Annotated in this window: 83 protein-coding genes and 1 tRNA gene (1 of these 84 running past the window's edge); 16 read left to right on the top strand and 68 right to left on the bottom strand. The window is 36.1% G+C overall.

What is annotated here, in order from left to right; translation table 11 throughout:
• The 12 genes from HMPREF9013_RS03455 to HMPREF9013_RS03400 form a co-directional block, all read right to left on the bottom strand.
• A partial coding sequence (locus HMPREF9013_RS03455) for a hypothetical protein (RefSeq protein WP_006626990.1) occupies nucleotides 1-190 on the bottom strand: 190 nt, incomplete at its 3' end.
• A gap of 17 nt (nucleotides 191-207) precedes the next feature.
• Nucleotides 208-1368 carry a 23S rRNA (uracil(1939)-C(5))-methyltransferase RlmD gene (gene rlmD, locus HMPREF9013_RS03450; RefSeq protein ID WP_006626989.1) on the bottom strand — a complete coding sequence of 387 codons (1161 nt, stop codon included), beginning with the start codon at nucleotides 1366-1368 and terminating at the stop codon, nucleotides 208-210.
• A gap of 1 nt (nucleotide 1369) precedes the next feature.
• Nucleotides 1370-1999 carry an HAD family hydrolase gene (locus HMPREF9013_RS03445; RefSeq protein WP_006626988.1) on the bottom strand — a complete coding sequence of 210 codons (630 nt, stop codon included), beginning with the start codon at nucleotides 1997-1999 and terminating at the stop codon, nucleotides 1370-1372.
• A gap of 45 nt (nucleotides 2000-2044) precedes the next feature.
• Nucleotides 2045-3421: a UDP-N-acetylmuramate--L-alanine ligase gene (gene murC, locus HMPREF9013_RS03440; RefSeq protein WP_006626987.1), complete on the bottom strand. Its 1377-nt coding sequence runs from the start codon at nucleotides 3419-3421 to the stop codon at nucleotides 2045-2047.
• 67 nt (nucleotides 3422-3488) lie between these two features.
• Entirely contained in the window at nucleotides 3489-4022 is a 534-nt protein-coding gene (locus HMPREF9013_RS03435) for a GNAT family N-acetyltransferase (protein WP_006626986.1), read from the bottom strand.
• A gap of 90 nt (nucleotides 4023-4112) precedes the next feature.
• A complete protein-coding gene (locus tag HMPREF9013_RS07605; RefSeq protein WP_006626985.1) occupies nucleotides 4113-4544 on the bottom strand; it encodes a hypothetical protein in 432 nt (143 codons plus the stop codon).
• A 47-nt stretch (nucleotides 4545-4591) separates the two neighbouring features.
• On the bottom strand, nucleotides 4592-5008 hold the full coding sequence (locus HMPREF9013_RS03425) for a DUF2871 domain-containing protein (RefSeq protein WP_006626984.1): 417 nt from the start codon (nucleotides 5006-5008) through the stop codon (nucleotides 4592-4594).
• Nucleotides 5005-5670 (bottom strand): hypothetical protein, encoded by a 666-nt coding sequence (locus tag HMPREF9013_RS03420; RefSeq protein ID WP_006626983.1) that lies wholly within the window; start codon nucleotides 5668-5670, stop codon nucleotides 5005-5007. The genes HMPREF9013_RS03425 and HMPREF9013_RS03420 overlap by 4 nt, the downstream gene beginning before the upstream one ends.
• A gap of 85 nt (nucleotides 5671-5755) precedes the next feature.
• The gene (locus tag HMPREF9013_RS03415) at nucleotides 5756-6313 is read right to left on the bottom strand and encodes a TetR/AcrR family transcriptional regulator (protein WP_006626982.1); all 558 of its coding nucleotides are present in this window, start codon (nucleotides 6311-6313) and stop codon (nucleotides 5756-5758) included.
• Between the two features lie 111 nt (nucleotides 6314-6424).
• The gene (locus HMPREF9013_RS03410) at nucleotides 6425-6997 is read right to left on the bottom strand and encodes a hypothetical protein (protein ID WP_006626981.1); all 573 of its coding nucleotides are present in this window, start codon (nucleotides 6995-6997) and stop codon (nucleotides 6425-6427) included.
• Nucleotides 6998-7021: 24 nt separating this feature from the next.
• The gene (locus tag HMPREF9013_RS03405) at nucleotides 7022-7660 is read right to left on the bottom strand and encodes a hypothetical protein (protein WP_006626980.1); all 639 of its coding nucleotides are present in this window, start codon (nucleotides 7658-7660) and stop codon (nucleotides 7022-7024) included.
• 74 nt (nucleotides 7661-7734) lie between these two features.
• Nucleotides 7735-8622, bottom strand: coding sequence for a fructose bisphosphate aldolase (locus HMPREF9013_RS03400; RefSeq protein WP_006626979.1), 888 nt, complete (start codon nucleotides 8620-8622; stop codon nucleotides 7735-7737).
• 269 nt (nucleotides 8623-8891) lie between these two features.
• Here HMPREF9013_RS03400 and HMPREF9013_RS03395 point away from each other — a divergent pair, with 269 nt between their 5' ends.
• Nucleotides 8892-9698, top strand: a complete 807-nt coding sequence (locus HMPREF9013_RS03395) for a Cof-type HAD-IIB family hydrolase (protein WP_006626978.1) — start codon at nucleotides 8892-8894, stop codon at nucleotides 9696-9698.
• Between the two features lie 92 nt (nucleotides 9699-9790).
• On the opposite strand, the gene HMPREF9013_RS03390 is transcribed toward HMPREF9013_RS03395, so the two are convergent.
• From HMPREF9013_RS03390 to HMPREF9013_RS07660, 19 genes are all read right to left on the bottom strand, one after another.
• On the bottom strand, nucleotides 9791-10519 hold the full coding sequence (locus HMPREF9013_RS03390) for an ATP-binding cassette domain-containing protein (protein ID WP_006626977.1): 729 nt from the start codon (nucleotides 10517-10519) through the stop codon (nucleotides 9791-9793).
• A 1-nt stretch (nucleotide 10520) separates the two neighbouring features.
• Nucleotides 10521-12062, bottom strand: coding sequence for an ABC transporter permease/substrate-binding protein (locus HMPREF9013_RS03385; RefSeq protein WP_006626976.1), 1542 nt, complete (start codon nucleotides 12060-12062; stop codon nucleotides 10521-10523).
• The gene (locus HMPREF9013_RS07200) at nucleotides 12055-12396 is read right to left on the bottom strand and encodes a hypothetical protein (RefSeq protein WP_050772078.1); all 342 of its coding nucleotides are present in this window, start codon (nucleotides 12394-12396) and stop codon (nucleotides 12055-12057) included. The genes HMPREF9013_RS03385 and HMPREF9013_RS07200 overlap by 8 nt, the downstream gene beginning before the upstream one ends.
• A gap of 281 nt (nucleotides 12397-12677) precedes the next feature.
• Entirely contained in the window at nucleotides 12678-14411 is a 1734-nt protein-coding gene (locus HMPREF9013_RS03375; protein ID WP_006626974.1) for an ABC transporter ATP-binding protein, read from the bottom strand.
• Entirely contained in the window at nucleotides 14408-16165 is a 1758-nt protein-coding gene (locus tag HMPREF9013_RS03370) for an ABC transporter ATP-binding protein (RefSeq protein ID WP_006626973.1), read from the bottom strand. The genes HMPREF9013_RS03375 and HMPREF9013_RS03370 overlap by 4 nt, the downstream gene beginning before the upstream one ends.
• Before the next feature lie 102 nt (nucleotides 16166-16267).
• A complete protein-coding gene (locus HMPREF9013_RS03365; protein WP_006626972.1) occupies nucleotides 16268-17557 on the bottom strand; it encodes a uracil-xanthine permease family protein in 1290 nt (429 codons plus the stop codon).
• A 180-nt stretch (nucleotides 17558-17737) separates the two neighbouring features.
• The gene (locus HMPREF9013_RS03360; protein WP_006626971.1) at nucleotides 17738-19666 is read right to left on the bottom strand and encodes an NAD(+) synthase; all 1929 of its coding nucleotides are present in this window, start codon (nucleotides 19664-19666) and stop codon (nucleotides 17738-17740) included.
• Complete coding sequence (locus HMPREF9013_RS03355; protein WP_006626970.1) at nucleotides 19663-20268, bottom strand: nucleotidyl transferase family protein; 606 nt, start codon at nucleotides 20266-20268, stop codon at nucleotides 19663-19665. Before HMPREF9013_RS03355 ends, HMPREF9013_RS03360 begins: the two co-directional genes overlap by 4 nt.
• Nucleotides 20265-21785: a nicotinate phosphoribosyltransferase gene (locus HMPREF9013_RS03350; protein ID WP_006626969.1), complete on the bottom strand. Its 1521-nt coding sequence runs from the start codon at nucleotides 21783-21785 to the stop codon at nucleotides 20265-20267. Before HMPREF9013_RS03350 ends, HMPREF9013_RS03355 begins: the two co-directional genes overlap by 4 nt.
• Nucleotides 21782-22309, bottom strand: a complete 528-nt coding sequence (locus HMPREF9013_RS03345; RefSeq protein ID WP_006626968.1) for a cysteine hydrolase family protein — start codon at nucleotides 22307-22309, stop codon at nucleotides 21782-21784. The genes HMPREF9013_RS03350 and HMPREF9013_RS03345 overlap by 4 nt, the downstream gene beginning before the upstream one ends.
• Nucleotides 22306-23157 carry an NUDIX hydrolase gene (locus HMPREF9013_RS03340; RefSeq protein ID WP_156780630.1) on the bottom strand — a complete coding sequence of 284 codons (852 nt, stop codon included), beginning with the start codon at nucleotides 23155-23157 and terminating at the stop codon, nucleotides 22306-22308. Before HMPREF9013_RS03340 ends, HMPREF9013_RS03345 begins: the two co-directional genes overlap by 4 nt.
• Nucleotides 23158-23302: 145 nt before the next feature.
• Nucleotides 23303-25099: an InlB B-repeat-containing protein gene (locus tag HMPREF9013_RS03335; RefSeq protein WP_006626966.1), complete on the bottom strand. Its 1797-nt coding sequence runs from the start codon at nucleotides 25097-25099 to the stop codon at nucleotides 23303-23305.
• A 96-nt stretch (nucleotides 25100-25195) separates the two neighbouring features.
• Entirely contained in the window at nucleotides 25196-25681 is a 486-nt protein-coding gene (locus HMPREF9013_RS03330) for a DUF5673 domain-containing protein (protein WP_006626965.1), read from the bottom strand.
• Nucleotides 25682-25750: 69 nt separating this feature from the next.
• Nucleotides 25751-28297 (bottom strand): ATP-dependent Clp protease ATP-binding subunit, encoded by a 2547-nt coding sequence (locus tag HMPREF9013_RS03325; protein WP_006626964.1) that lies wholly within the window; start codon nucleotides 28295-28297, stop codon nucleotides 25751-25753.
• A 12-nt stretch (nucleotides 28298-28309) separates the two neighbouring features.
• The gene (gene dnaJ / locus HMPREF9013_RS03320; RefSeq protein ID WP_006626963.1) at nucleotides 28310-29449 is read right to left on the bottom strand and encodes a molecular chaperone DnaJ; all 1140 of its coding nucleotides are present in this window, start codon (nucleotides 29447-29449) and stop codon (nucleotides 28310-28312) included.
• A 45-nt stretch (nucleotides 29450-29494) separates the two neighbouring features.
• Nucleotides 29495-31312, bottom strand: coding sequence for a molecular chaperone DnaK (gene dnaK / locus HMPREF9013_RS03315; RefSeq protein ID WP_006626962.1), 1818 nt, complete (start codon nucleotides 31310-31312; stop codon nucleotides 29495-29497).
• Nucleotides 31313-31325: 13 nt separating this feature from the next.
• On the bottom strand, nucleotides 31326-31853 hold the full coding sequence (grpE, locus tag HMPREF9013_RS03310) for a nucleotide exchange factor GrpE (protein ID WP_040333380.1): 528 nt from the start codon (nucleotides 31851-31853) through the stop codon (nucleotides 31326-31328).
• On the bottom strand, nucleotides 31846-32871 hold the full coding sequence (gene hrcA, locus HMPREF9013_RS03305; RefSeq protein ID WP_006626960.1) for a heat-inducible transcriptional repressor HrcA: 1026 nt from the start codon (nucleotides 32869-32871) through the stop codon (nucleotides 31846-31848). The genes grpE and hrcA overlap by 8 nt, the downstream gene beginning before the upstream one ends.
• 15 nt (nucleotides 32872-32886) lie before the next feature.
• Nucleotides 32887-33018 carry a hypothetical protein gene (locus tag HMPREF9013_RS07660; protein WP_269479016.1) on the bottom strand — a complete coding sequence of 44 codons (132 nt, stop codon included), beginning with the start codon at nucleotides 33016-33018 and terminating at the stop codon, nucleotides 32887-32889.
• Between the two features lie 18 nt (nucleotides 33019-33036).
• On the opposite strand from HMPREF9013_RS07660, the gene HMPREF9013_RS03300 reads away from it, so the two are divergent.
• Nucleotides 33037-33696, top strand: a complete 660-nt coding sequence (locus tag HMPREF9013_RS03300) for an HAD family hydrolase (RefSeq protein ID WP_006626959.1) — start codon at nucleotides 33037-33039, stop codon at nucleotides 33694-33696.
• A gap of 49 nt (nucleotides 33697-33745) precedes the next feature.
• On the opposite strand, the gene HMPREF9013_RS03295 is transcribed toward HMPREF9013_RS03300, so the two are convergent.
• The 7 genes from HMPREF9013_RS03295 to HMPREF9013_RS03265 form a co-directional block, all read right to left on the bottom strand.
• Nucleotides 33746-34306 carry a LemA family protein gene (locus HMPREF9013_RS03295; protein ID WP_006626958.1) on the bottom strand — a complete coding sequence of 187 codons (561 nt, stop codon included), beginning with the start codon at nucleotides 34304-34306 and terminating at the stop codon, nucleotides 33746-33748.
• 15 nt (nucleotides 34307-34321) lie between these two features.
• On the bottom strand, nucleotides 34322-35281 hold the full coding sequence (locus tag HMPREF9013_RS03290; RefSeq protein WP_156780629.1) for a DUF3137 domain-containing protein: 960 nt from the start codon (nucleotides 35279-35281) through the stop codon (nucleotides 34322-34324).
• A 115-nt stretch (nucleotides 35282-35396) separates the two neighbouring features.
• A complete protein-coding gene (locus HMPREF9013_RS03285; RefSeq protein ID WP_006626956.1) occupies nucleotides 35397-35867 on the bottom strand; it encodes a hypothetical protein in 471 nt (156 codons plus the stop codon).
• Between the two features lie 76 nt (nucleotides 35868-35943).
• Nucleotides 35944-36906 (bottom strand): Gfo/Idh/MocA family protein, encoded by a 963-nt coding sequence (locus HMPREF9013_RS03280; RefSeq protein ID WP_006626955.1) that lies wholly within the window; start codon nucleotides 36904-36906, stop codon nucleotides 35944-35946.
• The gene (coaD, locus tag HMPREF9013_RS03275; protein ID WP_006626954.1) at nucleotides 36903-37406 is read right to left on the bottom strand and encodes a pantetheine-phosphate adenylyltransferase; all 504 of its coding nucleotides are present in this window, start codon (nucleotides 37404-37406) and stop codon (nucleotides 36903-36905) included. The genes HMPREF9013_RS03280 and coaD overlap by 4 nt, the downstream gene beginning before the upstream one ends.
• Nucleotides 37403-37954 carry a 16S rRNA (guanine(966)-N(2))-methyltransferase RsmD gene (gene rsmD / locus HMPREF9013_RS03270; protein ID WP_006626953.1) on the bottom strand — a complete coding sequence of 184 codons (552 nt, stop codon included), beginning with the start codon at nucleotides 37952-37954 and terminating at the stop codon, nucleotides 37403-37405. The genes coaD and rsmD overlap by 4 nt, the downstream gene beginning before the upstream one ends.
• On the bottom strand, nucleotides 37951-39141 hold the full coding sequence (locus tag HMPREF9013_RS03265; RefSeq protein WP_040333378.1) for an FtsW/RodA/SpoVE family cell cycle protein: 1191 nt from the start codon (nucleotides 39139-39141) through the stop codon (nucleotides 37951-37953). The genes rsmD and HMPREF9013_RS03265 overlap by 4 nt, the downstream gene beginning before the upstream one ends.
• Before the next feature lie 88 nt (nucleotides 39142-39229).
• On the opposite strand from HMPREF9013_RS03265, the gene def reads away from it, so the two are divergent.
• Both def and rnjA read left to right on the top strand, forming a co-directional pair.
• Nucleotides 39230-39796, top strand: a complete 567-nt coding sequence (gene def, locus HMPREF9013_RS03260; protein WP_006626951.1) for a peptide deformylase — start codon at nucleotides 39230-39232, stop codon at nucleotides 39794-39796.
• An 11-nt stretch (nucleotides 39797-39807) separates the two neighbouring features.
• Entirely contained in the window at nucleotides 39808-41649 is a 1842-nt protein-coding gene (gene rnjA / locus HMPREF9013_RS03255) for a ribonuclease J1 (RefSeq protein ID WP_006626950.1), read from the top strand.
• A 53-nt stretch (nucleotides 41650-41702) separates the two neighbouring features.
• On the opposite strand, the gene feoB is transcribed toward rnjA, so the two are convergent.
• The 3 genes from feoB to HMPREF9013_RS03240 are packed head-to-tail and all read right to left on the bottom strand — an operon-like array spanning nucleotide 41703 to nucleotide 44578.
• Nucleotides 41703-44138, bottom strand: coding sequence for a ferrous iron transporter B (gene feoB, locus HMPREF9013_RS03250; protein ID WP_006626949.1), 2436 nt, complete (start codon nucleotides 44136-44138; stop codon nucleotides 41703-41705).
• The gene (locus HMPREF9013_RS03245; protein WP_006626948.1) at nucleotides 44135-44356 is read right to left on the bottom strand and encodes a FeoA family protein; all 222 of its coding nucleotides are present in this window, start codon (nucleotides 44354-44356) and stop codon (nucleotides 44135-44137) included. Before HMPREF9013_RS03245 ends, feoB begins: the two co-directional genes overlap by 4 nt.
• Nucleotides 44357-44365: 9 nt before the next feature.
• On the bottom strand, nucleotides 44366-44578 hold the full coding sequence (locus tag HMPREF9013_RS03240; protein WP_006626947.1) for a FeoA family protein: 213 nt from the start codon (nucleotides 44576-44578) through the stop codon (nucleotides 44366-44368).
• A gap of 158 nt (nucleotides 44579-44736) precedes the next feature.
• Here HMPREF9013_RS03240 and HMPREF9013_RS03235 point away from each other — a divergent pair, with 158 nt between their 5' ends.
• Entirely contained in the window at nucleotides 44737-45621 is an 885-nt protein-coding gene (locus HMPREF9013_RS03235; protein ID WP_006626946.1) for a DegV family protein, read from the top strand.
• Nucleotides 45622-45631: 10 nt separating this feature from the next.
• Here HMPREF9013_RS03235 and HMPREF9013_RS03230 read toward each other — a convergent pair whose 3' ends face one another.
• The 14 genes from HMPREF9013_RS03230 to HMPREF9013_RS03165 all read right to left on the bottom strand — a co-directional run bounded on the left by HMPREF9013_RS03230 (nucleotide 45632) and on the right by HMPREF9013_RS03165 (nucleotide 66492).
• Nucleotides 45632-47362, bottom strand: coding sequence for a glycerophosphodiester phosphodiesterase (locus HMPREF9013_RS03230; RefSeq protein ID WP_006626945.1), 1731 nt, complete (start codon nucleotides 47360-47362; stop codon nucleotides 45632-45634).
• A gap of 27 nt (nucleotides 47363-47389) precedes the next feature.
• On the bottom strand, nucleotides 47390-48112 hold the full coding sequence (locus tag HMPREF9013_RS03225; RefSeq protein WP_006626944.1) for an NAD-dependent protein deacylase: 723 nt from the start codon (nucleotides 48110-48112) through the stop codon (nucleotides 47390-47392).
• Nucleotides 48113-48317: 205 nt separating this feature from the next.
• Complete coding sequence (locus HMPREF9013_RS03220; protein ID WP_006626943.1) at nucleotides 48318-50252, bottom strand: glycoside hydrolase family 13 protein; 1935 nt, start codon at nucleotides 50250-50252, stop codon at nucleotides 48318-48320.
• 25 nt (nucleotides 50253-50277) lie between these two features.
• The gene (glgA, locus tag HMPREF9013_RS03215; RefSeq protein WP_006626942.1) at nucleotides 50278-51825 is read right to left on the bottom strand and encodes a glycogen synthase GlgA; all 1548 of its coding nucleotides are present in this window, start codon (nucleotides 51823-51825) and stop codon (nucleotides 50278-50280) included.
• Nucleotides 51826-51830: 5 nt separating this feature from the next.
• Nucleotides 51831-52925 (bottom strand): glucose-1-phosphate adenylyltransferase subunit GlgD, encoded by a 1095-nt coding sequence (glgD, locus tag HMPREF9013_RS03210; RefSeq protein WP_006626941.1) that lies wholly within the window; start codon nucleotides 52923-52925, stop codon nucleotides 51831-51833.
• An 11-nt stretch (nucleotides 52926-52936) separates the two neighbouring features.
• Nucleotides 52937-54070 carry a glucose-1-phosphate adenylyltransferase gene (locus HMPREF9013_RS03205; protein WP_006626940.1) on the bottom strand — a complete coding sequence of 378 codons (1134 nt, stop codon included), beginning with the start codon at nucleotides 54068-54070 and terminating at the stop codon, nucleotides 52937-52939.
• Nucleotides 54071-54095: 25 nt separating this feature from the next.
• Complete coding sequence (locus tag HMPREF9013_RS03200; RefSeq protein WP_006626939.1) at nucleotides 54096-56492, bottom strand: glycogen/starch/alpha-glucan phosphorylase; 2397 nt, start codon at nucleotides 56490-56492, stop codon at nucleotides 54096-54098.
• 18 nt (nucleotides 56493-56510) lie between these two features.
• On the bottom strand, nucleotides 56511-58421 hold the full coding sequence (gene glgB / locus HMPREF9013_RS03195; protein ID WP_006626938.1) for a 1,4-alpha-glucan branching protein GlgB: 1911 nt from the start codon (nucleotides 58419-58421) through the stop codon (nucleotides 56511-56513).
• A 197-nt stretch (nucleotides 58422-58618) separates the two neighbouring features.
• Entirely contained in the window at nucleotides 58619-60115 is a 1497-nt protein-coding gene (locus HMPREF9013_RS03190) for a carboxypeptidase M32 (RefSeq protein WP_006626937.1), read from the bottom strand.
• A 265-nt stretch (nucleotides 60116-60380) separates the two neighbouring features.
• Complete coding sequence (locus HMPREF9013_RS07195) at nucleotides 60381-61445, bottom strand: ketopantoate reductase family protein (RefSeq protein ID WP_006626936.1); 1065 nt, start codon at nucleotides 61443-61445, stop codon at nucleotides 60381-60383.
• Nucleotides 61446-61592: 147 nt separating this feature from the next.
• Nucleotides 61593-62534, bottom strand: coding sequence for an ABC transporter permease (locus tag HMPREF9013_RS03180; RefSeq protein ID WP_006626935.1), 942 nt, complete (start codon nucleotides 62532-62534; stop codon nucleotides 61593-61595).
• On the bottom strand, nucleotides 62531-63646 hold the full coding sequence (locus tag HMPREF9013_RS03175) for an ABC transporter permease (RefSeq protein ID WP_006626934.1): 1116 nt from the start codon (nucleotides 63644-63646) through the stop codon (nucleotides 62531-62533). Before HMPREF9013_RS03175 ends, HMPREF9013_RS03180 begins: the two co-directional genes overlap by 4 nt.
• The gene (locus tag HMPREF9013_RS03170; RefSeq protein WP_040333417.1) at nucleotides 63636-65159 is read right to left on the bottom strand and encodes an ABC transporter ATP-binding protein; all 1524 of its coding nucleotides are present in this window, start codon (nucleotides 65157-65159) and stop codon (nucleotides 63636-63638) included. The genes HMPREF9013_RS03175 and HMPREF9013_RS03170 overlap by 11 nt, the downstream gene beginning before the upstream one ends.
• A gap of 136 nt (nucleotides 65160-65295) precedes the next feature.
• The gene (locus HMPREF9013_RS03165; RefSeq protein ID WP_006626932.1) at nucleotides 65296-66492 is read right to left on the bottom strand and encodes a BMP family lipoprotein; all 1197 of its coding nucleotides are present in this window, start codon (nucleotides 66490-66492) and stop codon (nucleotides 65296-65298) included.
• Between the two features lie 141 nt (nucleotides 66493-66633).
• Between HMPREF9013_RS03165 and rlmD (HMPREF9013_RS03160) the strand changes: the two genes are divergently transcribed.
• The 5 genes from rlmD (HMPREF9013_RS03160) to HMPREF9013_RS03135 all read left to right on the top strand — a co-directional run bounded on the left by rlmD (HMPREF9013_RS03160) (nucleotide 66634) and on the right by HMPREF9013_RS03135 (nucleotide 73324).
• Nucleotides 66634-67944: a 23S rRNA (uracil(1939)-C(5))-methyltransferase RlmD gene (gene rlmD, locus HMPREF9013_RS03160; RefSeq protein ID WP_006626931.1), complete on the top strand. Its 1311-nt coding sequence runs from the start codon at nucleotides 66634-66636 to the stop codon at nucleotides 67942-67944.
• Nucleotides 67945-68163: 219 nt separating this feature from the next.
• A complete protein-coding gene (locus HMPREF9013_RS03155; protein ID WP_006626930.1) occupies nucleotides 68164-69924 on the top strand; it encodes a hypothetical protein in 1761 nt (586 codons plus the stop codon).
• An 823-nt stretch (nucleotides 69925-70747) separates the two neighbouring features.
• A complete protein-coding gene (locus HMPREF9013_RS03145; RefSeq protein WP_006626928.1) occupies nucleotides 70748-71863 on the top strand; it encodes a tetratricopeptide repeat protein in 1116 nt (371 codons plus the stop codon).
• Nucleotides 71864-71877: 14 nt separating this feature from the next.
• Entirely contained in the window at nucleotides 71878-72348 is a 471-nt protein-coding gene (locus HMPREF9013_RS03140) for a hypothetical protein (protein ID WP_006626927.1), read from the top strand.
• 328 nt (nucleotides 72349-72676) lie between these two features.
• Nucleotides 72677-73324 (top strand): nuclease-related domain-containing protein, encoded by a 648-nt coding sequence (locus HMPREF9013_RS03135; protein ID WP_156780628.1) that lies wholly within the window; start codon nucleotides 72677-72679, stop codon nucleotides 73322-73324.
• A 108-nt stretch (nucleotides 73325-73432) separates the two neighbouring features.
• Here HMPREF9013_RS03135 and HMPREF9013_RS03130 read toward each other — a convergent pair whose 3' ends face one another.
• Nucleotides 73433-74155, bottom strand: a complete 723-nt coding sequence (locus HMPREF9013_RS03130) for a DUF4241 domain-containing protein (protein ID WP_006626923.1) — start codon at nucleotides 74153-74155, stop codon at nucleotides 73433-73435.
• A 395-nt stretch (nucleotides 74156-74550) separates the two neighbouring features.
• Here HMPREF9013_RS03130 and HMPREF9013_RS03125 point away from each other — a divergent pair, with 395 nt between their 5' ends.
• Together HMPREF9013_RS03125 and HMPREF9013_RS03120 are read left to right on the top strand one after the other, a co-directional pair.
• Nucleotides 74551-75546 (top strand): helix-turn-helix domain-containing protein, encoded by a 996-nt coding sequence (locus HMPREF9013_RS03125; protein WP_006626922.1) that lies wholly within the window; start codon nucleotides 74551-74553, stop codon nucleotides 75544-75546.
• Nucleotides 75547-75632: 86 nt separating this feature from the next.
• Nucleotides 75633-76133 (top strand): hypothetical protein, encoded by a 501-nt coding sequence (locus tag HMPREF9013_RS03120; RefSeq protein WP_006626921.1) that lies wholly within the window; start codon nucleotides 75633-75635, stop codon nucleotides 76131-76133.
• Nucleotides 76134-76204: 71 nt separating this feature from the next.
• On the opposite strand, the gene HMPREF9013_RS03115 is transcribed toward HMPREF9013_RS03120, so the two are convergent.
• From HMPREF9013_RS03115 to HMPREF9013_RS03100, 4 genes are read right to left on the bottom strand one after another with little or no spacing between them, the layout of a single operon-like run.
• On the bottom strand, nucleotides 76205-76996 hold the full coding sequence (locus tag HMPREF9013_RS03115) for a class I SAM-dependent methyltransferase (protein WP_006626920.1): 792 nt from the start codon (nucleotides 76994-76996) through the stop codon (nucleotides 76205-76207).
• A complete protein-coding gene (locus HMPREF9013_RS03110; RefSeq protein WP_006626919.1) occupies nucleotides 76989-78119 on the bottom strand; it encodes an ABC transporter substrate-binding protein in 1131 nt (376 codons plus the stop codon). Before HMPREF9013_RS03110 ends, HMPREF9013_RS03115 begins: the two co-directional genes overlap by 8 nt.
• Before the next feature lie 13 nt (nucleotides 78120-78132).
• Entirely contained in the window at nucleotides 78133-78885 is a 753-nt protein-coding gene (locus HMPREF9013_RS03105) for an ABC transporter ATP-binding protein (protein WP_006626918.1), read from the bottom strand.
• Nucleotides 78886-79905 (bottom strand): FecCD family ABC transporter permease, encoded by a 1020-nt coding sequence (locus HMPREF9013_RS03100; RefSeq protein ID WP_006626917.1) that lies wholly within the window; start codon nucleotides 79903-79905, stop codon nucleotides 78886-78888.
• A 143-nt stretch (nucleotides 79906-80048) separates the two neighbouring features.
• On the opposite strand from HMPREF9013_RS03100, the gene HMPREF9013_RS03095 reads away from it, so the two are divergent.
• Nucleotides 80049-80122, top strand: a tRNA-Arg gene (locus HMPREF9013_RS03095).
• Between the two features lie 122 nt (nucleotides 80123-80244).
• On the opposite strand, the gene HMPREF9013_RS07435 is transcribed toward HMPREF9013_RS03095, so the two are convergent.
• The 7 genes from HMPREF9013_RS07435 to HMPREF9013_RS03065 form a co-directional block, all read right to left on the bottom strand.
• A complete protein-coding gene (locus tag HMPREF9013_RS07435) occupies nucleotides 80245-80382 on the bottom strand; it encodes a hypothetical protein (RefSeq protein ID WP_006626916.1) in 138 nt (45 codons plus the stop codon).
• 139 nt (nucleotides 80383-80521) lie between these two features.
• A complete protein-coding gene (locus tag HMPREF9013_RS03090) occupies nucleotides 80522-81418 on the bottom strand; it encodes a diacylglycerol/lipid kinase family protein (protein WP_006626915.1) in 897 nt (298 codons plus the stop codon).
• Nucleotides 81418-82329: a ribonuclease Z gene (locus HMPREF9013_RS03085; protein ID WP_006626914.1), complete on the bottom strand. Its 912-nt coding sequence runs from the start codon at nucleotides 82327-82329 to the stop codon at nucleotides 81418-81420. The genes HMPREF9013_RS03090 and HMPREF9013_RS03085 overlap by 1 nt, the downstream gene beginning before the upstream one ends.
• 12 nt (nucleotides 82330-82341) lie before the next feature.
• Nucleotides 82342-83979 (bottom strand): putative manganese-dependent inorganic diphosphatase, encoded by a 1638-nt coding sequence (locus HMPREF9013_RS03080; protein ID WP_006626913.1) that lies wholly within the window; start codon nucleotides 83977-83979, stop codon nucleotides 82342-82344.
• Complete coding sequence (gene map, locus HMPREF9013_RS03075; protein WP_006626912.1) at nucleotides 83979-84833, bottom strand: type I methionyl aminopeptidase; 855 nt, start codon at nucleotides 84831-84833, stop codon at nucleotides 83979-83981. The genes HMPREF9013_RS03080 and map overlap by 1 nt, the downstream gene beginning before the upstream one ends.
• Nucleotides 84834-84844: 11 nt before the next feature.
• Nucleotides 84845-85330 carry a dCTP deaminase/dUTPase family protein gene (locus tag HMPREF9013_RS03070; protein WP_006626911.1) on the bottom strand — a complete coding sequence of 162 codons (486 nt, stop codon included), beginning with the start codon at nucleotides 85328-85330 and terminating at the stop codon, nucleotides 84845-84847.
• A 2-nt stretch (nucleotides 85331-85332) separates the two neighbouring features.
• Complete coding sequence (locus tag HMPREF9013_RS03065) at nucleotides 85333-86568, bottom strand: patatin-like phospholipase family protein (protein ID WP_006626910.1); 1236 nt, start codon at nucleotides 86566-86568, stop codon at nucleotides 85333-85335.
• Nucleotides 86569-86651: 83 nt separating this feature from the next.
• On the opposite strand from HMPREF9013_RS03065, the gene HMPREF9013_RS03060 reads away from it, so the two are divergent.
• The 3 genes from HMPREF9013_RS03060 (at nucleotide 86652) to deoD (ending at nucleotide 89534) form a co-directional block, all read left to right on the top strand.
• Nucleotides 86652-87836, top strand: coding sequence for a D-alanine--D-alanine ligase family protein (locus HMPREF9013_RS03060; RefSeq protein WP_006626909.1), 1185 nt, complete (start codon nucleotides 86652-86654; stop codon nucleotides 87834-87836).
• A gap of 346 nt (nucleotides 87837-88182) precedes the next feature.
• Nucleotides 88183-88632 (top strand): hypothetical protein, encoded by a 450-nt coding sequence (locus HMPREF9013_RS03055; protein WP_198002119.1) that lies wholly within the window; start codon nucleotides 88183-88185, stop codon nucleotides 88630-88632.
• A gap of 188 nt (nucleotides 88633-88820) precedes the next feature.
• Nucleotides 88821-89534, top strand: coding sequence for a purine-nucleoside phosphorylase (gene deoD / locus HMPREF9013_RS03050; RefSeq protein WP_006626907.1), 714 nt, complete (start codon nucleotides 88821-88823; stop codon nucleotides 89532-89534).
• 34 nt (nucleotides 89535-89568) lie between these two features.
• On the opposite strand, the gene HMPREF9013_RS03045 is transcribed toward deoD, so the two are convergent.
• Nucleotides 89569-89901, bottom strand: partial view of an HAD family hydrolase gene (locus tag HMPREF9013_RS03045; protein ID WP_006626906.1) — the 3' end only. 399 nt of this gene lie beyond the right edge of the window; 333 of the gene's 732 nt are visible here — the last part of the coding sequence; its start codon lies off the right edge, out of view — the gene reads right to left on this strand; the stop codon is at nucleotides 89569-89571.

Here is an 89901-nt window from a genome sequence, read left to right as displayed (position 1 = left end):
TTTCGGCACGTCCATCTAAATTTAACCAATAACGCTTTTGATTTTCTTCATACCAGCCTGTTCTAGCATGACCGTTTTCATCAAAAAAATAGGTTTTACCATTCATCGAGATCATAGTTCTAGCATTAACAACTGTTATCAAGCTTGTCATTAAAAGAAATTTTATGGTTAAAAATTGTATTTTTTTCATGTCTACTCCCATACCCACTATTTTATTCTACTAATCAATGATTTTCTTGATTCCTCATTTCTTTTTCTTTCCAAAACAAGAATATTCTCTATATTTTTTGTCTGCGGAAACATATCCACCCCTTGACTGACGGTTATGCTGTAATGACTTTTTAAAATTTGAATATCCCTTGCTTGCGTATTTGGATCACAAGAAATATAAACAATCTTCGGAATCTTCAATTGATCTAAATAGGTCATAAAACATGGTCCCATCCCACTTCTTGGAGGATCTAAAAATAAGACATCTGCTTGAATCCTATATCGAGGAATCACCTCTTCCACCCTTCCTTGCAAAAATTGTACATTTTGAATCTGATTCACCTTTTTATTTTCATTGGCATCAAAAACCGCTTGTGGATTCAGCTCAATACCAATCACCGATTGAACATGTCTAGCCAATAATAAGGAAATCGTCCCCGTCCCTGAGCAGGCATCTACCACTTTCATTTCTTTCTTTAAGTTAGCCAGTTCAATAGCTCTTTGATACAAACGATAAGCCTGTTTCGGATTCACTTGATAAAAAGAATGTGAAGAAATGCGAAAAGAAAGACCATCTATTTTATCCATCAAATAGCCTTTTCCATACACCACTCTTTCTTGTTCTCCTAAGACAATCGAAGTCTTTCGGAAATTGTAGTTTAAAATCACCGTTTCAATTTCAGGATGTTTTTCAAGCAAAATCTTGACCAATTTTTTAGAGCCCGGAAATTTCTTTTCTCCTAAAACAAGTACCATCATCACTTTTTCATCTTTAGAAGAAATACGAAGATACACATGACGTAAAAGACCCTTTCTTCGATCTTCTTGATAAACGGATAAATGAAAATCATTAGCCAATTCACATAACGTCCTTAAAATCTCATTCCCTTTTTTATGTTGAATAAGACAATCCATGGAATTCACTAAACGATGATTATGGTAACCATACAAACCTAAGAAGATACCTTGGGCATTTTTTCCAAATGTCGCATAAATTTTATGACGGTAGTGATCCGGGTTTTTATCTTTTAACATTGGTAAAACTGTTTCTTTTGGGAACAATCTTTCTAAAACGGCTTGTTTCCAACGAATTTGGTTGGCATAAGGTTGTTCCAACATCGAACATCCTCCACAACGCCGATACACTCGACACTGCATCTTAATGCCACTCCAATAAACTTTTTAAAACACAAGCCCCTGTTTTTTCTAACACGGAAGCTGATTGGTGACCCTGAGCAATCAAATAGATACGATCAATCCCTATAGCTTTCGCCACTTCATAATCATGATCTGTATCACCCAAATAGGTGCAATCTTCCGGATTAATTTGATTATTTTCCATCCAACTCATAGCTCGTTGTACCTTGGAGTGTGCTAAATTATCTTGAATACCAATGACTTCTTCAAAGAAAGAATCAATATTTAAATGTTTCACTTGTTTATCCAATTCACTTTGTTGCGTAGCGGAAAGAATCACTTGGCGATAGCCTTCTTTTTGAAATTGTTTTACTCTATCTTGGAAACCTAGACACAAATCCATCTGTTGATACCCTTGATCAAATCGTTTTTGAAATTCATAAGAAATCTGTTCATAGGATACTTTTGTCAAATCATATCCCATTTTTTGATAGTAATGAATCACTGGAAAACAAAAATTTTCCTGATAAATTTCTTTTGTGATAAAAGGAACTTGTAAGTTCCAATCTTTCACCATTTGATTTTCAATATCAATGCATAATTGAACATCATCAATAATTGTTCCATTAAAGTCCCATATCATGGTTTTCATGTGTTTATTGTACTAAAAAGAAAAAGAAAGTGAATGTTTCACTTTCTAACTTTCCTGTATCAACTCTTCTCCGATTTCATAGACATTGCCCGCTCCAACAGTCAAACAAAGATCCCCTTCTTGTAATTGTTTCTTTAAGTAATCCTTAATTTCCACAAAACTTCCTAAGCTAACCGCATTCCCTTTTAATTCATTGATCCGCTTAGCCAATAGGTCTGAAGAAATACTTCCATCATCTATTTCTCTGGCCGCATAGATGGGAGCCAAAACCACTTGATCCACTTGACTGAGTACTTCCGCAAATTCTTCAAACAAAAACTTAGTACGACTATAGGTATGTGGTTGGAAAACCATGATCAAACGTTGATGCGGATAATCCTTCGCCATATTCAAAGTAGCTTGTATTTCTTGTGGATGATGAGCGTAATCATCCACTATTTCTGCCCCTTGATAAAAGCCCTTCTTTTCAAAACGACGATCAGCTCCTTCAAACTCCTTAAGTCCCTGTTGAATAGCTTCAAATGGAACTCCGAAGGAAATCGCCACTCCGATAGCCGCTAAAGCATTCGTTATATTGTGCTTTCCACCTGTTGGTAATTCAATGGATCCTAATCGTTCACTCCTCATCCAAACTTCAAACTGATTTCCACCATGACGTAAATGTTGGATATTTTTAGCGCATAAGTCACCTTTATTCAAACCAAATTGAATCACTTGACCATGATACCCTTCTACTATTTCTTCCACATGATCTATTTGAGAATGAATGATGAGTGCTCCTTCAGAAGAAGTGTTTAACACGAACTGATGAAAAGAATTCCGAATATCTTGAAGATCTTTAAAGAAATCCAAATGGTCTTCTTCAATATTTAAAATAATTGAAGCTAATGGTCTTAGTGCTAAAAAGGAATTGGTATATTCACAAGCTTCTGCCAAAAAAGCTTCACTATGACCAATCCGAACATTCCCATGAATTTTTTTGAAATGAGCTCCAATGGAAATAGTCGGATCTAATTCAGCCGCCAAAAAAATATAACTCAACATAGCTGTGGTGGTGGTTTTCCCATGTGTTCCGGCAATAGCGATGGAGTTATGATAATGTTCCATCACTTCTGCTAATAAATCTTTTCGATTCATTAAAGGAATATTTAATTTCATCGCTTGTTGATATTCCGGATTATCAGGATGAATCGCCGCTGTATAAACCACCAATTTATACTTATTAGTGATATTTTCCGCTTTTTGACCAATCAAAATTGTAGCTCCCTCTTTTTCTAACAGTTCGGTATTTGCTGAAACATGAGCATCAGAACCGGCTACTTTAAAACCTCGATCCATTAAAATATGGGCTAGACCGGACATAGAAACACCCCCAATTCCAATGAAATAAACCGATGTTGGTTGATCAAATTGAATTTTCATGATAGAACACCTCTTTTTCTTTATTAGTTTAACACAATTGAGTAAAAGGATTCATGAGGACATTGGCTCATCTTTCTTTCAAATCAATCCAATACCGTTGTTCCAAATGATCGTCCACCACGATCTCATTTTCCAAAACACCACCATTTTTTACAATGGATTTTGCAGAACCGATATTATCTTTACGACAACACATTAAAACTCTCTCAATACCCAATTTTCGACATTCTTGTAGTGCTAAACCTATCATCGCTGTCGCATAACCCTTTCTTCTTTCACTTGGTCGAATCCCATCTCCAATATGACCGCTTGTTTTTAACAATTCCTCATTCAAATAATGTCGGATATTCACAGCCCCAACCAAAATATTTCGTTCAAGATCCAAACAGAAAAAAGTGGTTGTCGGCACTCGATTCTCTTTTTCACCTTCTTTATAGTCTAAATGTTCGACATAATAGTCAAAATCATGATCATCATTTCTAAAGATAGCCCAAGGAGAATGATTGGTATGATTTTTTTCAATATCCTCTCGCCATTCTTGAAGCATATCTTCTAACTGTTTTTGATATTGTTTATCTAGCTTTATTAATTGAATATTCATACACTACTCCTTTCTCTATACAATAATAGATTTTAATACCACACCTCAAATACCTTACTTTTACAATCGATATCTTTTGCAAAAAAACTTTTATTCGGTGTATTGAAAATACCGGATCCAAAAAGAAATACCGGCTAAAGTAAGAGCCATGCCTAACCCTGTATAAAAGACTGCAATAAACTCTATTGAAACCATTTTAGAAGTGCGTAACCAAATACCACCACTCATCATAACAATCATCATCACGTAGTCTTTAACACCAAAGAAATACCAAAACGGTTTTACCGGATCCTCATACTGTTGAATGCGTTTTAAGTGTTTCAAACTGATCTTATAAAACATGGTTCCAAAAGCCGCAAAGACAACCAAAGATAAAAGAAAGTATAAAAGAGAAATCGTATTCAAAAGGATATAAGAAACAATACCCATCCTGGATACATTGATTCCTGCTATGATCCAAACCATCCCTGCCAAGGCTAAAAGAGATCTTTTTTTAACATGATATAAGGATCTATTTTTCATAAAGCTCCTTTTCTTTCGTGATAAACACCGATAACTGATATATGATTTTAAGCTGTTTCTTTTGTGTTTTTAAGCGATATAAACAGTAACACAATACCCAGCGCTGTCAAAATATGCCCTATTCCGGATATGCCCGAAATAACTGCGTTCATTTTAGAAGATACTGCCACGTCAAGAACTTCCAGAATTCCACGAACTACCATCATCATAACAGTTAAAGGAACACCCGTGTTATAAATCAACATAAAAGAATGAAATGTTTTGTTTTGATGGATATGTCCATCCTCAACAAACAAAGCCACTAATAAAAACATGACCATCCCTAACAAAAATAAATGAGTGTGTACTTTTCCAAGAGAAGTTGTACCAACAAAATGATTCCACTTAGTAAATTCTCGATAAAAAACACCTCCAATCATTGCGACTACAGCATAAAACAAAGCGTAATTCAAATGTTTTTTCATTTCAATTCTCCTTTCATAGCACTATATCCAATCAATACCGTCCATACATAAGCACAAGTCTTTGGAATCATAAGCATTCCAATCAGCGGAAAATGATCCGCCCATAAAACAACAGGAATGTAAAATACAAAACTTAAAACAATCGTCAACCATAGATATCGAAAAGCCGAGTCGTTTTGTTGCTGAGAACTTCGATAAAAAAGAATAATCATCCAAATTCCCAACAACGAAAATGGAATATTGCGATAAATACCCCAAGATAAAGGTGGGTTAGCTTTTAACCAAGCATTTTGCGGAAATAGGCAAAGTACAATACGCATCATTGCTAAAGTCCATATCCCCATCGTGACATTTATTTTGCCTTGGATAGAATAGCGTTCTCTCCAAACATAATAAAGAATCACATAAAATATCGTCATCGTAATAGACGTTATTAACTTACCAATTCCAAGAAAGACAGTATAATTCTCTAAACCCGTGGTACACACAGCAATAGCTCTTGGAATCAAATGAAAAGCATCTCCGAATCCTAAAGTGACTGTCATAACTCCATATAGGAAAAATTGTCGATTCCCTTTATTTCCTAGAAGCATTTTCACACCTATAACAATAACGGTGCATAGATAAACAACATCAAAAATCATTTCAACCATTGATTGCATCCTCTCGATCTCCTCTTCATATATATGAACAATGTTCAAATTAAGTTCTAAACAAACCCGCCTATTGACGGGTTGTATTGAAAACTTAATATAAGGTTCGTTTCATCACTTCCAAAAGCAACTGACAACTCTTCTTTTTTTGTACCAAAAGGCAAATAAGATTCGCCAAGACAAAGTCCACAAAATCTTCTTCTGAAAAATTTGTAGAAAAGACATCTTTGTGGATTGAATGATCCATCCGAATAAAAACCAACATTCGCTCTTTTAATTTCTCCAAGTATTGCCTCATTGTGTCATAGGCCTCCCCTCGATTTTTAGCAGAAAAACTGATGGAATGAATGGTAAAGAAATTCGGATACTTTTGGATGCCCTTTTGGACATGATAAAATGTTTTTTTCATGTAGGCCAAAAAAGAAATTTCTTGACACTGAATATCCTGAAAACGAAAAATATCTTCCCAGACACTTTCAATTGCCGCAATCAGCAAGTCATTTTTGGAAGGGAAATAATAATACAAGGCTCCCAATGCAACATCACAATCTTTCGCTACAGCCCGCATATTCAAGGAAGAAATCCCTTTTTCGGAAATCAGTTTTCTACAAGCTTTTAAAATTGCCTCTCTTGAAGTAACACTTGTATTCACAATCAACCCCCTTATTTGAACAATGTTCATTTTATTATAGAAATTGGATAGTGAAAATGTCAAGAAATGATTTTAGATTTTTAAAACCTTTTTTTCTTAGATGATTTCATACTAAATGGTGATTTTTTTAAATAAACCATCTATCCGCTGATCACTTTGAACTTCGTATTGCCGTTTAATAGCCACTGTTTCTTTCTTGGCTTTCAAACACTTTTCAGTTTGTCTTAATTCTTCTAAAACCTCTTCTGCACTTGCTTGACCACTTTTTTTAGTTTCATAACAAAGGCAGTCAAATTGCCAACAAAGTCTTGTTTTTTTAATTTGATATATTTCAATAATTTTAAAACATTTCATTTCACGAGAGAAACGACGTCGAATATCGACCGTGTAATACAAATCATGGTCAATCAAATATAGTTCTTGTTTTCCAAACAACCGCTCAGCCTGACCACTGATGAGCTTTGAAATCAAGCGTTCAACTAACCCCAAAATAAATATGGCCAACACTGATAAAAGCAACATAGATATAACATGAAATTGAAATACCCATAACAAAGGGACAATCATCACTGCCATCACTATAACAGCTCCTAAAATAGGGATTGCTTCTCTTAATAATATAACTATGAAATTAATCATGCCTTTTCTGAACTGATCATATCCACCGATCTTATCTTTTCTCATATCCATTGACTCATCACCATATTCTTATCTATTTATACCATCGATCTTCTTCATTTCTTCTTCACTCATACCAAGCCACTTCTCGATCCACATTCCAACATGATCCGAAAGTACTGAATCGCACACGTATTCTGTTTCACCATCTGGATACCGACATGAAAACAGTGGTTCTCTACTAGCTGATTGATAAAATTTCTTGGCGAAATCAACGAATTGATTCGGGTTAAAAGGAAGCGATAGTTGCTTGGCGATGGCACCACGAATTTCATCCCAGTCCTTTTTTTGTTTCCGATAATCTTCTCGCATTTTAGCGACATATCTTAAACAATACATTTTCAATAATTCTTCTTTCTCATAGAGTGGTCGACAACTAAAATCAGAAATACAACCGGCATGAATCAAAAAAGTCAATAGTTCATCTAAGCTTTCTGCAATTCTTCCTACTTCACCTTCACTTCCGATAAAACCTATACTGCCATCTTCAAGAAAGACATATTCACTTCCACTACCATCTTGTGCAAAAGCTTGGTAAGCCAATGAATAGATTTCATGATTCTTTGAAAATTGAATTTCTTGGGTTTGATGGTAAAAATAAATATCACATTCTCGGCTCAACAAACTGTTCAATGACTTATTTTCACGGATGTATCCTAGTAAATCCATTCTATTTTCCTTCTTTCATCTTGCGTATCCATTATAACAAAAAGGTCTTTCTATTTCAGAAGACCTTCACTAAATTATTGAATTGAAGCTTGATAAATTGATTCAGCCGATTTCGCCAATAAAGCCTCAAACTCTTCATCCGATTGTTGAGCGGATAAACCTTCCACTAACGCTCTGGAGAAAGAAGCAATCAAGCCGTGATTACGAGCTAATTTTTCATTCGCCACTTCACGAGAATAGCCACCCGACAAAGCCACCACACGAACAACATGTTGATCCTTCATCAATTCCTCATAATCATTATCCACTTCTGGAATGGTGAGTTTAAACATCACTCGAACATCTTCATTCAATTGAGCCAATTCCGCTTTTAACGCCTTCTTCAAGTATGCTTCCGCTTTAGCTTTATCCGGACAATGAATATCTACTTCCGGCTCAATGATTGGAACCAAACCATAAGAAGCCACTTTCTTAGCCACTTCAAACTGTTGTGCAACAACCGCTTGAATTCCCTTTTCATTCGCTTCTTTGATAACGGAACGTTCTTTGGTACCAAAGATATGATGTTGAACCGCTCTTTCCAATAATTCATCCAACGTAGGCATCGGTTTCATCAATTGAACCCCATCCTTTAATTCCGCCAAACCTTTATCAATCTTCAAGAAAGGAACAATCCCTTTATTCTCCCATAAATAATCAGCTGTATACTTACCACTCACTTTTCTTTCCATGGTCATTTCAAACAAGATTGCTCCAATGATTTTTTCACTTGAAAAAGCGGATGAAGTCATGATTCTTGTTCGCATTTGATGAACTAAATCAAACATTTCTTCTTCATTGTGCCAAGCTTCTTCACTTAATCCATACGCTTTTAAGGCTTTTGGCGTACTTCCACCACTTTGATCCAGTGCCGCAATAAATCCTTGACCGGATGACATTCTTTTTAACATTTCTGTATTCATGAATCCCTTTTCAGAGTACCAGCTCCTACTACCTTTCTACCTTAGTTATATACCACTAACCAAAAAATTCAAGTGGTTCCATCATCAATTCCATCCATCGAGTTTTTAAAAGGCATGAGTCATCTCATTTTCATTCTCGCTTTTTGCCATAAAGTCTAAAAATTAAAAGTTTCCAAAATTCTTTTTACTTTTAAAACGCATCAGCCTTCCTTTTAGACCTTCCACTATCTAACATTCTGAATATCCGAAATTTGTTATACAATATTCTCATGGAAAAAATCCAATTGATTGCCTGTGACTTAGATGGTACTTTATTACAAAATGGTGCCCAAGAGATAGATCCTATCATCTTTACACAAATCAAAAGGCTCCAACAAAAAGGCATCTTATTTATGGCAGCCTCAGGTAGAGAATACACCAACTTAAGAAGATTATTTGAGCCGGTTAAGGACGATATTGCTTATCTTTGTTTAAATGGTTGTCTAACAGTCTATCATAACCAATGTGTTTCTAAAGAAAATATGGATACGACAGTGGCTAAAAAACTGATCCAGATATTAACGAAAGATACAGAAGCTGAGGTGCTCGTATCGGGAGAAAAAACCAGCTATATTTGCCCCAAAGATATCAATTATCTGATTCATATCCGAGATGTTGTCAAAAACAATGTTACCTTGGTGAAGAATTTATTGTGTTTACCTGAATCATATAGCAAAATTTCGGGATATTTTAAAGATGGTGTCGTCGGTCATTTTGACAGCTATAAAAAACTGTTTAGCGATGAAATCACCGTTCAAATTGGTGGCAAGCAATGGCTGGATTTTATGCCAAAGGGCATCCATAAAGGGGCCGGTTTTGTTCAATTATTAAAATCATTACATATAGATATACGCAATACCGTTATGTTTGGTGATAACGATAATGATCGGCAAATCCTTCAAGCCAGTCAATATGGTATTGCCATGGCTAATTCAAAGCAGGAAATTCGTGATTTATGTGCCTATCAGGTTGTACGGGTTACCGATGGTTTACAAGCTATTTTAGAGGGACGTTCTCTTCAAACACTAAAAAAATGAGGTTCACCTCATTTTTGATTTACTCTTCAATCAGGACATGGAATACAAGATCCTTTGATACGGTCCTCATAGAAAGAACATTTTAAATTTTATCATCTTGTCATTTCGATCAATTTTTTGACAAAATCATTACTTGGATGGTTCCATACTTCTTCTGTTGTTCCAAATTGTTGAGCTTTTCCTTCATCCATGACCAAAATATGAGTTCCCATTTTGAAAGCTTCATAAATATCATGGGTGATAAAGATAATGGTACAATTCGTTTGTTGATGGATTTCTTTCAAATCCTTTTGAAGTTGGTACCTTGTGATTGAATCCACCGCCCCAAAAGGTTCATCCATTAAGAGTATAAAAGGAGAATTGGCATACGCTCTTGCTATACCGACACGCTGTTGCTGACCACCTGATAATTCATCAGGATATTTTCCTTTAATATCTAACGGTAAGCCCACAAGATTTAACATTTTATCTATTATCTCATGGACCTTTTTTTCTTCTTTCTTTTCCAGTCTTGGAACATACCCTATATTTTCCGAAACCGTCATGTGAGGAAACAACCCATTTCCTTGAATGGCATAGCCAATTTTTCTTCTAAGTGAAATAATATCCTCCTTCAGAATGTTTTTTCCTGAAATCATTATTTCTCCTTCATCAGGTTTCAAAAGTCCGTTAATCATTTTTAAAAGTGTGGTTTTCCCAGAACCGGATGTTCCTACGATACAAATAAAATCTCCCTCATGGATGCTTAGATTAAAATTTCGAATGACCCATGTTCCATGATAGGATTTGCCGATATTTTTATATTCTATTATTTTACTCATTTTATTTCCTCACAAGTCCTTTTTCTCTTAAGAATTTTCTGGCTACATCTCTCGGATTTTCTTTACCGATTTCAACCTTTTTATTCAAAAAAGCCATGGTTTTTTCATCAATCAAGCCCTTTAATTTTTCTAACACCGCATTTAACTCCGGATGTTTTCTGAGTATTTCTTCTCGTACAACCATGCCTGCTTTATATTTCGGATAAAACCCAAGATCGTCTTCAAGGACTACGATTCTTGGATCTGAAATTTGACCGTCTGTTGTAAATACTGTCATAACATCAATTTTTCTATCATATAATGCCTGATATTTCAGACCATTATCCATATCGATTGCCTTTTTAAATTTTAATTGATACGCCTTTGTAAGCGCCTTATACCCATCTTCTCTTCCAAAGAAATCATATTCCGCTCCGAAGGTAAACTCCTTAGCATACTTGACCAAATCCGAGAATGTCTTAATATGATATTTTTTGGCCAAATCTGCCCTAATCCCTAAACTATAAGTATTATTAAATCCAACCATTCCTTTCCACGTCAACCGATATTTATTTCGATATTCTTGGTCAAGTACATCAAAATTTTCATCTTTATAGGGGTTTGTTTTCTTTAACACGATTTGCCAAGAAGTTCCCGTATATTCGGGATACATATCAAAATCCCCTTTAACAATTGCCGGATGAATATTGGCTGTCCCACCACCAACACCATGTGTTATCTTCACCTTTAACTTAGTGTCATTCTTAATTAATTCGCTAACCAATTCAGCCAATATATATCCCTCTGATGTTGGCTTTGAAGCAATATGAATGGTATCAGATTTACCGTTTTGATAAAGTCCAAAACTAAATAAACTCATTAGAATGATTAGTCCTGATATCAAGGCTGTTTTTTTATTGGCTAATTTTTTTAATTGATGACTTGAAACCAATTTTCCAAATAAACTTAAAACACCATCTACCGTTAGTGCCAATATAGCAATCAACACACTCCCTATTAAAATTAACACTTCATTGTTTGTGGTAATTCCTCTATAAATAGCCACGCCCAAGCCACCTGCTCCAACAAATGAAGCAATACCGGCTAAAGCAATCGTCATCGTAACCATATTCATAATGGATGAAAATATGACCGGAAATGCCAAGGGAAGTTTAATTTTATACAATATTTGAAATTCCTTACTACCCATAGCTCTACTTGCTTCAATGATTTTAGGATCAATCGTCGTTATCCCTACATAAGTACTTCTAACAATGGGTAATAATGCGTATATGGTAAGGGCAATGATAGCTGTGGTATTCCCTATCCCCGTCAAAGAAATCAAAAAACCTAAAAGGGCTATTGATGGAATCGTATACGCTATATTGACTACAGATATAACATAACCCGCCATCTTGGGTTTTTGAGAAATGAAAATGCCAATAGATAATCCTACTACTATGGCAATCACCACTGCTGTAAATGTGATCATGATATGCTCTGTCAATAAATTTAGATAAAACGATGAGTTGCTTGATATCTCTTCAAAAATTTTATTAATCATCTTCTTCCTCCGAATTTGAAATTATTTTCCTCAACATACTTTTAATTGAAAAACCTTTATAGAAAATCTCACCCATTTTATCTACTTCATGACTTTTCATTTTATCCGGTCGATGCGGTAAAGGATGAGTAACAATTCCTATATCTAAAGAAATGTTTGTACTACTAAAATCATCTTTTTTCCATAAAGAGTATAAAATTCCACCTTGTTTTCCATTAAATTCAATAAGATCACAGTTAGAAAACCATGGATTTAATTTTTTGCCATTCAATAATTTTACCTTATCGACCAAGCATCCACCTTCTACTTTCATTTCTTTATCTCTAGTTTCCATATAGAACTATTTTTTACAACATTACTGTATAAAACTATTATCGCCAACAGAAAATTAGTCAAGTGATTTGCTATTACCTCATAAAAGCTCTGCAAACTGGTTATAGATGTTTTAAAACTTGTTTTATTCCCTTTTTATCCTTTAAAAGTCAAGAAAAGAGGCTATTATCATAGCACAAATAAAAAGTGAACCTGTACAGATTCACTTCAAAATGATTTTGATCGACATGAAACAACTCATCTATCAACCCTATGATTATTTCAGCTAAGAAAAATATCCTTTTATAACTTCCAACTGACCGCTTGACTTCTTTCTTGAATAAATCGTTGATAGATTCCCTCTTCTTGCATCAAAGACTCATGCGTCCCATCTTGAACAATACGACCATGATCCAACACAAGAATTCGATCAGCATGACGAACTGTTTTCAAACGATGAGCAATCATAATAATGGTCTTATTCCGTGTCAATTCTTGAATGGCTTGAACTAAAGATTGTTCGTTTTCCGGATCCACGTTTGCTGTGGCTTCATCTAAAATAATGATCGGGGCATCCTTTAACATGGCTCTAGCAATCGAGATGCGTTGCTTTTCCCCACCAGATAAAGAAGATCCTCCTTCTCCGATGATAGTATCATACCCATTTGGTAAAGACATGATAAACTCATGACAACAAGCACTCTTTGCCGCCTCTATAACTTTGTCCATGGATACTTCCGGTCGACCAAAGCGAATATTATTCGCAATTGTATCATTAAATAAATACACATTTTGGAACACAAAACTAAAATTCTTCATGAGGCTATCCAAGTTATACTCTTTGATATTTCGATCTCCTAATAAAATTTCTCCTTCTTGTACATCCCAAAAGCGAGCCATCAAATGACATAATGTTGTTTTTCCTGATCCGGATGGTCCGACAATAGCCGTGGTTGTTTTTTCTTTTATTTTCACATTCATATCCTGAATCAGATGTTCATTTTGGTAGGAGAAAGTAACGTGTTTTAATTCGATCGAATGATGTTTAGGTATTATTTCTTCCCCATCGATATCCATTTTAGGCATTTTTAAAATTTCACTGGCTTGATCGACACAATTCTCAATCACCCTTAATAAAGCTGAATAATTACCGGATGTATCTAATTGTTCATAAATCATAAAAGAAGAAATTAACATCACTAACGTTGTGGAAAGTTCCATGGAACCGTTTAAATAAAACCAGATTGAAAACATTGACATGAAAACGCCAATCCATTTAATCCAAAGACTTTGAATCCCCAAAAATGGAATCAAGGAAAACTCCATCTTCGTATTCACCTGAACATTTTCAACAATCAGGCGATGCAATTCTTTGGCTTGCTTACCAACCAATTGAAACTGCTTGACTTCTGCCATTCCTTGAATCTGTTCTAAAACCTGACTAACCAGCTGGGAAGTATTTTCCACTTTTGCTTTGGAAATAGCTCGTGAACTAAGATTCATTCTATAATTGACTAAAATATATAGACTAAAACCGATCACCAATACCAACCCAATCCGCCAATCAAAGATCCAGATCGCTATTGTAATCCAAGCTGTATTCAATAAACCGCTGGTCACCAACATAATAACTCTTGTAGCCACTTCTCCTAAGGCTTCCATAGTATTCGTAGTGACTGAAGTAATTTCACCTAAACTTTTTTGATTAAAAAATCCCATTGGAAAATAACGAAGATGTTCCGCTATTTCAATGCGCTTATCACAAGCGACCCCATAGCCTCCTTGAGTTTGTAACATGGTACTCTTAGCCCGAATCAAAACCGAACCAATCGTACCAATCCCCAAAATAAGAGACACTTTTAGAATTAAATTCATATCAATGTTTTGTTGAACAATGCCTTGTAAAGAAAGCGCAATCGCTCCAATTTTAAAAGATTCAAAGAAAGACACTAACACACCCAATAGAATTGAAACATGAAATCTTTTGCGATTTTCTTCATCACTAAAAGCAAAGAATTTACGAATGATAGCAATCATTTCTTCACCTCCATTCCTTCATCTTTAACAGAGATGTGAGCTTGCCACATGGATTTATATAATGGACAATTCGCTATCAAGTCCTCATGTTTTCCTTGTGCAATCAAATTCCCTTTTTCAATGACACAAATTTGGTCAGCATTTTGAATCGTAGATAGACGATGAGCAATCACAATCAAGGTTTTTCCCTTTACCAATTGAGCAACCGATTGCTGAATCAATGCCTCATTTTCCGGATCTGTATAAGCAGTCGCTTCATCTAAAATCACGATAGGGGTGTTTGCCATCATAGCCCTAGCAATCGCAATTCTTTGTCTTTCACCACCGGATAAATGACCCCCGGCATCACCCACAATGGTGTCATATCCATTTTCCAATTGAGTAATAAACTCATGACAACCACTTTCTTTTGCAATCTGTTCTACTTCTTCATCGCTGGCTTCCGGTTTCCCCATCCGAATGTTTTCACGGATCGTTTGATTAAATAGATAATTATCTTGAGATACAAAACTAACCAACCGATAATACTCTTTTAATGGGATATCTTGTGCTTTCACAGAACCAATCGAAATCGTTCCTTCTTTCACATCCCATAAGGCCGCAATTAATTTTGCTATAGTCGATTTACCCGAACCGCTAGGGCCTACCAAAGCTGTTAATGTACCCTGTGGAATATCCAGATGAATACCATGCAACACTTCCTCTTCTTGATAAGAAAAATGGACATTTTGCAAATGAATATCATAGTGATCAATCTTTTTCTCCAAGCTGTCCGCATGATTTTGAATAGGGTTTTCTAATACATCCACCACCTCATTTACAATGGTCCGAATACGAGCCATGTCATCCATATAACTCATTGAAATAATCAAAGGAGTCAATAAGCCTATGGATAAAAGAATGATTAAAATAAAATGGAAAGTACTTAAAGAACCGTTCATCATAAACCATAAACCAAACGGCAAAACAAACAACAAGGTATTAGGAGCAACCGTTACAGCAATGCTTTGTTTATAGCGGTGTTTATTCATCCAATCCACATAACAAGAAGCCCCCTCTTTCGCTGCTATAACAAATTTTTCATACGAAGTCTTCGACTTACCAAAAGCCTTGATCACTTCAATACCATGGATATATTCCACAGCGGTATCATTGAGAGTTTTGGTTTTATCAAGGGTATTTTTATAATCCTTTTCATAACCAATCATCATCGTCATCAAAGCAATTAATCCAATTGGTAATGGTATCAAAGCAATGAGTGCCATCCGCCAATCCAAATAAAATAAATAGATAACAATAATCAATGGCACCACCATATTTCCACTCACCTCTGGCACAATATGAGCCAATGTCGTTTCAATGGAGTCAATTCTTTCTACCATGATATTCTTTAATGTCCCTGAGGCGTAATTTTGTACCCGTCCCAACTCCATTTTCGATAAATGAAGACTCATAGCTTCCCGCATATTTCCCAAAACTTGGAAGGTGGCTTTATGGGAAAAAGAAGTCGATATCTTCTTAGCCAAAATGCTTACCAACCAAAGCATCGCTATTTCTAATCCCTCTTGAAAATAAACCGTCCAATCTGTTTGATGGGATAATAATTGTTGAATCATTCGGGCTATCCACCAAAATGGTAAAACGGAAAACGCCACTCCAATAAAAGATAATACAATAGAAATAATATAAGAAGATCGATATTTCCCAGCAAACTCATAAATCCAAGAAACAGTGGATTTTTCTTTATTCTTCATAATTCTCCTTTCTTAGTTTGTTATGACTAACCAACTGGATTGTATACCCTTCTTCTTTTTGAATCAAGAAAAAAAGAGATTTTCATCTCTTTAAAATTTCTCTTATTTATTTCTTTTTTTAGGAAGAATAAAATTTAATAAGATACCGACAACCGCCGATAAAGCCGTTCCACTTAAGGTCACTAATCCACCAATAGGCAAGATGGCACCACCAATACCGATGACTAACATAGCTGAAGCAATAATCAGATTTCTTTGTTCACCAAAATCCACTTGATGATCAATCAAAACTCGCAATCCATTAGAAGCAATCACTCCATAAAGAAGAATGGACATCCCTCCTAAAACAGGATTTGGAATCGTTTGAATCAGTGCCGACACCAATGGAAACATGGATAATACAATCGCTATACAAGCCGCTCCAATCGTCACATAGATAGAAGCTACTTTGGTCATACCAATGACCCCTGTATTTTCCCCATAGGTCGTATTGGCCGGACCACCCAATAAAGCTGAAACGGATGTGGCAATACCGTCTCCCATTAAGGTTTTGTCCAAACCGGGATCTTTTAAGAAATTTTTACCGACAATTTTAGAAAGAACGGTATGATCTCCAATATGCTCTGAAATTGTTACGAGAACAACCGGTAAAATAGCAATCGTTTCCGGTCCAAAGTAGAAATGCCACTGTTCGAAATGACCCAGCTTAAATGGTAATAAAAATTCCGGTAAAGCAACCCATCGACCGGATTGAATGACTTGTTGGATTGGTGTGAAATCCACAATTCCAAAACAAATCGCTACCACATAGCCGATAATGATTCCACATAAGAAAGGAATAATCTTAAAGAATCCCTTCGCTTTGGTTGAAATCAAAGCGGTTACTACAAAAGTGATAAAAGCAACCGCCATTGCTCTAGGATCTCCTTTTTGTACTAAGCCGGCATTACTGATGGCTGAAGAAGCTAATCCCAATCCAATCACTGCAATCATAGGACCAATCACAATTGGTGGCAATAACTTATCCACCCACTTTTTACCAATTACTTTGATGATCAAACCGACGCATACATAAATGAGACCGACTAAAAACAGTCCTGAAAGAGCCGCGTCCTTAGCACCACCCATAGCTTTAATTGCAATTTGAACAGCCGCAATATAAGCAAAACTACTTCCCAAATAAACCGGCACTTTGAATTGTGTTATAAAGGAATAAATAATCGTTCCAAGACCCGAAGCAAATAACGCCACCGAAACCGGAAAACCGGTTAAAATAGGCACTAAAATCGTTGCCCCAAACATCGCAAAAACGTGTTGGAAACTTAAGAAAAACCATTTTGACACTTCCGGCTTATCTCGCACATCCAAGATCATCTCATTATTTTCTTTCATCTTTCCTCCTTTTTGGCCCTAAAAAAAGTGGCCCTATTCAGGCCACTATAAATGACATTCTTTTCATTTTCCTTACTGACCTCTCGTGTCAATTTAAAGGACCCACCAGTACTTTACCAGATTTTAGCTTGTTTGACTAGTCAGAAAAAAATTTTTAAGGATAACTTCTACTTTTTTCTTTTATAACCGATCCAATTCCTTTAGCCAAAGTTGAGCGTCAACATCACTTGGCATACGCCAATCACCTCTTGGTGATAAAGAAATCGTGCCAACCTTCGGCCCGTCCGGCAAACAAGAGCGCTTAAATTGTTGACTGAAAAACCGTGTTAAGAATCTTCTTAAAGCAATCTTGATTTCCTTTTTACTTTGTGTCGGATAGGCTAATAAAGCCAAAACCAGCATTTTTTTAACACCACTTCCAAAACGAATGATATGGTATAAGAAGAAATCATTCAAATCATACTTACCAATGGTTTCTTCTGTTTTTTGTACTATTTCCCCATCTTTATTTGGTGTTAATTCCGGTGATATAGGAGTATTCACAATTTTATACAACACATCGGTCAAAGCTTTATTTTCACTTTCCAATGCGTAGGATTCACATAGATATTTTACTAAGGTCTTTGGAATTGAACTATTAACACCATACATGGACATGTGATCTCCATTATACGTACACCAACCCAAAGCTAATTCGGAAAGATCTCCCGTCCCAATCACCAGACCATTTTCTTGATTCGCTATATCCATCAATAAATACGTCCTCATTCTGGCCTGTGCATTTTCGTATGTCGTATCTTTCTTGCCTTGATAACCATCCGGATGACCAATCGCTTTTAAGTGTTCTTGAACCATTGCCTGAATAGGAATCTCTCTTATCTCAATAGACAAAGCATTCATCAAAGCCAAAGCATTTTGATAAGTATCGTTTGTGGTATTACCGGCTGATGGCATGGTGACTCCAATAATTCTTAAATCAGGATATAATTTTTTGGTTTCATGCAATACCAACAAAGCCAAAGTACTATCCAAGCCACCTGAAATCCCGATGACGGCCGTCTTTAAACCCGTTGACCGATAGCGCTGATATAAACCGCGGGATTGGATTTGTAAGATGGCATGACTTCTAGCCAAACGTTCTTCCAACTCTGTTGGAACAAATGGAAGTGGATCTATTTCATAGTGATTTTCTCGTAAGAAAGAAACCAGTTCCTCTACTGTTTGTTCTGTTTGCTTAAAATCCACCGGAATAGAGCGATAAATGCGCTTATTGTCAAAAGTATTTTGACTGCGACGGCTTGCTTGGATTTGTTCTATATCGACAATACCTTCTAAAATAGTTCTCTTGGTTGGCCAAATAGATTCTTTTAACAAATGACCAAGACTGGCAATGATACAATGACCCGAAAAAACAAGATCGGTACTACTTTCCCCCAACCCGCTTGAAGCATAAATATAGGCACAATTTCCAACAGCACTTTGTTGAAGAACTAAATTACGGCGATACTCCTCTTTTCCAATTATTTCATTGGAAGCGGATAAGTTTACAACCACATTCGCCCCATTGTCTACTAAAGCATTGGAAGGACGATTGGTGACCCAAAGATCTTCACAAATTTCACAACCGATCTTGATGTCTTCGTATGCCAATAAATACTTTGTCCCAAAGGCTACTTCCTCTTTCCCGATTTGGATCAAATCCCAATCGATCCAACGACCACTATCAAACCAACGACCTTCATAGAATTCATGATAATTTGGTAAAAAGCTTTTGGGAACCACTAGTCGATACTGCCCATTTTGAATAAAGACAGCGGTATTATACAAACGGTTTTTTTGTACCAAAGGAGCTCCGACCACCACTAACTGATGAGGATAACCTCGGCTAACACTCTTTAATTCCTGCAATCCATTCACCACTTCTTGTAATAAACTATCTTGATAAAATAAATCTCCCAAGCTATATCCTGTTAAACTAAGTTCCGGAAAGACAACTATTTTAGCATCGGTTTCTGCCAAAGACTGTTTTATTTGGATCACATTTTCCATCACATTTCCCAAAACTGTTTCTAAAGAAACACTGGCTACTTTGATAAAAGGATTTTTCATAAAACCTCCTGTAATACCGCTAAAGAAAAAGGCAACACCTTTTCCAATTCCTCTTTATAACTATCCATATCTTGAAGCCAAAAACGTATCTGACTTGATGAAACCGTCCTTGACCAACCAGGGCTAACAATCACTTGCACATAAGGCATTAATTTCATCAAGAAAGGATGCTTTTTAACTTCTTCCAACACCTTTTTTTCTCTTTCCAAACAAACAATACCAAATTCTTTGGCAATATTTTCTCCATACAACCAAGTACTTTCCATTTTTAGAAATTGATCATCCCCCATCAACAAAGCGCAATCATATCCCTCTTTTTTCATCGCTTGAAGACTTTGATACGTGCGAGGTTGACTCTCTTGATCTAAATCATAATGAGATACTTTCATCCAAGGACGACTTTCTTGGCATTTTTTAAGCAAGTATAGCCGCTGTTTTTCACTTAAGGCATAATTTTTTTGTTCATCTTTTTCAATATAATGACTTTGACTTGGTAAGAAAATGACACATTCCCTTCCTGTTTTTTCTAAAGCTAACTGCGCCAATTCCACATGAGCTCTGGTAACAGGATTAAAAGCACCACCAAATAAGAGAGCTTTCATTTTCCTGTTTCCTTATATAGTTTTTCATATAGGTCAGATCTCAACTTCGCCAATTTCGGACTTAGATCCACATAATGACGATGTGGCAATTCCGTTCTCAATTCAGACTCCCAAACGCGATATTGAAGTTGTTCACGAATGTATTCTTTCTTAGCTCGAATATCAGGTAAATCAATCACAATTTCACCATTAATCATATGAGGCACGAGAATTCTTTCCACATGGAATGGAACGATACGAATCATCGGTTCAATGGCATCTGGATCTAAATTCACCAATTCAATTTCTTTTCCATTTTCAAAAACTTCATCGTCTAAAGCAATGATGTCACATTGCCCTTTTCCTTCTTCATCAAAGACCCGCCAAGCCATAAGTTTACCCGGAATGATGGCCTTAGAAGCTGAATCGGAAAATTTCATTTTTGGTGTATAGGTTCCATCTAGATTCTTAATAGCGACTAACTTATAGACACCGCCAAAGACCGGATCAGTAGCGGAAGTAATGAGTTTTTCACCCACTCCATAAGCATCAAACTTCGCTCCTTCATATAATTCCATATTGGACATTTTCTTTTCATCCAACGAATTTGAAGCCACCAATTTAATATAACTTTTACCTACTGCATCCAAGGCCTTTCTTAATTTCTTATATCCACGAGCCAAATCTCCCGAATCAATCCGGGCAGATTTCACACGCTTATTAGGATCATCAGGATATTTTGCTATCATCGCATCGTCTAATTTAATTAAGTTTGGTAGTCCGGAATTGAAAATACTATACGTATCTAACAACAAAGAAACATTCTCCGGATAGGTTTCTGCATAAGCTTCAAAAGCTTCATATTCGCTAGCAAAAAATTCTACATAAGAATGAGCAATCGTTCCTACCGCCGGTACATCGGATCCATACTTCATTTCAGCTAAGCAATTAGCTGTTCCAATACAGCCTCCCAACATGGCCGCATACGCCCCATCATTACCAGCTGATTCTCCTTGCGCTCTTCGGGTTCCAAACTCCATGACATTACGTTCATGATTCGTACTTAGACCGGTAATCTTGGTGGCTTTGGTTGTAATTAGACTATGAAAATTCATTGTTTGCAATAAATAAGTTTCAATCAGAATCGCTCCCACCATATCACATTCAATCCGCACCATTGGAACTTGTGGATAACAAACCGTTCCTTCTCTTAACATATGAACGTTGCCCTTCCAACGATAGGTTTTTAAATACTCACAAAATTCTGGACTCATTCCTTTGTAAAGAAGCCAACGAATATCCCGATCATTGAAATGATAGTTTTTTAAAAAGCGTAATAATTTATGTTGACCAGCTGAAATCGCATAGCCTAAGTCATCCGGATTATCCCTAAAGAACATATCAAAAACCATGATGGTATCTTTATAACCATGTAAAAATAATGAATTGGCCATTGAAAATTCATAAAAATCCGTTACCATCGCCGGATTATCATAATCTTCGTCCGGAATATACACATCCACCTGAATATTGCTCATACCAAGAACTCCTTTATCTCCACCTGATTCATTTTTAATACATCTAAACTCTCTTGTTTCATCAATGGACTGGTTGCACTAGTCGCATTTTCATAAACTCTTACTATAATTTCCGGTAAAGCCGCCTTCACCAATAACGCATTGCTGACCACACAAATATCTGTACAAATACCAATAATATCTACTTCATCCGGTTGACTTTTCTTTAAGGCTTCCACTAAATCCAAACTTCCAAATTGTCCTTTTTCAATCCTGACAAAAGCCTTCTTTTTTAATTCCTTCTCAATAGAGGTTTCCAATTGCCAACCGGGGCTATCTTTCACACAATGCACAACCGGTAACTGTTGACCCTCATGGCTTGATAGATAATGTTCATCATGGGTGTCCATGGTCACATAAATTTCATCATACGGTTGTTGAATAATATGTCTTGCTGTTTCTAAAATTTCAAGTGCTTCTTTCGTTCCTAAACTACCGGATATAAAATCCACTTGCATGTCCACCACAACCAAACAACGTTTCATTTCAAGTTCCTCCCCCATTTTGTTAATGGATTATATTGGTATAACTTCACTCTTCTTCCTCTTTGGAGTTCAAAGTGATGAATATCTGTCACATACTTACGCATATCTCTTCGAAAATTCGGCGTATCGACTTTTTTATTCAAAACGGCTTCATAGGCTAATTGAGCTGCTTTCAAACTAAATTTTGGTGGTAATAAATGAAAGAGAAGTCCATCACTCATTACCCGATCTTGCAAATAATCCATCGCTCGATTAATGGCTTTATAATGATCACCAGCTAATTTTGTTTCTGTTAATAAAGTGGAATTGGTTTGAATATAGTTTTCTTTTACCTTATCGCAAATTTCATAACGAATAGAAATAGAATCATGTTCTAAAATTAAAGTAGAAATTCGTTTCTGATCGTCTACCGTCTTAACTTCCTTGCGAATATCAAACCAAGTCGCATTCAAAGCATCGTCATTAGCCATTGTTAATGGAATCGAAGATGGTGGCACCATCGTTAGATAAACCGTTGTAATAATTCTGGTTCGCGGATCCCGATCGACTTTGGAAAAGGTATACAATTGTTCAAAGTAGATATTTTCAAATAAAGAAGTTTCTTCTTGCAACTCTCTTAATGCTGCATCATCTAAATCCTCATCAATATTCATAAAACCACCCGGCATCGCCCAATCATGAATAAAGGGATGATTTCTTCTTTGAATCAAAAGAACCTTCAGTTTTCCCTGATCCACGGTAAAAACCAGACAATCGGCTGTCTGACTTGCTTTCTCATAATGAGAACTATCGTATTTCTGAAGAAATTCTTCTAAGCTTTCTCCTTGCTCATTTAATATCTTTTTCATAGTCATTTTGACTATTAAATAATACCTCATTCGCTAAAATAGTCAATCTTTATGCAAATAGAAATCTATTTTCCCTACTTACAAATTCTAATAAGCCATTAAAAAAGTCTATCCTAACGAAACGATAGACCTTTTTAACTAAATATTAGTTCTCTTCTTTCTTCTTAATTCTCATTATAATAAAAGCTATTCCCGCTGAAATCATGGATACAACATACGGTAGAACACTCGTATTGTCTCCTACTTTTGGATTTCTCGTTTTATGAGTAGGCTTTAGAGTAGGATGATCCTTTTTAACCACTGTAATAGTGGCTTTTTTCATCATGCTGGCACCTTGTGAATCCGTCACTTTAAAAGTAATGTTATATTTTCCGACTTTATTCTTATCAAAGCCGCCCATATCAATCATTTTAACTTGACTCTTTAAATCGCCATCTTCTTTATCAATAGCCGATACAATAAGCGTAAATAAATCAAAGTCTTCCCCTTGCTTGATTGTCGCATTTTTCACTTCAAGCTTTGGAGCTTCATTCATTAAAGAAAGATTCTTACTGTAAATAGCGTATACTGTTGTATCTTGATTCACAACTGTAGTACCGGTAAACTTCATCCCCGTCCCATCAGCAGATGTATTCCATTCCTTAAAAGTATATCCTGCTTTGTTTGGATGAGCCGGCATAGATTGACTCGTTAAATGATCCGTATCAATGGCTTTCCCTTGTTCCACATCAACAGTCGCATGTGTCGCACCTTCATTCATGAAAGTTACCTTTTTATGATTCACTCTAAAAGTATAAGTCATCAAATTCGGTTTATTAACATCACCGGCTTCATCTCGACCAGCAACAGATTGTTTAGCCGCATAAACAATTGTTTGACGGAAGAAATCATGTTTATCATCATTTTGAATCGCTGAAGCATCTTTGTTGAAGATGGCATCGTTATCCGTCGTAAAGATATTCTCATGTACTCCATAAGCATATCCTGTAACTGTATTATTCTTATTAACTTCCACATCAGACGTTACTTGTAATCCATCCACACTTAAAGTAACCGATTTTACCTTTTGAATCTTTTTATATAATTCTTTTAATGTTTCATAAGTATGTGGTGCCTTCAGTCTTGCCTTCACAACAATTCTTCTACCACTCTTTTCTTTTGTCACAGATAACTCATTAAATCCGTCAATACCGGATAATTTATATTTAGTTGTATCCAAAGATTCCAAACCTTTTGGCAAGTCTAACACAAACACCAATTCAGCATCAGATTGTGTGATAGCCGTTTCAGGCATATTATTTTTCATCATATAATATGCCGGGAACTCTGAGTTAATAATCGCAATCAGTACAGTGTTTTTTATTTTTTTAAACAGTGATAAATCTAAATGAAAATCAAGATTAATCTTATCGCCAATGCGATGATTAGAGATAGCGGTACTGGAAAGACCTCTTTCCGCAATATCTCCACGCACATTGTAGTCTTTTGTATTCTTGGTGACAAGATCAGTAGAATAGTCGAAGTTATATGGATTCCATTGCTTACCACCCTGCCATCTGTTCAATGACGGATCTTTAGGTTCCTTATGTGGTAAATCCTGTGCATATACATCCAAAGCATTCATCGCTGCAGCTATGTCATTTGAAAGATTGGGATCACTGGAAATTCCAGCATGAGGAAAACCTGGATCATATTGGACGTTTAAGGAATTAACCCATTTAACCCTACTACTGGCAAAATAATCCGTTAAGTATGATGGTATGACAGCACGATAACCACTGTCTTTATACCACACAAGTTCAGCCCAATAATTATCTTTCGTCTTCTCTTTGTATTCATCCGGCATCTCTTCAGCCACTACTTTTATCGTATTAGCGAATACATTAAACACCATTAATAGAGCCACCATAGCCATCATTAATTTTTGAATGAATCTTTTCATTATTCTCCCCTCCCATTTTATTGAGAAAATACGGTTCCATTATACTAAAGAATCATTTTTTTGTCTAAAGAGCCTTCATATATCACCAAAGGAAATTTAACCCTTCTTTAAACGACGATACTTTTTAGCAATTTTTTCTTTTAACAATTGCTCCACTGCTTTTTTGTTTTTCAATTCAAAAGTCACTTCTTCAGCTTTACGCTTGTGATCCTTTTTTTGAATGACAAAAATGACCGTTAACCACTTGGTTTGTTCATAAATATCATAAGCCTCTACTTCTTGATAAGAGTGAAAATGAAATCCCGAAACAAAACCATCTTCCCCAATACCATCATGACTAAAGAAGAAAATGACACAAGCAGTCACTGTTACAATATAGCGCAGCAACAATAACATCGAAAAACCACCGAAAAATTCTAAAGCACTCAAAATTCCAAACACAATCATCATGATGCGAAGCACCGTCCATTGACGATCTTTAATCTTTATTTTTGAAGCACATTTAAAATTCAAATACCCGATATATACCTCCAAAAATCCGAATACAACTATCATCATCCATTGAAACGAAACATGATTCATAAAAACCTTCTTTCTAAATCAGTCATTAATATAACAAAAAAGAGTAGCTTTTTAAACTACCCTTCCATTTTAAACCAATTGAATTCGATACCCGGACGTATCCGCATCAACGACTATTTTTTTACCATGAACATCCATGTTTTCTAATAAAACACGAGCCACTCCTGTTTCGATTTCTTTTTGAATATGACGTTTCATTGGTCTAGCTCCATATTCAGGATCCGTTCCGACTTCCACAATTCTTTCTTTAGCGGCATCGGTCACTTCTAGTTGCACATCTTTATCCGCCAAACGACTTTGTAGTTGAGCTAAGAACTTCATAGCAATCTTCTTAGAAACTTCCTGATCTAAAGGATGAAAGATAATAATATCATCAATACGATTCACAAATTCCGGTTTGAAATGAGCTTGTACTTCACGTCTATAATTTTCTTCTTGATTTCCTTCTTGGAAAGCATATTGACTACCAAGATTGGAGGTCATAATGATAATAGTATTCTTAAAGTCTACTGTAACTCCCTTAGAATCCGTGATGCGACCATCGTCCAATACTTGTAAAAGAATGTTAAAGACATCCGGATGTGCCTTTTCAATTTCATCCAACAAAACAATAGAATACGGATTTCTCCGAACCGCCTCACTCAATTGACCACCCTCTTCATAACCAACATAACCCGGAGGGGCTCCAATCAAACGAGAAACAGAGAATTTTTCCATGTATTCGCTCATATCAATACGAATGATTTTATTTTCATCATCAAATAATTGTTCTGCCAAAGCTTTCGCCACTTCTGTTTTACCGACTCCTGTTGGCCCTAAGAACAAGAAACTACCTAAAGGCCGATGCTCATCTTGAATATTGGCTTTTGCTCTTAGTATGGCATCACTTACTAACTCCAAAGCTTCATCTTGCCCTATCACTCTTTGGCGTAAATGGTCTGCCAAATGAAGAACCTTTTGTCTTTCGGTACTCAAAAGTTTTGAAACCTCAATATGTGTCCAATTGGATACAATCTTAGCCACCATATCTTCATCCACATCTTGTTGAATCAAGGTATTTTGACTGTTTTCTTCCGCATCTTGAATCTTCTTTTCTAAATTGGGAATGGTTTCATATTTCAATTTCGCCGCCTTTTCATAATCGGCTTCATTTTGAGCTTGATTTAAGGCTAACTTTTCCTTTTCCAATTGTTCTTTCGCTGATTTTACTTCATCAGCTTTGGCTTTTTCTTCTTTCCATTGGCTCATTAAAGAAGCCTGTTGTTCGGATAAATTGGCTACTTCCTTTTGAATTTCTTCCAAACGAAGTTTCGCTTTGGGATCTGATTCTTCTTTCAAAGAAGTTTCTTCAATCTGCAAAGTCATGATTTTACGAGATAATTCATCCAATTCAGCCGGCATGGAATCCATTTCCACCCGAATGGTGGCACAAGCTTCATCAATTAAATCAATGGCCTTATCCGGTAAGAAACGATCTGTAATATATCGGTTGGATAAAGTAGCGGCCGCAATAATAGCTTCATCTTTAATACGAACACCATGATGCGATTCAAAACGCTCTTTCAAACCACGGAGAATGGAAATTGTATCTTCTACCGATGGTTGGTCCACCATGATTTTTTGAAAACGTCTTTCTAAGGCTCTATCCTTTTCAATGTATAAACGATATTCATCAAAGGTGGTTGCACCAATACATTTCAGCTCTCCACGAGCCAACATTGGCTTTAATAAATTAGCCGCGTCCATGGATCCTTCTGTTTTACCGGCTCCAACCAAATTATGAATCTCATCAATAAATAAAATAATTTCCCCGGTGGCCGCCTTAACTTCTTTTAAGACACCCTTCAAGCGCTCTTCAAATTCTCCACGATACTTTGCTCCGGCAATTAAAGCTCCCATATCCAGTTCAATGAGTTTCTTATTTTGTAATCCTAAAGGGACATCGTTATTCATAATACGCCAAGCTAACCCTTCAACAATCGCCGTTTTACCAACTCCCGGCTCCCCAATTAAAACAGGATTATTTTTAGTCTTACGTGATAAAATTTCCATCACTCGACGAATTTCTTCATCCCGTCCGATCACCGGGTCAATCTTGCCGTCTTTGACGTCTTGAACAATATCATGACCATATTTTTTTAAAGCTTCTACTTGACTTTCTGATGTTTTTTCCTCCATTTTAACACCTCCCCTTCTTTTTATTTCAGCCGCTTCTATTTGGGCTTTTGTTAGTTGATGTTTCTTTAGCCAACTTTGAATGAAATAATCCTTTCCTTGAAAAAGACCGACCAAAACCGCTCCTTGACTCAAGTAGGTATCTCCTTGTTGACTAGCCCAAGCTTGTCCATCTTGAAAGGCTTGATATAAACCTTGGGATAAGCGTGGTTCATCGTTTCCTTCTACTTTGGCTACTTTGTGTAAAGCATTCGCTATTTCTTGAATGAAATCTCTGGTATCAATTCCCAAGTCAGACCATAAAGAATCAAAGTCATGTCGATCCACTAAACTTTGTAAAAAATGTAAGACTTGAACTTCCGGATGCTTTAATTTTTTCGCCAACTCTATCGAAAGAGAAAGAAGCTCCTGTAGAGCTTCTGTCATTTGATCAATATTCATATTCATTCCTCCTTAAGAGAATTGTTTCTTGAACTTTTCCCAAAGGGTTTCCCCTTTTCCAGAACGTTGAATTTCCGCCAACTGTTGATAAAGCTCTTTCTCTTTTCTGGTCAAATGTTGATCCACTTGAACTTTTATTGTGCAAATTTGGTCGCCATATTGATTCTTATTGCGAATATCCACAACCCCTTTTGCACGTAATCGTAACATTGTACCATCTTGCGTTCCGGCCGGAATTTTCATGGTGACATCCCCATGGATGGTGGGTACATCAATTTCACAACCCAATGTTGCATCCACCGCTGAAACAGGAATCTCCAAATGAATATTTTTGCCTTCCCGCAAGAATCGTTTATGGGGAAGAATATGGACTTCCAAGTAAAGATCCCCATTTGGTCCCCCATTTCTTCCTCTTTCTCCTTTTCCGCTGACACGAAGGGATTGTCCTTCATTAATCCCCGCCGGAATAGTGATATCCACACTTTCTCGTTGGTGTGTATAACCGGCTCCATGACATTGATGACAAGTTTTCCGAATCCTTTTCCCTGTTCCACCACAATCCGGACACGTGGTTTCTGTCTGCATGGTTCCAAAAATAGTTTGTTGAACCCCAACCACTCTTCCTGACCCATGACATCTTGAACAAGTTTCTACATCCTTTGGACTCTCTGCACCCGTCCCATGACAATGAGAACAAGTTTCATCCACTTCTAAACTCAATGTTTCTTTCTTCCCAAAGCAAGCCTCCATAAAAGAAAGATTGATCCGCATATAGCGATCCTCCCCCTTCATGGATCGATTACTTTGTCGGCTTGACCCTGTAAAACTTGAACCAAAACCGCCGTTAAAGAAAGATCCGAAGATATCACTGAAATCACCAAAGCCACTTCCTGCAAAACCGGAGCTAAAACCGCCAGCTTGGTTTGGATCAACACCCGCAAAGCCAAATTGATCATAGCTTTGTTTCTTGGATGGATCTGACAAAATCTCGTAAGCTTCATTAATTTCCTTAAATTTCTCTTCAGCACCAGGACTCTTATTGACATCAGGATGATATTTCTTCGCTAAACGCCGATACGCTCTTTTAATTTCATCAGCACCGGCTGATTTAGCCACTCCTAGGACTTCATAATAATCTCTTTTATCGGCCATATTGCCTACCTTTCTAAAGGAAAGCGGAAGTTAGACTTCCGCTCTTTATTTCTTTTCTTCGAAGTCAGCGTCTACGACATCATCGCTTTTGTGATTCGTGGATTGCCCTGCTTCTTCTTGAGGTTGAGAAGCTTGTTGCTGATACATAGCTTGACTAACTGTATTCATGGCTTGTTCCAAAGCTTCCAAGCGAGTCTTTAAGGAATCCATATCATTTTGATCAATGGCTTGTTTCAACTCATCCCTTAACCTTTGAACTTCCGCCTTTTGTTCAGCTGTCACACTTGGAATATCCTGCTTCAATGTTTCATCGATTTGGCTAATATACATTTCAGCTTTATTCTTTAATTCTACATTTTCTTTGAACTTTTCATCTTCTGCCTTATGTGATTCAGCTTCTTGCACCATACGGTTGATTTCTTCTTCGCTTAAACCGGAAGAATCCTTGATAACGATTGATTGTTCCTTGTTCGTTGCCTTATCTTTAGCGGTAACGTGTACAATACCGTTAACGTCAATATCAAACGTTACTTCAATCTGTGGTTGACCACGACGAGCTGGAGGAATACCATCCAATTGGAAGTTTCCTAACGTCTTATTATCCGCCGCTGTTGGACGTTCTCCTTGTAAAACATGAATGTCCACTGCCGGCTGATTATCTGCCGCCGTCGAGAAGACTTGACTCTTAGATGTAGGAATGGTCGTATTACGAGGAATCAACACTGTCATAACCCCACCTAATGTTTCAATACCTAAACTCAATGGTGTGACATCCAATAACAAGACGTCTTTCACATCCCCTGAAATAACACCACCTTGAATGGAAGCCCCTAAAGCAACGACTTCATCCGGATTGACTGACTTATTAGGTTCCTTGCCCAATTCATTCTTAACAGCCTCTTGAACAGCAGGAATACGAGTTGATCCACCCACCAATAGAACTTGATGAATATCATTCTTACTTAACTTGGCATCACTTAAAGCCTGACGAACCGGAACCATGGTTCTTTCCACCAGATCCTTCGTTAATTCATTGAATTTAGCCCGAGTCAAAGTGGCTTCCAAATGCAACGGACCCGATGGGCCGGCTGAAATAAACGGTAAGGAAATTTGTGTTTGTAACATACCACTCAAATCCTTCTTAGCCTTTTCAGCCGCTTCCTTCAATCGTTGAAGAGCCATTTTGTCATTCTTTAAATTAATGCCATTATCTGACTTGAAAGTTTCCACTAACCAATCCATAATGCGATCATCAAAGTCATCGCCACCTAATTTTGTATCACCGGCTGTTGAAAGAACTTCAAAAGTGCCATCCGCAATTTCCAAAATAGACACATCAAACGTACCGCCGCCCAAATCATATACTAAAATCTTTTGTTCTAAACCACTATCTTTATCCAAACCGTAGGCTAAAGCAGAAGCGGTTGGCTCGTTGATGATACGACATACTTCCAAACCGGCAATCTTACCGGCGTCTTTTGTTGCTTGACGTTGAGCATCATTGAAGTAAGCCGGTACAGTAATCACTGCCTTTTCAACTTTTTCACCCAAATAAGCTTCTGCATAATCCTTTAAATAACTTAAAATCATAGCCGATACTTCTTGAGGTGTATATTTCTTACCTTCCAACGTCACTTTTTCATTAGTTCCCATTAAACGCTTAATGGAATAAACCGTTTCCTTGTTGGTAATCAATTGACGCTTCGCTGCATCTCCAACAATTCGTTCCCCATTTTTAAAAGCAACCACAGAAGGAGTTGTTCGATTTCCTTCCGGATTCGCAATCACCTTCGCTTCTTTACCTTCCATAACAGCGACACAAGAGTTCGTTGTTCCTAAATCAATACCAATAATTTTACTCATTTTCTAGTCCTCCTTATTCTGAAACTTTCACCATTGCCGGTCTTAATAACCGATCTTTAATGACATATCCTTTTTGTAGAATTTCAATCACCATATTTGGCTCTATACCTTCTTTTGCCTCGCTCATCAAAGCTTGATGAAAATGACCATCAAACGGTTGATTCAATGCTTCAATCTCCTGAACTCCTTCTTTCGCCAAGGTATTTTTCAGTTGACTATAAATCATTTCAACCCCTTTTCGATAAGCTTCATCTTGTGTTTCTTGAGCCAAAGCTCTTTCACAGTTATCTAAAACCGGTAGTAACTCTTTTGCAAAAGCAGCCATTTGGAACTTTGTTCTTTGTTCAAAGTCATTTTGTAGACGTTTCTTCATATTTTCCGCATCCGCATAAGCCTTTGCATACTCATTTTTTAATATAGCAACTTGCTCTTTTAAAGCCGTGATCTGAGCTTGAGATTTTTCTTCTTCACTCAATGCCACTTCTTCTACAGAACTTTCTTCTACTTTTTTTTCTACCTTTTTTTCCTTTTTCTTAGTCATGGTCATCTCCTTTTCGATAGGCCTCTTCAATCATTCGTGCCACATAATCCAACAGTGGAACAATCCGATCATATTCCATACGACTAGGACCGACCACCATTAATTCACCACTATCCTCCTCATTTAAGCGAAACTTTGAACGAACCACCGCCAGATCATTGACCCAAGTCAATTGTGATCCGCCCCTAGTCGTCAAAGCAACCGCATTCGCATTCTCATCCATTTGCTTCCAAACATTTTCATCTTCAAACATCCCCATCAACTTTTTCATCTTATTGATATCTTCAAATTCAGGTTGGAAGAGAACTTTATCTTTTCCGGAGAAGTAAACTGTATCATTGGCAAAACGAATGAAAGCTCTTAGAAAAGCCGTGAATAAGACATCGTGTCTTTGTACCACAGCTCCCAGCTCCGGTTTCACATCCTCTAATCGAGAAGCTAAAGCCGTTAGAGCCACTCCTTTTAATCGACGATTCAGAATATCCGTTGTTGTCTCTAAATCTTGAACAGAGACAGATTGATTGAAATGAAAGTTTCTCGTTTCCGTATGCCCTTGATCAGTAATGAAGACACATACCGCATTCTTTTCGTCTAACGGGAATAATTTAATGTGTTCCAAACGCTGTTTAGAAGCATCCGGACCAATAGCACCGGCGGTCATATTCGTCATCTCGGAAACAATCTCGCAACTTTGGCGAATCGCTTCATCTACATTCATGGCAGATGCCTCAAAAGCATCACGAATCGCCACTTCCATACGCTTATCTAAATTGGATTCATCCAGTAAAGCTTCACAATAGAAACGATAGCCCATCGTGCTTGGAATCCGACCACTACTAGTATGTGTTTTTTCTAAATATCCCATTTCTTCTAACACTTGCATGTCGTTTCGAATCGTAGCACTGGAATAAGCAAGGTGATATCTTTCTTGTAAGGCCTTGGACCCGATCGGTTCTGCTGTTTTAATAAACTCATCGACGATGGCTTTGAAGATTTGAATTCTTCTTGGCGTTAGCACCCATCATCACCTCCCTTATTGGCACTCTGATTGAATATCTGCTAGTATCGTACTCCATTCATTTAGCACTGTCAACAGATAAGTGCTAAAAATTTCAAACATTTTTCCCGTTTGCTTAAAATATCCCTCTCCTTGTATGATAGACATATCTATCAGGAGGTTTTTATGAATTATCAAGCCGTCATCTTTGATTTTAATGGAACTCTTATTTTCGATACCCCTCTTCACATCAAAGCTTGGGATACCATTTCCAAAAGTTTGCATTGCGGTCCCATTACTCTAGAAACCATCCTCACAAAATATTGGGGTTTAAACAACATCGGTTTACTAAAAGGATTAACAGATCATCGCTATACAGATGAAGAATATCAACAATTATCCAAGAAAAAAGAATTCTTGTATCGCTCTTATGTCAAAGCTGATCCTACTTGTCAATTGGTTCATGGCGTCCCTACTTTCTTTGACTACCTAAAAAAAGAACACATTCCTTTTACCATTGCCTCCGCTTCAATCAAAGAAAATATTGATTTCTATATCCATCACTTCCACCTAGATCAATGGATAGATCCGAAAAGTATTGTTTACGATGATGGTACTTATGCAAACAAAAAAGAAATGTATCAACAAGCCAAGAAAAATCTGAAGGTTCAAGATCATATTCTCATCTTCGAGGATTCCATCAACGGTGTTAAAGGAGCCTTAGAAATAGGAGCCGATGTGGTTGCTATTGATACTCCAGTACTAAGGAATTTTCATCATCCTAATATCAAAGCTTACATTCAAGATTACCAAGATATTCTTTCTGTATTAGAATCAGGGTTTTAACGGTTCTTTTAATTGAATAACCATAAAAAAATGAGCTATTTAGGCTCATTTAAACATGATAATCAAACTCATTTATCGATTTCTTTTTTTCGACGTCTTCTTCTTTTAAAAATTCCATTTGTTTTAATCCCTTCAAAGAAGCCACAAAGGAAGATGGAAACGTCACGATCACCTGATTTATCATACTAATATTACTATTGACTATGCGTTTGGAAGCTGCCAACTGATCATTTTCCTTACTGATTTCATCTTGAAGATTTAAAAATTGCTGAGAAGATAACATTTGTGGATAATTCTCACCGACCGCAAAAATCTGTTTCAAAACTTGATCTTGTGATTGTAAGGCTTCATTGGTTTCTGCAAAACTGGCTCCTTGGCGTAATTTTACCAAATTCACAAACACCTTTTCTTCATGTTGAGCATAGGATTTCGCTATTTTCAACATTTCCATGATGGTATCATACCGTTTCACTAAAGCAATATCCACATTTTTTTTAGATTCTTCAATTACGACCTGGTATCGAGATAATTGATTGCTTTTTCCAATCATCCATACAACCAATAGAATGATGATCAAACCAACCGCATACCAAACATAATGATAATTCATACCTTTTCCCTCCCTCTATAGTTGTGTATTTATGGTATCTAATAAATCATAAAAATCGCTTAAACTATCTTGTACTTTTTCATATTCTGTACTCAACGAAAGATTTTCAATATCTTTCCGGCAACTTGGTGCTTGTAGAATTTGATAACCGGTATAAAAAGAAACAGAAACTTTGTTCTCATCCATCCATATCGTCACTGGATATTTTTCTCTATATTCCGAAAGAACAGTTAATAAATAAGGGTTCAATAAAGTGCGACTGGAAACCTCATCCGTACCATATACATTAAAAGTTTCATTAAAATGAATATCTTCTGTTTCTATCTTTTTTTCGCCATTTTCAGCTTTTTTATATCCCACTTGAAATTCTCGACCAAAGAATCCCCTACTTGTTGGAACAATTCGAACATGTCCCACTAAACCGGTAGCATATTTCGCCATCAAAACCTGACCTTTAAAGTCTTCTATGACCGTTGTATTCCCTTCTGAATCTTGATTGGTATGATAAGAATACAAATTGCAAAATTCTGTGTTATATTCATCTTTAAACAAAATATGACAATTCGGTTGGTAGGTACCGGCACTTGGGGTCACCAGGTCAAAAATAGCTTCTTCAATTCCTCCCTCATAATCTATCTCGATATTAGGAAGAATTTCTCTAAGGACAGGTAGCAAGAAGTAATCTACATAAGAGATGTGATTCTTTTTATTTCTTTTTTGATACCAATTGCCTGAAAAAATCAATAAAACCATCCCCAGAACAAAACCAAGAATTTTAAAGAAAGCCATCAGAATAAACACAACAAAAACTAATAAAAGAAGCTGTGTTTGATTCTTAGAACGATTTAAACTCATTTCTTCCTTGACAGACCTTAAGATAGCTTGTTTCTCAGGAGATTTTTCCGCCTCTTGAATTTTTCTCAAAACTTCTTTATTCGAAAAAAGATGTTGCTTTTTCGTCGTCAATAAACACATCCTTTCTATGTTTCTATTATTATATATCACAAATCCAATTTTCCTTGATATACCGGTTTGATCCAAATAGATTTCTATATTCAAGATTATCTATTTTTCAACTCATCTTAACGAATTATTTTCCTGCAAATTTCTTGAAAAATTCATTGAACTTCTCAGCTTCTTCCCTTTGACAAACATAAACCAGGAAGTTTTCATCGTTTTCCTCTAAAACCGCAAATTGTGTGTAGCCGGCTGTCCAGCCACCTTGATGATAAATCGTATACATCCCCGTAGACATTTTTGCTTTTTTGATGGTATCTTGTTTGAAAATTTCCGCTTCACTACAGTCCTCTAATTCCGGAGTTGTTTGCAATAATACGATACTCATATCAGATTCGCGATAACCGATGATCAAACTGGTGTAAGTATAGGTCGTTTTACGAGCTACGATATAATTACTGTTTTTGATCTCTAAAGCATAGCCATAAATTACCTGATACGAATCCCCATCTTCCACGGTTTTATGAAACAATTCTCTTAATCTATTTTTATTAGCCTCAGACTTTGCCACATCCCATTCTTTCTTTTTACTAAACCAACTCATGATCTATTCCTCCTTTTTAAATGATTCTTTCTTCTGGTAAACTCGTCCTCATTTTTATCCATCAATAGAATTGATTCTACATACGGTAGACGGACGCATCCGGATCCGGGGTAAAAGCATCCCTAATCCGATCCAATTCGCGAGCCATCTTCAAGCTATCCGTCCAAGGCATGGATGGCTCTTCTATCAAACCTAACGCAAAAGCCCTCTCAAAAGCTCTTACTTCCCCCGTTAAGTCATTACCTTCATAGAGATATTCCAAGATTTTTTCTTCTTTTCCTTTCTTAAGAACAAAGTGCGATGGTCGATGAAAATTTGGAATTTCGATGCTGCCTTTCGTTCCTTGAATGAGAGCTAAACGATTCAATGGTTTTTCCAAACTGATTTCCATTTGAAAGAAAATCTCATTCTTTTCAAAAATAGCCACTACATGTGAGTCTATCCCTTGTCTGAACCGGACCGCTACTTCTTTCAAATGAAGTTGACTTTTCAACACATCCACCAACCAATTTACTCCATAGCAGCCTACGTCTAAAAGAACACCTCCTTGAATGGAATCTCCAAGATACGATTGTTTCAAAAAAGAATCAGACACCTCAGAATAAAAAAATAATTGTATGGATTGAATCGTCCCGATAACCTCTTGTTCTAAAGCTTTTTTTAATGCTTGATAAGCTGGAAAATAACGTGTTTTCATAGCTTCCATCAATAACACATTCTTTTCTTTAGCTTTTAAAGTCAACGCTTGTACTTCCCACTCATTTAAAGCTAGCGGTTTTTCAATAAGAACCGCTTTTCCTTCATCCATAGCTTCTAAGGCATACTTATAATGAAGGCCATGAGGCAAAGCTATATATACTGCTTCTACATCGCTTTTCAATAATTCCTCATAACTGTCATAAACCACCGGAATTGAAAATTCTTTTTGAAGCCATAGCGACTTCCTTTTTGTACGACCCGAAATCGCAGACACTTTCTTTGGTTGAGAGGCTAAGAACCTCTTAGCTACATTCCCTGAGCCAAGAATTCCCCATTTCATTTTAATTTCTCCATGGGAACATAGAGTTCTTTCATCACTTCTTGAATGATAGTGGTTGGGATAAAGCCATCCAGCTTACCACCATTCATGGCAATCTCTTTGCAAACAGAAGAACTTAAAAACGAATATGCCGGTCTAGCAATAAAGAATAAAGTTTCAATTTGATCGTTCAGGCTTAAATTAGCCGTCGCTTGTTGAAGTTCATATTCATAGTCCGAAACAGCTCGAATCCCACGAATGATGGCTCCACACTCTAAATGTTCGGCATAATTCACCGTTAGGCCATAGCCAATTTCCACTCGCACATTCCTAGGATGATCAATATCTGCTAAACTTTTTTCAATCATTTCCTTACGCTTTTCAACACTGAAGGTGCATTTTTTACGGGGATTATCCATAATCATAACCACCAATTCTTCAAACATCCTACTTGCTCTTTCAATAATGTCTAAATGCCCATTGGTGATAGGATCAAAAGTTCCCGGATAGCAAGCTTTCATATAATCTCCTTTCGATAAAATAAGAGTTGACTTCTACCGTACTCTTTCTTTTTCCATAATTTTTGATCTTCAATTTTTTCCGGATAACGATCTGCTCGATCAGCCTCGATCATAATAATACTATTTGAATTTAATAATTCTTTTTCAACTAATTGTTTAATAATCCATACATTTTCTTGTTTCTTATAAGGTGGATCTAAATACACCAAATCAAAGGACTGACCCACTAAGATATCCAATGCCTGCTTAGCAGACACCCTTAATAAAGTCGCTTGATCCATCACATCAAGAGATTCTATATTCTTTTGAATGACCCGTTGGGCTTGTCTGTCCTTATCTACAAAAACAGCTCTTTTAGCTCCTCTTGATAAGGCCTCCAATCCATTGGCACCACTTCCGGCATATAAATCCAAAAAAGAAGCATCCACAATGTCATTCATTAAAATCGAGAAAACCGATTCTCTTACCTGATCTAAGGTTGGTCTGGTGTCCGTTCCCCTTGGGGCTTCAATCACCCTTGAGCGAAACTTTCCGGCAATAATTCTCATTGAATTTCTCCTCGATTGAATTGAGAAATGATGGCTTGTGAAATACCTATACACATCATAAAAGACCAAGTACTGGAACCACCGGCAGAAATCATCAACAAAGGAACTCCTGTTAATGGGATCAAACCCGTTGCTCCACCGATATTAAAAACCATATGAACCAACAGATACATCGCTGTACCAATTAAAATCATCTTCCCTGCTTCACTCTTCATTTTAATGGCATAGCGGAATAATTGAATTAAAATGGTTCCATATAATAACATCAAAAGACCAAACCCAAGCATTCCCGTTTCTTCTACAACTATGGCTAAAATAAAGTCTGTATTCGAGGCTGGAAAATCCGTATATTTCCGAATGGATTGACCAATCCCTCTCCCCTTTAAACCACCAGTCGCAAAAGATATTAAACCGTTGATCAGCTGATACCCAGCTCCATAGGTATCATGGAAAGGATTAAACATAGCTGTAAAACGAGCTTTCTTATATCCCGTTACAACTGAAGAGATGATCTTTTCTCCAAATCCGGTATACAATAAACCATAACTAGCCACGACCCCGGTCCAGAAAGCCGTCTTAAAAAACCGTTGTACACCTTTTAATTGAGGATGTTTCGGAATCAAAAAAACAACACCAAAAATAATGAAAATAATTAAGGCAGATCCTAAATCATTTTCCAAAATAAAAACAATCAAGAAAATAGATAGAACATATCCGAAAGGACGAGCTGCCATCTTAAGCCAACTATGATACTGCCTACGATTATCTCCTAAAAAACGAGCCATGATTAAAACCGTCATGATTTTCGCAAATTCAGAAGGTTGGATCGTAAAACCGCCGAAACGAATCCATGCTTTTGCCCCACCGGCCGCCGTGAAAGCCAATGGCACTAATAAAGATATCAATGTAACCACGATCAGTGTATTAAATAACCTGGACTTCAAAAAAGAAAGATGGAAATGCTTGCTCATAAAATGCATGGATCCATAGCCAACTATTAAGAAAAAAATTTGTTTAGCGGCCACTAAAATCAATTTTTTATTATCTCCATTGACCAAACCCATAGAAGCAGAGACAATTGCAATCAAACCGAAAATCATTAGTCCAATCATACAAAAATGAATGGCCAGATCAGCCCCGCTGGTAGCTCTATAAAAAGATAGATGGATTCTTCTCTTCTTTTTCATACTCATGTTATAATAGTAGCACGAAAAGAATTGTGTTTATTTAATAAAATAAAATAAATGGTACAATGGAATTGAGGTAAATGTTTTTATGTTGATAAATAATGATACCATCGTCAAAGATAATAACCCGATCATCCGGACAAAATCGAAGGAAGTGAAGCTACCCTTAAGTGAAGAAGACGCTTCTTTATTACGTGATATGTTAAAGTATGTACAAGATTCCACCGATGAAGAAAAAGCGAAGAAATATAATTTAAGACCGGCTGTTGGTATTAGTGCGATTCAAGTGGGCATCCCCAAACGTATGATGGCCGTAGTGGTTGATGATATTGATAAAAATGGGAACCCAATTCATTATGAATATATGTTAGCTAACGCTAAAATTGTTAGTGAAAGTGCTCAACCGGCTTATTTAAGCTCTGGTGAGGGCTGTTTATCCGTGGTACAAGATCATCCCGGTTATGTGATTCGTAAAGCAAGAGTGACTGTTGAGGCTTATGATTTAATCACGGACTCGATGGTTTCTATTCGTGCCAGAGGATACTTAGCTATCGTTCTTCAACATGAATTAGATCACTTTGACGGGCATCTATTCTACGACCGAATCGACAAAAAAAATCCATTAAAAAAAATTGATGGCGCTTTAGTCATCTAGAAAGTTAATCTATGTCTGAAACAAAAACAAATTATCCAAGAAGAACAAATCCATATAAGAAAGTCATTCAAAACGAAGATCGTTCTAAATCCATTCGTCATGAAACCGATACCATGGTTTATGCCATGGGGGGATTAGGCGCTATCGGAATGAATATGTATTGTGTCGAACACAATGATGAGATCGTTATTATTGATTGTGGTGTTTTATTTCCACAAAATGAATTATTAGGAGTGGATTATGTAATTCCTGATTTTTCTTATTTAGTTAAAAATCAAACTAAAATCAAAGCCATGGTGATCACCCATGGCCATGAAGATCACATCGGCGGTATTCCTTTCTTTTTAAAGACGATTCGTCTAAAAGAAATCTATGCCCCTCGCTTTGCAAAACGGTTGATTGAAAAAAAATTAGAAGAACATCGTTTAACAAGAGTTTGTAAAATCATTGAAATTGATTCAGACTCTTCTATCAACACAAAGTATTTCAATATTGGTTTCTTTGATACGGTTCACTCCATTCCCGATTCATTGGGAGTTTTGATTAATACACCTAATGGGCGCATTGTGGAAACAGGGGATTTTAAATTTGATTACTCTCCGGTTGGAAAACCATCAGATTTTCAAAAAATGGCTTATGTTGGTCAAATTGGTGTTGATTTATTATTATCCGATTCCACCAATTCATCCGTTCCGGGTTCTTCCATTTCTGAACGAATGGTGGCGAAAGCCATTCTTTCCCAAATGAAAAAGACCCCCGGTCGTTTATTGGTTTCCACTTTTGCTTCTAATGTTTTACGTGTTAACCAAATTTTAGAAGCGGCAGTTGCTTGTAATCGAAAAATTGCAGTATTTGGTAGATCTATGGAAAATGTCGTCGAAATTGGTCGTGAATTAGGGGTCATTAATATTCCTAAATCCAGTTTCATTTCTGGCAATGAGTTAAACACCCTTCCGGCCAATCGAATTTGTATTGTGTGCACAGGTTCACAAGGAGAACCGATGGCTGCTTTAAGCCGAATTGCGAATGGTTCGCATCGTTTTATTAAAATTCTTCCTGGAGATACCGTCTTATTTTCTTCTTCCCCCATTCCGGGAAATGGACAATCGGTTGGTGAAGTAATCAATCAATTAACCAAAGTCGGAGCTAATGTAGTGACCAACTCTCCACTAACTTCTTTTCATACAACCGGTCACGCTCCTGTTGAAGAACAAAAACTGATGTTAAACCTCATCAAACCAAAATGGTTCATGCCAAATCATGGCGAATATAAGATGCTGGTTGAACATTGCCGTACCGCCGTTCTAACAGGCGTTCCCGAAGATCATTGTTTTGTCTGTACCAACGGAGATGTGGTCGTGTTAAGAAATCATGAAGCCTTTATCGCCAATGAAAAAGTTCATACTGATGCTATTTATGTTGATGGAAATGATATTTCAGGGCTAAGCACTTCAGTCATTAAAGATCGCCAAATTCTATCTGAAAACGGCTTGGTTTCTGTTATTGTGACTATTGATTCTCGCTACAATAAAATTCTATGTCGACCAAGCATTGTCTCACGGGGATTTGTGTACATTAAAGATTCCCATACTTTATTAAAAGAAGCGGAATTGATCGTTTATGAAGCTCTTAAAAAGACGATGCAAAATCGAACGACTTTTGGTGAAATCAAGTCTTGCATTAAGACTTCTTTGGAGCCATTCTTATTCCAAAAAACTAAGAGAGCCCCTATCATCATCCCTGTTATCTTGAATCAAAAAGAAGCTATGAAAGAAATTCAAGGAAAAGCTAAATTGAATAAACAGAAAAGTAACAATCGTCCTGTTCATAGAAAACCAAAAGCCGGTGTTTAAATCACCGGCTTTTCATATATTCATTTAAAAACTCCTAGGGAAGTTTTTAAGCACTATTTAACCATAGATGGGTTTTTCATCGGCTTGAAAAGTTGGTACAACATAGCAACCGCTATCACTAAAGCAACCATGAAGCCAACCATATGAATGTTACCTTGCATAGCCGAACCAAATTGATAAATCATCAAAGCCACGACATACGCAAATCCGCATTGATAAGCAATCGCAAACCAAGTCCAACCTCTATGGTTCATTTCACGACGCATGGCTCCGATGGCCGCAAAGCATGGAGCACACAATAAATTGAAAGCCAAGAAACAATAGCCAGCCAATGCCGATCCAAAGAAAGCTGCGTTCATTGATTGATAAATCTGCCAGCCATTTTCACTGACTTCACCAGCACCATATAACACACCCATCGTGGACACCACATTTTCTTTAGCAATCAAACCGGTGACTGTCGCCACAGTAGCACGCCAATCTCCAAAACCAAGTGGAGCAAAAATAAGCTTAACCGCATTACCAAACATCGCCAATAGAGAATCCGCTTCTTCGACCAAACCGAATCCTTCTGAAGTAAAGCCAAAGTGAGATGTCAACCAAATAAAGACAGAAGCTAAGAAAATAATCGTTCCGGCTTTTTTCACAAAGGAAATACCACGTTCCCACATTGAATGAAAAATATAAGAAAGCGTTGGCCAATGATAAGCTGGTAATTCCATCACGAACGGAGCCGGATCGCCAGCAAAACGCTTAGTCTTCTTCAACATGATACCTGATACAATAATTGAAGCAATGCCTAAGAAATAAGCACTTGTTGCGACCAAACCGGATTCCTTAAAGAAAGCACCCGAAATCAAAGCAATGACCGGTAACTTTGCGGAACATGGCATAAAAGAGGTTGTCATGACTGTCATACGACGGTCACGATCACTTTCAATCGTACGAGAGGCCATAATTCCCGGAACCGAACATCCTGTACCCACCAGCATGGGAATAAAACTCTTTCCTGATAAACCAAATCTTCTAAATAAGCGGTCTAATACGAAAGCGATACGAGCCATATATCCACAACCTTCCAAGAAAGCCAGGAAGAAAAATAGTGTCAACATCTGCGGTAAGAAACCCAAAACAGATCCAACCCCAGCTAAGATACCATCCAAAACCAAACCCTGTACCCATTCCGAAGTATGAAGACTCTTCAAAAAATCTCCTAAGATTACCGGTAAACCAACTTGATAAGGTCCAAAATTATGGGCATCCGGTTCTTCTTCAGCCGCATATTTTTCATACATCTTGTAATCGACCTGACGCGTTTCTACCACTTTCCCTTTTTCATCATGAATTTCTACTGAAACGGTAAAGTTTTCCAGTGCTTTTTGATTTAAAATTTCAACTTCTTCACCATTCTTCTTCATATAACCCTTTTCAACAGCTCCATCCACGAAAGCATCCTTCGCTTCTGAATTCATGTTGAAATTTGAGCTGGCTTCATCAAAGGCTTCACGACCCTGACCAAACCAAAACCAACCATCACCGAATAAACCATCATTCACCCAATCCGTTGCTTTAGTCCCAAATGTTTGGATCGAACAGAAGTAAACAATAAACATAATTAACGCAAAGATTGGTAATCCCAACCAACGATTGGTAACTACCGAGTCAATTTTATCAGAAATACTTTTTTCCTCCGGATGACTCTTTTTATAAATACCGGCTAATAAATTGGTGATATATTGATACCGTTCATTAGTGATAATGGATTCACTGTCATCTTCCAATTCCGTTTCTAATGTTTCAATGGCATCTAATAATTTTTTCTTTTGATCCTCATTAAAATGAATCGATTCCAGGACTTTTTCATCTTTTTCAAACAATTTAATCGCATACCACCGTTTTTGTTCAGTCGGAATTGAACTCAATTGTTCTTCTAAAGAAGTTAAGAAATTTTCAACTTTGTCATTAAAATGATGAATCGCTGGCATTTCTTTCTTCTTAGCCGCTTCTAAAACCGCTTGTGCCACCTCATGAACACCCGTTCCCTTTAAAGCTGAAATAGGCATTACCCGGCATCCTAATTTTGACTGTAGGGCAACCAAGTCAATCGTATCCCCTTGTTTTTCAACTAAGTCCATCATATTGACAGCCACCACAACCGGTAAACCGAGTTCCATCAGTTGTGAAGTCAAATACATATTTCGTTCAAGATTGGTACCATCAATAATATTCAAAATAGCCGACGGTTTTTCTTTCACTAAATAGTTACGGGATACTACCTCTTCTAGTGTATAGGGAGATAAAGAGTAAATACCAGGTAAATCTTCAATGATCACATCACTATGTTTCTTCAGTTTACCTTCCTTCTTTTCTACTGTCACACCTGGCCAGTTACCAACCGTTTGATTAGATCCGGTTAACGCATTAAAAAGAGTGGTCTTTCCACTGTTTGGATTTCCGGCAAGCGCAATGATCATCTTATGGTCACTCATGATTCCACCTCAATCATTTCCGCATCTTCCTTACGAATTGATAATTCATATCCACGAACAGTCAATTCAATTGGATCTCCTAGCGGAGCAACTTTGCGGATGGTCACAACAGTTCCTTTGGTAATCCCCATGTCCATGATGCGCCGACGCACAGCCCCTTCACCATGGAGTTTTTTGATGACAGCTTTTTCGCCAATCGCTACTTCCTTTAACGTCATTCTATCCTCCTATATCAAAATTTTCGCCGCCATAGAGGCGCCCAAGGCAACCCGAGTCTCCTTCACTTTAACAATGAGGTCCCCGCCATTTTTCGATATAATCTGGACAATGGTTCCTTGGGTAAAGCCCAAATCCTGAAGATGTTTCCGAGTGTTTGCGTCACCACCAATTTTTTTAATCGCATATAATTGCGTTATATTGCCAAAACTCAATGGCATCATTCATGTCCTCCCCCAGGTTAGATGGCTCTAACTATAGTTAGTCTATACTTACGTCCACCCCTTGTCAATGAACCTTCTTAACCCCTTTTGACTTTGCTAAAAAAATTGTTTCTTTCAAAATTAACGTGTAAAATATGGTAATAGAATTGAGGTTATCTATGAAAGAATTTATGATTGCTACAGCTTCAACAGCTGATTTACCTATCACATATCTAAAAGAACACCAGATTCCATTTATCTCTTATTCCTATACATTAAATGATCATATTTATTTGGATGATTGTAGTGAAGAATCCCAACGTCGCTTGTTTAACGCTATGCGCTTAGGTATCCAACCAAACACATCACAAATTTCTGAATATGCCTATGAAGAATTTTTCCGTAACCTTGCTAAACAAGGAAAAGATATTCTTTTTATGGATATGGCTCGTGCTGTATCCAAGTCCATTCACAATGCCGAAAAAGCTATCCAAACGGTTGCTCAAGAATTTCCAAATATTCAAATTCAAATGGTAGAAAGCTATTCCATCACCGCTGGCTTAGCGCTATTAGTTAAACACTTAGTTCACTTAAAAGAGACCGGATCCTCTTATGAAGAATGCGTTCAATGGGCCAAAGATCATGCTCTGGAATATGTGCATCACTTTATGGTGGAAGATTTGAAATGGTTAAGAAAAGGTGGTCGTTTATCCAACGCTTCTGCAATTGTCGGATCCCTTCTTTCTATTAAACCGCTAATCTACTTAGATCAATTCGGAGCTTTAATTTCCAAGCGTACCGTTCGGGGAAGGAAACATTGTCTAAAAGAACTTTTAACTTGGATTGAAGAAGATTTTACTGAAAATACCTATCAAGAAGAATTGGCTATCATCCATGCCGATTGTTTAGAAGAAGCTCAAAAAATACGGGAAGAATTATTATCTCTCTACCCAAAACTGAAACCTGATCTTGTCATCATCACCAGTCTTGGTCCAACCATTGCCAGTCATGTCGGTCCTGATTTTATCGGAATTGCTTATAGAGGAAAGAAAAGAGAAGCTTAAGCTTCTCTTTTTAACTTTTGGCTTCTATCAATCGTAGTGCTTTTTCATAATAATTTTGTCCTGTAATTTCTTTCATAATCATCGAAAGAAGTGAAACATCATCTGTTAAAAGACCGTCTACACCATTTAATAACAGCTCTTTCATTTTGTTTTCTTTATTGATGGTCCAAACAAAAACTTGTTTTTTTTGTTTCTTAGCTGATAAAGCAAATAAATGGTTATAACTAAATTCTTCCACCAAATAAAAATCCACCGGATAATTTTCTAAAGATCCCAATTGAAAAGGGATAATATACCCCGTTTGAATCGAAGGTAATGCCTTTTTTGCTTCTAGTAAAGCATCCAAATAAAGAGAAATGAAGCGATTTTGATTCAAGGGATTTAACGATTTATATTGCTTTAAAAAAGCTTTCATAAATTCCTGAACTTTCCCTTTTTCCGGCTTTAATTCAATCAATAGAGGCTGTTTCAAACGATTGGATTTTTCAATATATTCCTTAAGACTGGGGATGCGGCTAGTCATTCCTGCTTCATTACGAATAGAAATTCTTTGTAGCTGTTCTAAAGTTAAATCAGATACTTTCCGATTCAAACCAGCCATACGTTTTAACGTTCGATCATGAAAGACCACAAATTGTTTATCCTTAGTCATTAAAACATCCATTTCTACAAAATCAGCCTTTTTTTGATGAGCTGATTCAAGGGCTTCTAAGCTATTTTCAACAAAATTCGAGCTGTCTCCTCGATGAGAAATTTTTAAAGCTGTCGGATGATCTTCTAATAAGGATAATTGTATATACCCCGACACAAATAATGAAAAAATTCCTGCCACCACAATCCATAAACGAACATTTTGATAAAGAGGTCTTTTTTTACGAGAAAACGGTTGATTGTGAATTTGAATCATCATCATAATCAACACAAATTTCAGTCCCATATGGATGGCATAATTCGTACCCATTAAAATAGAATAAAAGAGACCCTCTTTCATTAAGGAAGTTCCAAATGGATCCCATTTACTAAAAATAATGGCGCTTAATGCGTAGACAGATACAATAACAATGACAGCAAAAATACCATATAACAAAATATAGGCAATATGAAGCAAGGTTTTCCCTTTTGTTTCCTGCCATGAATCCCATAAAGCTTCTTTAGGACCTCTTTTTGTTAAGGAAAATAAAGGCAAAAAATACAACAAACGTAAATTGATGTAAGCAACGGAAAGCATGATCGCTCCATATCCCAAAATACCGGCGGTACTCTTCATCAATTCATCTCCAATAAAATCCGGAATTTTCCATTTCGCTATTAAACTAGAACTTAACCCTAAATTAGCCAAAGGAATCATTAAAATCAAATATAGAATAAAAAAGAAAATCCCCGGACCACATAATTGTTTACATTTTGACCAAATTCTATCTCTAAAAAATTTAGTTAACTCCTTCCAATGCAGCTCATCCATCACAGAGTATAACAATAATGAAAACTCTGAAAAAATGATGGCACAAGATACTAACGCAAATAAAATAAACGCCAGCACCATCACTGGTTGTCGGAAAATATGCAACAGATTTTCTTTATTCAAAATATAAAAGCCGGAATAATGAATGATTTGACGAAAAACATACGTTAACATTCCTTTTAAAAAGATTGTATAAATCGGATACAGTACAAGACTCATACTTAAAAAGCGAAAGAATGCTTTAATCCAGATATTTGTATTCGCTAACCATTTTTTCATAGAACTACTATACCATTTTTTATACTTCTATTTTTGAAAAATTTCCTTAAAATCCATGTGCAGCACTAAATCAGCCTGATCATCATAGGGAGTTATTTCTCGATTGATCAAAACCAATGTATCACCATGAAAATAACGTAATAATCCGGCAGCCGGATACACTACTAAAGAAGTCCCCATAATCACACAAACATCTGCTTCATCCAAAACCCGTATCGCTTGATATAAGATTTTTTCATCCAACCCTTCTTCATATAAGACCACATCCGGTTTGATGATCCCGCCACAAATCGAACATTTTGGAATTCCTACAGACTCTTTTATAAATTGAGCTGATCTTGCTTGATGACAATTCATACAATAATTCCGCAAAACAGATCCATGCAATTCTAAAACATGACCGGAACCCGCCTTTTGATGAAGTCCATCAATATTTTGAGTGATAACATTGACCGACTTTCCCTCTTTTTCTAACTGAGCTATGAATTGATGCACATAGGAATCACGAACATTTAAATACAACATTTTATCACGATAAAATTCAAAAAATTCCGCCGTATGTTCCATAAAGTAAGAATGACTTAAAATCTTTTCCGGTGGATCAGTGTACTTTTGATGATATAGGCCATCTTGACTACGAAAATCAGGGATTCCACTAGCTGTAGAAACACCAGCTCCTGTAAAAAATACGATTTTATGTCCTTGCTGAATGATTTCATAAAATTTTTCTATCGCTTGCTTCATCCTCATTCCCTTTTTCTTCCTATAAGATCATCTTGTCATAGAAAAGACACTTTGTATATTTCAAACCGTTCAAAAAGAATCTTTCACTTTTTCTTAAAATTTTTCCATGATTCATTGAAACACATTTATCCATCAAAGAACGAACTAAAGCAAAGCACTTTCTAAATTTAACGTATTCATGTCTCTTTTAAAAAGCCGGCCCAGTCCTTTTTTAAAAAATCTTCTCTATCTTTCTTTCCTGTTCCTCTTCATTTAAGAAAGAGATCAATTTTGCCTGCATTGGCCAAATGTCTCCTCTTAATTGCCCATCCGAGCAATCAAAACGATCCCCACTTAATAGATCAAAACCATGAAAAGACTTCGCTTCCAATTCAAAAGAATGCGTTTGACTCAGACTACGATTCACTAAAAAAACACACTTAGTGTCTTTATCCTCTCGATAATAACCTAAGACATCTTCATTCAATGCAAAGCAATATAAACTACCTTCTTGGAATACATCTAAACAATTCCTTAAAGCGATCGCATTGCGATACATGGTTAGAATATCCGAATCTTCTTTCCCCCAAGGATAACTGGCACGATTGTATGGATCTTCAAATCCTTCCAAGCCTGCTTCATCTCCATAATAAATGGATGGAACTCCCGGTAATGTCATTTGTAATAAAACCATCAACCAAATTCGTGATTTTGCCAGCTGTCGTTGTTCATCAGATAAACGGTAATTTTTCTTTTCTGTTTCACTCAGATACATTGGAGCCCCACCCAATTTCGTTATTGAACGAATGGAGTCATGGGAACTCATCATATTTAAATTTCCTTGTAAGTTTTCCGGTGGATAATTTTCTTGAATTGAAGTAATGATTTCGCACAAATCATAAGCGTTGATCTCTTTTAAAAGAAATCGCTGGATACCATCACGCCATGGATAATTCATCACACCATCCAATTCATCTCCTAAAAAATAATGTCGCAATTTTCCATAACTGATTTTATTGGACGCATCTTCCCAAACTTCACCAATTAAAAGCCCTTGATCACCGATCGTTTCCTCAACCGCTTTCTTGATTTCAACAATGAACTCTTCTTTCAATTCATCTGCAACATCCAAACGCCAACCTTTAACCCCGGTTTTTAACCATTTACGAATCACACCCTCTTGATCTTGGCAAATTAAACGTCGATACGCTTCATTGTCTTGATTCAAAGCCGGCAAATCATCCACTCCCCACCAAGAATGATAATAGCCATCTTCTCGGAAATAAAACCAATCTCGATACTTCGATTGTTCGGATTGATAGGCCCCTATTTCAGGATAATTTCCATAGCGATTAAAATATACAGAATCACAACCTGTGTGATTGAAAACACCATCTAAAATAATGGAAATACCATATTTCTCAGCATCTTTTACTAGAGAAGTAAACGCTTCATCTCCTCCTAACATGTCATCAACATGAAGATAATTTCCTGTATCGTAGCGGTGATTACTAGAAGCCTCAAAGATGGGATTTAAATAAATCACTTGAATTCCCAATTCTTTAAGGTACGGAAGCTTTTCTTGAATTCCTGAAAGCGTCCCTCCATAAAAATCCCAATTTCGAATCCGCCCTTGTTCATCTTTATCATAACCGGGAACGGTATTCCAATCTTCTACCAATCGATGACCAGGGCCTTTTCTTTCCTTTGACAAAGCCTTTTTAGTTAACGCTTGCCAATCTTTTCCACGATAAAAACGATCCGGAAAAATCTGGTAAACAACGGATTTTTTATACCAATCCGGAATAGAGCGAGGTTGATAAACAGTCAATTGAAAAGAAGGTGGTTCATAAGAATAAATTTGCCCAATTCCCCCTTGATAACCCTGTCTGGCTCCATAATAGAGCGTTGAACCATCCATTAAAGTTAATTTAAAATAATACCAAACAATGGCTTTTTGTTGACAGGGAAAAAGTAGATGAAATCCCCTTTCATCTACTTCCATGGGCATCAATTGTTCCCCTTGATCATCAATCCAAATTCTTAATTCACACTTTTGAACATCTGTGTCTTTAACCCATAAAGCTAATTCCACTTGCTTTCCAACCGGTATAGCACCAAACGGACTGCGAAACTGCTTTTGGCGTGTATTGTGTATCATTTCCATAAATATTATATCCGCTTCTTTAAGACTATTTTCTTTTTGGTTTTTCAGCCTTTTTTTCTTCTCCGGCTACCTTCTTAGCCGCCTTACCTGTTCTCTTTTGAACTATTGGATCTTCTCTTTCCAGTTCAGGATGTAACCCATAATAAATCTCGGCATATTGCTTAGCAGATCGATTCCAAGAATGATCTTTTTTCATAGCTGCTTTCATTAAATTCAACCAAGCCTCTTTATGGTGATCATAAACGTCTACCGCATTCAAAACAGTGTCAAACATTTCTTCGGCATTGAAATTCGCGAAACTAAAACCATCTCCCTCACCTGTGAATTGGTTGTATGGAATGACGGAATCCTTTAAGCCCCCTGTTTCCCGAACAATCGGTAAAGTACCATAGGCTTGTGCCATCATTTGTGTTAAACCGCATGGTTCAAACAAAGAAGGGACTAAAATCATATCTGCTCCGGCATATACTCGATGAGCTAAGCCTTCATCAAAACAAATTTGTGCTGATATCTGACCATTAGATCCTAACGCATATGCTTTCAAGGTTTCTTCATAATCCCTGTCTCCCGTTCCTAAAACTACCAATTGAATATTGTGATTTAAAAATTCAGGAAGTTTATTAATAACTAAATCCAAGCCTTTTTGTCTGGTCAAACGTGAAATAACAGCCACCAACGGCTTATCTATGTTGACTTCTAAGCCTACCTCTTGTTGCAACGTTTTTTTGCATTCTTGCTTACCGGATAAATCTTGAATACTATAATTTTTCTTAAGCCATGGATCCGTCTTTGGATTATAAGCGACTGTATCAATACCGTTTAAAATACCATGTAAAATAGAATTTCTTCTTTGGAAAATATATTCCAAATGTTCCCCATAAGTTGGTGTTTGAATCTCCAAAGCATAACTTGGACTCACGGTGGTCAAGACATCACTATACGATACAGCCCCTTTCATAAAATTCACTGAGTCTTTATCCATTCTAAGCTGATTCACAGCCGCCGGAATATCCGATAAACCAAGAATATCTCCTAAAACATTATCCGACATTTGCCCTTGAAACTTAAGATTATGAACAGTAAAAACCGTTTTAATACGATCATATTTCTCAATTCCACGATAAAATTCTCTTAAGAAGACAGAAGATAAAGCCGTATGCCAATCATGACAATGAAGAACATCCGGTTCAAAATCTAAATATTGGATTGCTTCAACCAATGCCTTGGAAAAGAAGGCAATTCTTTCCCCATCATCAAAATAACCGTAAACACCATCTCGCTTAAAATAATATTCATTATCTACAAAATACCAAGTGATTCCTTTGTATTGCAATTCTTCAATACCACAATATTGTTGGCGCCATCCCAAGGGAACTTGAAATTCACCAACATGACGCATTTGTTCTAAATATTCGCTTGGAATCATTGAAAATTTGGGTAAAATCACTCGTACATCACAATGATTCTCTTTTAAAGCAAGCGGTAAAGATCCAGCCACATCCCCTAAGCCACCAATCTTTAGAAACGGGGCTGCTTCATACGTAGCAAACAAAACTCGAACATTTCTTTTCATCGTTATTAATCTCCTTTTTTCGGCAATACCAATAAATGCTTGACGGTACCTTTTAAAACACTGTCTTTCGCCACCACATTTCGACGATCAATCACAGCGTACTCCACTTTCGCTCCCTCTTCAATCACACAAGATTGAAGAATAATGGAGTTACGAACCACGGCCCCCTTACCAACTTTCACATTTCTAAACAACACTGAATTTTCAACCGTTCCTTCAATCACACAACCAGCCGGCACTAAAGAATTGGATACCTTCGCTTCGTCCTTGTATTGCGTAGATGAACGATCTCTGTCTTTTGTCATAATTGGATTTTCTTTTGAAAACAATTCATGGCGAATATCATTCTTCAATAAGTCCATCGTCATTTGATAGTAATCATTCATTGAAGAAACAAGGTGCATATAGCCATCAAATTGATATCCTTCCATGACTAAATTCTTGGTATTGTTGTTTAAGAAACTTTGTAAATCCATATAATCTACATTGGCATACCAATCCAACACCTTCAAGAGAAGCTTACGGTTAATCACAACCGTCGGAATCAACATGGCATCTCCCTTTTCGACATTACGATCGAAGTCTATGATGCGATTCTTCTTCAGTTCTATTTTGGTTGAATCCGGCATATTTTTAGAAGCTATTTTATACAACAGAGTCATATCAGCACCGGATTCATTATGCTGATGAATCATCTCTTGAAAATTCATATTGTAAATGACATTACTAGCTGTGATGAGTACAAATTCAGCTTGTGAACGTTTCAAATAAATCGAATTCTTACGAATATCACGCAACAATAAATGAGATCGTTTATTATTAGGACCATAAACGGCTCCCGGCAATATAAACAACCCACCATTTCTCTTTGTCAGATTCCAATATTCACCCGAACTAACATGATCTAATAAGGAACGATAGGAATAAGGCGTTATAATACCGACACTATTAATTCCTGAGTTCGTCATATTGGATAAAGCAAAGTCAATTAAACGGTATCTAGAACCATACGGTAAAGCCGAAACCGAACGATCTTTGGTCAATTCATCCAATTCAGGCGTATCAAAATTTGCTGAAATAATTCCAATGACATTATCCATACATGTTCCTCCTATTCAATCACTTGCGCATCACCAATAACGGTAATACGTCCTTTTTCCGCACCAAGATTAGCTCCTTTTTTCACCACCGAATTTTCCCCCATAATACTACGAGTCACTATGGCTCCCGCTTCCACACAAGATCCTGGTAATAAAATCGAATCAGTTACAACCGCTCCTTCTCCAATATAACAATCGCTACTGAGGATGGAATGATGTACTTTTCCAAAAATCTCCGATCCATTACCGATAATGCAATTATTCACATCCGCTTCTTTGGAAATATAATGGGCCGGACTAACGTCTTCATTGCTATAGATAGGAAATGTACTATCATACAAATCTAATTCCGGATGCTTACTTAAAAGATTCATACTGGTGTGATAGTAACTAGGGATCGTTCCCACATCCTTCCAAAAGCCGAAAAATTCATACGCAAAGATTCTTCCCTTAGCTTTTAATAAAGTCGGAATAATATTTTTACCAAAATCGTGTTCAGATTCCTCTTTTTCATGGTCTTCCATCAATGCTTTTTCTAAACAATCGGCACTAAAAATATAAATTCCCATAGAAGCTAAATTGGATTCCGGATGTTCCGGCTTTTCTTCAAATTTAGTAATTCGACCACTCTTATTGGTAGACATAATCCCAAAGCGAGAAGCTTCTTCCATTGGGACCGGCTTTACAGCAATGGTTAGATCCGCTTCATGATGAATGTGGAAATCCAACATTTTCTGATAATCCATTCGATATAAATGATCGCCAGATAAAATCACCACATACTTTGGACGATGCAAGCGAATATAGTCCAAGTTTTGATAGATAGCATCCGCTGTTCCCTCATACCAAGAGCCCCCACTTTCCGTCGCATAAGGGGGTAAAATAGAAACACCACCGGTTTTTGAATCTAAGCCCCATGCCCTTCCACTACCAATGTAATTATTCAACACATAAGGACGGTATTGCGTTAAAACACCTACAGTATCAATGTTGGAATTGGCACAATTCGATAAAGAAAAATCAATAATTCGAAACTTCCCTCCAAAAGATACAGCCGGTTTTGCAGTGGCTTTCGTTAAGGCTTCTAAACGACTGCCTTGGCCACCTGCCAGTAACATAGCAATACATTCTTTCCCTCTTTTCATAATTTCCTCCTGTTTATGTTAATGATTAGAGTTTCCAAATTTCTTGAACATATTCCTCAATGGTTCGATCGCTAGAGAAGTAACCTGAACAAGCGGTATTATGAACGGACATCTTCCACCAAGTTTTCTTATCCTCATAAAGACCAACCAGTTCTTCAAAAGCATTCATATAGCTTTCAAAATCTTTCAGGACAAAAAAGCTGTCATTATCTCTTAGTAGACTATCGTAAATCAGGTCAAATCCACCGGATAAATGGCTATAGGTGTCATCCATCAATTGATCCAACACTTTTTTAATCCGTTGGTTTTCATGATACAACGTCCATGCCAGATAACTGCCTTGATGCCTCATTGTTTCAATTTCATGAGCTTTTAAACCGAAGATCTTAATGTTATCAGATCCAACCAATTGAGTAATTTCAACATTAGCACCATCTAAAGTTCCTAATGTAATAGCTCCATTCATCATAAACTTCATATTTCCTGTACCCGAAGCTTCCATCCCCGCCGTTGAAATCTGTTCGGAAATTTCGGCGGCCGGATAAATGATTTGAGCGTTTGAAACAGAAAAATTAGGGATAAACACCACTTTGATCATTCGATTTACTCGATCATCATGATTGATCACATCCGCAATCGCACAAATTAAGCGAATGACATCTTTCGCAAACGTATAGCCTTGGGCCGCTTTTCCTGCAAAGATAAACGTCACCGGATGGATATGGAAATTTGGATCAGCTAATAAGCGATTATACAAATCCATAATCTTTAACACATTCAACAATTGTCTCTTATAGGCGTGAAACCGCTTGACCTGAATATCAAAGATAGAGTTCGGATTGACCTCAATTCCTGTCATTTTCTTAATATAGTTGGCTAAACGAATCTTATTTTCTTTTTTGCTAGCTTCCACTTTTTCTAAGAAAGAGACATTTTCTTCATATTTTTTCAAATTTTCCAATTCTTCCGGATGATGAATCCATCCTTTCCCGATCGTTTCCTCTAAAAGCTTTCGATAGCTAGGGTTAGCTTGAGCAAAGAAGCGACGATGACTGATGCCATTAGTCTTATTATTGAATTTTTCCGGAACCAATGTATAGAAATCTTTTAAGACAATATTTTTTAGAATTTCAGTATGTAAATCAGCCACCCCATTCACATGATGAGAAACAATCACCGAAAGATTAGCCATATGAACCTGACCATCCCATAAAATAGCTGTGTTTTTAAGCTGTTCTTGCCAACCATCTACATTTTTATGAAAGCTGTCTCGATAGCGACGATCAATTTCTTCAATAATATCGTATAAACGTGGCAATAGGTTTCTAAACATATCAATTGGCCACTTTTCCAGAGCTTCCGGTAAAATGGTGTGATTGGTATATGAAACACTAGCACTGGCAATTTTCCATGATTCATCCCAACCCAATCCTTCTTGATCCATCAAAACTCTCATCAATTCAGGAGCACAAACAGCCGGATGTGTGTCATTGGTATGGATCGCTACTTTTTCGCTAAAGATTTCCCAATGATTTCCATATTGTTTCTTAAAGTTATTCACAATATCCATGATCCCCGCTGCCGTAAACATATATTCTTGTTTTAAACGAAGAATCCGCCCTGATAAAGACTGATCATTAGGATAAAGAATATCAGTAATTGCTTGTACATCCGCACGATGTTTATTCGCATGTGCATAATCTCCCCGATTGAAAGCGTCCATATCGAACCCTTCTTCCATCGGTTTGGCCGACCATATACGTAAGGTATTCACTTGTTTCCCATCATAGCCAACCATAGGAATATCATAAGGAACCGCTAAGATGGTTTCTTCCGGAATCCATTGATAGTGCATTTCATTACCGTCATAACTCTTTTCCACACGGCCACCAAATTTGACCGGAACCGCAGCTTCTAAATGCTTCACTTCCCATGGATAATCCTTTTCCAACCAGTTATCCGGATCTTCTACCTGCCGACCATCTTCAATCCTCTGTTTAAAAAGACCGAAGCGATATCGAATCCCCACTCCTTGTGCCTCATAGCCTAAAGAGGCAAGGGAGTCCATAAAACAAGCCGCCAATCTCCCTAGACCACCATTTCCTAAACCAGGATCTTTTTCAATATCAAAATAATCTTCCAAGGATTCTCCCATATCCTTCAAACCTTCTGATACAGTCTTTGTTAATCCTAAATTCATCAAATAATTTTCCAAGAGTTTTCCAATCAAAAATTCCATGGAAAAATAGTAAATTTTTTTATGAGCAATCTTTTGTTCATGTAATTCACCAGCTTGACTGGAAATCAATTTCGCTAAGGCAAAATATTTTTCTTCCGTAGAACAATCCTCAAAATCCTTACCCACAACCACTAAACAAGCATTCTCAAATTCTTTCTTAAATTCCTTCTTCGTTTTAAACATATATCCCCCTCTTCTTGTTCATTTCTTTAAAATCTTCTCTTTGACTTCTTTTGGACCAACTCTTTGAATCACCATGCCACCAATGGGTGGTGTCTTGATACAAATAGAGTATGATTGACCATGCATCGGAATTTTTTCAGCTTTATAATAGCCTGTATTGATTCGACCACTGCCACCATATTCCTTAGCATCGGTATTAAAAACTTCTTTATACCAAGCTTTTTTAGGAACACCAATGCGGTACTCATCATACACTTCAGGCACAAAATTAATAAGGATGATTTCCTCATCTCTATCCAGTTTTCCTTTACGACGATATAGAAGAGTGGATTGTTTTTCATTATCTGCATCCATCCATTCAAATCCCTCCCAAGAATAATTTTCTTGCCAAAGAGCTTTGGAGGATAAGAAGAAATGATTTAGGTCACGATTGAAATCTTGTAGGTGTTGATGAGTATCATAATCTAACATAAACCACTGCAATCCTTCGTATTCCCGCCATTCAATAAATTGTGCAAATTCATTCCCCATGAAGTTGTGCTTTGCACCAGGATGAGTCATCTGATAAAAGGCTAAAGCTCTCATACCGGCGAATTGACGCCACCAGTCTCCCGGCATTCGACCGATCAAAGAACATTTGCCATGAACCACTTCGTCATGGCTTAAAGCCAATACAAAATTTTCATTAAAGTTATACATCATAGAAAAAGTCAATAAATGATGATTGCCTGGTCGCCATGGAAAATCCGTTTGCATATAATGCAACGTATCATGCATCCAGCCCATATCCCATTTATAATGAAATCCAAGACCACCATCTTTTGGCGGATAAGTCACCAAAGGCCAAGCTGTACTTTCTTCTGCAATCATCATGACATCAGGAAACTTTTCCCCAACCGTCGAATTCAATTTTTGAATGAATTGAATCGACCTTAAATCTTCTTCTGTTCCTTTTTCATTAAATTTTTTTAATTGTGGATCATCTATCCCAAAGTTAAGATACAACATGCTAGTGACCCCATCCACTCGTAAGCCATCCACATGAAATTCTTTTAACCAGAACATCGCATTGGATAGTAAAAAGCTCCTAACTTCTCCTTTGGAAAAATCAAATTTCAAAGTTCCCCATTGAGCATGTTTCTCTTTTTCATAGAGTTTTTTACCATCAAACATAGATAATCCATGACTATCTTGACAAAAATGACCTGGTACCCAATCCAAAATCACACCAATGTTTTCCTGATGACAAGCATCAATAAAAGCCATAAAATCACTCGGACTTCCAAAACGACTTGTCGGAGCATAGTATCCTGTAATCTGATAACCCCAAGAACCATCGAAAGGATATTCCATCACCGGCATCAATTCCAAATGGGTATATCCCATTTCTTTGACATAAGGAATCAAAGTTTTTTTCAGTTGTTCATAACTATAATACGAACCATCTTCATTACGTTTCCAAGATCCCAGTTGCACTTCATAGATATTTAGTGGTTGTTCCATATGATTGGTTTTACGACGTTTATTTAACCACCTTTTATCTTTCCAGCGATGCTTAGATAAGTCTATCAATCGGGACGCTGTCTCCGGTGGTTGTTGTGCATAATTTGCATAAGGATCCGCTTTATAAAACAATTCACCCGTTTCATCTTCCAACACATATTTATAACATTGCCCCTCTTCAGCACCTGCTATAAATAAAGAAAAGATTCCTTGATCGACATCATGTTTCATAGGATAACGAAACGCTTGCCAATCACAGAAATCTCCAGTCACATAAACGGCTTTAGCGTGGGGTGCCCACACCGAAAAAACATAACCTTTTTGATCATTTATCACAGCCGGATGAGCCCCAAATCGAGTATAGGCTTCTGACCAAGTTCCTTCTTTATACCAGTATTGTTCTGACGGATTCAGATAGTTGTTCATAAATTATCACCCCAATTTTAACCTCATATTAGTTTTAATCAGCTTATATGTTTATTATATCAATTTTTAACCCTCCAAAACCGTTTTTTAAGATAGAAAAAAGATTTTTTACCAACAAAAAGTAAGGACTTACATTTCCAATCAAAAAAGAAGCCTACCTAAGTAAACTTCTTGTGTACCAAGACCATATCATCTCTTTAATCCAAATCGTATAAATGATTAAATTTAATTTTTAGATAGTCAATATAATATTGAATGTTGAAGCGTTCTCCCGTACACTTTTCCAAAATTTCTTGAAAAGATAATGAAGCCCCATATTGATGCACATTTTCTTTTAACCAGTTCATAATGATTTCAAAATGACCGGTTCTTAATGCTTCTGTGACATCAATCTGCTGTTCCATTGTATGAAAAATTTGTGCTGAAATAGCCGATCCTAAAGCGTAAGTAGGAAAATACCCATAACCGTCTCCGGACCAATGCACATCTTGTAAAATACCCTCGCTTGGTTTATCCGCATGAATACCCAGATATTCTTGATACTTCGCATTCCAAGCTTGTTCTAATTCATCTACATTTAAACGATTCGAAAAGATTTCTTTTTCCAATTCATACCGAATCAAAATATGTAAAGGATAAGTGACTTCATCCGCTTCTGTACGAACTAAACTTGGTTTCACTCGATTAATAGCCCAAATAAATTGCTTAAGCGGAACTTCTTTTAACTGTTCAGGAAAAATTTCTTGGAATTTCGGATATAAGTATTGCCAAAAAGCTTCACTTCGACCTAAATAATTTTCTAATAACCGAGATTGTGATTCGTGTATACCCATCTTAATATTCTTTGCCAAAATAGTTCCATCAAATTTCGGATGTACGTTGTGCTCAAAATACGCATGTCCACATTCATGTACCGTCGATAGAACGGAACTGACCGGATTGTTAATCAGATATTTAGTGGTTGTCCGTAAATCGTTTTCACAAATGCCCGTTGTAAATGGATGTTCCGATTCATTTTGATAGCCCCAATCTTTAGTGTAATGAATGTATTTTAATACTTCTTCCATGAATTCTTTTTGTTTTGCGATAGGGTATTCTTTCTCTAAAAAAGAAGTGTCCGGTTGCTTTGCGGCTTGAAGTTTTTGAATCAGTGGTACTAATTCTTTCTTGATCGTAGCGAAGAATTCATCATAGAATTCAATCGACACTTCGTTTTCATGATCATTCAGTAATTGATGATAAACCTCTTTTTGACTATCCCGATAAGAAATCAATGTTTTTTGATCTTCAATAATACCTTGGATATAAGGTTTGAACTTTTCAAAATTTTCTTCTTTTTTAGCTTTCAACCAAGCATCATAGGACGCATCACTTCTTTCATAATGAGCCACATAAAAGTCTTGTGGAACAGATTGGTACTTCTTTATCTCTTTTAACTCCATTTCGACTTCTTTTCGAAATGTTTCATCTAAGTCTTCTTTTAAAAGAGCCTCCATGATTTCCTTCATCTTAGGATCGTTTCTCTTTTCAAAAGCAACACCAGCCAAATATGCTGTTCTTGAATCACGATAAGATGCTCCGGCACTTGGGGCGACGGTTTGTTTATCAATGCCAATGATGGCTAAAGCCATTTCATAAGCCGAACAGGAAAATCTCCAATCTTGATAATTTTTCAACAATTCTTCTTTAGTCATATTCTACCTCTTTTTTCTATTATACGACCTATTTGAAGCTTCACAATAAAAGATTTTTATTCTCTATAGACTTGGAAATCCATTTAATTTAAGCTCATTTTTAAACTTTTTTACCCATCCCACACTTTTAGTTCCACGATAAACGATTTCTAAAAACATTTCTAATAACAATAACTTTATCTATCATAAATTGGCATGTATTTGATGATGGTATTTCTCATATTCAAGAATCTAAATAACTCATTCTCTCTATCTTTAAAATTAGCTAACACCCGTTAGATTTATATAAATCACACTTCTCCAATTCTTCCCAAGATGGCATTTTAGATCGTAAAAGTTTGGTTTTCATCAATGAAACACCCTTCATCATTTCCCAAAAACTTTCATCTAATGCCCTCATTTCAATCAGAGCATGGCGGCAATGATGGCTAATGATCAACTCTCCTATTTTAGTATGGAAAACAAGTTCTAACATTTTTTTAAAAAGCACATCTCGTTTAAAACCCGGTTCATAGAATTCCACTTCCTCTTTCGGTTCAACAGAAACACCTTTCTGAACCCAAGCCTCTTTTATTTCTTGAGCACTATCCAACAAAAGCTGAATATCTTCCTTCGTTGCCTTTTTCAAATCACAACCATAACGATAGGCGATATACATAATCGGCAAAATGAGATCCAAATGGTGTTTTAAATAATTATCCATATTCGCTATCCATTTAAATCGAAAACAGAAACTTAAATTAGAAATAAAATCCTTATCATTTTGTGATACCGAAGAGCCAAGACTACCAATATACATACAACCCTTACCAAGAGAAATTAAATTAGTATAAGAAGTTTCACGACTGCCGGCTGTCACTTGAAATCCAAAGTAAATTTGTTTCTCAGATCCTCCATTTTGCATGACATATTCTTGCATCCGATGGGCATCTAAATTATTACCAACCAAGACAATTCTTGGTGTATGAATCCTAGCTAGAGCATGCAAAACATTCGCTATTTGAGTATACTGCATCACCGCAAAAACAATGTCATATTTCTCATCCCCTATTTCTTTTAGAATGGTGGGATGATCTTGATGAACGATATTAGTCACATAATCTTTTGTTATAAGACCGTCCTTCTTTAATTGTTCATAACGCTTTCCTCTAGCGAGAATACTAACATCATGACCTTCTTGGCATAAAACATGAGCTAAAAATGAGCCGATAACACCTGCCCCATAAATCAATATCTTTTTTTTCTCTACTTTTCTGGTGACGAAATGATAAAGTGAAACACCAAGAGCCAAAAAAAGAACACTCCATAACGCCTTATTTGTTTTTTTCATCAATACACTGCCTTTACTGTCTTACTTTTACTTTACTCCTTTTAGTTAGTTAAAACAACATACCGATTCCTAACTTTTTACCCATTAAAAACTGATACAGAAAGAAAATACATCATTTGTCCAAATAAAAAAGAGATGACTTTTTTGTCATCTCACGCTCTTATCGTAAGGAATACCCTCCGCTTTAGGTGCCCTAGAATTCTTAGATGTAAAAGCTAAGACAACCAAAGATACGATATAAGGCATCATATTATAAACCGCTGACGGAATATGAAGAGCCGTTAACCAAGAGAAGCCTTGGTAAACATTTCCTAGTGCTCTAAAGAAACCAAACAATAAGGCAGCTAAACCAATATTCAATGGTTTCCATTGCCCAAAAATCATAACAGCTAAAGACAAGAAGCCAAAGCCGGCAACTCCTGTTTCAAACTTCCATTCTGAAACACCTGAAGTAATGTATACAAGACCACCTAATCCACCTAAAATACCTGAAATCAATACGCCTGCCCAACGCATTTTATAGACATTAATACCGACTGAATCAGCCGCATGAGGATTTTCTCCACACGCTCTTAGACGTAATCCAAATTTCGTTTTATACATCAAATAGAACGCTACAATCAATAAAATCACTGCCAGAACCATGAACCAAGTCAATTCAAATCCACCCACATGAATCAAGAAAAACTGCTTTTGTTCCACATATTTTAAAGTAGCTGATACATTATCCGGATTTTCAGCTTGGTTGATCGCCTTAACAATGACTGTTGCCGCTGCTGTTGCAATCATATTCATTGCTGTTCCGACTAATGTCTGATCCGCATTCAAATTAACAGAAGCAATCCCCAACAAACAACTAAACAAGAAACCGAAAAGAGCTGAAGCTAAAACAACTGCCGCCAACATGCCAAATGGACCGACACTCACCGGTACATACTTCATTGCCAGCGCTCCACCAAGAGCTCCCATAACCATGATACCTTCCAACCCTAAGTTGATGACTCCGGAATGTTCTGAAAAAGCTCCTCCTAAAGCCACTAATAGAAGAACAGAAGCGAAGACTAACGTATATTGAATTAATAAAGTCATTTTTCTTCTCCTTTCTGTAATTCTTGTTTTTTCTCTAGTTTCATCTGTTGATGATGCTTATACCAAACTTTCATAAATAGCACAAAGGCACTAAAATAAATGATCGTCGCTGAAATCAAATCTGCAATTTGCGATGGATACAAAGACTTATCCAAATAAGATCCACCCAAAGTAATATGTTCAATGAAATAACTGGAGAAAATAGAGCCGATTGGATGCAAGCCTCCTAAGAATGTAGCCGCAATCCCATCAAAACCCATACTAGGAACAGAAGAAGAGGTCGTAGCCCATTGTTCAAAATCCGTCAAGTACAATAAGGAAGCCCCTAACGCCGCTAATGCTCCACCAATCATTAATGTCACAATGATATTCTTCTTTTCCTTCATACCGGCATAACGAGCACCATTTTTATTGTAACCGGTCGCTCTCAATTCATAACCAAACTTCGTTTTAGTTAAGACAATCCAAACCAAAACCGCGATTAAAATGGATAAAGGAACAGCAATCGTCATGTATTTATTACCAAACAACTTATCCAAGCCCAAAGTAGGCAACATCGCTTTTGTGCTTTCTAAGCCAAAGGTATATGGAGAAGCAGGTTGTTTCACCTTAGCCAATAAAGTATTCGTTCCATATAAAATAATCCAGTTTAACATGATGCCGGAAATGACTTCATTCACATTTTGGTAGGCCTTCAAAACACCAATAATGAAACCAACAAAAGCTCCTACTATTAAGGCACCAAGCAAACAAATATACCAAGGCATATGGAAAGCTAAAGCCAAATAAAGAGAGGTCGCAATGCCGATGGTATATTGACCAGCCGCTCCGATATTAAATAAACCAACCTTATAACAAAAACAAACTGACAAAGAACAAAGAATTAACGGAGCTGTCTTCACCAACGTCGTTCCAAAGTATTTCAAACGAGAAGCACTCTTAGAGAAAGTCATAAAGTTTTCAATAATGGTGATAATACCACGAAAAGCTCCTTGTGGATTGATGGCCAATAAAACCAAGAATCCGATAAACAAACCGATTAAAATACAAATCAAAGAAGAAAGAATTGTCTGCATGGACTCCGATAGACCAACGCTATTTTTACGCTTCATGAACAACTCCTTTCTCCTGGTGCTTTGCACCAGACATGTATAGACCTAATTCTTCCACGGTCGTTTCTTTCGGCTTCAAATCCCCAACAATTTCTCCTTCATACATGACTAAAATACGATCCGATAAATTCATCACTTCTTCCAGTTCTAAAGACACTAATAAAACTGCATCTCCTTGATCACGAGATTGAACCAGTTGTTTATGAATATATTCAATCGCTCCGACATCCAGACCACGTGTCGGTTGTACCGCCACCAAAAGATCATGTTTCTTATCTAACTCACGAGCCACAATCGCTTTTTGTTGGTTACCACCTGACATCGAACGAACGATGGAAGAGGAACCTTGCCCTGAGCGAACATCAAATTTTTCAATCAACCTATCTGAATATTCCCGAATTTCACCTTTCTTCAAAAAGCCGATTTTATTCGTGAACATTTCTTCATCATACCGTTGTAAAACCATGTTGTAATCCAATGGATAATCCAAAATCAATCCATGTTTCTGACGATCTTCCGGAATATGACTAAGATACTTAGAACGTTGTTTAATACTATCTTTGCTAATGTCTTTTCCATTCAAAATAATTTCACCAGAACTAATCGCCTCTAGGCCTGTAATTCCATAAACCAACTCGCTTTGTCCATTTCCATCAATACCGGCAATACACACAATTTCACCAGAGCGAACATCAAAACTAACATTCTTTACCGCATTATTTTTATGTTGTTTAGAAGGAACTGTTATATTTTTCACGGAAAGAACTACCTTCTTTGGCTTCGCTTCCACTTTATCCACAACCAATTGAACATCACGACCTACCATCATCTTAGATAACTCCTGTTCATTGGTTTCTTGAATATCCACCGTTCCGATATATTTACCACGGCGTAACACAGACACACGATCAGCCACTTCCATAATTTCATTTAATTTATGTGAAATGAATAAAATGCTTTTACCCTCATGAGCTAAGTTTTTCATAATTTGCATGAGTTCCTCAATTTCTTGTGGTGTCAAAACCGCTGTTGGCTCATCAAAAATCAAGATATCGTTATCTCGATAAAGCATCTTCAGAATTTCCGTTCTCTGTTGCATACCAACCGTGATATTTTCAATTAGGGCATCCGGATCTACTTTCAACCCATATCGGTTGGATAAATTTAATACTTTTTTTCTCGCTTCTGCCTTTTCCAGAAAACCATTTTTGGTTGTTTCAACCCCTAAAATAATATTATCCAAAACACTAAAACACTGCACCAATTTAAAGTGTTGGTGCACCATTCCAATCCCTAAATGATTCGCATCATTTGGATCTTGAATGGTAACCACTTCACCATCTTTTCGGATTTCTCCTTCTTCAGCTTGATACAAGCCAAAAAGAACTGACATCAAAGTTGACTTACCAGCTCCGTTTTCACCCAACAGCGCATGGATTTCACCTTTTTTCAGTTGAAGTGTAATATCGTCATTTGCTATAATGCCAGGAAATCGTTTCGTAATGTGTAACATCTCAATTGCATATGGAGTTTGCACGTTCGAATCCTCCTTGTTGTTTTTACTATTATAAAATAATTTTTACATAAATTTAAGCGTTTTCATAAAAAAGAGGCTATTTTCATAGCCCCTAATTTCTAATCGGCTTAAATTACTTAATATTGCCTAAATTTGACACTTTAACAAATTCTGTCTTTGGAAGTTGTTTTGTATTTGTATCAGAAGAGATCGTCAATTTCTTCTCGTAAATATCTTTCACCAACTTAGCATAATCTTCTTTTGTAAAGCCCTTACCAAATTGTGTTGTTTCTGGTAAACCAACATAGTTCTTTGCATTATCAGCAGAAACAACGCCCAAATTATCAATCTTGCCTACATAATCAGCCCACTTACCATCTTTAATAGCAGATAAAGTATCTTTGGTTGTTGTACCTAATGCTTTCATAGCTGAAGTAACTGTTAAACCTTTTCCATAAGTGCCGTCAATCGTTGCTTTTTGGTCAACATCCACACCAATGATCTTACCTTTAGCTTTTTTAGCTGCTTCTGCAACAGATGTAAAGATACCGCCTCCGCAAGAGAAGACAACTTCTGTTCCACCCTTGTACCAAGTATCCATAGCTGCTGTGATATCAGCATCGCCCTTGAATTGGTTGGCATAAGCATATTTGATTTCAACATCTTTAATACCCAATTCCTTAGCAGCTGCTTCCGCACCTTGGATAAATCCATAACCATAACGAACAACAGCTGGAACCGCCATACCACCTAAAAAGCCAAGTTTCTTATAGCCTAACTTAACAGCTGCATAACCTGCCATATACCCAGGGATTTCTTCGTGATAAACAGCTGAATAAACGTTCTTAGTATTATAGTACTTCTTTACATCCCAATTAGCAGGATTAAAGTCATACTTTTCACCCTTCTTCTTTTTACCGGCTTCAATTAAATCACCAGCCGCTACGTCAAGAGCTACGAACTTAACATCTTTCATGTTTTCTTGTCCAGCCACTTCAACGATAGCTCCTGCAAACAAATAACCAGGCATAACAATAACGTTATAGCCTTCGTCAACCGCTTTTTCAATCATCGCCACACGGTCTGTTGTATTATCTCCTGCCGGCTTAAAGTAGTTGAACTTAGCTCCATTTTCCTCAGACCATGCCTTAGCAGCTTCATAAGTTGCTTGGTTGAAAGATTGGTCTGTGATATCACCAGAGTCAGTGATCATGGCCACCTTCATATCTGTTTTCTTTTTGTCGGTTGGTTTACCTGAATCTTTACTTCCACAAGCTACCATACTTAAGGAAAGAAGACCGGCTAAAGCAGCCTTGAATAATTTTCTCATTTTTCCTCCTAAACGTTTTCCGTTCTTATTTCATAATAAATAGGAATATATAGAAATTCAACCAAATTGTGAAAATTGTGTGAACTATTTAAAATATAATTTTTTAATATTGAAAGCACTTTCAAAATGTATAATAATTCTATGAAACTAGAAATCAAAAAAATAGGAATCAATGGCGAGGGGATTGCCTATGATCAAAAAAAGCCTGTCTTTGTTCCAGGAACTTTTCCGGGCGAAGTCGTTGAAGCAACCATCAGTGAAAAAAAAGCTCATTATGCCCATGCCAAAATCAATCGAATACTGCAAAAAGCCCATTATCGTCGCCCAAGTCCTTCCCCTATCGAAGAACAACTAGGTCATCCTTTCTTTGGTATTGAATATGAGAAGCAATTGACCTTTAAATTAGATTTATTGACAGAAGCTCTTTGGAAATACGCTAAAGTCAAACGCCACTGGGTTCGTAAAATCAATCCTTCTGAAAATGAATTTTCTTATCGTAACCAATGTAAACTACCTATTCAAGAAAGACAAGGAAAATTGGTTTGTGGTTTATTTTCCCCTAACTCCAACCAATTTCAAGTGGTACATCACTTCTTAACTCACGATCCAGAAGTCGAAAGAATTCGTAAGGAATTATTAGCTATTCTCAATCAACATCATTTCCCTGCTTACTCTCACAAAACCAAACAGGGATTACGCTACATCGTCATTCGCTGTATCCATGGTATCAGTCAAGCTACTTTAATTACCGGAAAAGACACATTAAATAAATGTTTGATAGATGATTTCAAGAAAATTCCCCATTTACATTCCTTACATCAATCTTGGAACACTTCCAAACAGAGTCTTCAATTCTTTGGCGAAAGAACAAAACTACTCTTTGGTAAAAAACATCTTCTCATTCCTTTTTCATCCATTTACTTACACGTATCCCCGGAAGCATTCTTTCAATTAAACACAAAACAAGCGGAAGCTCTTTATCACTATGCCGTTTCGAAAGTTGATCCTTGTCATATCCTAGTAGAAGCCTATTGCGGCATTGGGGTGATGAGTTTATTAGCCAGTTCAAAAGCAGAACAAGTCTATGGTATCGAATTAAATCCGCATGCCATTCAAGATGCAAAAAGAAACGCTGAACTAAACCACTTAGATAATTGTCATTTTGAATGCGCGGATGCCGCTGATGGTTTATACAAGATTGCCAAAAAACAAAAAATTGATACTTTACTGATTGACCCTCCCCGTAGCGGTTTAGATGAAGCCATGTTAGAAGCTATTTTAAAAAGCCAACCGGATCGAATTATTTATATCTCATGCAATCCAGCCACTTTAGCCAAAAATATAGCTGTATTAAAGTGGAAATATCAAATTTTAACGATTCAAGCCTTTGATTTGTTCCCTCAAACCCCACATGTAGAGTGTCTTTGTTTACTGTCAAAAGTACAGAAGTGAAAGGCTAGAAAAATCTCGAAATCAAAGAAATCCGGGAGTTGAAGCAGGTGATTTTGGTCTCAGTATTCTTTTTGTTATTGTTTTATAGAAAGTTATCCATTGAGAAATTGTAGTATGGTTGAGTTGACAAAATGAAAACGGACAGGTGCAGTTGATGGGATAGATGCAAAAATTTATATATTGTAAAAACAATAATTATGCTTTGATAATACTCAAGAAATGGAAATTGATAAATGTTGGCAAAATAATATGGGTATTCATATGAGTAAGAAATACAATGATGTGAGAATAAATTCAATTGAAAGAAATATAAAGAAAAATCCTTTAGACTATTTGGATTATATTAACAAAAACAAAAATGAGGAAGAAATACTAAAAGTTTTAAAATACTCTGGTTTTTTTGTTACAGATAGAAATGAAACATTATTTAGTAACGATACTAAACGTATAATAAAAAATTGGGTTAAAGATAACCTTTCAGATAATAGTTATAAGAAATTTAGACGATTATCTAAAGAGGGTGATAAACTAAATAAAAAAAGAAATCAAATAAAAAAAGATATATTAAAAATTGAACTGATGAAGTGTTCATATTTAAACTTGGTGGAAAGGTTTAATGATCAAATATCTATAAATTTAGATAAATTAAGTAAAACTTCATCTGAGTATGAGCAACAACAATATCTAGCTTCTAGCGAAAATATCATTTTAGGATTTGGAACATTGCTTAGAAATGGATTTATAAATGGCAAGTTGCCATATGATCAAAATGCTGATGATAAAGATGTAAATGATATCCTAGTTTTAATTCAGTTACTCAATTTAGTAAATGATATAATCGGTAATTGGATGTTCGGAGATGTGAAAGTAAATACTAGATTATTTAATAAATTATATATTAGTGAAAACCATGGAATAATTACAGATAGAATATTTTCATTTTTAGAATATTATAATTTAAATCATGTTAAAACTTTGAAAGATTTTGATAATGGAAATGAGATAATTAAATATTCAAATGCCTTTAGAGAAAAATTAAAAGAATTCTTTTATAGTGATGACTTAACTGAAGAATACCTAGGCATAAAACTGGAAAGATGGGTTTCCATCTACACTTACTTCTACAAACTAGCTATTAATGAAAAAAACGTACTAAAAATAGATAAAGAAAAATTAAAAAATGATTTATTTCAAAACAAATTTAGTGTAGATGAAATAAAGGCTATTTTTAATCATCTGGTATTTGGTAAAAGCAAAAATGATTTATTCTCATCATTTTTAATTGAATACAACAATTTTATACTTTTACTTCCATCAATAATAAAAATGATTGAACCACTAAAAAGTCTAATGGTTCTTTTTACCAATAATAATGAAATATCGAAAAAGGGTTCCAAATATGAAGATTACATACATAAGTTATTATTAAGATACAATCTTAGTGCTATTAAGAATGTCAATACGAGTAGTAATGGTGAGAGTTACGAATTAGATATTTTACTATATATAGATAATACATTATTTGTCATTGAGTGCAAAACTCAATTTCAGCATGATAATGTGAGAGGATATTGTCGCAATATTCAGGAACTAGACTATTACATTGATAAATTTAAACGTAATTTAAAATATTTTACCGAGGATGAAAATGGTAAGAAAAGCATCAATTCAAAGCTTAATGCCATTAATTGCAATATAAATAATGTAAATGTAGTCCCGGTTTTATTAACAAATATTTCTTATTCCTTTGTTGAAAGAGAGGGAATATATATTTTAAAAGATACAAAATTATACAATTTTATTACTGCCAATAATCCCGTGATACATTATATTGATAATATAAATAAGAAATATTTCATAATAAGGATGTTATCTCTAGAATTATTTATAAATAAAAGAGCAAATACATTTATCGATTTTCTTAGAAAAAACAATAATTATGAAATAAGCCCATATTGTGCAATAGAAAAATTTTTTTAAATGATCAATTTTTAAAAAGATATAAATTGTATATTACACGGCAAGATTTCAACAAAGACACATATGATAGAATAATCAAGAAGTACTGTAAACAACTTGAATAGTTCTTAAGATATATTTTCACAAACAGAATCAGATTCATTAAAACATGCCCTAAAAAGTGGCCTATATCATTGGGCCATTATAGTCTGATACATTTTAACTTAATGATAACTACTACCTATCGTTAAAATGTTTATAGATATGTTTCCACATACAAACAGGACTACTTGACATACATAGTGTTCACTCGTTTCATCATATAGAGAGTGTTGTTTTGAAGATGATGTACCATATCAAAGCATCGAATCAATCAAACGTTAACAATGATTGGAGTTGAGAATGTCTATCACCCGTTTTATTCATTTAAAAGAAAGTGAAAATAGTGATTTTGATATGAAAAATTTAATAGAGCTATTAAGGAAAAATATTCGGATCAATATCAGTTTGAGTTAAGAATAGATAGAAAACGATGTACATTTGCAATCGATTATTTTATTTTCATTCAAATCATAGAATTTTAGACTATGCAAATTTTATTTTATGGATAAGGACATATTTTCCAAAAGAAAAAGAAGTGGTTTTAGTGGATGAAAATGATACAGATCAAAAACTACTTTCATCAACTATACCAGTAGAGGATATTGAAAAGTGGGTAGAGAGTTGATGTATAAAAAATGATGACACGATCTGAATTATTAAAGTAAGATTTTTTGGTGATTTTGGCAAATGTCGAAAAACTTAAAACAAAAAAACAAATACAACAAAAAGGATATTAGTAAACATGTTAGATGAAATCAAAAATTATTGGCATCAATTAAAAACAGAGTATGAAAATAAATATAACAAACCGTTTTTAAAAGAGTTTCAAAGTTCAAAAGAATATCTTGAAAAAATGAAAAGTTATCTTCTGGCAAGGCATAAAAAATACCCCTCAGATGTCGATACGATATGTACACTTGCGTCCGTGCAGTTAGAGCTTGGATCTGGTGAATTGGAATATATAAAATTACTAGAAGAGTTTTTGGATCAGTTTTGGGAAATTTTAAATCACAAGCAGAAAGCAAGAATTTATACAAACATTGCGTTTGGCAAAGATTATTCTAAAGAAGCATTAGAGTATTTGAATAAAGCGAAAGATTTAAAATCACCATTTGCAGAAACATACACCGCTCTTGGACTTTACTATTTTTCTGAATACGAGTTCTATAGAAACGAAAAAAACATATCAATCAGTCATGAATATTTTAAAATAGCCAAAAATATGAATGAAAACTATGCGTATTCTTTAAATTATGCGGTATCTCTCTATGAACTGAAAGAATACCACAAAGCAAAGGAACTATTCTTGAACTTGCTTAGAAATAATCCAGACAGAATGTGGCTTAAGCTATGTATTGCTTATTGTGAAGTAAATCTTGGAAACAAAGAGAAAGCGATTTTCTATTTAGAACAGATAAGGCCCGGACAAGATGATCATTATGATTTGAGCACGGATGATATCTCAGAGTATCAAATTTTTGATGCCTATTATGCACTGGAAGAATACGATACATTTCTATCTTATTGTATTGAAGAAGTAGACAACGATTGTTATACAGCAAATTGGGATCATTTATTTTATACTCTATGGATAAAAGGACAAATGGAGCGATTTTCCAAACTTGAAGAAAAGAATAGAACCTACTTTGATGAGACGATAAAAGAGGCTATAGCCGATGAAGATTACGATAGCGAAGAAGAAAAACAAAACACTATCGCAAGCTGGAAAAAAGATCAAGAGGATTTTGAGGAAATGATATCCCGCATCAAGAAGAATGCGCCAAGACCGGCAATGGAATTGAAGTTATATCCAGAGTATTCATGTTATATGGTGGACTGTGTTAGGCATAAATTTTGATAGGAGTCATTTATATGAAATATACAATGGAGATACTGGACACTGCCTTAGACAACCTACAAAGCAAGGATATAAAAGAGCGCAAAAAAGCCGCAACATTTTTTATGAGAGCTGCTTGTGCTGAGCTTGGAACTAAAAATACAAAACCTGTAAAAGAATGGTTTATTGTCAATACAGAAAATTATTTGTCCGCTATAAAAGAAGAAACAGACCCTGAGATGATATGGATATATCTATATACATTACAAAATTTTTGTGCAAGATATCTTCATTTAAATCATCTGTATATCATTGACTCAGATATCATGACAGAAGATACTATTCAAAATTTTGAAGAAAGAAGTCAAGAATATGCCTATGATCTGCTTAAAAAACAGATACATCCTAAAGTATTACAAGGAATTGCATCATTTTTTTGGATATATAGACAAACGTTTGTTTGGGATCTTTTTATAGAAGTTTTAAAACAAAAAAAGACAAATTGACATTGTCTCATATTGGGATAGCTATCAGACAATGTTATGATTTATCACAAGAAAATAATAGAAGCATTTATATTTCAGATATTCAATTAAAAGAATTGCTGAAAGTGTTAGAAACGAAAAAAATATTGCAAAAAGAGATGAAATTATTGGAAAATTTATACGACTGTTCTTGAACTAAAAAAGATGGTATAAGGGATGACTATAAAATCAAAAATTTTTAAATGGTCTTGGATCATCACAAGTAAATGAAGGCAATCGTCGTGATACCTCTATCCTAAATCACTCCGGTTTAAGCTCCAAAAACGATAATATAAATGATAAAGAAAGGATGATCTATAAAATGGAATACGAATTGATAGTGATGATGATTGTAATAGTGATAATGATTATATTCGTTATTTTTCTTTCATACTTGATATCATCTTCATTTTCTAATTCACACAAATCACTCCAGTATCAATCATCCTTTGAAGATGGCCAGAAAAAAGCAGGCCGTTATGGGGAACGGGTTGCCATTCACTTGATACAAGAAATTCTTAATGAAAAGGATGTTTTATTAACTAATGTGAAAATTTCTTTTGAAGATAGAGAAACAGAATTAGACGATGTTATTATCAATAACCGTGGTGTTTTTATTATTGAAGTAAAAAATTATAGTGGAACCCTATCGGGAGATGAAGACGATTTTGAATGGATCAAAAATAAAGAAACAGAAGCCGGAATTTTTTATCATAAAATGGTCAAAAATCCGATCAAACAAGTCAAGCGCCAAATTAGTATCTTATCTCAGTATTTACGAGAAAATGGGGTTTTTATTTGGGTGGAAGGATATACCTTTTTAGTGGAAAATAATAGTCCGATCAACAGTTCCTATGTATTAAATACTCAAAAAGATATTCATACGGCAATCCATTTAGGAACTAACAATAAAATAACCAAAAAAACGAAAGAAAAAATCATTAAACTTCTTTCATAAAATCAATCTCTGAAACCCGCTCCTCAATGCCCAATGCGACATATGTCACTTCATTTGGATCATGAATATAGCCAATGACTTGCCCAATGATATTCATATTTCCCACTTTTAACCCACTAAAATATATTCCATCACGACATCACAAAGATGACCATTTTTATCATATCCAAAGTACACCGGATATACCCCATCTCCAAATCCCGATTGAATCATCGGGATAGATAATTCCGTACCTGGAATTTCAAAGTTGATCCAATCTCCACCTTCTCTTTGATATAACGGGTATTTCAATGCGTTTTGTCGAAATACTTCCGCAAAAAAATCATCGTAGATATTCTTGTCAGGATGTTCCTGATACCACCTTTTTTCAAAATCACAGTATACATTTTTTGTCTGTACATCAACAATGGTTGCAAGTCCTGCATCTACTTCAAAGCCAAAAAAACTACCTTCTTGAACCGAGGAAAGATCCTCATCCCCCCTTAACGCTTCTTGATAGATGATCGGTTTTTTGTCAGTAAATTTAACCCTAGTTGCCATATATCTATCATGTTCTTCTTCTATCTTAATCACCAAGGTTTCCAATTTATATCTACCTACCGGAACCGATTGTAAATATGGTTTTTCATCTTTACGCAACCAGACCAATGGATCTCTTACCAAAATTTCGCCACTTGGAAAACTCACCTCTCCCATATCAAGTACAACTACTTCTTTACCTTGAATTTCATTCATCTCAAAACATGTTGCATAATTGATTGGTGATACCAGAAAGTGTTTCACCTCTTCATACTTTGCAAGCCATTCTCGAGTTGGTTGAATTTTTTCCACCGGTTCATCCTCCTTTTTCTATTCTCTATCGTTATCCGACTATCTCTTCTACAAATTCCTTGAAACCGCATAGATCTATTTATACTTCATGTTCTATGTGATTAAATTGTGCTTTTAAACGACTAAGTTAATTATACAAAATAAAATAGTGAATTCGAATATTATCTAAAAGCCTTGAAGAATTTCATAGAAAACGATCATTCACTATGTCACAATAATATAAAGATGGTAAACCGCAAAATCAAGCATAAAAAAGCCATCACTCAGCTAAACAATCAAACAAAAAGCAATATGAAAAAGCAACCTTTAGTCGCCAAATTGTAAAGTGATCTTGGTAGTCTGCAACTATTGGTTTTGATATTGTTTCATTAGCAAAATTGCCAAGGAGAACCGATATGATACTTGCTGATAAAATCATTACTTTAAGAAAGAAAAATGGATGGTCACAAGAAGAATTGGCCGATCAACTTGAAGTCAGCCGCCAATCCGTATCCAAATGGGAAGGGGCTCAATCCATACCTGACATGAATAAGATTTTAAAATTATCAAAAGTTTTCGGAGTTAGTACCGATTACTTATTAAAAGATGAAATCGTGATAGCGGAAAATGAAACTCAACCCGAAACAGATAACCATTCGGCTGAAGTTTCTGTGTCTATGGAAGAAGCAAACGCTTTTCTACAGTTTAAAAACATTTCATCTTCACGGATTGCCTTAGGGGTAATGCTCTGCATTTTTTCTCCTATAGTACTCATTCTTTTGGATTTTCTTCAAGAAAATCATTTTCTTTCCATATCTGAAGAACAAGTAATAGGAATAGGGATGACTGTACTATTGATACTGGTCGGTATAGCTGTCGCTTTATTTGTCACTACATCCATACAAGGAAATCGATATAACTATCTCGAAAAAGAAAGCCTGGATACAGCTTATGGTGTTAAAGGAATGGTATTGGAAAAACGAGAAAAATTTCAAACCTCCTATACCTTTCAAATCACAATAGGAATTATTCTCTGTCTCATCTCTGTCATTCCTCATCTTTTCTTATCCATGATCCTTTTCAAAGAAAATGAGAAATTGGCTGATATGATCGCAATTCCATTGATGTTAATACTGGTTGGTTTTGGTGTATTTCTAATCGTTCATTCCAGCATCATTTGGGGTGGAATGAATATGCTTTTAGAAAGAGAAGATTACACACGTCTTCACAAAGAAGAGCAACGTAGAAACGCCCCCATCACAACCATTTATTGGTGTCTGACCATATCCATCTATCTTGCCTATAGTTTTATAACTCAACAATGGCATATCAGCTGGATTTTCTGGCCTATTGCCGGTGTCTCTTATGGCGTTATTATCGGTCTATTCAAACTCATTCGAAATAAAGCCTAAACAATACAGAACGATCCATTGCTTTTTACATATAAAAATGCTATAAGGATAAGTAGAATATTTCATAAATAGATAGGAGTTTATATATGGATCAAAAAACGATATTGATCATTTTGTGCGTTGTTGTTTTATGGGCTGTTTTATTCGGTGTGTTTATGGTTTTCGGTAAAAAGAGGAATCAGAAAGCCAAGGGTTTTTATGCCGATCATCAAGACAAAGCCATTCTTCATTTATATGGCACAAAAATCAAAATAGATGGGAAAGATCTCTCCGAATTTCCTCATACCACAGGAGAAAATCTACAAAAAGTGGTAGCGTTAACTCCAGTTTCGCATACCATTGAAGCCGTTTTTCAATCTACTGAAAATAGAGGTTTGAAAACACGGAACGTTAAAACAGAAAATATACACTTTGAAGTCACTTTAGAAGCAGGTCACAGCTACTATGCCGGGTTGTATTTCTACTCCGAAGAAGAACGAAAAAACCATTCTAAAGATGAAGTAGATACCTGTATTTTAGAAATTCCACTCTCTTTGACAGGGGAAGGCATTTCAACCGCTTATATTCGAGTTTGTCAAGAACATTAATGAAATTTTAAAAGGGTCAATCATTTTGACCCTTTTATATACCTTTCTTACTGATCGAACTTCTTTTGATATTATTTTTCTGCAAACACAATCGCATTGGTCGCTTCTTTGTGAATGAGTACCTCACCCTTTTCATTAGATAGTTCCATGATAATATCTTTAACTCGATTCAAGTCATCATAATTATAATCCGGGCCATAAAACCAACTGGTGTATCTTTCCAGACTATTCAACGCATTTTCCATTACAGAAGATTGACGAGTCACGGTTTGAAAGTTGGCTTTATATCCGTCTTCCAACAAAAGATTGAAGAAATACAAAATATCCTTTCCTCCATGTTTCTTTGGGACGATATGGAGCCTTCTAGCAATTTCATCTAATAAAGAATCACTACTATCCAACCACGAGCCTATTAATATTCCCTTTTCAGCAAGAGATAATATTTTTTCGTAATTTTCATAATAAGAAATCGCTGGACTGTTTGCAATAAAAACATATTCATATTTCTTTGACACTTCAAAATCTTGTAGAGAAGAATGATAGATGGTCACATTCGGATATCCGTTATCTTTCAAATAGTTTAATCCTATTTTTCTCATTTCTTTTGAAGGTTCTAACCCCTCTACTACAGCCGATTCATCTAACAGGATTTTTAAATAATCTGAAGTTCCACATCCGACATCAAGGACACTGGCACCTTTTAAATCAACAAAGTGCTTCAAATAATCTACATAATTCACTTCGTTTTTTTTCGAAGATTTAGAAAATTCTTTTGCCCTTTTATCCCACATTCTATTGGATTTCATTAAATCCTGGGGATCCTTATTCAGTTTTTCATAACAAAATTCTCGTAAACTATTCATGGATTTTAAATTCCTTAAAGCTTTCCGGATGCACTTTTTTCATAGAATCAAAGACATCTTTTCCGACAAACTTTGTATATATTTCTCTAGCCTTCTTTTCTATATCTATATCCTGATACTTTTCCGGATAAGCTAATTTACCAATATAATACATATTAATTAATGCCGTATCATAATTCATTCCATAGGTAAAGTATGGCATTAGTCCATATACTTTTCCTGTTTTAAACGCTTCTAATTTTTTATAAAAAGTTGGATCTTTTTTCATATCCTCTAATAAAGGCGTTTTACCGCTCATATCAAGAAGCATCAGCTTTGGATTAATTTCCAATAGCTTTTCTTTATCCAATATGATGGATCTTTTATTCGTGATTTTATCCATCACATTTTTGACGCCTACCGTTTTTAATAAATCTAACTTTGTTTTGGTAGATAAAATCCCTTGAGGTCCCTTAAAAGTAGTAGCTCCTATATAAGCTTCTAATGGTTTGGAAATACCTTCTGATCGCTTTTTCAAATCACTTTCAACATCTTTTATGGTTTGGATAATTTCATTGGCTCTCTTTTCTTTCTGCATTGTTTTTCCAATGATTGAAAAAGTATCATAGGTTTCTTTATCAAAGATATTACCTTTCATAATGGTGCCGATAGCTACAACCGGAACTTTAGTTTTTTCCTGTAATTTATCAAAATCTTCTTTACTAGTTTCATAAGCCGCAAAAATTACATCTGGTTTAACAAAGGCAAGATTCTCATAATTTGGTGACAATTTTGGTCCACCATTGCCAACTGATTTTATGTTTTTCAAATTTGGATAAGCGTGATGAATGGATTGTCCCTTTACGGAATGACCTTTTTTCTCAGTCTCTTCTATCCCTACAAGATTCTTATCACCGCATACGTATGTATAATATTTCAAAGCACCATGACCTATGGTCACTACTTTTTCAGGCACTTTATTAAAATGCACTTGTCTTCCTTTGATATCCGTCACCGTGAAAGTCCCTTTTTTCGCAGTTGCTTTCGTGTTTTCTTGCGTCTTTTCCTTTTTACCCGTACATGCTGAAAGAGTTAATACTCCGGCTAACAAAACGAGCAAAAATAGTTTTGATTTCTGTTTCATCGTCTACACCCTCCTAATTTAATATAACGATTTTCCTATTTTTGTACTTTAGAATGTCAACATCCAAACCATACACAGTTCGTATATTTTCCCTTGTGATAATCTCCTTTGAACCATATTTGAATACCTCACCATCTTTTAACATTAGATATTTATCTGAAAACTGCAACGATAAATTCATATCATGAATACTGACAATAACGGATATTTGTTTATCCTTGCAATATTGTTTCATCAATTTCATCACTTCTACTTGATTTCTAATATCTAAATTACTAGTCGGCTCATCCAACAGTAATATTTCAGGTTCTTGAGCCAAGGCTCTAGCCAATACCACCTTTTGAAATTCTCCACCACTTAGAGAAGTAGCTTCTCTCATAGCGTAGTCATTTAAGTTGAGACGACCTATAATTTCTTGAACTATCGCATAATCTTCTTTGGTGGCCTTTCCTTTTATGTATGGGACTCTTCCAATCAAAATACTATCGAAAACAGTATTTTGAGGCGCTTCATTTTGTTGACTGACATACGCCATTTTCTTTGCTAATTGCGAACGTTTCATATGTTTCAAATTTTCGCCTCTTATGTAAATCGTTCCTTTATAAGGGCTTAAAATCTGATTCAAATTTTTGAGTAATGTGGATTTACCGGCTCCATTGATACCCAACAATGAAACAAATGCTCCTGCTTCAATATCAACACTTATATTTTTTAAAATTTCTTTATCATATTTAAATGATAAACGATCTATTTTGATAACACTCATTTACCTCTCCTTGATTAGCATATACAAGAAAAAAGGAGCTCCTATTAGAGAGGTAATCGCTCCAACCGGTAAAATACTCGGCTTTACGATAACCCTGGCCAATGTATCACTAAACAAAACAATAACCGCTCCTAAAAGCACGGTCGCCGGGAACATAAAACGTTTATCATCTCCTATGATGATTCTTGTCAACTGAGGGGCCAATAAGCCAACAAAACCGATGATTCCAACATAAGCCACCCCTATTCCGGTATTGAGAGAAGCAAGCAGTATGGAAAGGTTCCTCATAAACCGGATGTTGATTCCTAAAGAATGAGCCACACTTTCTCCCATATCCATGGCGTTATACTTCCATCTAAATTGATAGATAATCATCGATGATAGTATGAAAACCATTCCAACTATTAAAATTTGAGAATAATTAATTCGCCCCAAATCACCAAACGTCCAAGACACAGCTGATGCAATTTGTTCATCTGTGGAAAAAAACTGAATGAGTATGGTCATTGCTGAAAACATAGCGTTCAAAGCAACTCCAAGTAACAATACAGTTGATCGATTGGCTCTTTTCAAAGATGAAAACCAGAGAACTATTAAGGTACAAATCATCGCAAAAACAAAAGATAATATCCCTGTTGTTGCCATTCCAACCTCTATTCCCATACCCGAAAATACGATAAGCGCTATGTTGGCTCCTAATACAGAAGCATTAGAAATACCAAGAGTTGATGGCGAAGCTAGTGGATTATTTAATACCGATTGAATAATCATACCTGACATGGCTAAATTCATGCCGATAAACAATCCTCCCAAAATTCTTGGCAACCTTATATTAAAAACAATATGTTTTGTAATATCGGTTCCCTTTCCCAACAAAGTTAATAGACTTTCTTGAATGGTCATCTCGGAAGAACCCATATTCACGGAAATGAGTATATTGATAAACAAAATAATCAGTAACAATAAGATGTATAACACTTTTCTATATAACAAGTTTCTATATGACTTTTCTAAACTCATTTATTTTCCTTCTCTATGGCATTTTGGTTTCAACCATCGGTCATAAAACCACGGGAAGTTAGACATAACTAACCAAATCCGAGTCTATCATATCAACTATTCTTTTTCAACTGATATGAATCATGCTATAATATTGTAGATATGTGCTCGTGGCGCAATTGGATAGCGCATTTGATTCCGAATCAAAAGGTTGTGAGTTCGAGTCTCATCGAGCACACTTAAAAGACACTTGGTTCAAAGTGTTTTAGCTTGTTGATACCATAATCAACAAGCTTTTTTAATACTTCTTTCTAAAAGAAGAACGTTATCCTCTTGTGATAACGTTCTTCCATCATCTTATTAGTGATTTGTATTGACCGTTTCAAAATTTCCTTTCATATCGGTTACTTTTCCTGTTTTTTGTTTCACATCAATACAACCGGTTAGCCCAATCCCCATTAAAATGACAAGAAATCCACCGATCATCTTTTTAAGCATCTTATTTCCTCCTATTGTTTTTTAATTTTCAAAATTTCCCTCTATGAAAAAGAAAATATACGTCCGTATCTGTTCGATTATTCCCACTTGTCCCTTCATCTTTTAATGACTACCACATTCCAAAATTGAATCCTATCACCTAATTGTTCAATAAGATCATTTTGTCTTTTAAGATAGAAAATTCCACCCTGACGGCTTTTCCTAACGTCTCACCATCGACATGAAGATAAACCGGTTGATCAAATTCAAAAGATTGATAGGAATGTTGTTCAATATGGACATACGGAGTTTCAACATGTTTTCCCTCACGCGCACTAGGAATCAAGCCAACCATCCGAAAACGTTTAATTTCCGATATTTTAACAAAATCCAACAACCCATCCTGAGCACTGGCTTTAGGACTAAATAAGAAACCACCGCCTTCATAAGGCTGATTCATCACCGCAATAAAAGCCACGTCTTCTTTTTCATCTCTTAAAGAGAACGGTTGATATTCAAACATGGATAAAGCCCCATAAGCAAGATACACCAAATGTCCCATACCCACTTTATTCAAACGTGCCTTCCAACGACTTTTTGAAACGTGATAACAAGCTAGCGCATCATACCCGATTCCACAAGAAATCAAAAATCTTCGTCTTTGCGGTTTATCTCCTTGTAGAATATGAATCATTGGAACATCCACTTCTCGATATCCTTTTTTTAAAATGGATTCCAATGCTATCGTAATATCACGTGTAATGCCCATTCCTCGACCGAAATCATTTCCTGATCCACTTGGAATATATCCTAAACGAACCTTGGAAAAATCTTGAATGGCATTCACCGCTAAGTTCATAGAACCGTCTCCACCAATGATAATGACATCAATGACTTGACCATGCTGAAGACTTTTTAAAATGTCATTCACATCACGATTCTTAGTAGAAAAAAACGCTTGGTATAAAATACCTCTTTTTTGAAACTCACCTTTCACATACAACCATGTTTTGTTTCGATACGATCCCGAACCGGGATTAACAATCACATAATACACTAGGTTTCCTCCTCAAACACAAGAACACAACTTTGCCCATCCTGGCTGATTTTCACATTTGGATAAATTTCTTTCAACATTTTTTCATAAATAGATGGAAAGGGCATTGAAGGAGAATAATGGGTTAACCAGAGATCTTTCACACCACACTTTTGAGCAATATCACAAGCCTCTTGCATCATCATGTGCTTATTCATTTGAGCATTCTCTATCTTTTCCACATCTCCATACATGCCTTCTGCAATCAAGAGATCCGCTTGTAAAGCCTGTCGAACCAAAGAACTAGTTGGTCTGGTATCCGTTGCATACACCAAAGAAATTCCTTTTCTTTCATTTCCCAAGACAGCACTAGGTAAGATTTCTTTTCCTTCAAAAAGAACGGTTTCTCCCTTTTGGAGTTTAGACCAATATTGCACCGGTAAGTTCAAAGCCTTTGCTTTTTCTACCAAAAACTTCGGTTTTCTTTTCAAATCAAAACGATATCCCAAACACTCTACACTATGGATCAGTGGAAAAGCTTGTACTTGTAACTCTTCTAAAGAGAAAACAGAATGACCATCAATTTCAATACAGTTCACTTCAAAAGGAATAAAACGAGCCAATAAAGTCACTCCTTGAATCACTTCTTTCAATCCCTTTGGTCCGTAAATACGAATTGGTTCCAAACGATTATTTTTTGCCATAGTCAATAATAATCCCGGCAAACCGGCAGTATGATCTGCATGATAATGTGTCAAAATAATCGTATCAATTTGTTTTAAGGAAAGACCTTGTTCTTGAAGAGCGATTTGGGTTCCCTCACCACAATCAATCAAAGTTGCTTTTCCTCGTAATTTAATATAAAGCGAAGTCAACCACCGTTTTGGTAATGGAACGGTTCCTCCGGTTCCAATTAAATGGACTTCTATCATATTTCCCCTTTTCTACTGTTGTTTTAATAACTCCGATAACTTAGGCATCAATTGTTGCTTACGGGAAATAATAGTTGGATCAAAACCACTATGATCATCAATGATGGTCTCCAATAATTCCTGTAATACATAGGACATGGAACCACCATATACAAAATAAGAACCATTTCCTAAAACATCTGTAAACAACATCACCAATAAATCCAAGCCTTGACGTTCTTGTTCCTTGAAAACCTGTTCCTTCATCTTTGGAAGTAATGATTGTACTTCTTCGGTATGAGAAAAGTTAGTTTGTCCAATCGCAATATGATAACGATCCACATCATAAAACTTCAAATCACGATATAAGATATCCTTAGGTGTTGAATCCTTTAGAGCCACCGAAGCCGCCAACATTTCCACCGCATAGGCATTCACATCCTTAATACCGGCAATTTCAGCTAAGAATTGAACGGTATCCCTATCTTCTTGAGTCGTGGTAGCCGATTTGAAATTTAAGGTATCTGATAAAATAGCTGACAGCATGATCCCTGCCATTGGTTTAGAAGGCACCAAACCGGCTTCTTTATACAAAAGATTCACAATCGTACAAGTACAACCACAGCGATGATTACGATATTCAATTGGATGGCTTGTCGTGATATCACCAATATGGTGATGATCTATAATGGCTACAATATCCCCTTTATCAATATTCTGCATTGATTGATTTTTAGCGGAATGATCCACTAAAGCAATCTGTAACTTCCGATAATTCCTGGTATGGTAACGAGAAACTCCACCAACAATATCTCCATTTTCATTTAAGACAGGATAAGAACGAACCCGCGAATGATTCATCTTAGAAGCCACATCATCGACATATTCCGTATCTAAAAAAGTGATCGGATTACATGACATAATTTGTTCAACAGAATAGCTTTCATTAATCACTGCCGCTGTATGCATAGTACTTTCCGGGGTTTCAATAATGGCACAACCCAACCGTTTCGCTTCCGACATCACTTCTAAAGTAGCGCAAGCCCCCATGGTTAAAACCAGACATTTTGCCCCTTCTCGAATGGCATCAATTTGGCGCATTGAGCCAACCGACATCATGACCACACAATCTCTTACTTCATAAGGACTATCCGCCATTTGATCCACTGTAATCACGTGTACTTGACCATTAAAAGAAAAATGTTCCGGTTCAAAACGAATACGACCACCAATCGTTCTTGAAATATTGGCTAAACTGGCTGTCTTCATCAGTTGCTCTAAATCCGTTTCCGGATGAAAACGGAAACGAGATAAATCAGAAGTTGTACAAATCCCTTTTAACTTTCCTTCATCATTTATCACAAACAAACTTCTATTTTGCGTATTTTCCATCAAATGCCAAGCATGATGTACCGTTTCATAAGTTTTAATCGTTGTTGGTATATCTAATTCAATATCACATAAACGAGCCCTGGCATCCGTCATTAATAGTGGATTATCCAAACCGAAACGTTTCAAAATGAATTTAGTTTCTTCATTCAAAGGCCCTTGTCGACAAGCTAATGCTTTTTTCCCTGTCTCATTTAATAAGTTCGCATACGCTATAGCACTACAAATAGCATCACTATCCGGATGACGATGCCCACTCACATAAATTGTCTCATTTAACATTAATAACTCAATACCTCATTTCCTTCTTCCGTAATTAAAATCGTGTACTCCCATTGAGCCGAATCTTTCCCATCTCTGGTTGAAATTGTCCAATCATTATAAGGATCAATCACCACACTAGCTCCTCCCGCATTAATCATCGGTTCAATGGTGATCACCATACCGGGTACTAATACCATACCCCTACCCTTTTGACCAATATGAGCTACAAAAGGATCTTCATGGAATTCTAAACCAACTCCATGACCCCCAATATCTCGAACCACTGAATAACCGGTTTTCTTAATAAAGTTTTGAATCGCATAGCCGATATCACCTACATGAGCCCACGGTTGGGCAGCTTTTAAACCGATTTCCAAAGCTTCTTTGGTTACCTCACAAAGTTTTCTTCTTTCTTCAGAAACATGACCAATATAAAACATTCTCGAAGCATCTCCATAGTAACCATTTACAATGGTAGTGCAATCCACATTGATGATATCTCCCTCATGAAGTTTCTTCAAACGTGTCGGAATACCATGACACACTTCTTCATTCACTGATGTACACACATGTTTCGGAAATCCTTCAAAATGATAAGGGGCACAAATACCACCATTTTTTTCTGTGAATTCAGCCACGATGACATCAATTTCCTGTGTATTCATTCCAACATGAATATTTTTCTCCACTTCATTTAATACCAATGTGTTCAACGCCGAAGCTTTTCGAATCCCTTCAATCATGGTTGGTCGCTTGATATACTTATCTGCAATCACCGTTTCTCCCCGTCGACGAAGATACTCCATTTTTTCTAAGATGGAATTCGGAATAGGCTCCTTATCCATGATTTCTTTCCACTTTTTTTGATCCATATTTTCTCCTATCAATCTGTACTACCTATCCCACCATTTCGGATAGTTTCTACTTCTCTTTCTTCTGCCAGACCATATTGCATAAAAATACCTTGTACAAAACGATCTCCAGCCTTTAACTTCATCGACTTAGACGCATGAACTTTTGCCAAAATATGACCTTCATTATCCGATTGATAATAATCACTATCAATGACACCCACGCTATTATCTAATGTCAAACGATATTTAAAACCCAAGGAAGATCTTGGAACGATCAATAAAACATAATCTTGTTCTATTTTAGCACGAATCCCCGTTGGAATTAGTTGACTTTCTTGATGAATCACCACATCCATAGGACACACAAAATCATAACCGGCTGAACTTTTGGTTCCTCGTTTAGGAATTTCAATTTGCTGATAAGCTTTTTGAATAGCCTCTTCCTCATAACCTAATTTCAAAAGATCCTTTCGAAATTGTTCTAAACTTACTTTTTCAAATTTTGCAATTGCCATACTTACCCTTTCATCATTTCAATAAAAAACTGAACCAACACGTATTCGTTTGGATAAAAATCCAAAGCTTTTTCTTCACTCATCCATTCATTCCCAGAAATCTTGGCTTGTAAGAAAAATTCAAAAGCTTCTTTAGAAGTCACTCTTTTTTTCTTTTTACAAGGAATTTGTCCCAAAATAGCTTTCTTAAAAGTGATTAATAATTCTTTTTTCACATCCTCGAAAGTATAAACGATTTCATCATTAAAATCAGCCAAATCCATCACTTCTTCCAAAAGAGAAACGCACAACCCTTTTTCATCTAGTTGTTTTTCCAAACTGAAAGTCACAGCTTTTTCTTGGATATAACCCGCTTTTATATGACTACTCCTCGTATGAATGATTTCAATTTTTCGTTCATATCGTAACAAATTCACAAAAAAACCTCGAAAAAATTTCGGCATTGGAAATAATTGGAAAGTGTAATGATAGCCCTCATAATCTCCTAAAGCTTTTCTAGCTTCCAGATAACCCAAACGTTGATTTCTCATCATCATATCAGCATTAAATTCCAAGAAATTCGGTAACTCCACATGTGGGTGAATATAAGTAATAAAAGGAACTCCCATACATTCAGGGTGACTGACTTTCGCCCCTAGATCCACGACCACCAATTCATCAGCTCCTTTTTGTAAAGCACAATCAACCGGAACATTATCAAAGTAACCACCATCAATATAGTCTTGCCCCTCAATGGTACAAACCGGAAAAGCCGGATACGCTGAAGCACTGGCCAATAACCATTGTTTCCCATGGGTTTTCATCATCTCTTTATTCACGTAAACACCTGATTTATCTTTTGCTCTAGCCACTACTATGCCAAAATCAATGGGACTTGAGAAAAATTTTTCTTCATCATAATAATCATCAATCATTTTTTTCAAAGGAGTCACATCTAATCCCTTTTGTTGAAAATACTCTCGAATGCTATTAGATAAATGTTTACGTTGTTCAATGATCGTTCGAATTTGCCAATCATCCGGAATGAAATTTTGAATAATTTGATCCCGTGTCAAACAAGCATACATTTCTTTCATCTTATCCCAATCATCTTGAACTAAAAATAGGGCATTTAAAGCTCCAACTGATGTTCCGCAAATCAAATCAAACTGATAAGCTTCTCTTTCCTTTAAAGCTTTGATCACACCAAGTTCAAAAGCTCCTCTGGTACCCCCACCGGATAAAACCAAGGCTCTCATTTATTTTCACCTCTTTTTATCTATCATAACACGAAGCCTTAAACTCGTTATATAATAGGACAGATAAGAAGGAGTTTTTTAACATGAAATTACGCGTTGGTGTCTTTTTTGGCGGAGAATCTGTTGAACACGAAGTATCCATTATTTCTGCTCAACAAGCTATTCATGCCCTAGATAAAGATAAATATGAGGTCATCCCCCTTTACGTAGCAAAGGATCGTAAAATTTATTACAATCCGGAGAAGTTTTTTTCAGTAGAGAATTTCACCAATCTTCCTGCATTATTAAAAGAAAGCATTCAAGTGACTTTGGTCAATCTGGGAAATGAATGTGCCATTCGTCCCGTCCACATCGGCCTTTTTCAAAAGAAAACATTGGGAACGATTGATTTGGCAATCCCCGTCATGCACGGTACCAATGGTGAAGATGGCACCATTCAAGGGTTATTTGAAATGTTGAAGATCCCTTTCGCCGGTTGTGATATTTATGGAGCTGTGATCGGTCAAGATAAAGTCTTCCAAAAACACATTCTCCATGATAATCACTTACCGATTACCCCTTGGTTTTGGGTCTATGGTCAAGATATTGAAACCTATCAAACACAAATCTTAGAAAAAGTGAATAGCTTAGGCTATCCCGTCATCTTAAAACCGGCTCGCACAGGTTCTTCAATCGGTATTTCCATCGCTCATGACAACGAAGAGTATTTAGACTGTTTCAAAGATGCCATGCGTTACGATGAAAAAATCATTACTGAAAAAGTCATCAAGCCAATGCGTGAAATTAATTGTTCCGTCATTGGTGATCATACAGGTTCTCGAGCTTCTGTCCTAGAAGAAGTCACTCAACAAGAAAAAGAATTATTGGACTTTGATAAAAAATATGGATCGGGTGGTTCGAAAGGAAAATCAGGTATGGCGGCCACTTCCAGACAAGTTCCGGCTCCTTTATCCCATGAGGAAACGAAATACATCCAACAATTAGCGAAAGACACATTCCGTGTCTTAGGATCTGCTGGTGTATGCCGGATTGATTTCATCATGGATGCCGAAACCAAAAAAATTTACATCAATGAAATCAACACTATTCCAGGATCTCTAGCTTTCTATTTATGGAAAGAAGAAGGGGTTGATTTTAGTAAATTAATGAATCAATTAATTACCTTAGCGCTAGATAGAGAACGCCGTCGTAATCAGATCACCACTTCTTTTTCTTCAAATATTTTGGAGAATATGACAAAGGGTGGTTCAAAGGGTAGTAAAGTGTAATCTCACAGTCTATTGATAAAGCCATGATCAATAGGCTTTTTTTCTACGTTTTGACTTCTGATTATTTTTTACGATGATTTCCCTTTTCTTAAATCCTTACGGTATCGTTATGACATTTTTTATACTATCAACTTTACGATCATGCTTCAAATCTTTACATAATGGAGAAAACAAAAACAATATTTCGACCATTTAGCTCATGGTATAATGAGAACCTACACTATACAACTTTGAAAGGAAAAATATGAAATACTTATTTTGCTTATTGATACCAATAGGAGTATCCCTATTGATTATATGCCTCAAATCCATAATCCGTTTTGCAAAGAATGAAATCATTTATGAAATGCCTTATAAAAATAAAACAGGAACCTTTACACTTGAAACTGATGGAACATATGGTTTATGGCTTCATGGGAAACTATGGACCAAGCCTCCACTGGGAGAATTTGGTTTTAATATCACTCATCAACAGACAGGAAAGAAAATTCCTCTTTCAATAACCTTTTTACGTAGAAGCGTAAATGGAATTAAAACAGGACGAATAGAATTGTATTCTTTTCATGCAGAAAAAGGAACCTATGTCATTTCGCTAGATGGCGAAACGAGTCATCGAGATAAAATAAGTGCCATTATCCGCAATATGATCAATAAGCAATCTGTTGATGATAGTTTGTATTCTATTCAAATTCGTCATCATACTCCCGAGTATGTTTTACTGATATGTATTTTTGGTATGATATTCGGTTTCATGGCAACTCTTTTAGGAATTATTCTTCCTATTATTTTACCATAGTCAAAAAGTTATCTATAGATCCACTATGTCTTATCTACCAATGCTTAAATAAGCTCATCCCACCATTTTTTGTTTTGTTCATTCGTCAAATCCTTTATCAATCTATTCTCGTTTCATTCAGATCAATGTTCTTCTTTCGAACTCTGAAATCTTTCTATATAATAGGGGTATAAGAAAGTGAGGTTATTATGTCAACTCCACATAATAGTGCCGAAAAAGGTCAATTTGCGAAAACTGTCTTAATGCCTGGCGATCCATTAAGAGCAAAATTCATCGCTGAAACATTCCTTGAAAATCCTGTACTGGTCAATAATGTACGTGGTATCCAAGGCTATACAGGAACTTGGAAAGGAAAACCTGTTTCTGTGATGGCTTCCGGTATGGGGATGCCGTCTATTGGTATTTACAGCTATGAATTATTCAAAGAATACGATGTCGAAAACATCATTCGTATCGGATCCGCTGGTGCCTATGTCCCGGATTTAAAGATGTTTGATGTGGTTCTAGCAAGTGCAGCTTATTCGGAAAGTAGTTATGCCAAAGTGCAATCGGGTTATGAAGATTGTTTTGGTTACCCTTCTAAAGCGTTGAATGAAAAACTATTAAAAGCCGCTAAAGATCTAGAAATTCCGGTTAAAGAAGGGGTAATTCATAGTTCTGATGTTTTCTATCGTGAAAATCATGATGGTGGTGAAGACCCGGTTAATGATAAACACTGTATCTGCGTTGAAATGGAAAGTTTTGCGTTATTTAATAACGCTCGTGTTTTAGGAAAAAATGCCTCTTGCTTATTGACCATTTCAGATAGTTTAGTGTCTCATGAAGCCACTACAGCTGAAGAAAGACAAACCAGTTTTACAAGAATGATGAAAATTGCTTTAGACGCTGCTATTGCCGATTAAAGTGAAAAAGAAAATGGGGTTTCCCATTTTCTTTTTATTGATCTAATCGAATATGATTAATATCCAAATGATAAATCACATCTTTTCTTTCGACAACCACCTGAATTTTTTGGCGAATATTTTCCGTCATTTGAATGCGGTGAATCAATTCTCTAGTTGGGTTGATACAAGTTGGATGACCTGTTTCATCAAACATCGCAAAATCACCATTGGTATCTCCATATGAATAGCAAGCCTCCAGATCCAAATCATATTGTTCAGCTAATTGATGAATGGCTTTTCGTTTACTCTCGGCATCCCACATCGGAATCACTTCCCCTGTATAATAACCTCTTTGATCCACTTGATAGATAGTTCCACGCCAGTC

The organism is Bulleidia extructa W1219, from assembly GCF_000177375.1.
Lineage (GTDB): Bacteria > Bacillota_I > Bacilli_A > Erysipelotrichales > Erysipelotrichaceae > Bulleidia > Bulleidia extructa.
The sequence above is the reverse complement of the archived record's forward strand: the minus strand, read 5'-3'. Positions and strand labels throughout refer to the sequence as shown.

What these genes read in the sequence shown, in the direction of transcription:
- feoB (WP_006626949.1), bottom strand. Translation starts at nt 44,138, where the DNA reads ATGAGTGACCATAAGATGATCATTGCGCTTGCCGGAAATCCAAACAGT.
- HMPREF9013_RS03245 (WP_006626948.1), bottom strand. Translation starts at nt 44,356, where the DNA reads ATGACGTTAAAGGAAGTAGCGATTGGCGAAAAAGCTGTCATCAAAAAA.
- HMPREF9013_RS03370 (WP_006626973.1), bottom strand. Translation starts at nt 16,165, where the DNA reads ATGAAGAATAAAGAAAAATCCACTGTTTCTTGGATTTATGAGTTTGCT.
- HMPREF9013_RS03395 (WP_006626978.1), top strand. Translation starts at nt 8,892, where the DNA reads ATGGAAAAAATCCAATTGATTGCCTGTGACTTAGATGGTACTTTATTA.
- HMPREF9013_RS03295 (WP_006626958.1), bottom strand. Translation starts at nt 34,306, where the DNA reads ATGAATTATCATTATGTTTGGTATGCGGTTGGTTTGATCATCATTCTA.
- HMPREF9013_RS03365 (WP_006626972.1), bottom strand. Translation starts at nt 17,557, where the DNA reads ATGAAAGAAAATAATGAGATGATCTTGGATGTGCGAGATAAGCCGGAA.
- def (WP_006626951.1), top strand. Translation starts at nt 39,230, where the DNA reads ATGTTGATAAATAATGATACCATCGTCAAAGATAATAACCCGATCATC.
- HMPREF9013_RS03230 (WP_006626945.1), bottom strand. Translation starts at nt 47,362, where the DNA reads ATGAAAAAATGGTTAGCGAATACAAATATCTGGATTAAAGCATTCTTT.
- HMPREF9013_RS03140 (WP_006626927.1), top strand. Translation starts at nt 71,878, where the DNA reads ATGAAATATACAATGGAGATACTGGACACTGCCTTAGACAACCTACAA.
- HMPREF9013_RS03125 (WP_006626922.1), top strand. Translation starts at nt 74,551, where the DNA reads ATGATACTTGCTGATAAAATCATTACTTTAAGAAAGAAAAATGGATGG.
- HMPREF9013_RS03220 (WP_006626943.1), bottom strand. Translation starts at nt 50,252, where the DNA reads ATGGAAATGATACACAATACACGCCAAAAGCAGTTTCGCAGTCCGTTT.
- HMPREF9013_RS03115 (WP_006626920.1), bottom strand. Translation starts at nt 76,996, where the DNA reads ATGAATAGTTTACGAGAATTTTGTTATGAAAAACTGAATAAGGATCCC.
- HMPREF9013_RS03330 (WP_006626965.1), bottom strand. Translation starts at nt 25,681, where the DNA reads ATGAATCATGTTTCGTTTCAATGGATGATGATAGTTGTATTCGGATTT.
- HMPREF9013_RS03350 (WP_006626969.1), bottom strand. Translation starts at nt 21,785, where the DNA reads ATGAGCAATATTCAGGTGGATGTGTATATTCCGGACGAAGATTATGAT.
- HMPREF9013_RS03340 (WP_156780630.1), bottom strand. Translation starts at nt 23,157, where the DNA reads ATGAAAAAGATATTAAATGAGCAAGGAGAAAGCTTAGAAGAATTTCTT.
- murC (WP_006626987.1), bottom strand. Translation starts at nt 3,421, where the DNA reads ATGAAAATTCAATTTGATCAACCAACATCGGTTTATTTCATTGGAATT.
- HMPREF9013_RS03290 (WP_156780629.1), bottom strand. Translation starts at nt 35,281, where the DNA reads ATGTGTTTATTGACGACGAAAAAGCAACATCTTTTTTCGAATAAAGAA.
- HMPREF9013_RS03110 (WP_006626919.1), bottom strand. Translation starts at nt 78,119, where the DNA reads ATGAAACAGAAATCAAAACTATTTTTGCTCGTTTTGTTAGCCGGAGTA.
- HMPREF9013_RS03065 (WP_006626910.1), bottom strand. Translation starts at nt 86,568, where the DNA reads ATGAGAGCCTTGGTTTTATCCGGTGGGGGTACCAGAGGAGCTTTTGAA.
- HMPREF9013_RS07195 (WP_006626936.1), bottom strand. Translation starts at nt 61,445, where the DNA reads ATGAAAAAAACAAATAAGGCGTTATGGAGTGTTCTTTTTTTGGCTCTT.
- HMPREF9013_RS03235 (WP_006626946.1), top strand. Translation starts at nt 44,737, where the DNA reads ATGAAAGAATTTATGATTGCTACAGCTTCAACAGCTGATTTACCTATC.
- HMPREF9013_RS03085 (WP_006626914.1), bottom strand. Translation starts at nt 82,329, where the DNA reads ATGATAGAAGTCCATTTAATTGGAACCGGAGGAACCGTTCCATTACCA.
- HMPREF9013_RS03420 (WP_006626983.1), bottom strand. Translation starts at nt 5,670, where the DNA reads ATGCAATCAATGGTTGAAATGATTTTTGATGTTGTTTATCTATGCACC.
- HMPREF9013_RS03180 (WP_006626935.1), bottom strand. Translation starts at nt 62,534, where the DNA reads ATGACTTTATTAATTCAATATACGTTAGTCTTCGCTTCTGTTCTTCTA.
- HMPREF9013_RS03400 (WP_006626979.1), bottom strand. Translation starts at nt 8,622, where the DNA reads ATGAATACAGAAATGTTAAAAAGAATGTCATCCGGTCAAGGATTTATT.
- rlmD (WP_006626931.1), top strand. Translation starts at nt 66,634, where the DNA reads ATGAAACTAGAAATCAAAAAAATAGGAATCAATGGCGAGGGGATTGCC.
- HMPREF9013_RS03390 (WP_006626977.1), bottom strand. Translation starts at nt 10,519, where the DNA reads ATGAGTAAAATAATAGAATATAAAAATATCGGCAAATCCTATCATGGA.
- HMPREF9013_RS03105 (WP_006626918.1), bottom strand. Translation starts at nt 78,885, where the DNA reads ATGAGTGTTATCAAAATAGATCGTTTATCATTTAAATATGATAAAGAA.
- HMPREF9013_RS03240 (WP_006626947.1), bottom strand. Translation starts at nt 44,578, where the DNA reads ATGATGCCATTGAGTTTTGGCAATATAACGCAATTATATGCGATTAAA.
- HMPREF9013_RS03425 (WP_006626984.1), bottom strand. Translation starts at nt 5,008, where the DNA reads ATGAAAAAACATTTGAATTACGCTTTGTTTTATGCTGTAGTCGCAATG.
- HMPREF9013_RS03135 (WP_156780628.1), top strand. Translation starts at nt 72,677, where the DNA reads ATGATCTATAAAATGGAATACGAATTGATAGTGATGATGATTGTAATA.
- HMPREF9013_RS03225 (WP_006626944.1), bottom strand. Translation starts at nt 48,112, where the DNA reads ATGAGGATGAAGCAAGCGATAGAAAAATTTTATGAAATCATTCAGCAA.
- HMPREF9013_RS03190 (WP_006626937.1), bottom strand. Translation starts at nt 60,115, where the DNA reads ATGACTAAAGAAGAATTGTTGAAAAATTATCAAGATTGGAGATTTTCC.
- HMPREF9013_RS03145 (WP_006626928.1), top strand. Translation starts at nt 70,748, where the DNA reads ATGTTAGATGAAATCAAAAATTATTGGCATCAATTAAAAACAGAGTAT.
- HMPREF9013_RS07200 (WP_050772078.1), bottom strand. Translation starts at nt 12,396, where the DNA reads ATGGAAACTAGAGATAAAGAAATGAAAGTAGAAGGTGGATGCTTGGTC.
- HMPREF9013_RS03205 (WP_006626940.1), bottom strand. Translation starts at nt 54,070, where the DNA reads ATGAAAAGAGGGAAAGAATGTATTGCTATGTTACTGGCAGGTGGCCAA.
- HMPREF9013_RS03345 (WP_006626968.1), bottom strand. Translation starts at nt 22,309, where the DNA reads ATGAAACGTTGTTTGGTTGTGGTGGACATGCAAGTGGATTTTATATCC.
- HMPREF9013_RS03055 (WP_198002119.1), top strand. Translation starts at nt 88,183, where the DNA reads ATGCCTTATAAAAATAAAACAGGAACCTTTACACTTGAAACTGATGGA.
- HMPREF9013_RS03155 (WP_006626930.1), top strand. Translation starts at nt 68,164, where the DNA reads ATGGAAATTGATAAATGTTGGCAAAATAATATGGGTATTCATATGAGT.
- glgB (WP_006626938.1), bottom strand. Translation starts at nt 58,421, where the DNA reads ATGAACAACTATCTGAATCCGTCAGAACAATACTGGTATAAAGAAGGA.
- HMPREF9013_RS03100 (WP_006626917.1), bottom strand. Translation starts at nt 79,905, where the DNA reads ATGAGTTTAGAAAAGTCATATAGAAACTTGTTATATAGAAAAGTGTTA.
- map (WP_006626912.1), bottom strand. Translation starts at nt 84,833, where the DNA reads ATGGATCAAAAAAAGTGGAAAGAAATCATGGATAAGGAGCCTATTCCG.
- HMPREF9013_RS03355 (WP_006626970.1), bottom strand. Translation starts at nt 20,268, where the DNA reads ATGAAAGCTCTCTTATTTGGTGGTGCTTTTAATCCTGTTACCAGAGCT.
- rsmD (WP_006626953.1), bottom strand. Translation starts at nt 37,954, where the DNA reads ATGAGAATTATTGCCGGAAAGTTTCGCTCAAGGGTGATTGAAGCCCCA.
- HMPREF9013_RS03385 (WP_006626976.1), bottom strand. Translation starts at nt 12,062, where the DNA reads ATGATTAATAAAATTTTTGAAGAGATATCAAGCAACTCATCGTTTTAT.
- HMPREF9013_RS03060 (WP_006626909.1), top strand. Translation starts at nt 86,652, where the DNA reads ATGAAATTACGCGTTGGTGTCTTTTTTGGCGGAGAATCTGTTGAACAC.
- HMPREF9013_RS07435 (WP_006626916.1), bottom strand. Translation starts at nt 80,382, where the DNA reads ATGCTTAAAAAGATGATCGGTGGATTTCTTGTCATTTTAATGGGGATT.
- HMPREF9013_RS03300 (WP_006626959.1), top strand. Translation starts at nt 33,037, where the DNA reads ATGAATTATCAAGCCGTCATCTTTGATTTTAATGGAACTCTTATTTTC.
- HMPREF9013_RS03285 (WP_006626956.1), bottom strand. Translation starts at nt 35,867, where the DNA reads ATGAGTTGGTTTAGTAAAAAGAAAGAATGGGATGTGGCAAAGTCTGAG.
- HMPREF9013_RS03120 (WP_006626921.1), top strand. Translation starts at nt 75,633, where the DNA reads ATGGATCAAAAAACGATATTGATCATTTTGTGCGTTGTTGTTTTATGG.
- HMPREF9013_RS03080 (WP_006626913.1), bottom strand. Translation starts at nt 83,979, where the DNA reads ATGTTAAATGAGACAATTTATGTGAGTGGGCATCGTCATCCGGATAGT.
- HMPREF9013_RS03405 (WP_006626980.1), bottom strand. Translation starts at nt 7,660, where the DNA reads ATGGATTTACTAGGATACATCCGTGAAAATAAGTCATTGAACAGTTTG.
- HMPREF9013_RS03360 (WP_006626971.1), bottom strand. Translation starts at nt 19,666, where the DNA reads ATGAAAAATCCTTTTATCAAAGTAGCCAGTGTTTCTTTAGAAACAGTT.
- HMPREF9013_RS03375 (WP_006626974.1), bottom strand. Translation starts at nt 14,411, where the DNA reads ATGATTGCTATCATTCGTAAATTCTTTGCTTTTAGTGATGAAGAAAAT.
- rlmD (WP_006626989.1), bottom strand. Translation starts at nt 1,368, where the DNA reads ATGCAGTGTCGAGTGTATCGGCGTTGTGGAGGATGTTCGATGTTGGAA.
- HMPREF9013_RS03165 (WP_006626932.1), bottom strand. Translation starts at nt 66,492, where the DNA reads ATGAGAAAATTATTCAAGGCTGCTTTAGCCGGTCTTCTTTCCTTAAGT.
- HMPREF9013_RS03435 (WP_006626986.1), bottom strand. Translation starts at nt 4,022, where the DNA reads ATGAATATTCAATTAATAAAGCTAGATAAACAATATCAAAAACAGTTA.
- HMPREF9013_RS07660 (WP_269479016.1), bottom strand. Translation starts at nt 33,018, where the DNA reads ATGTCTATCATACAAGGAGAGGGATATTTTAAGCAAACGGGAAAAATG.
- coaD (WP_006626954.1), bottom strand. Translation starts at nt 37,406, where the DNA reads ATGAAAGCTTGCTATCCGGGAACTTTTGATCCTATCACCAATGGGCAT.
- HMPREF9013_RS03200 (WP_006626939.1), bottom strand. Translation starts at nt 56,492, where the DNA reads ATGTTTAAAACGAAGAAGGAATTTAAGAAAGAATTTGAGAATGCTTGT.
- grpE (WP_040333380.1), bottom strand. Translation starts at nt 31,853, where the DNA reads ATGACTAAGAAAAAGGAAAAAAAGGTAGAAAAAAAAGTAGAAGAAAGT.
- HMPREF9013_RS03325 (WP_006626964.1), bottom strand. Translation starts at nt 28,297, where the DNA reads ATGAATATTGATCAAATGACAGAAGCTCTACAGGAGCTTCTTTCTCTT.
- HMPREF9013_RS03070 (WP_006626911.1), bottom strand. Translation starts at nt 85,330, where the DNA reads ATGGCAATTGCAAAATTTGAAAAAGTAAGTTTAGAACAATTTCGAAAG.
- rnjA (WP_006626950.1), top strand. Translation starts at nt 39,808, where the DNA reads ATGTCTGAAACAAAAACAAATTATCCAAGAAGAACAAATCCATATAAG.
- dnaK (WP_006626962.1), bottom strand. Translation starts at nt 31,312, where the DNA reads ATGAGTAAAATTATTGGTATTGATTTAGGAACAACGAACTCTTGTGTC.
- HMPREF9013_RS03175 (WP_006626934.1), bottom strand. Translation starts at nt 63,646, where the DNA reads ATGAAGCGTAAAAATAGCGTTGGTCTATCGGAGTCCATGCAGACAATT.
- deoD (WP_006626907.1), top strand. Translation starts at nt 88,821, where the DNA reads ATGTCAACTCCACATAATAGTGCCGAAAAAGGTCAATTTGCGAAAACT.
- HMPREF9013_RS03170 (WP_040333417.1), bottom strand. Translation starts at nt 65,159, where the DNA reads ATGTTACACATTACGAAACGATTTCCTGGCATTATAGCAAATGACGAT.
- HMPREF9013_RS03280 (WP_006626955.1), bottom strand. Translation starts at nt 36,906, where the DNA reads ATGAAATGGGGAATTCTTGGCTCAGGGAATGTAGCTAAGAGGTTCTTA.
- glgA (WP_006626942.1), bottom strand. Translation starts at nt 51,825, where the DNA reads ATGAAAAGAAATGTTCGAGTTTTGTTTGCTACGTATGAAGCAGCCCCG.
- HMPREF9013_RS07605 (WP_006626985.1), bottom strand. Translation starts at nt 4,544, where the DNA reads ATGAAAAATAGATCCTTATATCATGTTAAAAAAAGATCTCTTTTAGCC.
- dnaJ (WP_006626963.1), bottom strand. Translation starts at nt 29,449, where the DNA reads ATGGCCGATAAAAGAGATTATTATGAAGTCCTAGGAGTGGCTAAATCA.
- HMPREF9013_RS03445 (WP_006626988.1), bottom strand. Translation starts at nt 1,999, where the DNA reads ATGAAAACCATGATATGGGACTTTAATGGAACAATTATTGATGATGTT.
- glgD (WP_006626941.1), bottom strand. Translation starts at nt 52,925, where the DNA reads ATGGATAATGTCATTGGAATTATTTCAGCAAATTTTGATACGCCTGAA.
- HMPREF9013_RS03265 (WP_040333378.1), bottom strand. Translation starts at nt 39,141, where the DNA reads ATGAAAAAGAAGAGAAGAATCCATCTATCTTTTTATAGAGCTACCAGC.
- HMPREF9013_RS03335 (WP_006626966.1), bottom strand. Translation starts at nt 25,099, where the DNA reads ATGAAAAGATTCATTCAAAAATTAATGATGGCTATGGTGGCTCTATTA.
- HMPREF9013_RS03410 (WP_006626981.1), bottom strand. Translation starts at nt 6,997, where the DNA reads ATGAGAAAAGATAAGATCGGTGGATATGATCAGTTCAGAAAAGGCATG.